98 protein-coding genes and 4 pseudogenes are annotated in these 110,184 nt (G+C 62.5%); 44 read left to right on the plus strand and 58 right to left on the minus strand.

The window, feature by feature from the left end; genetic code table 11:
- A partial coding sequence (locus LJY18_RS21705; RefSeq protein ID WP_238044400.1) for a circularly permuted type 2 ATP-grasp protein occupies positions 1-441 on the minus strand: 441 nt, incomplete at its 3' end.
- Between the two features lie 500 nt (positions 442-941).
- Between LJY18_RS21705 and LJY18_RS21710 the strand changes: the two genes are divergently transcribed.
- From LJY18_RS21710 to galU, 3 genes are all read left to right on the plus strand, one after another.
- Positions 942-4,394 (plus strand): chemotaxis protein CheB, encoded by a 3,453-nt coding sequence (locus LJY18_RS21710; protein ID WP_269137926.1) that lies wholly within the window; start codon positions 942-944, stop codon positions 4,392-4,394.
- Positions 4,395-4,403: 9 nt separating this feature from the next.
- Entirely contained in the window at positions 4,404-7,403 is a 3,000-nt protein-coding gene (locus LJY18_RS21715; protein ID WP_238044403.1) for a sensor domain-containing protein, read from the plus strand.
- 248 nt (positions 7,404-7,651) lie between these two features.
- A complete protein-coding gene (gene galU / locus LJY18_RS21720; protein WP_238044405.1) occupies positions 7,652-8,491 on the plus strand; it encodes a UTP--glucose-1-phosphate uridylyltransferase GalU in 840 nt (279 codons plus the stop codon).
- Between the two features lie 110 nt (positions 8,492-8,601).
- On the opposite strand, the gene LJY18_RS21725 is transcribed toward galU, so the two are convergent.
- Complete coding sequence (locus LJY18_RS21725; protein WP_238044406.1) at positions 8,602-9,024, minus strand: VOC family protein; 423 nt, start codon at positions 9,022-9,024, stop codon at positions 8,602-8,604.
- Between the two features lie 93 nt (positions 9,025-9,117).
- Here LJY18_RS21725 and gorA point away from each other — a divergent pair, with 93 nt between their 5' ends.
- The 4 genes and pseudogenes from gorA to LJY18_RS22605 form a co-directional block, all read left to right on the plus strand.
- Positions 9,118-10,479: a glutathione-disulfide reductase gene (gene gorA, locus LJY18_RS21730; protein ID WP_238044407.1), complete on the plus strand. Its 1,362-nt coding sequence runs from the start codon at positions 9,118-9,120 to the stop codon at positions 10,477-10,479.
- Positions 10,480-10,486: 7 nt separating this feature from the next.
- A complete protein-coding gene (locus tag LJY18_RS21735) occupies positions 10,487-11,110 on the plus strand; it encodes a trimeric intracellular cation channel family protein (protein WP_238044409.1) in 624 nt (207 codons plus the stop codon).
- A gap of 2 nt (positions 11,111-11,112) precedes the next feature.
- Entirely contained in the window at positions 11,113-11,490 is a 378-nt protein-coding gene (locus LJY18_RS21740) for a VOC family protein (protein ID WP_238044412.1), read from the plus strand.
- Between the two features lie 140 nt (positions 11,491-11,630).
- A pseudogene (locus LJY18_RS22605) lies at positions 11,631-11,753 on the plus strand (polyhydroxyalkanoate synthesis regulator DNA-binding domain-containing protein); the annotation flags it as partial.
- 291 nt (positions 11,754-12,044) lie between these two features.
- Here LJY18_RS22605 and mreA read toward each other — a convergent pair.
- On the minus strand, positions 12,045-12,332 hold the full coding sequence (mreA, locus tag LJY18_RS21750) for a metal-sensing transcriptional repressor MreA (protein ID WP_238044417.1): 288 nt from the start codon (positions 12,330-12,332) through the stop codon (positions 12,045-12,047).
- A gap of 117 nt (positions 12,333-12,449) precedes the next feature.
- On the opposite strand from mreA, the gene LJY18_RS21755 reads away from it, so the two are divergent.
- The 4 genes from LJY18_RS21755 to LJY18_RS21770 all read left to right on the plus strand — a co-directional run bounded on the left by LJY18_RS21755 (position 12,450) and on the right by LJY18_RS21770 (position 15,521).
- Complete coding sequence (locus tag LJY18_RS21755) at positions 12,450-12,782, plus strand: hypothetical protein (protein ID WP_238044419.1); 333 nt, start codon at positions 12,450-12,452, stop codon at positions 12,780-12,782.
- A 47-nt stretch (positions 12,783-12,829) separates the two neighbouring features.
- Positions 12,830-13,567 (plus strand): HupE/UreJ family protein, encoded by a 738-nt coding sequence (locus LJY18_RS21760; protein WP_238044421.1) that lies wholly within the window; start codon positions 12,830-12,832, stop codon positions 13,565-13,567.
- Positions 13,568-13,579: 12 nt separating this feature from the next.
- Positions 13,580-14,242, plus strand: coding sequence for a transmembrane anchor protein (locus LJY18_RS21765; protein ID WP_238044423.1), 663 nt, complete (start codon positions 13,580-13,582; stop codon positions 14,240-14,242).
- Between the two features lie 397 nt (positions 14,243-14,639).
- Positions 14,640-15,521, plus strand: a complete 882-nt coding sequence (locus LJY18_RS21770) for a vitamin K epoxide reductase family protein (RefSeq protein ID WP_238044425.1) — start codon at positions 14,640-14,642, stop codon at positions 15,519-15,521.
- Positions 15,522-15,680: 159 nt separating this feature from the next.
- On the opposite strand, the gene LJY18_RS21775 is transcribed toward LJY18_RS21770, so the two are convergent.
- Positions 15,681-16,580: a universal stress protein gene (locus LJY18_RS21775; RefSeq protein WP_269137927.1), complete on the minus strand. Its 900-nt coding sequence runs from the start codon at positions 16,578-16,580 to the stop codon at positions 15,681-15,683.
- A 401-nt stretch (positions 16,581-16,981) separates the two neighbouring features.
- On the opposite strand from LJY18_RS21775, the gene LJY18_RS21780 reads away from it, so the two are divergent.
- From LJY18_RS21780 to LJY18_RS21790, 3 genes are all read left to right on the plus strand, one after another.
- The gene (locus LJY18_RS21780; RefSeq protein WP_238044428.1) at positions 16,982-17,956 is read left to right on the plus strand and encodes a magnesium transporter; all 975 of its coding nucleotides are present in this window, start codon (positions 16,982-16,984) and stop codon (positions 17,954-17,956) included.
- A 167-nt stretch (positions 17,957-18,123) separates the two neighbouring features.
- Positions 18,124-19,542, plus strand: a complete 1,419-nt coding sequence (locus LJY18_RS21785) for a homospermidine synthase (protein ID WP_238044430.1) — start codon at positions 18,124-18,126, stop codon at positions 19,540-19,542.
- A gap of 106 nt (positions 19,543-19,648) precedes the next feature.
- The gene (locus tag LJY18_RS21790; protein ID WP_238044432.1) at positions 19,649-20,404 is read left to right on the plus strand and encodes a Mut7-C ubiquitin/RNAse domain-containing protein; all 756 of its coding nucleotides are present in this window, start codon (positions 19,649-19,651) and stop codon (positions 20,402-20,404) included.
- Positions 20,405-20,411: 7 nt separating this feature from the next.
- On the opposite strand, the gene LJY18_RS21795 is transcribed toward LJY18_RS21790, so the two are convergent.
- The gene (locus tag LJY18_RS21795) at positions 20,412-21,389 is read right to left on the minus strand and encodes a cysteine synthase A (RefSeq protein ID WP_238044435.1); all 978 of its coding nucleotides are present in this window, start codon (positions 21,387-21,389) and stop codon (positions 20,412-20,414) included.
- A gap of 140 nt (positions 21,390-21,529) precedes the next feature.
- Here LJY18_RS21795 and ftsH point away from each other — a divergent pair, with 140 nt between their 5' ends.
- From ftsH to LJY18_RS21810, 3 genes are all read left to right on the plus strand, one after another.
- Positions 21,530-23,335, plus strand: a complete 1,806-nt coding sequence (gene ftsH, locus LJY18_RS21800) for an ATP-dependent zinc metalloprotease FtsH (protein ID WP_238044437.1) — start codon at positions 21,530-21,532, stop codon at positions 23,333-23,335.
- 22 nt (positions 23,336-23,357) lie between these two features.
- The gene (locus LJY18_RS21805) at positions 23,358-23,918 is read left to right on the plus strand and encodes a phosphoribosyltransferase family protein (RefSeq protein ID WP_238044439.1); all 561 of its coding nucleotides are present in this window, start codon (positions 23,358-23,360) and stop codon (positions 23,916-23,918) included.
- Between the two features lie 194 nt (positions 23,919-24,112).
- Positions 24,113-24,607: a BCAM0308 family protein gene (locus tag LJY18_RS21810; RefSeq protein ID WP_238044441.1), complete on the plus strand. Its 495-nt coding sequence runs from the start codon at positions 24,113-24,115 to the stop codon at positions 24,605-24,607.
- 239 nt (positions 24,608-24,846) lie between these two features.
- Here LJY18_RS21810 and LJY18_RS21815 read toward each other — a convergent pair whose 3' ends face one another.
- From LJY18_RS21815 to fdhF, 8 genes are all read right to left on the minus strand, one after another.
- Entirely contained in the window at positions 24,847-25,092 is a 246-nt protein-coding gene (locus LJY18_RS21815) for an acyl carrier protein (protein WP_238044444.1), read from the minus strand.
- A gap of 11 nt (positions 25,093-25,103) precedes the next feature.
- Positions 25,104-26,264 carry a dihydrolipoamide acetyltransferase family protein gene (locus tag LJY18_RS21820; protein ID WP_238044446.1) on the minus strand — a complete coding sequence of 387 codons (1,161 nt, stop codon included), beginning with the start codon at positions 26,262-26,264 and terminating at the stop codon, positions 25,104-25,106.
- A 138-nt stretch (positions 26,265-26,402) separates the two neighbouring features.
- Positions 26,403-27,377 carry an alpha-ketoacid dehydrogenase subunit beta gene (locus LJY18_RS21825; protein WP_238044449.1) on the minus strand — a complete coding sequence of 325 codons (975 nt, stop codon included), beginning with the start codon at positions 27,375-27,377 and terminating at the stop codon, positions 26,403-26,405.
- Positions 27,374-28,363 carry a pyruvate dehydrogenase (acetyl-transferring) E1 component subunit alpha gene (gene pdhA, locus LJY18_RS21830; protein ID WP_238044451.1) on the minus strand — a complete coding sequence of 330 codons (990 nt, stop codon included), beginning with the start codon at positions 28,361-28,363 and terminating at the stop codon, positions 27,374-27,376. Before pdhA ends, LJY18_RS21825 begins: the two co-directional genes overlap by 4 nt.
- 8 nt (positions 28,364-28,371) lie before the next feature.
- Positions 28,372-30,135, minus strand: coding sequence for an acetate--CoA ligase (acsA, locus tag LJY18_RS21835; protein ID WP_238044453.1), 1,764 nt, complete (start codon positions 30,133-30,135; stop codon positions 28,372-28,374).
- Between the two features lie 23 nt (positions 30,136-30,158).
- On the minus strand, positions 30,159-30,998 hold the full coding sequence (locus LJY18_RS21840; RefSeq protein WP_238044455.1) for an FAD/NAD(P)-binding protein: 840 nt from the start codon (positions 30,996-30,998) through the stop codon (positions 30,159-30,161).
- On the minus strand, positions 30,995-32,014 hold the full coding sequence (locus tag LJY18_RS21845; RefSeq protein WP_238044457.1) for a 4Fe-4S dicluster domain-containing protein: 1,020 nt from the start codon (positions 32,012-32,014) through the stop codon (positions 30,995-30,997). Before LJY18_RS21845 ends, LJY18_RS21840 begins: the two co-directional genes overlap by 4 nt.
- A complete protein-coding gene (gene fdhF / locus LJY18_RS21850) occupies positions 32,001-34,094 on the minus strand; it encodes a formate dehydrogenase subunit alpha (protein WP_238044460.1) in 2,094 nt (697 codons plus the stop codon). The genes LJY18_RS21845 and fdhF overlap by 14 nt, the downstream gene beginning before the upstream one ends.
- Before the next feature lie 194 nt (positions 34,095-34,288).
- On the opposite strand from fdhF, the gene LJY18_RS21855 reads away from it, so the two are divergent.
- The gene (locus tag LJY18_RS21855) at positions 34,289-34,831 is read left to right on the plus strand and encodes an Hsp20/alpha crystallin family protein (protein WP_238044462.1); all 543 of its coding nucleotides are present in this window, start codon (positions 34,289-34,291) and stop codon (positions 34,829-34,831) included.
- A gap of 142 nt (positions 34,832-34,973) precedes the next feature.
- Here the strand turns inward: LJY18_RS21855 and LJY18_RS21860 are convergent, their stop codons facing one another.
- Positions 34,974-35,873, minus strand: a complete 900-nt coding sequence (locus LJY18_RS21860) for a universal stress protein (protein ID WP_238044464.1) — start codon at positions 35,871-35,873, stop codon at positions 34,974-34,976.
- Between the two features lie 215 nt (positions 35,874-36,088).
- Between LJY18_RS21860 and LJY18_RS21865 the strand changes: the two genes are divergently transcribed.
- From LJY18_RS21865 to pncA, 4 genes are all read left to right on the plus strand, one after another.
- Positions 36,089-38,128, plus strand: a complete 2,040-nt coding sequence (locus LJY18_RS21865; protein WP_238044465.1) for an NAD(+) synthase — start codon at positions 36,089-36,091, stop codon at positions 38,126-38,128.
- Positions 38,125-39,147 carry a phosphotransferase gene (locus LJY18_RS21870; protein ID WP_238044467.1) on the plus strand — a complete coding sequence of 341 codons (1,023 nt, stop codon included), beginning with the start codon at positions 38,125-38,127 and terminating at the stop codon, positions 39,145-39,147. The genes LJY18_RS21865 and LJY18_RS21870 overlap by 4 nt, the downstream gene beginning before the upstream one ends.
- Before the next feature lie 40 nt (positions 39,148-39,187).
- Complete coding sequence (locus LJY18_RS21875; protein ID WP_238044469.1) at positions 39,188-40,153, plus strand: ribose-phosphate diphosphokinase; 966 nt, start codon at positions 39,188-39,190, stop codon at positions 40,151-40,153.
- 141 nt (positions 40,154-40,294) lie between these two features.
- Positions 40,295-40,927, plus strand: coding sequence for a bifunctional nicotinamidase/pyrazinamidase (gene pncA / locus LJY18_RS21880; RefSeq protein WP_238044471.1), 633 nt, complete (start codon positions 40,295-40,297; stop codon positions 40,925-40,927).
- A gap of 230 nt (positions 40,928-41,157) precedes the next feature.
- On the opposite strand, the gene LJY18_RS21885 is transcribed toward pncA, so the two are convergent.
- Entirely contained in the window at positions 41,158-42,519 is a 1,362-nt protein-coding gene (locus LJY18_RS21885) for a nicotinate phosphoribosyltransferase (protein ID WP_238044473.1), read from the minus strand.
- Positions 42,520-42,665: 146 nt separating this feature from the next.
- Here LJY18_RS21885 and LJY18_RS21890 point away from each other — a divergent pair, with 146 nt between their 5' ends.
- Positions 42,666-43,790: a CapA family protein gene (locus tag LJY18_RS21890; RefSeq protein WP_238044475.1), complete on the plus strand. Its 1,125-nt coding sequence runs from the start codon at positions 42,666-42,668 to the stop codon at positions 43,788-43,790.
- A gap of 9 nt (positions 43,791-43,799) precedes the next feature.
- On the opposite strand, the gene groL is transcribed toward LJY18_RS21890, so the two are convergent.
- Positions 43,800-45,416, minus strand: a complete 1,617-nt coding sequence (gene groL, locus LJY18_RS21895; RefSeq protein ID WP_238044477.1) for a chaperonin GroEL — start codon at positions 45,414-45,416, stop codon at positions 43,800-43,802.
- Between the two features lie 51 nt (positions 45,417-45,467).
- A complete protein-coding gene (gene cfa, locus LJY18_RS21900) occupies positions 45,468-46,640 on the minus strand; it encodes a cyclopropane fatty acyl phospholipid synthase (RefSeq protein ID WP_238044479.1) in 1,173 nt (390 codons plus the stop codon).
- 280 nt (positions 46,641-46,920) lie between these two features.
- Here cfa and fnr point away from each other — a divergent pair, with 280 nt between their 5' ends.
- Positions 46,921-47,676 (plus strand): fumarate/nitrate reduction transcriptional regulator Fnr, encoded by a 756-nt coding sequence (gene fnr, locus LJY18_RS21905; RefSeq protein ID WP_269137928.1) that lies wholly within the window; start codon positions 46,921-46,923, stop codon positions 47,674-47,676.
- A 22-nt stretch (positions 47,677-47,698) separates the two neighbouring features.
- Here the strand turns inward: fnr and LJY18_RS21910 are convergent, their stop codons facing one another.
- The 3 genes from LJY18_RS21910 to LJY18_RS21920 form a co-directional block, all read right to left on the minus strand.
- Entirely contained in the window at positions 47,699-48,364 is a 666-nt protein-coding gene (locus LJY18_RS21910) for a dienelactone hydrolase family protein (protein ID WP_238044484.1), read from the minus strand.
- A gap of 29 nt (positions 48,365-48,393) precedes the next feature.
- Positions 48,394-49,077: a phosphoribosyltransferase gene (locus LJY18_RS21915; protein WP_238044486.1), complete on the minus strand. Its 684-nt coding sequence runs from the start codon at positions 49,075-49,077 to the stop codon at positions 48,394-48,396.
- A gap of 130 nt (positions 49,078-49,207) precedes the next feature.
- Positions 49,208-49,426, minus strand: a complete 219-nt coding sequence (locus tag LJY18_RS21920; RefSeq protein ID WP_238044488.1) for a hypothetical protein — start codon at positions 49,424-49,426, stop codon at positions 49,208-49,210.
- A gap of 282 nt (positions 49,427-49,708) precedes the next feature.
- On the opposite strand from LJY18_RS21920, the gene LJY18_RS21925 reads away from it, so the two are divergent.
- The 9 genes from LJY18_RS21925 (at position 49,709) to LJY18_RS21965 (ending at position 55,526) form a co-directional block, all read left to right on the plus strand.
- A complete protein-coding gene (locus LJY18_RS21925; protein ID WP_238044490.1) occupies positions 49,709-50,242 on the plus strand; it encodes an iron transporter in 534 nt (177 codons plus the stop codon).
- Between the two features lie 18 nt (positions 50,243-50,260).
- Complete coding sequence (locus LJY18_RS21930; RefSeq protein ID WP_238044492.1) at positions 50,261-50,593, plus strand: cupredoxin domain-containing protein; 333 nt, start codon at positions 50,261-50,263, stop codon at positions 50,591-50,593.
- Positions 50,594-50,617: 24 nt separating this feature from the next.
- Positions 50,618-51,472, plus strand: coding sequence for an FTR1 family iron permease (locus LJY18_RS21935; RefSeq protein WP_238044494.1), 855 nt, complete (start codon positions 50,618-50,620; stop codon positions 51,470-51,472).
- Complete coding sequence (locus LJY18_RS21940) at positions 51,460-52,833, plus strand: 4Fe-4S binding protein (RefSeq protein ID WP_238044497.1); 1,374 nt, start codon at positions 51,460-51,462, stop codon at positions 52,831-52,833. The genes LJY18_RS21935 and LJY18_RS21940 overlap by 13 nt, the downstream gene beginning before the upstream one ends.
- 143 nt (positions 52,834-52,976) lie before the next feature.
- On the plus strand, positions 52,977-53,654 hold the full coding sequence (locus LJY18_RS21945; RefSeq protein ID WP_238044498.1) for a Crp/Fnr family transcriptional regulator: 678 nt from the start codon (positions 52,977-52,979) through the stop codon (positions 53,652-53,654).
- Between the two features lie 79 nt (positions 53,655-53,733).
- Positions 53,734-54,120, plus strand: a complete 387-nt coding sequence (locus LJY18_RS21950) for a putative zinc-binding protein (protein WP_238044500.1) — start codon at positions 53,734-53,736, stop codon at positions 54,118-54,120.
- Positions 54,121-54,362: 242 nt separating this feature from the next.
- Entirely contained in the window at positions 54,363-54,515 is a 153-nt protein-coding gene (locus tag LJY18_RS21955) for a hypothetical protein (protein ID WP_238044501.1), read from the plus strand.
- A gap of 105 nt (positions 54,516-54,620) precedes the next feature.
- Positions 54,621-55,304 carry a Crp/Fnr family transcriptional regulator gene (locus LJY18_RS21960; protein ID WP_238044504.1) on the plus strand — a complete coding sequence of 228 codons (684 nt, stop codon included), beginning with the start codon at positions 54,621-54,623 and terminating at the stop codon, positions 55,302-55,304.
- Between the two features lie 30 nt (positions 55,305-55,334).
- Positions 55,335-55,526, plus strand: a complete 192-nt coding sequence (locus LJY18_RS21965) for a DnrP protein (protein WP_238044506.1) — start codon at positions 55,335-55,337, stop codon at positions 55,524-55,526.
- A gap of 306 nt (positions 55,527-55,832) precedes the next feature.
- Here LJY18_RS21965 and LJY18_RS21970 read toward each other — a convergent pair whose 3' ends face one another.
- From LJY18_RS21970 to LJY18_RS21995, 6 genes are all read right to left on the minus strand, one after another.
- On the minus strand, positions 55,833-57,674 hold the full coding sequence (locus LJY18_RS21970; RefSeq protein ID WP_238044508.1) for a nitric oxide reductase activation protein NorD: 1,842 nt from the start codon (positions 57,672-57,674) through the stop codon (positions 55,833-55,835).
- A gap of 90 nt (positions 57,675-57,764) precedes the next feature.
- Positions 57,765-59,195: a cbb3-type cytochrome c oxidase subunit I gene (locus tag LJY18_RS21975; RefSeq protein ID WP_238044511.1), complete on the minus strand. Its 1,431-nt coding sequence runs from the start codon at positions 59,193-59,195 to the stop codon at positions 57,765-57,767.
- A 3-nt stretch (positions 59,196-59,198) separates the two neighbouring features.
- Positions 59,199-59,639 (minus strand): c-type cytochrome, encoded by a 441-nt coding sequence (locus LJY18_RS21980; RefSeq protein ID WP_238044514.1) that lies wholly within the window; start codon positions 59,637-59,639, stop codon positions 59,199-59,201.
- Positions 59,640-59,953: 314 nt separating this feature from the next.
- Positions 59,954-60,211 (minus strand): cytochrome C oxidase subunit IV family protein, encoded by a 258-nt coding sequence (locus LJY18_RS21985; protein WP_238044516.1) that lies wholly within the window; start codon positions 60,209-60,211, stop codon positions 59,954-59,956.
- 27 nt (positions 60,212-60,238) lie between these two features.
- The gene (locus LJY18_RS21990; protein ID WP_238044518.1) at positions 60,239-60,826 is read right to left on the minus strand and encodes a cytochrome c oxidase subunit 3; all 588 of its coding nucleotides are present in this window, start codon (positions 60,824-60,826) and stop codon (positions 60,239-60,241) included.
- The gene (locus LJY18_RS21995; RefSeq protein WP_238044593.1) at positions 60,810-61,589 is read right to left on the minus strand and encodes a CbbQ/NirQ/NorQ/GpvN family protein; all 780 of its coding nucleotides are present in this window, start codon (positions 61,587-61,589) and stop codon (positions 60,810-60,812) included. The genes LJY18_RS21990 and LJY18_RS21995 overlap by 17 nt, the downstream gene beginning before the upstream one ends.
- A 393-nt stretch (positions 61,590-61,982) precedes the next feature.
- Here LJY18_RS21995 and LJY18_RS22000 point away from each other — a divergent pair, with 393 nt between their 5' ends.
- The gene (locus LJY18_RS22000; protein WP_238044520.1) at positions 61,983-62,306 is read left to right on the plus strand and encodes a c-type cytochrome; all 324 of its coding nucleotides are present in this window, start codon (positions 61,983-61,985) and stop codon (positions 62,304-62,306) included.
- Between the two features lie 165 nt (positions 62,307-62,471).
- Entirely contained in the window at positions 62,472-63,332 is an 861-nt protein-coding gene (locus tag LJY18_RS22005; protein WP_238044522.1) for a LysR family transcriptional regulator, read from the plus strand.
- Between the two features lie 55 nt (positions 63,333-63,387).
- On the opposite strand, the gene LJY18_RS22010 is transcribed toward LJY18_RS22005, so the two are convergent.
- From LJY18_RS22010 to LJY18_RS22085, 16 genes are all read right to left on the minus strand, one after another.
- Positions 63,388-64,524 carry an HPP family protein gene (locus tag LJY18_RS22010; protein WP_238044523.1) on the minus strand — a complete coding sequence of 379 codons (1,137 nt, stop codon included), beginning with the start codon at positions 64,522-64,524 and terminating at the stop codon, positions 63,388-63,390.
- Between the two features lie 320 nt (positions 64,525-64,844).
- On the minus strand, positions 64,845-65,588 hold the full coding sequence (locus tag LJY18_RS22015) for an SDR family NAD(P)-dependent oxidoreductase (RefSeq protein ID WP_238044524.1): 744 nt from the start codon (positions 65,586-65,588) through the stop codon (positions 64,845-64,847).
- Positions 65,589-65,731: 143 nt separating this feature from the next.
- Positions 65,732-66,922, minus strand: coding sequence for an NnrS family protein (locus LJY18_RS22020; protein ID WP_238044525.1), 1,191 nt, complete (start codon positions 66,920-66,922; stop codon positions 65,732-65,734).
- Positions 66,923-67,228: 306 nt separating this feature from the next.
- Positions 67,229-67,408: a twin-arginine translocase TatA/TatE family subunit gene (tatA, locus tag LJY18_RS22025; RefSeq protein WP_238044526.1), complete on the minus strand. Its 180-nt coding sequence runs from the start codon at positions 67,406-67,408 to the stop codon at positions 67,229-67,231.
- Positions 67,409-67,442: 34 nt separating this feature from the next.
- Positions 67,443-68,009 carry a nitrous oxide reductase accessory protein NosL gene (locus LJY18_RS22030; protein ID WP_238044527.1) on the minus strand — a complete coding sequence of 189 codons (567 nt, stop codon included), beginning with the start codon at positions 68,007-68,009 and terminating at the stop codon, positions 67,443-67,445.
- 65 nt (positions 68,010-68,074) lie between these two features.
- Positions 68,075-68,905, minus strand: a complete 831-nt coding sequence (locus LJY18_RS22035) for an ABC transporter permease (RefSeq protein ID WP_238044528.1) — start codon at positions 68,903-68,905, stop codon at positions 68,075-68,077.
- Entirely contained in the window at positions 68,902-69,828 is a 927-nt protein-coding gene (locus LJY18_RS22040; protein ID WP_238044530.1) for an ABC transporter ATP-binding protein, read from the minus strand. Before LJY18_RS22040 ends, LJY18_RS22035 begins: the two co-directional genes overlap by 4 nt.
- Positions 69,825-71,111: a nitrous oxide reductase family maturation protein NosD gene (locus tag LJY18_RS22045; protein WP_238044531.1), complete on the minus strand. Its 1,287-nt coding sequence runs from the start codon at positions 71,109-71,111 to the stop codon at positions 69,825-69,827. The genes LJY18_RS22040 and LJY18_RS22045 overlap by 4 nt, the downstream gene beginning before the upstream one ends.
- Before the next feature lie 260 nt (positions 71,112-71,371).
- Positions 71,372-73,288, minus strand: coding sequence for a TAT-dependent nitrous-oxide reductase (gene nosZ / locus LJY18_RS22050; protein WP_238044533.1), 1,917 nt, complete (start codon positions 73,286-73,288; stop codon positions 71,372-71,374).
- A 69-nt stretch (positions 73,289-73,357) separates the two neighbouring features.
- Positions 73,358-75,460 (minus strand): transcriptional regulator NosR, encoded by a 2,103-nt coding sequence (gene nosR, locus LJY18_RS22055; RefSeq protein WP_330872789.1) that lies wholly within the window; start codon positions 75,458-75,460, stop codon positions 73,358-73,360.
- Positions 75,461-75,866: 406 nt separating this feature from the next.
- Positions 75,867-77,117 carry an acyl-CoA dehydrogenase family protein gene (locus LJY18_RS22060; RefSeq protein WP_238044536.1) on the minus strand — a complete coding sequence of 417 codons (1,251 nt, stop codon included), beginning with the start codon at positions 77,115-77,117 and terminating at the stop codon, positions 75,867-75,869.
- A gap of 463 nt (positions 77,118-77,580) precedes the next feature.
- Entirely contained in the window at positions 77,581-78,021 is a 441-nt protein-coding gene (locus LJY18_RS22065; protein WP_238044537.1) for a CopD family copper resistance protein, read from the minus strand.
- 81 nt (positions 78,022-78,102) lie between these two features.
- Positions 78,103-79,491: an oxygen-independent coproporphyrinogen III oxidase gene (gene hemN / locus LJY18_RS22070; RefSeq protein WP_238044539.1), complete on the minus strand. Its 1,389-nt coding sequence runs from the start codon at positions 79,489-79,491 to the stop codon at positions 78,103-78,105.
- Between the two features lie 296 nt (positions 79,492-79,787).
- Positions 79,788-80,486, minus strand: a complete 699-nt coding sequence (locus LJY18_RS22075) for an anaerobic ribonucleoside-triphosphate reductase activating protein (RefSeq protein ID WP_238044541.1) — start codon at positions 80,484-80,486, stop codon at positions 79,788-79,790.
- Entirely contained in the window at positions 80,483-80,650 is a 168-nt protein-coding gene (gene nrdD, locus LJY18_RS22080; RefSeq protein WP_079201935.1) for an anaerobic ribonucleoside-triphosphate reductase, read from the minus strand. The genes LJY18_RS22075 and nrdD overlap by 4 nt, the downstream gene beginning before the upstream one ends.
- A 132-nt stretch (positions 80,651-80,782) precedes the next feature.
- Positions 80,783-82,810 carry a ribonucleoside triphosphate reductase gene (locus LJY18_RS22085; RefSeq protein ID WP_238044543.1) on the minus strand — a complete coding sequence of 676 codons (2,028 nt, stop codon included), beginning with the start codon at positions 82,808-82,810 and terminating at the stop codon, positions 80,783-80,785.
- Positions 82,811-83,288: 478 nt separating this feature from the next.
- On the opposite strand from LJY18_RS22085, the gene LJY18_RS22090 reads away from it, so the two are divergent.
- Positions 83,289-85,724, plus strand: a complete 2,436-nt coding sequence (locus LJY18_RS22090; protein ID WP_238044545.1) for an arylsulfatase — start codon at positions 83,289-83,291, stop codon at positions 85,722-85,724.
- A 65-nt stretch (positions 85,725-85,789) separates the two neighbouring features.
- Here LJY18_RS22090 and LJY18_RS22095 read toward each other — a convergent pair.
- A pseudogene (locus tag LJY18_RS22095) lies at positions 85,790-86,143 on the minus strand (ATP cone domain-containing protein); the annotation flags it as partial.
- 425 nt (positions 86,144-86,568) lie between these two features.
- Here LJY18_RS22095 and LJY18_RS22100 point away from each other — a divergent pair.
- On the plus strand, positions 86,569-86,952 hold the full coding sequence (locus LJY18_RS22100; protein WP_238044548.1) for a DUF302 domain-containing protein: 384 nt from the start codon (positions 86,569-86,571) through the stop codon (positions 86,950-86,952).
- 323 nt (positions 86,953-87,275) lie between these two features.
- Here LJY18_RS22100 and LJY18_RS22105 read toward each other — a convergent pair.
- Positions 87,276-87,593 (minus strand): annotated as a pseudogene (locus LJY18_RS22105) (IS110 family transposase); the annotation flags it as partial.
- A gap of 161 nt (positions 87,594-87,754) precedes the next feature.
- On the opposite strand from LJY18_RS22105, the gene LJY18_RS22825 reads away from it, so the two are divergent.
- The 4 genes from LJY18_RS22825 (at position 87,755) to LJY18_RS22120 (ending at position 89,693) form a co-directional block, all read left to right on the plus strand.
- Positions 87,755-88,036, plus strand: coding sequence for a putative quinol monooxygenase (locus tag LJY18_RS22825; RefSeq protein WP_367187606.1), 282 nt, complete (start codon positions 87,755-87,757; stop codon positions 88,034-88,036).
- 31 nt (positions 88,037-88,067) lie between these two features.
- On the plus strand, positions 88,068-88,451 hold the full coding sequence (locus LJY18_RS22110; RefSeq protein ID WP_238044550.1) for a tautomerase family protein: 384 nt from the start codon (positions 88,068-88,070) through the stop codon (positions 88,449-88,451).
- Between the two features lie 130 nt (positions 88,452-88,581).
- Positions 88,582-88,830 (plus strand): hotdog domain-containing protein, encoded by a 249-nt coding sequence (locus LJY18_RS22115; RefSeq protein WP_367187607.1) that lies wholly within the window; start codon positions 88,582-88,584, stop codon positions 88,828-88,830.
- A 383-nt stretch (positions 88,831-89,213) separates the two neighbouring features.
- A complete protein-coding gene (locus LJY18_RS22120; RefSeq protein ID WP_238044552.1) occupies positions 89,214-89,693 on the plus strand; it encodes a cyclic nucleotide-binding domain-containing protein in 480 nt (159 codons plus the stop codon).
- 130 nt (positions 89,694-89,823) lie between these two features.
- On the opposite strand, the gene LJY18_RS22125 is transcribed toward LJY18_RS22120, so the two are convergent.
- From LJY18_RS22125 to LJY18_RS22185, 13 genes are all read right to left on the minus strand, one after another.
- Positions 89,824-90,132 carry a hypothetical protein gene (locus LJY18_RS22125; protein ID WP_238044555.1) on the minus strand — a complete coding sequence of 103 codons (309 nt, stop codon included), beginning with the start codon at positions 90,130-90,132 and terminating at the stop codon, positions 89,824-89,826.
- On the minus strand, positions 90,129-90,608 hold the full coding sequence (locus LJY18_RS22130) for a hypothetical protein (RefSeq protein ID WP_238044557.1): 480 nt from the start codon (positions 90,606-90,608) through the stop codon (positions 90,129-90,131). The genes LJY18_RS22125 and LJY18_RS22130 overlap by 4 nt, the downstream gene beginning before the upstream one ends.
- A 91-nt stretch (positions 90,609-90,699) precedes the next feature.
- Positions 90,700-91,671, minus strand: a complete 972-nt coding sequence (locus LJY18_RS22135; RefSeq protein ID WP_238044559.1) for a prenyltransferase — start codon at positions 91,669-91,671, stop codon at positions 90,700-90,702.
- A 148-nt stretch (positions 91,672-91,819) separates the two neighbouring features.
- A complete protein-coding gene (gene nqrF / locus LJY18_RS22140; protein WP_238044561.1) occupies positions 91,820-93,043 on the minus strand; it encodes an NADH:ubiquinone reductase (Na(+)-transporting) subunit F in 1,224 nt (407 codons plus the stop codon).
- 439 nt (positions 93,044-93,482) lie between these two features.
- The gene (locus LJY18_RS22145) at positions 93,483-93,650 is read right to left on the minus strand and encodes a hypothetical protein (RefSeq protein ID WP_238044562.1); all 168 of its coding nucleotides are present in this window, start codon (positions 93,648-93,650) and stop codon (positions 93,483-93,485) included.
- Positions 93,651-93,931: 281 nt separating this feature from the next.
- On the minus strand, positions 93,932-94,924 hold the full coding sequence (gene moaA / locus LJY18_RS22150) for a GTP 3',8-cyclase MoaA (protein WP_238044563.1): 993 nt from the start codon (positions 94,922-94,924) through the stop codon (positions 93,932-93,934).
- Between the two features lie 58 nt (positions 94,925-94,982).
- Entirely contained in the window at positions 94,983-95,954 is a 972-nt protein-coding gene (locus tag LJY18_RS22155) for a peptidylprolyl isomerase (RefSeq protein WP_238044564.1), read from the minus strand.
- Between the two features lie 80 nt (positions 95,955-96,034).
- Positions 96,035-96,847, minus strand: a complete 813-nt coding sequence (gene narI / locus LJY18_RS22160) for a respiratory nitrate reductase subunit gamma (protein ID WP_238044565.1) — start codon at positions 96,845-96,847, stop codon at positions 96,035-96,037.
- Positions 96,840-97,595 carry a nitrate reductase molybdenum cofactor assembly chaperone gene (narJ, locus tag LJY18_RS22165; RefSeq protein WP_238044568.1) on the minus strand — a complete coding sequence of 252 codons (756 nt, stop codon included), beginning with the start codon at positions 97,593-97,595 and terminating at the stop codon, positions 96,840-96,842. Before narJ ends, narI begins: the two co-directional genes overlap by 8 nt.
- A gap of 2 nt (positions 97,596-97,597) precedes the next feature.
- Entirely contained in the window at positions 97,598-99,136 is a 1,539-nt protein-coding gene (gene narH, locus LJY18_RS22170) for a nitrate reductase subunit beta (RefSeq protein ID WP_238044572.1), read from the minus strand.
- An 11-nt stretch (positions 99,137-99,147) separates the two neighbouring features.
- Positions 99,148-102,918 (minus strand): nitrate reductase subunit alpha, encoded by a 3,771-nt coding sequence (locus LJY18_RS22175; RefSeq protein WP_238044575.1) that lies wholly within the window; start codon positions 102,916-102,918, stop codon positions 99,148-99,150.
- A 69-nt stretch (positions 102,919-102,987) separates the two neighbouring features.
- Positions 102,988-104,403: a NarK family nitrate/nitrite MFS transporter gene (locus LJY18_RS22180; RefSeq protein ID WP_238044577.1), complete on the minus strand. Its 1,416-nt coding sequence runs from the start codon at positions 104,401-104,403 to the stop codon at positions 102,988-102,990.
- Positions 104,404-104,405: 2 nt separating this feature from the next.
- Entirely contained in the window at positions 104,406-105,686 is a 1,281-nt protein-coding gene (locus LJY18_RS22185; RefSeq protein ID WP_238044580.1) for an MFS transporter, read from the minus strand.
- A 236-nt stretch (positions 105,687-105,922) separates the two neighbouring features.
- On the opposite strand from LJY18_RS22185, the gene LJY18_RS22190 reads away from it, so the two are divergent.
- Both LJY18_RS22190 and narL read left to right on the plus strand, forming a co-directional pair.
- Positions 105,923-107,722, plus strand: a complete 1,800-nt coding sequence (locus tag LJY18_RS22190; RefSeq protein WP_238044582.1) for a HAMP domain-containing protein — start codon at positions 105,923-105,925, stop codon at positions 107,720-107,722.
- Positions 107,719-108,375, plus strand: coding sequence for a two-component system response regulator NarL (narL, locus tag LJY18_RS22195; protein WP_238044584.1), 657 nt, complete (start codon positions 107,719-107,721; stop codon positions 108,373-108,375). The genes LJY18_RS22190 and narL overlap by 4 nt, the downstream gene beginning before the upstream one ends.
- 168 nt (positions 108,376-108,543) lie before the next feature.
- Here narL and can read toward each other — a convergent pair whose 3' ends face one another.
- On the minus strand, positions 108,544-109,170 hold the full coding sequence (gene can / locus LJY18_RS22200) for a carbonate dehydratase (protein WP_238044587.1): 627 nt from the start codon (positions 109,168-109,170) through the stop codon (positions 108,544-108,546).
- 254 nt (positions 109,171-109,424) lie between these two features.
- Between can and LJY18_RS22205 the strand changes: the two are divergent.
- A pseudogene (locus LJY18_RS22205) lies at positions 109,425-110,184 on the plus strand (alginate export family protein); the annotation flags it as partial.

The raw sequence follows: 110,184 nt of genomic DNA on the forward strand, positions 1-110,184 counted from the left end.
CACCAGATCGACCCCGGCGATGTGCGCATAGAGATCGCGGTGCAGGTCGAGGCCCTGCATGGCGATCTGGTAGCCCTCGTTGGCCAGCACCTGCTCGGCCGGAATGATCCCGGCCTTGATGATCCGCTGATCATGATAGAGATCGGCGAGGAACATGTTCAGCGCCTGCACGCGCTGGATGCAGCCGCGCTCGACCATGCGCCACTCGCTGGCCGGAATGCTGCGCGGAATGGTGTCGAAGGGGATCAGCCGCTCGGTGCCCTGCTCATCGCCATACAGGGTGAAGGTGATGCCGGCGCGGTGAAACAGCAGGTCCGCCTCGCGGCGGCGCAGGTCCAGTTGTTCTGGAGGGATTGCCGCCAGCCATCGGGCGAACTCTAGATAATGTGGGCGACACTTACCCTGTGCATCGTACATTTCATCGTAGTACTTGCGATCCATACCGCATTCCTCATCCGCTGATGACCATCACTATCGCAAATCGCCAAGCCCGTGCCATCTAGAAATTTGCTTTATTTAACAAAGCTGGGAATTCTCAAATAATACCGAGCTGATTTGTCATCATCAGTCTTTGCCAATACTTACCTCGGCGTGCGGCGCGAGTCGACTTATGCAAAAGAGCTTTCTTGCGGTTGTACTCACGACTGCAGGCTCGGCAGGGAGGGGCGGCTAACTGCGGAGCTGAGTTGAAAGCCGCCAACCGATGTTGTCCGGCGAAGCAGGCACTCACAACAAGCGGTATTCATAGCCAGCGCTCATCTGCCAGCGGGGCCTGTGACCTTTACTGGAATCGGGTCGCACTCTTCAGGCCAATTGAGTCGTCACATGCCTGAGTGGCGGGAAGTAACGGGCTGACGTGCAATCGTCTGGAAGCCAGCGTTACACTTCACGTTGAATTCAAGGTGTCGATCATGGCGAAAAGAAAAAAAGGCTCCGTCAAAATGACGCAAGAGCCCAGTGGTGCACGGGCAGTTGAGGGTAAGTTGACTGCCGATAGCAAGGCTCAACTACCTGTGGTGGCCGGAGGCACCGGGTCGAGTTTTCCAATAGTAGGGATTGGTGCCTCTGCCGGTGGGCTGGCTGCGTTCGAGGCGTTTTTCTCCGGCATGCCGACTGACAGCAATCCGAACATGGCTTTCGTGCTGGTCCAGCATCTGGCGCCTGATTATAAAAGCATGCTCACGGATCTGATTGGACGCTTCACCCGTATGCAGGTCTTCGAGGTGGTGGATGGCATGCAGGTACAGCCAAACTGCGCCTACATAATCCCGCCCAACCGCGACATGGTATTCATCAATGGCACCTTGCAATTGCTGTCGCCAGTCGAACCACGTGGTCAACGCTTGCCTATCGATTTTTTCTTCCGTTCGCTGGCTCTCGATCAGCGGGAACGGGCTATAGGTATCGTGCTATCCGGTACAGGCAGTGATGGCACATTGGGCGGGCGGGCGATCAAGGCCGAAGGTGGCATGTTCATGGCTCAGGATCCCGACTCAGCGGAATTCGACGGCATGCCGCGTAGCGCCATTGCGACCGGGCTGGTCGATTACGTGCTGCCGCCAGCCGAGATGCCGGTACAGATCATGGCTTACGTTGCCCATGCCTTCGGCAAGCCGCCGCTGTTGGCCAGCATTCCGATATCCAGGGCCGAAGACGCCTTGAAGAAGATATTCATTGCACTGCGTACCCATGTTGGCCATGACTTTTCGCAGTACAAACCGAGTACCGTCTTGCGCCGCATTGAACGGCGCATGGCGGTCCATCAGCTTGAGAATATCGACAGCTACGTCAGGTATTTGCATCAGGCGCCAAACGAGGTCGAGTCGCTATTTCGCGACTTGTTGATCGGCGTGACCAATTTCTTCCGTGATCCGGCAGCGTTCAAGACGCTTGAGGAACTGGCTATCCCGCAGATTTTCGCCAATAACCCACCGGGCTCGGCGATCAGGGTCTGGTCAACCGGCTGTTCAACCGGCGAGGAGGCCTACTCGCTGGCCATCCTCTTGCAGGAACACCGTGAGACGCTCAAACAGGATTACACGGTTCAGGTATTCGCCACCGACATAGATAGCCGCGCGATCGCCACCGCGCGCACTGGTATTTACCCGACCAGCATAACCGCCGACATGAGCCCTGAACGGCTGAAGCGGTTTTTCACCCTTGAGCCCGATGGCAGTGGCTACCGAATTCACAAAAGCATCCGGGATATGCTGGTGTTTTCCGAACAGGACCTGATCAAGGATCCGCCGTTTTCCAGGCTTGACCTGATTTGCTGTCGCAACCTGCTGATTTACCTGGGGGCGGAATTGCAGAAGAAAGTCATTCCGCTGTTCCACTACGCACTCAAGCCGGGTGGCATCTTGTTTCTTGGCACCTCCGAAGGTATCGGCGATTTTGACGACCTGTTCAGCGTGCTTGATCGCAAGTCGAAGCTGTATCAGCGCAAGGAAGACTTCCATGGCATGCATCGCACCTTCCTCAGCCGCTTTCTGTCCCCGGCGACCGCCGCTGACATGATCAGCGTGGCGCGCGCTCCGGGTAACGCCAAAGCGGTGTTTCCGAGTAAATTGCCGCTGCGCGAGATCACCGAGCAGGCGCTCTTGCAGCACCTGGCTGCAGTCGCAGCGCTGATCAACGCCCAAGGCGATATCCTCTACCTGCATGGCCGCAGCGGCATGTACCTGGAGCCAGCACCGGGCGAGGCGGGCATCAACAATATCCTCAAGATGGCGCGCGAGGGCTTGCGTTCCAACCTGGCCAAGAGCCTGCACCAGGCAGTGGCCAGCAAACACAACGTTGAGCTCAAGGCGCTGCAGGTCAAGACCAATGGCCACTTCACCCCGGTCAACCTTTCTATCTGCCCGGTGAAGTCCGGACAGGACGCGACCGTGGAAGCGTCCCTGTTCGTGGTCATCCTGGAAGAGGCGCCAGCCCTGCAAGTGCCCCAGGCGCACCAGACTTCCGCGCAGGCAGGTTTGGCTGGCGAGGGTCGCGATGCGGGGATGGACGCGCGCCTTGAGGCGCTCAAGCAGGAGCTGCAAAGTAAGGAAGGCTACCTGCAGAGCACCATCGAGGCGCTGGAGACCTCCACCGAAGAACTCAAATCCTCCAATGAGGAAATGCAGTCGGTCAACGAGGAGCTGCAATCAACCAACGAGGAATTGGAGACCTCCAAGGAAGAGTTGCAATCGGTCAACGAGGAGCTGGCGACCATCAACGCCGAACTGCAGATCAAGGTGCTCGAGTTGTCGCAGGCGAACAACGACATGAACAACCTGCTGGCCGGCACCGGAATCGGCACGGTCTTCGTTGATCTCAATCTGCGCATTCTGCGCTTCACTCCGGCGGCATCGCGGATCATCAACCTGATCCCGAGTGATGTCGGTCGACCGGTCGGTCACATCGTCTCCAATCTGCTTGGCTACGACCGCCTGGTGGCCGATGTGAAGGCGGTGCTGGATACCTTGACGCCCAAGGAGATCGATGTGCAAACCATGGAAGGGCGCTGGTACAAGATGCGCATTTTGCCCTATCGCACCCTGGACAATGTGATCGAGGGGGCGGTGATCACCTACGTCGATATCAATGAGCACGAGACCCTGCGCCTCAACGAAGAGCGTTACCGGCTGGCGGCGAAAGCTGCAAGGGAAGTCATTTGGGATTGGGACATCATCAAGGGTGAGCAACGCTGGAATGAGGCGGGAGTCCCGCTCTTCGGCTGGACCGACATAGTCTCTGCACCACAATCGATCAGCTGGTGGCTAGAACGCATCCACCCAGAGGATCGCCAGCGGGTCAACGACGGCATCCACGCCGCCGTGGCCGATTTCTCACGCACGCACTGGGAAGATGAGTACCGCTTTCGCAAGGCCGATGGGGCCTATGCAACCGTACTCGATCGTGGATTTGTCCTGCGCAACGAACACGGACAGGCCATTCGCATGATCGGGGCAATGCTCAATATCACCGAGCGCAGACAGGCCGAAGATGCGCTACGGGTTAACGAAGCGCGCCTGCGAGTGGCCCTTGAGGCCACGCCCGTTGTGGTCTTCAATCAGGACAAGGAATTACGTTACACATGGATCTATAATTCTAAATTGGCGGTGCCGGCTGTGCAGTTTCTCGGAAAGACCGATACCGACCTGTTGCCGGAAGAGATCGCCGTCAACGTGACTGCAATCAAACGGCAAGTACTGGAGAGCGGGGTGGGGACCCGGCAGCGAGTTCATAGCAATATGTATGGCAAACCAACCCCTTGTGATTTGACCGTGGAACCTTTGTGTGATGATTCTGGCACCATTATAGGTATTACCGGCGCATCTATTGAGGTCACCGAACAGCAGCATCAGGATGTAGCTCACGCAAGGCCGGATCCACACCTCCAGGGTGAATGAGGGCTGCCAATGAAAGACAAGCATGCTCCAGAGAAATGCGTCGCCACTTCGGCGAGCTCAGGGGCAGTGTTGCGCCAGATGGCTGAAGAAATCATTGGCGATGATGCCCGGGACTCGCGCGCGAGTCCGCCGCTCCTGACACCAGAAGCGATGCAGCAGGCTTTGCATGAGTTACGCGTGCACCAGATCGAACTGGAGATGCAGAACGAGGAACTGCGTCAGGCGCAGGCCAAGATTGAAGATGCGAAAGAGCGCTATTTCGATCTCTATGACCTGGCCCCGATTGGCTACCTGACGCTTAGCGCACAGGGCTCGATCCTCCAGGCCAACCTGACCTCGACCCGTCTGCTGGAAGTGGTTCGCGCCGAATTGATCAAGCAGCCGATCACGCGCTTCATCTATCGCGACGACCAAGACATTTTCTATCAGCTGCGTAAACGGCTGATTAGCACAGGTGAGCCACAGACGTGCGAGCTGCGCATGGTCAGGAGTGGCGGGGCGATACTGTGGGCACACCTGGACGCAACCAAGGCTCAAGACGAAGGTGGCGCAGCGGCATTGCGTATCGTCCTAAGTGATTACAGCGCACGCAAGCTCGCTGAGGATGCACTGCAGGAGAGCTATCAGGCCCTGCACAGCATTCTGGACGCTACCCTCGACGGCTTTTGGCGGATTGATGTTCGCGGCAATATTCTCGATGTAAACCCGACCTACTGTGAACAGTCGGGTTACAGCCGTGAAGAGCTGCTGAGGATGAACGTCTCCGATCTGGAAGTGGCGGAGTGCGCCGCCGCATCAGCGAAACAGACCCTCACCCTGATTGAAACCGGTCATGGGCAGTTCGAGTCAGTCCATCGCCGCAAGGACGGATCCCTTTGGCAGGTGGAAGTTAGTAGTACTTATCGTGACGCTGCCGGGGGGCAGGTTTTCGTGTTCCTGCGTGATATTTCCAAGCGCAAACAAGCCGAAGAAAAACTCCAGCTCGCGGCCAACGTGTTCTCGCACTCCCGCGAAGGCATCATGATTACCGCGGCCGATGGCAGCATAATCAACGTCAATGCCGCTTTTAGCCGAATTACAGGCTACAGCCGCGACGAAGCCATAGGGCAGACTCCGCAAATTCTCAGCTCAGGCCGCCAAACCAGAGAGTTTTACGAGTCCATGCAGCATAGCCTGAAGCAAAAAGGTCACTGGTACGGTGAACTCTGGAACAGGCGCAAAAACGGCGAAATTTATGCCGAGATGCAAACCGTCAGTAGCGTGCGCGATTCCAACGGCGACGTCATACAGTACGTGGCACTGTTCTCCGATATCACCGAAATCAAGGCGCAGCAGAGCAAGCTTGAGCACATCGCGCACTACGACGCCCTGACCTCGCTGCCCAACCGCGTGCTCTTGGGCGACCGCCTGCGGCATGCCATCGCGCAGGCGCAGCGGCGCGGGCAACTGCTGGAAGTCGTCTACCTGGACCTGGACGGTTTCAAGGCGATCAACGACAAGCACGGCCATGAGGCCGGCGACAAACTGCTGATTGCCCTTTCTGGCAGCATGAAGCAGGCGCTGCGTGAATGCGACACCCTCGCCCGTATTGGCGGCGATGAGTTCGTTGCCGTGCTGGTCGACCTGCCGGATGTAGCCACCAGCATGCCAATGCTCAACCGGCTGCTCGCCGCAGCGGCGCAAGTGGTGCATGTGGGCGACCTCGCGCTGCAAGTATCGGCCAGCATGGGGGTGACCTTTTGTCCGCAGCAGGATGAGGTGGACGCGGATCAACTGATGCGTCAGGCCGATCAGGCCATGTATCAGGCCAAAGTGTCCGGCAAGAACCGTCTGCATTTCTTCGATGTCGAGCAGGATCGTAGCGTGCGCGGCCATCACGAAAGCCTGGAGCATATCCGCCTTGCGCTGGCGGAGCACGAGTTCGTCCTCTACTACCAACCCAAGGTGAATATGCGTAGCGGCGAAGTCATCGGTGTCGAAGCCCTGATTCGCTGGCTGCACCCACAGCGAGGGCTTTTGGCTCCGGCGATATTTCTCCCAGTGATCGAGGATCATCTGCGGGCGATCGAAATGGGCGAATGGGCAATCAATCAGGCCCTGATCCAGATGGAAGAATGGCTCAAGGTCGGGCTGGACATCGAAGTCAGTGTCAACATTGGTGCTCGCCAGTTGCAGCAGAAGAATTTCGTTGAGAGCCTGCAGGCTATTCTCAAAGCCCATCCGCAAGTCAAACCCTCGCGCTTGCAACTGGAGATTCTGGAAACCAGCGCACTGGAAGACGTTGCGCATGTGTTCCAGGTAATCGAAGCCTGTCGGGAAATCGGGGTGATGTTCGCGCTGGATGATTTCGGTACGGGTTATTCCTCACTTACCTACCTCAAACATCTACCGGTAGCCTTGCTCAAAATCGACCAGAGCTTCGTCCTTGGCATGCTCGATGACCCGGATGACCTGTCCATTCTCAAGGGGGTAGTTGGCTTGGCCAGCGCCTTCCGCCTTGAGGTCATTGCCGAAGGCGTTGAAAGCCTGGAGCATGGCGCTCTATTACTGCAACTGGGTTGCGAGCAGGCTCAGGGGTTTGGTATCGCCGCGCCAATGGCTGCACACGAAGTGCCCAACTGGGTTGCGACCTGGTGGCAGGGCTCGGATTGGTGCAACTTGCCATCGGCGAGCAAAGAAGACTTGGCGCGCCTGATGGCCAGCGTCGAACTGCGCGCCTGGATCAAGGCCATGGACAACTACCTCAAGGGCGAGCGTGCATCCCAACCCAGCCTGGATCGGCAACAGAGCTATTTTAAGCAATGGCTGAAAATAGCTGGCCAGGATCCGTGCTTCTCGCACCCGTCCTTTGCTGCCGTCAACGAGTTGCATGCTCAGATCAATATGCTGGCAAGTGAAGTCTGTGATCTGCATGTCAAGGGTCGTGAGGCGCAGGTACAGACAAGGATCGGCGAACTTCATGCCCTGCAGGACTGCATGCTTGAACAGTTGCAAACGCTGGTCCAGTAAGTGGTCCAATAGTACGGATCTGGCAGCTTGGGGGCTGCGCAGGTCTTCTCGCTAAGGCTGAGCGGGGTGGGGCGGTGCTGGACTTCGCCCCTGCGCGCCAACCCGCATCAGTTGCACTCTTCACTATCCAAAGCCGTTCGCTGAGTCGGGATTTCGCGTGCGCGGCATGGGCCGGCCGACCCTCTAACATTGTATGGTCAGTGCAGCCTGATAGACTGTCTGGGTATTTGCCAACTTTTAGGAGTCTCATGATCAAGAAATGCTTGTTCCCAGCAGCCGGTTACGGCACACGCTTTCTACCTGCAACCAAGGCCATGCCCAAGGAGATGTTGCCGATAGTGAACAAGCCACTGATCCAGTATGGCGTCGAAGAGGCGCTTGAAGCTGGGCTGACGGAGATTGCCATGGTCACCGGCCGTGGCAAGCGCTCGTTGGAGGATCACTTCGACATCAGCTACGAGCTGGAACAGCAGATCCGCGACACCGACAAGGAAAAATACCTGGTAGGCATCCGCCGCCTGATCGATGAATGCAGTTTTTCCTACACCCGTCAGGTCGAAATGAAAGGCCTCGGCCACGCGATTCTCTGTGCTCGTCCGCTGATTGGTGACGAGGCCTTTGCCGTGGTGCTGGCCGATGACCTGTGCCTGAACCTGGAAGGCGACGGTGTATTGACCCAGATGATCAAGCTGTACAACCAGTTCCGCTGCTCGATCGTCGCCATTCAGGAAGTGCCGCCGGAGGAGACCCACAAGTATGGCGTGATCGCCGGCGAGATGATTCGCGACGATATCTACCGGGTCAACAGCATGGTCGAGAAGCCCAAGCCGGAAGATGCGCCATCCAATCTGGCGATCATCGGTCGCTACATCCTTACCCCGGATATTTTCGACATCATCAAAAATACCCCCCCGGGCAAGGGTGGCGAAATCCAGATTACCGATGCGCTGATGAAACAGGCCCAGGACGGCTGCGTACTGGCCTACAAGTTCAAGGGTCAACGCTTCGACTGCGGCGGCGCAGAGGGCTATATCGAGGCCACCAACTTCTGCTTCGAGAACCTCTACAAGCCGGGCAAGGCTTTCTAAGCCTGAGTTCAGCTTGAGCGAAAGCCACCTTCGGGTGGCTTTCTGCTTCAGGTCGACGAAAAACTCAAACCATCACCGCGAGTCGTGCTGCTGACCTCGACACTAAGGCCTCACGGAATCGGCATGGACTCGGAGCCAGGGCCCAGCGGTTGACCGTAACTGAACTCGACATAATTGCCCGCGGGATCACTTAGCCCGCAGTAATAACCGACAGGGTAGGGCTCATCGCGTGGCGCCCAGATCAGGCAGCCCGATTCTTGCGCTTTGGCAGCGATCTGGTCGACTTGATCGCGGCTCTCCAGAGCAAAACCGAAATGGCTGTAATCGTCCGCGGCCAGTTGCCGATCCTGACCACCCGGCATGATCACGAATATGAAGGTGTGTTCTTTGCCGGGCTCGGCCATCCAGACGATGCGCGAGCCTTTGCCCGCACGCTCGTGGATCACGCGCATGCCGCAGAACTCCGAATAAAACGCCACACAGGCATCCAGATCCGGCACATGCAAAGCCAAATGGGTGAGGGTAGGGCGCATGGCGTTTCTCCTCTTGGTGACACAGCAAGTTTAGGCCTGGGGCAGGGTTCAGTGCGATTAGGTTATGCTGGCGGCCTGCTAAGGAGGCTGACCATGACCTATGATTTCGACCTGTTTGTAATCGGTGCCGGTTCCGGTGGTGTACGTGCTGCGCGGTTTGCCGCCGGTTATGGTGCCCGCGTGGCCGTAGCCGAGAGCCGTTATCTGGGCGGCACCTGCGTCAATGTCGGCTGTGTGCCGAAAAAGCTGCTGGTGTATGGCGCGCACTTTGCCGAGGATTTCGAGCAGGCCCAGGCTTTTGGTTGGTCGTTATCAGGTGAAGCGACATTCGATTGGCCGACCCTGATCGCCAACAAGAACCGAGAGATCGAACGCCTCAATGGCATCTACCGTAACCTGCTGCTCAACAGTGGCGTAACCCTGCTCGAGGGTCATGCGCGGCTGCTTGATGGGCATAGCGTGGAGTTGGGCGGCCAGCGCTACAGCGCCAAGCACATTCTCATCGCCACCGGTGGCTGGCCGCATATCCCGCAAATTCCGGGACACGAACATGCCATCGGCTCTAATGAAGCTTTCTTTCTCGAGCAATTGCCCAAGCGCGTGCTGGTGATTGGCGGTGGCTATATCGCCGTGGAGTTCGCCTCGATTTTTCATGGCCTCGGCGCCCAGACCTCGCTGCTCTATCGCCGCGAGCTGTTTCTGCGCGGCTTCGACGGCGCAGTGCGCCAGCACCTGCGCGAAGAACTGAGCAAGCGCGGCCTGGATCTGCAGTTCAACAGCGATATCGAACGCATCGACAAACAGCCCGACGGCAGCCTGCAGGCAACGCTGAAGGACGGTCGGGTACTAGAAACCGATTGCGTGTTCTACGCCACCGGCCGGCGGCCGATGCTGGACAACCTGGGCCTGGAGAACACCGCGGTAGAGCTCGACGAGCGCGGCTATATCAAGGTCGACGAACAGTTCCAGACAACCGCGCCTTCGATTCTGGCGCTCGGCGATGTCATCGGCCGGGTGCAGCTGACCCCGGTGGCGCTGGCCGAAGGCATGGCGGTGGCGCGACGACTGTTCAAACCAGAGGAGTATCGCCAGGTCGACTACCGGACGATTCCTACCGCCGTCTTCAGCCTGCCGAATATCGGCACCGTCGGCCTTAGCGAAGAGCAGGCGAGGGAGGAGGGCTACCGGGTGGAAGTCTACGAAAGTCGTTTCCGGCCGATGAAACTGACGCTCACCGAATGCCAGGAACGCACCCTGATGAAGCTGGTGGTGGATGCCGACAGCGACCGCGTATTGGGTTGCCACATGGTTGGCCCGGAAGCCGGTGAAATCGTCCAGGGCCTTGCCGTGGCCCTCAAGGCTGGGGCAACCAAGCAGATTTTCGACGAGACCATTGGCGTGCATCCGACGGCTGCCGAAGAGTTTGTTACCATGCGCACCCCTGTGAGCAGCTGAAATCGCCATGCCGCAACTTTTCTACCTGGCTGACCTGTTCGGCGTAGCCGTATTCGCCATCACCGGCGCCTTGATGGCTGGGCGCAAATCCATGGATCTGTTCGGCGTGCTGGTGATTGCCGTGATCACCGCGCTGGGTGGCGGAACCTTGCGCGATCTGATTCTCGACAATCACCCGGTCAGCTGGATCCGTGACGACACCTATATCGTCATCGCGTCCCTGGCGGCGGTGGGCACCGTGGTGTGGGTACGCTTGACCCAGCCGATCCATGAGAAGGGGCTGCTGATCGCCGATGCCTTTGGCTTGGCCGTGTTCACCGTGATCGGCACAGAAGTGGCCTTGCAGCACAACGTGCCACTGAGTACTGCCGTGATCATGGGGGTCATGACCGGTGTCGCTGGCGGCGTGATGCGCGATGTCATCTGTAATGAAATCCCGCTTATATTCAGGAAAGAAATCTACGCCACCGCCTGTATTGCCGGTGCCTTGGTGTTTATCGGACTGCGCGCACTGGACACGCCGCACTGGGTCGATACCAGCATCGCCATGTTGACCGTATTGCTTATCCGCCTGGCGGCAATTCGTTGGCGTTTCTCCTTGCCACGGTTTCATTTGCTGGATCGGGACTGAGCATGATCGAACGCTTGGATCACTTAGTGCTGACCGTTGCCGACATTGCCCGCACGGTCGACTTTTATCAGCGCGTGCTGGGCATGCGGCATGAGGTCTTTGGCCAAGGCCGGAGTGCGCTGGTGTTTGGACAGCAGAAATTCAATCTGCATCAGCATGGCAACGAGTTCGAACCAAAAACCAAACAACCAACGCCAGGGGCGATCGACCTGTGCCTGATCACGCGTTGGTCGATCGATGCGGTGATTGAGCACCTGACGCAGCACGGCGTGACTGTCGAGCAAGGGCCAGTGGTGCGCACCGGTGCAATCGGCCCAATCGAGTCGGTGTACCTGCGTGATCCCGATGGCAACCTGATCGAAGTGAGCCGTTACCTCTGAGCAGCGTCAAGCCAAGACAAGGAAAGAAAGGCCTGAATGCACATGGCAAACACCTATTGCTTCGCTGACCAAATACGCTATTTAACATAATATACATTATGCGAAGTGACAGGCTTGGCTACAGCGGTAGTTAGCCCAACATGACAGATCACAGTCGGAACAATATCCTCCGCCTTATCAAGAACTACGCCAACCGCCGCTTGTATGACACTCACACGAGCAGCCACTTGACCCTTGCGGATGTCCGTCAGCTGGTGATCGAGGGCGAACGAATCACTCATCCGCATCACCTCGTTTCTCGTCATCTTTGGCGCACTGGCGGCATAGGAGGCAACGGTGCCTAGACCGCCGCGGGAACTTTCCCGCCCGCTGCTTGCAGGTATCGGGCTGCCGTCCTCCGGGTGCGGATCAGCAGTGGCCGACTCAAGTAACCACTGCGCTGGATGGCTCTCCACGCTAAACGGAGGAGCCTGCAGAGTTCGGGAAAATCTTACGCCAGGCCTGCTAGGCCCCCTATTGCAGCAGTTCGGCGAAGCTCGACATGGGGGAAAGACCTAGAGGTACTTGGTGATTTGCTTGAAGTCTTCCAGCGGCGCGCGCTCGCCCGTGGAGAGTGCTGCGACCGTATGTTCCAGGCAGTGATCGATATGGTCCTGGATCAACGTGCGCTTGGCCTGACAGACCGCTTTTTCCACGGCATGCAGTTGCTGCGCGATGTCGACGCAGGCACGACTGTCTTCGATCATGCTGACGATGCTGCGCAGATGACCCTCCGCACGCTTCAACCTTTTGATGATATCGCTGTGACTTTGGTGCTGATGGTCGTGTTCGTGATCGCTCATGCCTTGAGTCTCGTGCATCGATGAACTACGCTCGCATGCTATCCCCCTGGGGGGGATAGGGTCAAACGTAGCATCCGTCCAGAAAAGCCAACCGCTCAGGACTCGAAAGAACCCGACATGTTCAGCGAACCCATCAGCATCAAGGTGATCTTTGCCCTTGCTCTCGCCGTCCTGATGGCCTGGGGCGGGCATGCCTCTGCGCTGCCCGCCTGGGCTGGCAATGACGCTGCCCATGCGCACGGCGACGGCGCATCTGCTTGCGCTGCATGCGCGGATCACTCCTCCTCGCTGACGGCCGATCATCTGCATGAAACACCGCACCCGAGCACGCTGCTGAGCATCATCAGCCTGCCAGAGCGTGCGCAGCCGATAGAAGCCCCTCGCTACTCCATGCCTCCCGGCCCGCTCTTCCTGATCGAGCGGCCACCACGCGCCACATTCGTGCTCTGACACAAGCCGCTGTGCGGCCCAAGACCACTGCAATCCAGGACTTAACCATGCATTCGCTATCCATGAGCGCAATGGCCGTATCTGCCATGCGCCCGAGTCGCCCGCTACTACTGTTGTTGTTATTCACGGCATTGCTCTTTCTCGGCATGCCCGATGCCCTAGCCCACGCTGTCGCCGAGGGCGACAAGGGCTTTATCCAGGAAAGCTCCGGGGCGATGGTGTTGCCGTTCATCTACATGGGCGCGAAACACATGATCACCGGTTACGACCACCTGCTGTTTCTCTTCGGGGTGATCTTCTTTCTCTACCGACTGAAAGACGTGGGCCTCTACGTCACCCTGTTCGCCGTGGGCCACAGCGTGACCCTGCTGTTCGGCGTACTGGCGGAAATCAGCATCAGCGCCTATGTGATCGACGCCATCATCGGCTTCTCGGTGGTGTACAAGGCGCTGGATAACCTGGGCGCGTTCCAGCGCTGGTTCGGCCATCAGCCGAACACCAAAGCGGCCACGCTGATCTTCGGCTTGCTGCATGGCTTCGGTCTGGCGACCAAGATTCAGCAATACGAGATCTCGGCAGACGGTCTGATCGCCAACCTGCTTGCCTTCAACGTCGGCGTCGAGATCGGCCAGCTCCTGGCCCTTAGCGCCATTCTGATTGTCATGGGCTACTGGCGGCGTACCGCCAGCTTCTGGCGTCATGCCTACACCGCCAACGTCGCCATGATGAGCGCCGGTTTCCTGTTGATGGGTTACCAGCTCACCGGCCTGATCGTGTCTCAGTAAGGATCTCTCACCATGTTCAATAGCAAGCTTCCGACGCTCAACGAATTGCCGACCAGCCGCCAACTGCTGCGCTCCAGCGTGATTGCACTGGCCGTGGCCGCTGCACTGTTGGTCACCGTGGTCATGCCAGCGGAATATGCCATCGACCCAACGGGCGTTGGCCGCGTACTCGGCCTGACCCAGATGGGCGAAATAAAGAAAACCCTGGTGGAGGAAGCGGCGGCGGATGCCGCTGTTCAGCCAGCGGCAGTCCCCGTCGCTCGATCGCCGGCGCCTCTTCAGGCTGCACCTCAAGAACAAGTCGCGACAGCACCTGTTGCCGAACCGGTAGCAGAACCTCTGCCAGACCTGAAAGCGGATGAAATGACCGTCACCCTGAAGCCGGGCGAGGCCACCGAAATCAAGCTGGAAATGCTGAACAAGGCCACGGTCCACTACGAGTGGATAACCGATGGCGTTCCGGTCAACCACGACACCCACGGCGAGCCCTACATCGGCCCGAAGGGCTACTACCACAGCTACAGCAAGGCCAAGCAGATCAAAGCCGATAAAGGCGCGTTCACCGCCATCTTCGACGGCACCCACGGCTGGTTCTGGCGCAATCGCAGCAACAGCGACGTGACCATCACACTCAAGACCAAGGGTGAGTACCTGAGCATTAAACGAGTCATTTAAACCAAAAGTTCCTCCGTGATCAGGCGCGGGGGGTCTCATCCATGATCCGACTAGGAAGCCCCGGGGCCGATCTTCTCGGCCACCCGGCACTTGGGCAACTGGGCGCTTGAACTGCGCCCTAGGAAGCGCCCGGAACGAACAGGCGATGATCGCACTCGGGGGCATCTTCGACTCCTTTTGAGCCGTAATCGGCAGCCTTATCCGGGCGTTGTAGCCGTTCACGGTTGCGCACAGCCATATACCCAGGGTGGCCTGCTGCTAGGGAAGAGTCGGCCATCCGCCGCTGCGTTTTACTGCTAACGTTTAGAAGTAGATCGAGCCTCATCGATCGAGGTGGGAACTGCGTGTTCAGCGTACACCTTGTTTTCTTGACCTATTTCTTGAAAGAGCCTGCCCTATGAGTAAAACCAAAAGGGTTCGACCTCACGAGGTAATCGCCCAATCCGGCGCCGGCCGCGGCGTTCAGCATTCACCCGAATTAGTGGTTCTGGGGCTGGCGCTATGCGGCATGCTGCTGACTGGCTATCTGACCTATGTAGCCCTGCGTGGCGGTACACCGGCATTCTGTTCGGCTGAATCGGCCTGCGATCTGATCCAGCACAGTCGTTGGTCGAGCTTGTTGGGGCTGCCGCTGGCGCTCTGGGGCTTCGTTGTTTATGGGCTGTTGGCGGCTAACGCCTGGCGCTTACCGGCCAGGCTGGTGCGTTGGCGGCGACTCTGGCTGCTGGCCTGGTTCGGGCTGGCCGTCAGCCTGTACATGACCCTGGTTGCCTGGCTGCAACTCGACGCATTCTGCACCTGGTGCTTGCTGTCGCTGGCACTGATGGCGGCGATTTTCATACGAGTGAGTGTGAAACGACCTAAATCGGCACCTGGCACCGAATGGCGGCACTGGCTGACCTATTGCGGGGTGGCAACACTGGTCACCCTGGGCGGCCTGCAGCTGTATTACAGCGATATGCTGGCTCCGCGCGAAGACCCACAGTTGCAGGCTCTGGCCAGCCACCTGCAGCGCAGCGGCGCGAAGTTCTACGGGACCTTCTGGTGTCCAACCTGCCAGGAACAGAAACGCCTGTTTGGCACATCGGCTGAGCGTCTACCCTTTGTCGAATGCACCCCGGATGGGCGCAACGGACTGGTTGCGCGAGCCTGCATCGAAGAGAAGATCAACCGTTACCCAACCTGGATAATCCGTGAACAGCGCTATTCGCAGATGCTCACTATTGAAGAACTGACGCGCCTTTCAAGATTCAAGTGGCGGGAAACACCCGCGCCTTGAATCCCGCTATCAGACTTGCGTTCAGTTCATGAGCGCTACCTGAACGCAAGTGCAGGCAGCACTCGCACTGGAGTTCTGCGACATTGCAAGCGCGCAGCTTGCCACTGTCCTGCGCCTCGTACCTATCCACTCAATGGCTTGTCACAAGCTGAACCTGGATCAGGTTGGCCTGATCGCCAAGATGCTGCTCGGGACCTGGTACAGGGTCTGCTCCGTGGTACTGCCCAGCACTTTTTCCAGGCCCTTGCGGTCCAGCGTGCCCATGACTACTACATCCATGTGCTCGCGCGCGGCAAAGTCGCTGATGATCCTGGTCGGAGAACCTTCGACAGCGTGTCGCCGCTGCGGCGGTACACCATGTTGCTCGGCGAACTGATTGAAGGTCGTGCGCATTATGGCAGTCAACTCTTCCAGGAACTCAGGCGTCCAACTGACCGGGGCCGCGGCATAAGCCAAGTAGGCCGGTGAGTGCTCATAGGCGTGCAATAGATGCAGCTCAGCATTGCATTGCGCTGCCAAGTCACTGGCAGCGGCCAGAATGCGTTCGTTCATGTCGCTGACCCGGTTTTTTGATTCAGACAGATCGACTGCCGCGACAACCCTGCGCGGCAGCGGGTGCTCGGCGGCACTGACCAAATGCAATGGCTTCGGGCATTCGCGCAGCAATTGCCAGTCCAGCGGAGTAATGAAGGCACGCTGCAATATCGGCTCATGGTGCGTGTCCTTGATGACCAGATCCGCCTGGACATTCTTTATATGCAGGAGCGTTTCCTCGATAGGCGCATCGGTCCAAACGGCTTCGGTCGTCACTGCTATGCCTTTGTCGCTGAGTCGGTCAGCTTCAGCCTTGAGGTAAACCTGCTGTTGCCTGAGGAAATCGTCACGCACCTGCGCTTCTGTGCTTTTGTCCAGCAACCACATGGTGGCATACGGGCCACTGATCGCCGCGATATGCAAGGAGCCACCGCACGCTTGCACCAGCGCCACGGCCCTCTGTAGGGCGGGAGACTGGCGCATGCCTGGATCGGCTATAAGCAGCAGTCGTTGATACTGACTCATGGGAACCTCCAGAAACGCTGGTTACCATCGCCCTGCCCCTTAATACCCTCTCCCAAGCGATCCCTTGAGCAGACATTCGCGGCGGACGATGCATATCGACATCATTTAGCCTGCCTTGGCAGATGCCTCATGAGGTTGATCTACATCAAACCGATCCGGTTCCGGTTACTCAGAAGTAGCGAAATATCGTGCGCCGTCGCCAGGCCATCAGCGGCCCTTGGCAAGAGTGTGACCCCAAGCTATCAGCATCGGCTAACGACGACTGGCATTGCACGACCATGCGCCGGACTGGCCAAGCCAATACGGCATTCCGAGTCAAGCGGCCAGAGCTATAGTCCAGACAGCCTTGCTGCTTTGGTCCGCCCTATGCCTATGGCATGGCGCAGCGTCAGGAGATCCCCATGTCGCATGAGACAACTGCCTACACCAACTTCGAAACGGCGGCGCAGCAGGCCACCACCCGCGTCCCGCTGTTTACTCCGGATCGCACAGTCGACGCGGCGCGCCTGGAGATGATCGGCCAGCGTTACGAGTGCGCGAGCCACATCATGGTCTGCGAAGATGGGTACTTTCTCGGTCTGGTGAGGATCGAAGACCTGCTCAGTGCGCCCGCGGACATCACCCTGGCTGACTTGATGGACGCTCAGGCGCCCATAGTCGCGCCCGGTATCGATCAGGAAATTGCCGCCTGGCGCGCCGTGAACCATGAGGAGTCGGCTTTGACGGTGGTCGATGCTCAAGGCCGCCTGGTGGGGGTGATTTCGCCCCACCGCCTGCTCGCGGTGCTGCTCTCGGAACATGAGGAAGATCTGTCGCGCCTCGGGGGCTTTATCAAGGGAGCCGAGGCCGCACGCAACAGCAGCGAGGAACCGGTGCGGCGGCGCTTTCGCCATCGTATCCCATGGTTACTGGTGGGGCTTTTCGGAGCGCTTCTGGCTGCAGATTTCGTCGGGCAGTTCGAGGCGCAATTGCAGAGCAAGATCATCCTGGCCTTCTTCATCCCGGGAATCGTCTACCTCGCCGATGCGGTCGGCACCCAGACTGAAACCGTGGTCGTGCGCGGCCTTTCGGTCGGGGTTGGGATGCGCCAGATGATTGGCCGCGAACTGCAGGTTGGCCTGGCTATCGGTTTGGCGCTGGCCCTGGTCGCCGGCCCGCTGGTGTGGTGGCGCTGGGGCAGTCCCGAGATTGCCTTGTGCATCGGGCTTTCGGTGTTCGCCACCTGCGCCACGGCAACCCTGGCAGCCATGACCCTGCCTTGGTTGCTGAACAGTTTCTCCCTCGATCCGGCATTCGGCAGCGGGCCGTTGGCTACGGTGATCCAGGATCTGTTTTCGGTGCTGATCTACTTCACTATCGCCAGCGCACTGTTCTGACCTGCCAGGGCAGAAAGTTTGATCCACATCATGCCGGGGTGGGCGCATCCGTCCCTAAGCTGCGATTAGAGGCGTGGCTTGCCCTATTTCTTGCGCCATCGTGTTGAGCGACCCGTCTTAGCGTTAACCGTGAGTACCCTGGCGCAGCACCACCTGGAGAGTCGGACATGCTCACGCGTCCTGCCAAACAGCGCTTCGCCGGCCGCCTGGTCATGCTCGGTTTCGGCTGCATCGGCCAGGGGGTATTACCGCTCTTGCTGCGGCATATCGACCTCAGGCCCGAGCAACTGCTGATCATCAGCGCCGATCACTGGGGGCTGCCGCTGGCCCGCGAGCACGGGGTTACCCTGATCCATTTCGAATTGACCCGGGACAACTATCGACAGGTGCTGGAGCCACGACTCAGCGCGGGCGACTTTCTCCTCAATCTCTCGGTAGATGTCTCCAGCCTGGCGTTGATCGAGCTGTGCCGCGAGCGTGGCGTGCTCTATCTGGACACCTGCATCGAACCCTGGGCCGGCGGTTATGACAACCCGTCGCTGTCGCTCTCGCAACGCTCCAACTATGCCCTGCGCGATGCCGTTCTGGCCCTGCGCGGCAAGCGCGGCAAACAACCCACGGCAGTGCTGACCCATGGCGCCAACCCCGGCCTGATTTCCCATCTGCTCAAGCAGGCGTTGCTCGAGCTGGCCGCCGACAGAGACCTGGGCGCCGCGCCGCCGACCTCGCGCGAGGAGTGGGCGCGGCTGGCACAAAGCCTGGGCGTGTGCACTATCCATATCGCCGAACGCGACACCCAGTTCGGCCCTGAACCCAAGGCCGCTGGCGAGTTCGTCAATACCTGGTCGGTGCCCGGGTTTCTCAGTGAGGCCTGCCAACCGGCCGAACTGGGCTGGGGCAGTCATGAGCGCTACCTTCCCGTGGACGCTGCGCGGCATGCGTTCGGTTGCCAGGCCGCCCTCTACCTGACCCGCCCAGGCGCGGCCACCCGGGTGCGCAGCTGGACGCCGCTGGCAGGGGCGCAGCTGGGTTTTCTCATCACCCATAGCGAGTCCATCTCCATCGCCGACTACTTGACCCTCGGCGATCCGCTCGCGCCCGAATACCGCCCCACGGTGCTCTATGCCTATCACCCCTGCGACGCGGCAGTGCTCTCGCTGCATGAACTGGCCGGACGCAATTGGCACGCCCAGCGGCGCCAGCGTCTGCTCGAGCAGGACATCAGCGACGGCGTGGATGCCCTCGGCGTGCTGCTCATGGGTCACCCGCGCGGCGCCTACTGGTACGGCTCGCGCCTGAGCATCCAGCAGGCCCGGGCGTTGTGCCCGGAGAACAACGCCACCAGCCTGCAAGTCACCAGCGCGGTGATGGCCGGGGTGATCTGGGCCATCCAGCATCCCCGGCGCGGCATCATCGAGCCGGACGAAATACCCCACGCGGCGATTCTGCAGCTGTGTCGCCCCTATCTCGGCGAGGTTGCCGGGGTGTACAGCGACTGGACCCCAATCGAGCGCTACAGCGGCCTGTACCCCGAGGATCTCGACCCGGACGACCCCTGGCAATTCAAGAACTTCCGCACCCTGTAAGCGCTCGTGGAGAACTTGCGCCTGCCGCGGCCGCGCGCAAGCGCCGGGTGTCAGTCTGGCGCCGGCGCTGGATAGCTTCAGAACCACCGAGGGCTATGCTTGAGTCATGGTTCGCGCGACTTTTCGCTTCTATGAGGAGCTCAATGACTTCCTCCCGGCCGAGCGGCGGCGCCGCGAGTTCGACTGCCTGTGCGCCCGCGCGGCCACCACCAAGCACATGGTCGAGGCCCTTGGCGTCCCCCACACCGAGGTCGAACTGCTGCTGGTCAACGGCGAATCGGTAGGCTTCGACCGGTTATTGGCGGACGGCGACCGGGTGGCGGTCTACCCCAAGTTCGAACGCCTGGACATCAGCGCCCTGCTCAAGGTACGGGAGCAGCCGTTGCGGGTCTTGCGCTTCATCGCCGATGCCCACCTCGGTGGCTTGGCCCGCCTGCTGCGCATGGCCGGTTTCGATACGCTCTACGACAACCACTTCGACGATCTGCAGATCGTTGAAATAGCCGCGCGCGAACAGCGCATCGTGCTGACCCGCGACCGCGAATTGCTCAAGCGCCGGCTGGTCAGTCATGGCTGCTACGTGCATGCGCGCAAGCCCGCCGAGCAGTTGTACGAACTGTGCCAGCGGCTCGATCTCGCGCCCAGCATCAAACCACTCAGCCGCTGCCTGCATTGCAATCAGCCGTTGCAGAGCATCGATGTACAAGAAGCCCGCGAGCGCTTACCCAGCCGCATCGGCTACAGCTATTCGCAGTTCATGCAGTGCCACGGCTGTGGACGTCTGTACTGGCAGGGTACGCACTGGCGCAACATGAGCGCCCTGCTCTCCGAGCTGCAGGCGCAGCGCCCGAATGCCGACTGAAGCCCGCTCAGGCCGGCGGCTGCAGCCCGGCTTCGCTCAGCCAGGCGCGATTGAACAGGCGACCGGCGTAGAGCCCGCCGCGGTCGCACAACAGGGTCACGACGCAGTGTCCTGGCCCCAGTTCAAGTGCCAGTTCGCGCGCCGCGCAGAGGTTGATGCCGCTCGACCCCCCGACGTACAAACCTTCCTCGCGCAGCAGGCGATACAGCATGTCCACGCACTGCTGATCGTCCACCTGCAGCGCCGAATCGATCGGTGTGTCTTGCAAGTTGGCGGTAACCCGGCTGGTGCCGATGCCTTCGATGATCGACTTGCCCTCGGCGCGCAACTCGCCGTCCAGCACCCAGTGATAGAGGGCGCTGCCCATGGGGTCGGCCAGCACGATGCGCACCGCCGGCTTGCGCTCCTTGAGATAACGCGCCACGCCGGCCAGGGTGCCGCCGGTGCCGACCGCACAGACGAAGGCATCCACCCTGCCCTCGCTATCGCGCCAGATTTCCGCGCCTGTGGTCCGGTAGTGCACGTCGCGATTGGCGGTATTGTCGAACTGGTTGGCCCAGATCGCCCCCGGCAATGTGGTGGCCAGGCGACCGGCGATCTTCTGGTAATTATCCGGGTCGCTGTACGGCTTGGGCGATACCGGACGCACCTCGGCGCCCAGTTGGCGCAGCAGGTCGAACTTCTCCCGCGATTGGTTTTCCGGGATCACGATGATGCAGCGGTAACCCCGCGCCGCACAGATATGCGCCAGGCCGATGCCGGTGTTGCCGGCGGTGCCTTCGACCACCGTACCGCCCGGCCCCAGACGGCCAGCGTGTTCGGCCTCTGCGATGATGCCCAGGGCCGTGCGGTCTTTCACCGAGCCGCCTGGGTTGAGGAACTCGGCCTTGGCCAGGATCTCGCAACCGGTCTCGGCGCTCAGCTTGCCGAGGCGAATCAGCGGCGTGTCGCCAATGGTTCCGATAAAACCTTCACGGATAGCCATGGTTCACCTCCAGGCTGCTCTATCCTTTTTTTAGTTTAGCGGCGACGGCTACAAGCGATAGCGGCTTGACGGGCATCAATACCGCATCCGGCCGCCAGGGTTACACCTAAGCTCGCACCACTCCCCCGAGGACAGGCCTCATGGAAAAGCAGCAGCAATGGAACCTCTGGTTCTTTCTCGTCGCCTTCAGCCTGCTTCTGGTGTTTCAGGACTGGTTGGGGGCACGCAGCGCGGTCGAACCCCTGCCCTACAGCGAGTTCATACGGCTGCTCAAGGAAGAGAAACTCAGCGACTTGCTCATCGAGCAGCAGCAGATCAGCGGCAAGCTCAAGGAACCAATCAACGACCGCAGCCAATTTGTCACCGTGCGGGTTGAACCCGAGCTGGCCGAGGCCCTGGCGCAGTCGAATGTGACCTTCAGTGGCACCCGCCAAGGCGGGCTGATCAGCAACCTGCTGAGCTGGTTGTTACCCTTCCTCCTGATCTTCGCCCTCTGGTCGTTCCTGTTTCGTCGCCTGGTCGAGAAACAGGGGTTAGGCGGCATGGTCAACGTCGGCAAGTCCAGGGCCAAGGTTTTCGTCCAGCGCGATACCGGGGTGACCTTCGACGATGTGGCCGGTATTGACGAAGCCAAGGCCGAGCTGCTCGAAGTGGTGTCCTTCCTCAAGGACCAGCCCAAGTACAGCCGCCTCGGTGCGCGCATTCCCAAGGGCATTCTGCTGGTCGGCCCGCCTGGCACCGGCAAGACCCTGGTGGCCAAGGCGGTGGCCGGCGAGGCCAACGTGCCGTTCTTCTCCATCTCCGGTTCGGAGTTCGTCGAAATGTTCGTCGGCGTCGGTGCCGCCCGGGTCCGTGACCTGTTCGAGCAGGCACGCAAGGCCGCGCCCTGCATCATCTTCATCGACGAACTGGACGCCCTGGGCAAGGCGCGCGGGGTTGGCGCCTTTGGCGGCAACGACGAGAAGGAGCAGACCCTCAACCAGCTGCTCGCCGAACTGGACGGTTTCGACCCACGCGAAGGGGTGGTACTGCTGGCCGCCACCAACCGCCCGGAGATCCTCGACCCCGCCCTGCTGCGCGCCGGCCGCTTCGATCGCCAGATCGTCATCGATCGCCCCGATCGCCGCGGCCGGCTGGCCATTCTCAAGGTGCATGCCAAGCGCATCCAGGTCGCCGCCGACCTCGACATGGATCGCATCGCCGGGATTACCACCGGTTTCTCCGGTGCCGACCTGGCCAACCTGATCAATGAAGCGGCCATCCTCGCCACTCGCCGCGGCGCCGATGCGGTGAGCATGGCCGACTTCACCGCCGCGGTGGAGCGCATCGTGGTTGGCAGCGAACGCCGCGGGCGCCTGCTCCAGCCCCACGAGCGCGAGGTGGTGGCCCACCATGAAATGGGCCACGCCCTGGCCGCGGCCAGCCTGGCGGGCATGGATCCGGTGCACAAGGTGTCGATCATCCCGCGCTCGGTCGGTGCCCTCGGCTACACCCTGCAGCGACCTACCGAGGATCGTTTCCTGATCACCCTGGCGGAACTGAAAAACCGCATGGTCGTGCTGCTTGCCGGGCGGGCGGCGGAATATCTGATCTTCAACGAGATATCCACCGGTGCCGCCGACGACCTGGCCAAGGTCACTGACATCGCCCGGCAGATCGTCACGCGCTTCGGCATGACAGCCGAGCTCGGCCAAGCCGTGCTGGAGCACCAAAGTGCCAGCTACCTGGGCGAACAGGCGATCAGCCTGCGCGAGAAAGACTATTCGGAAGAGACCGCGCGCGAGGTCGACCTGAGCGTCAGGTCCCTGATCGATGACGCCTATGCGCAGGCCAAGGCTCTGCTGCAGAGTCGGCGCGCCGAGCTGGAGCAAGGTGCCCAGTTGCTGCTGGAAAAGGAAACCCTGACCCCTGAAGAGTTTCCGGCGCTGCGGCCACTCCCGGCCTAGCGTTCAGATGGAGGCCATCACCATGCCGACTAAATCCGCCGGGCTGCGGCTATGCCTGTACACCAGCGAAGAACTGGCCGCCATCGTGCATGCCATGGCCATCCAGGCCGCGGCCCTGTTGCCGCCCGGGCAGAGTGCACTGGTCGGCATTCTGCGCCGTGGCGAGCCACTGGCGCGCATGCTGCAACAGCAGTTGGCGCAGCTCACCGGGCAAGCCGAGTTGCCGTTGTATGCGCTCAAGGTCAAACGCTACGCCGATGACCTCAGCCTGCTGCATGCGCAAACGGCACTGACCGAGAGCGCCGAACTGGCCGCACTGGACTTGTCCGGCACCACCCTGCTGGTGGTCGATGACGTGCTCTATGAAGGCCACTCGCTGTTGCGCACCTGCGCCTACCTGGCGCGTCTCGGTGCCCAGCGGGTGCGTGCGGCGGTGCTGGTCGATCGCTGCGTCTGCACCCAGCCGGTGCATGCCGATATCGTCGGCGTGCGCCTGCAGATCGCCCCCGGCGACATCATCGAATGCAACGTGCCGCCTTACGAGCAGGCGTTTCGCATCGAGGTGCTGCGCCACGGCGGCTGACTGCAGGCCCTCCTCCGCGTCCTGTAATGCACCGTTTGTCAGTGCTGCCGGTGCGCTCGTGCCAGCGTCAACCCGCTTTGATGTACATCAAGATGCATCGGCGCAAAGCAGTGCAAACAGATAGCAGGTGCCTGCTTGTTGAAGTTGGCCAGCAACCCACTCAACCCACTGCTTTTTACGTTGCGGAGAATGTCATGGACAAGTACCAGCAGAGCCAGAAAAACAAGCTGTTCAATCCCCAGCGCCACGATCCGACCCTCAGCCCTCGGAGTGCCGGTACTGCCCTCTGCCCCAGGTGCGATGCGCTCTATCAGGCTGGCAGCTGGGCCTGGCAAACCGCCCAAACCCACCTCTCCGGCGACGTGGCAGAGGTTATCTGTCCGGCCTGCCGACGTATTGAGGACAAGGTCCCGGCGGGGACCCTGACCTTGTCAGGGGAGTTCTTGAAGGCCCATCACGACGAAATCCTCAACCTGATCCACAACACCGAGACGCTGGAGAAGGCCGAGCACGCCATGGAGCGCCTGCTCGAGGTGACGACCCAGGATGACGTCGTGCAGGTCACCACAACCGGTATCCATCTGGCCAACCGCATCGGCCACGCCCTCGATTCCGCCTACAAGGGCCAGACCCAATACCACTACGACGATGACCAGACTCACGTCAGCATCCACTGGCAACGTGACTGAACCCGCTGTCGGGCGCATCGGTGTGGCGGCCTGTATGCCTACAGGCTGATTTGCGCGTTCAGCGCACGCAGGTGGCGCTGCGGTTCGATCAGGGCCTCCACCCGGCCGCCGCCGAAGCGCCCGGTCGAGTGGGCTGCGAATACACGCAGCCCGGCGATTGGCGCTCGCCATGCAGGCCGGATCAGCTGATGAAGCGATCAAGTACCCCTGTGGTCGCGGTGACCAAGGCGCTGCGCCTGCTAGGTCAGACGCGGCTCCAGGTAGGCAATCAGGGCATCGAGGCTGTCCAGCTTGTGGTAGTCGGCCTCGGGAATGTTGACACCCAGGCGCCGGTGCAAGGCGCCGAGAAAGCGCAACCAATCCATCGAGTCGAGATCGACCTCGTTGCGCAGCGAGCGGTCGCTGCGCAACGCCTCAGGTTCGAGTTCCGGCGCAATGTGCTGTAACTCTTGCAGGACCTGCTGGCGCAATTGTTGTCGATCCATTGCCATGCTCCTCAGAGGCTCTTCGGTTGCTGCAGCAGACGCCGCACTTCGCCGAGAAAGCGCGCGCCATAGTGACCGTCGCTGACCCGGTGATCGGCGGCCAGACTGGCGACCACGCAGGGCATCACGCAGAGCTGGCCGTCCTCGACCCAGGGCCGTTCGGCGATGCGACCGAAGCCGACCAGGGCCACCTGGGGCGGATAGATCACCCCGAATACGCTGTCCACGCCCTGATCGCCGAGTTGGGTGACGGTAAGGCTGGCATCGCTCAGTTCGGAGCTGCGCAGCGAGCCGCTGCGGGCGCGCTGCACCAGATCGGTGAGTTCGCCCATCAGTTGCTCAAGAGGCTTGCTGGCGACCGCGTGCAGCGCCGGCGCGATCAGGCCGCCCTGGCGCAGGGCGATGGCCATGCCGAGGTGAATGTCGGCTGCCGGCTGGAAGGCACCCTCGCGCCAGAAACCATTCAGCTGCGGGTACTCGCGCAGCGCCAGAGCCACCGCCTTGAGCAGCAGCACGCCCGGCAGCAGGCGCTCCTCCGGCGTGCTCCGGGCATTGCGCGTCTGCAGCCAGGCCATGGCCGCGCCCAAGGCGATGGTTTCGCTGAGGTAGTAATGCGGGATCTCGCGTTTGGACCGGCTCATGGCCGCGGCGATGGTCTGGCGCATGGCAGCCGTGCGCTCGCTCTGGCCGCGTTCGGTTGGCGCCGGCGCCCGGCTGGCGGCTTCGACGTCTTCCAGGGTGATCACCCCATGCGGCCCGCTGCCGGTCAGCGCCGTCGGGTCCAGGCCCAGTTCGCCGGCACGCTTGCGCGCTGCCGGGGACACCCGTGGCCGGCTGGCTGGCGCCACGACTTCGGCCGGCCTGCCGAGGGCGGGCGCAACGGGCTCGACAGTCGGCTTGCGCGGCAGCTGGCGGCGCGCGGTTTCAGCGCTTTCACCGGACTCCAGCAAACTGGCGATCGGCGTGCCCACCGGCACCTTGGCACCGGGCTCGATCAGCAGCTCGAAGACTTCGCCTTCTTGCCAGCACTCCACGTCGACGGCCGCCTTGGCGGTATCGACCACGGCAATCACCTGGCCGCGCTTGACCGCATCGCCTGGCTTGATCCGCCACTCCAGCAGCGTGCCCTCGTCCATATCGGCGCCGAGGGATGGCAGTTTGAACTCGATCATGCGTCGCTCCTGTCGAATCGATTCGGGGCGGGCGCGACGCCTGGCACCATGCCCACAAAGCTATCGCGGGCATGGAACTAGGCGTCCCCCCCGCTCCTACATCCAACGCCCCCGCGCCGACAATCCTTTGCCGGCGGGTTAGCCGCACAGCTCATGGGCTGCCGCGACTATTGCCGGCACCTGCGGCAGTGCGGCTTGTTCCAGGTGTTTGGCGTAGGGAATAGGCACCTCGGCGCTGCACACCCGCGCCGGCGCCGCATCCAGTTCGTAGAACGCCTGCTCGACGATCCGCGCGATGATCTCGGCGGCCAGGCTGCCAGTGCGCCAGCCTTCGTCGACCACCAGCACGCGGCGGGTCTTGCGCAGCGAGGCGAGAATGGTCGCGTCGTCCAGCGGGCGCAGCACACGCAGGTCGATGACCTCGGCGGCGATGCCCTCCCCGGCCAGTTGCTCGGCGGCCGCCAGGGCCTTGCCGAGGGTGCCGCCGTAGGCGATCAGGCTCAGGTCGCCGCCCTCGCGGCGCACCCGGGCCGAGCAGATGTCCACCGGCTCGTGCTGATTCAGCTCGCCCTCCAGGTTGTACAGCTGGGCATGCTCGAAGATCAGCACCGGATCGGGGTCCTGCAACGCCGGCCAGAGCATGCCGCGGGCGTCCTCCAGGGTCGCCGGGGCGAGAATTTTCAGGCCGGGAATATGCGTGTACCAGCCCTCCAGGCTGTGCGAGTGCTGGGCCGCCAACTGGCGTCCGGCGCCGGTGGCCATGCGCAGCACCAGCGGTACCGAGAACTGGCCGCCGGACATATGGCGCAGGGTCGCGGCGGTGTTGATGATCGGGTCGAGGGCGAGCAGGCTGAAGTTCACCGTCATCACCTCGACGATCGGCCGCATGCCGCCCAGTGCCGCGCCGATGCCGGCGCCGACGAAGCCCAGCTCGGACAAGGGCGTGTCGCGGATACGCGCCTCGCCGAACTCTGCCAGCAAGCCTTTGGACACGGCATAGGTGCCGCCATAGCGGCCGACATCTTCGCCCATCAGGAACACCCGCGAATCGCGCTGCAATGCCTCGCGCAAGGCTTCACGCAGGGCCTCGCGGTAGGTCGTGCGCTGGCTCATGGCGCGCCCTCCGCGCCTGCCGGCGGTGGCGTGTAGAGATCGCGGCACAGATCTGCCACCGGTTCCAGACTGCCGGCCTCGGCGAAGGCCACCGCGGCCTCCACCTCCTGCTCCACCTCGGCCTCCAGAGCCGCCAGGACCGCCTCGTCGAGCAGGCCCTCGGCCTTGAGCCGGGTCTTGTAGGCGAGGACCGGGCAGCGCTTCTTCCACTGCTCGACTTCGGCCTTGTCGCGGTACAGCTCGGGGTCGAACATCGAGTGGGCGCGGAAGCGGTAGGTCTGGTATTCGAGGAAATACGGCCCCTGCCCCGCGCGCACCTGCTCGACCGCCTCGCGGGTGGCCTGGTGCACGGCGACCACGTCCATGCCGTCCACCGCCTGGGTGGCGACCTTGTAGGCGGCGGCCTTGGCGCACAGGTCGGTCTGCGACTGCGATCTGGCCAGGGCGGTGCCCATGGCGTAGAGGTTGTTCTCGCAGCAGAACAGCACCGGCAGTTGCCAGAGCACGGCCAGGTTGAGCGACTCGTGGAAGGCGCCTTCGGCCATCGCGCCTTCGCCGAAGAAGCAGGCGGCGAGCCGCTTACCGCCCTGCATGCGTTCGGCCAGGGCCAGACCGACTGCCAGCGGCAGGCCGCCGGCGACGATGGCGTTGCCGCCGAAGAAGCGCGTCCTGGCGTCGAACAGGTGCATGGAGCCACCGCGTCCGCGCGAACAACCCTCCTGCTTGCCGTACATCTCGGCCATGATCCGCGTCATCGGTACGCCCTGGATCAGCGCATGGCCATGCTCGCGGTAGGTGGCGAGCACCGCATCGTCGGGTGCCAAAGCATGCAGGGCGCCGACCACCACTGCTTCCTCGCCGATATACAGGTGCAGAAAGCCCCGGATCTTGCCTTCCCCATACAGTTCGGCGGCGCGTTCTTCCAGGCGGCGGATGCGCAGCATGTCGCGCAGCAGGCCCAGGGCGAACTCGTGCGGATATGGCATGGGCGCGCTCATTGCGGGTTCTCCAGGGTCGAGGTGTCGCCCTCGGGCAGGCCCAGTTCACGGGCCTTGAGCAGGCGGCGCATGAGCTTGCCGCTGCGGGTATGCGGCAGGTTCGGCAGGAATGCCAGCGCCTTGGGCGCCACTGCGGCGCCTAGACGCTTGCGGGCATGGCCGAGCAGGTCGTCGTGCAGCACCTGGCTGGCGACGAAGCCGCTCTTCAGCGCAACGAAGGCTTTGACCCGCTCGCCGAGCAACGCATCGGGGATGCCGATCACCGCCGCTTCGGCCACGGCCGGATGCTCCAGCAGTGCGCTTTCCACCTCGAACGGGCCGATCAGGTGCCCCGCCGACTTGATCACATCGTCGTCGCGACCGACGAACCAGTAGTAGCCGTCGGCATCGCGGCGGGCCAGGTCGCCGCTCAGGTACCAGTCGCCGACGAAGCAGCGGCGGTAGCGCTCCTCCTGGCCCAGGTAGGTGCGAAACAGCGCCGGCCAGGGTCGCTTCAACGCCAGTTCGCCGACCTGCTCGTCGGCCAGCACTCGCAAGCTGCCGTCCTCATCCCGGTTGACGATTGCCGCCTCCACGCCTGGCAGCGGCTTGCCCATGGAACCGGGCTTGATCGGCATGGCCAGGGTGTTGGCGATCATGATGCCGCCGGTCTCGGTCTGCCACCAGTTGTCGTGAATCGGCCGACCGAGCACCTCCTTGCCCCACCACACGGCCTCCGGGTTAAGTGGCTCGCCGACACTGGCGATGAAGCGCAGCTGGGCGAAATTATGCCGCTGGGCCAGCTCCGGACCGGCTTTCATCAACATGCGAATGGCCGTGGGCGCGGTGTACCAGACGCTGACCTTCTCCTTTTCGAGGATGCTGTACCAACGCTCGGCATCGAATTCGCCGCTGTCGACCACGCTGGTCACGCCCAGCAACAACGGCGCGATAATGCCGTAGGAGGTCCCCGTGACCCAGCCGGGATCGGCGCTGCACCAGTAGATGTCATTGGGGTGCAGGTCGAGGGCGTACTTGCCACTGACGTAATGGGTCAGCACCGCGCCGTGCACGTGCAAGGCGCCCTTGGGCGTGCCGGTGGTACCGCTGGTGAAGTGCAGCAAAGCCGGGCTGTCGGCCGTGGTCGGGGCAATGCTGAAGTCTTCCGCGGCCGTGGCCAACAGCTTGTGCAGGCTCAGGGTGCCCTCCGGCGGGGTGCTGCTGGCGCCGTTTTCGTCGTACAAGAGCACATGCTCGAGCGCCGGCAGGCGCTCGCGGATGGCGGCAATCTTGCGTCGATAGAGGGTCTCGCTGGTCAGCAATATGCTGCCCTCGCCCAGGCGTAGCCGGGTTTCCAGCGGTTCGGGGCCGAAGGCGCAGAACAGCGGCGACACCACGCAGCCGTTCTTCAAACCGCCGAGCACCCCCAGGTAGAGCTCCAGGCCGCGCTCGCAGAGCACGAACAAGCGCGCCCCGGCACCGACACCCAGTCCCTGCAGGACATTGGCGAAGCGGTTGCTCAGGCTGCTCAACTGCGCGTAGCTGATCGAGCAATGGCCGCCATTGCGATCGAGGATGCGCAGCGCGACATGGCGCCTGCGCGGGCCATGGGCATGCCGGTCGACGGCCTCGTAGGCCAGATTCAGGGCGCCACTGGGCTGGCCGCCCAACTCCTCGGCCTGGGCCTGCCAGGAGAAGGCTGCGCGGGCCTCGGGGCTGTCATCCCAGTTGGGTTTGAGCCGTAGCTCCGCTGCGGTTTTTTCGATGATCGCCGGTCGCATAGTCGATTTCCCCGGGTGACGACTCAACAGAGCCGCTGATCCTGCGTGATGAGTGTGCGGTAACCCGCGGCCTGCACTTGCAGGTAACGGTCATAGCGGTAGGTCGGGCCGTCCTTGCAGACGTACTCGGTGCCCAGGTAGCAATGCCCGCACAGGCCATCGGCACAGTGCATGCGCCGCTCCAGCGAGAGCCAGATCTTGTGCGGCGCGATGCCACGCTGCACGCACGCCTCGGCAGTCGCCAGCATCAGCGCCTCGGGGCCACAGCAGAGCACCGCTTCCGGTGCCTCATGGGCGAACAGTTCGTCGAAGTGATCCAGCGGCGAACCCTGGCGTTGGTGGGGCTTGGCCTCGTCGCAGGTTTCCATGAAGCGCAAGCTCTTCCGCCAGCGCTCGCGCTCGCGCCCGAGCACCTGGGCCGCGCTGTTGCGCGCGCCATAGATGACGCTCAGCTGCAGCGGCAGGCGGTGCCGACTGGCTTCGTCGATCACCCCGGCCAACGGCGCCAGGCCGCAGCCACCGGCCACAACCAGCACCCGGTGCGCGCAGAAGAACAACGGCCAGCCCTTGCCGAAGGGGCCGCGATACCCCAGCACCGCGCCTGGCGGTTGCTCGAACAAGGCCTGGGTCAGCGCGCCCATGCGCCGCACCAGGGCGTCGAAGCGGCCCTGTTGGTCCGGCAGCTTGAGGTAGGTGAAGGGCGCTTCGCCGAAACCAGGCACCGTGAGCATGAAGAATTGCCCGGGAATCACCGCCCTATCGGCGGCCGCGGGCTTGTCGATGCGCAAGCTAAAGTGACGCGCCTCTTCACCGTCCGCGTAGTGGTCAAGCAACAGCAGTTTGCGTGGAGTCAGATCGATCATGGCTGGACCACCCGCCGCATTACCCCATGTACCCCTATGCCGCCCGGGCAAACCCGGTCACAGCGGCCGCAACCGACACAGCCGTATGCGTCGAATTGGGCTTTGAAACCATCGCCGAACTTGTGCGACCAGAAACGCTGCACCCGTTGTCCCGGCGTGGCGCTGGGGTTATGTCCACTCGCCTCTTGCTGGAAGCCCTGGTACAGGCAGGAATCCCAGACCCGCTCGCGCTGCATGCTGGCAGGCGCGTTGAGGCGATCCTGCGGGGCGTAGCAGGAACAGGTCGGGCACTCGGTGGTGCAACCGGAGCAGCCCAGGCAGCGCAGCCCCAGCGCCTCCCAGGTATCGGCGTCGATCTGCCCGGCATTCAGGGACACGATGCCTTCGACTATTTCTTGCTGCGGGCCCTGTTCTTCGGCTACGCAGAGCTGGTTGGCGCTGCGCTCGGCTTGCCAGTCAGCGCTGGCCTCCGGCAAGCGCAGGCCGCGCAAGGCGGCGTGACCGGGCTCACTGGCGACCAGCAGCAGCCAGTCGGCCGCTTCGTCCTGGCGGGGCAACAGGATCAGGTCGGCACTCTGCTCGCGTACCGCCGGGCCGCTGCCGACGATGCTGCAGAAACCGCCGGCGCAGCTGTGCAGGCAATCGATGCCCACCAGCAGGGTGGCGTTGCGCCGGGCCTGGTAATGCGGGTCTTCGGCGAAGAAACGATCCTGGTAGGCGACGGCCTGCAGGTCACAGGCATGCAGGCCGAACAACACCTGGGGCACCACGGCTGGCAACGCCGAGTAGAACTGTCCGCCGTCGAAGCGGAACAGCAACTCGCGCTCGGCGAAGAAGAAGCTCTTGGCGGAGAATGGCGGTGGCTCGGCCGAGGGCTCGAATGCGCTGAAATCCTGGGCGCTGACCACTTGCCAGTGGTGCCCGCCCTGGCCATCCCCGCGCACCTCATACAGCCGATGCTGCAGTGCCAGATGCGCACGCAGGCGTTCCGGTTGATCCAGGCTATAGGCTTGCATGATCGACCTCGCGGCTACCGGCCTGGGCACTGGGCGCCTGGTCGGGCGGTAGGGGCTCGACCCTCACCGCGCAGGCTTTCAGCTCGGGCATTTTGCTGATCGGGTCCTGGGCGTCGTTGGTCAGGCGGTTACAGGGGGCTTCATGGAAGTGATAGGGCATGGCCAGGATGCCCACGGGCACGTCGTCGGTCAGTTGCACACGGGTTTCCAGGTAACCGCGGCGCGAACTCACCCGCACCCCCTGGTGATTGTGCAGCCCCAGCTTCGCCCCGTCGGCCGGGTGCATGAACAGCAGCCCGGCCGGCGTCTCGCGTTCGAGCAGCGGCGACTTGCGGGTCATCGAGCCGCCACCGTAGTGAAAGTGCAGCCGGTGGGTGGTCATGGCAAAGGGATACTCGGCGTCCGGGCATTCGTCCGGCGCCACCTGGGTCACCGGCAGCAGGCGCCCGCGCCCCAGCGGGAAGGAGTGCTCGTGGAGAATCGGCGAGCCCTGCGGATGAGCGGCATCACAGGGCCATTGCAGGCCATGATTGGCGTCCAGGGCCGGGTAGCTGATCGCGGAAAAGGACGGCGTCAACGCCGCCATTTCGGCGAACACCGCCTCTGCATCGGCCCAGGCCATGCCCGGATAGCCCATGCGCAGGGCCAGTTCCGCCAGTATTTGCCAATCGCCCCGGGCCAATCCTGGCGCGGCGATGGCCTGGCGAATGCGCTGCACGCGCCGCTCGCAGTTGGTGAAGGTGCCGTCCTTCTCGGCGAACGCGGCGGCTGGCAACAGCACATCGGCACATTTGGCCGTCTCGGTCAGGCTGAGTTCGACCACCACCAGAAAATCCAGGGCGGCGAAGGCGCGGGCCACCTGGTTCTGGTCCGGATCGGTCAGCAGCGGTTCCTCGCCCATGATCATCAGCGCACGCAGCTCACCGGCCAGCGCCGCCTTGAGCATGCCCTGCGAGGTCAGGCCGGGGGCCTGCGCCAGTTCAGTGGCCCAGCCCGCGGCGAACTTGGCCTGCACCGCCGGGTCGGTGACAGCCTGGTAGCCGGGGTAGACATTCGGCAGGCAGCCCATGTCGCAGGCGCCCTGCACGTTGTTCTGCCCGCGCAGCGGATTGATGCCGGTGCCGGGACGGCCGATCTGGCCGCAGACCAAGGCCAGGTTGGAGACCGCGATGACGTTGTTGGTGCCGCTCTGGAACTGGGTGATGCCCATGCCATAGGCGGTGAACGCCGCCTTGGCGTGGCTGTAGAGAAAGGCCAGGCGTTGCAGGTCGGCCACCGCCACGCCGGTGGCGGCGCTGGTCTGCTCCGGCGTCAGCCCGGCCAGGTGCTGGCGCAGCGGCTGGATGTCCTCGCAACGGTTGTCGATGAAGGCTCGGTTCTCCCAGGCATTGGCGAGAATGATCTGCACCAGACCATTGAGTAGCGCGATATTGCTGCCCAGACGCACTTGCAGGTGGATGTCCGCCAGGCGGGCCAGCCGCGTCTTGCGCGGATCGACCACCACCAGGGTGGCGCCACGGGCCTGGGCCCGGAGCATGCGCGCGCCGATCATCGCGTGGTTCTCGGTGACATCGGCGCCGATTACCAGGATCAGGTCGGCCTGGTCGATATCGGCAATGCTGTTGGTCATCGCCCCCGAGCCCAGGGTGCGCGCCAAGCCGGCTACCGAGGGGCTGTGACAGATGCGCGCGCAGTGATCGATGTTGTGGGTCTTGAGCACCGCGCGCGCGAACTTCTGCGCGGCGTAGTTATCCTCGTTGGTGGCGCGGGCGCAACTGATCACGCCGACGCCCGCGGGCCCTTGCTCATCCAGGGCGGCGCGGAATTCCTCGGCGACCCGCCCCAGCGCCTCATCCCAACTGGCAGGACGGAAATGGCCATGTTCCTTGATCATCGGCTGGGTCAAACGCTGGTAGGGGTCAATGGCGAAGCTGGTGGCCCAGCCCTTGGAACAGAGTTGGCCCTGGCTGACCGGGTGTCCGGGTTGTGGTTCGACGCCGATGACGCGGCCCTCTTCGACGCGCAGACCAATGCCGCAACCTACTCCGCAGAACGTGCAAATGCTCGGTATCACGCGCATGCCGATTTCCTCGCCGGACTACTTGCAAGTCAGGCTAGGCCGCTGTTCCTGTTAGCCGTTTGATCAAGATCAACGAATCGCGGTGCAGGCCTGGCGAGCAATGGAATCGCTTTGATCAAGATCAAAGTTGCCGTGCATGGACGCTCGCACAATAAAAATTGTCCATCCCCGGACAATCCCCAGGAGGAATGAAAATGCCCAGTTCCGCAAAGAAAATGCCGGTAAAAACCGAAGAAGCCGCGAGTAAACGCACAGAGCTGGCAACGCCCTGGCATCCGTTGGCCAATCTGCGCGAGCAGATCGATCATCTGTTCGAGGACTTTTCCCGTAGTCCCTTGGCGATGCCCTTCGGCCGCCGCATGTTCGACGTCGAGCCGTTCTTTCGCCGCGAGCTGATGGGCCACGGCATCCCCGCCGTGGATATCGCCGAGAAGGAAAAGAGCTTCGAGATCACCGCCGAATTGCCCGGCATGGACGAGAAGAACATCGAGATCAAGTTGTCCAACGGCAATCTGGTGATCAAGGGCGAGAAGAAGGAAGAAACCGAGGAGAAGAAGAAGGACTACTACCTCTCCGAGCGTCACTACGGCTCCTTCGAACGCATCTTCAACCTGCCCAAGGGCGTCGATGCCGACAAGATCGAGGCCAGCTTCAGCAAGGGCGTGCTGACCATCAGCATGCCGAAGAAGCCCGAGGCCATCAAACCGGAAAAACACATCAACATCAAAGTCAGCTGAGTGCAGTCAATCAGCAAGGCCCCTGGCGGTAACATCCAGGGGTTTTTTTATTGGCCGTAGCGCTTGAACAAGAATATCCAGAAATGCGTTGCCGAGAACCCGTTGCGGGCGACTGCCGTGCACCGCTCACCGATCAGGATGGCTAGGCCTTGACCGCCAGGATGCTGCACGGCACCTGGTAGAGGAGATGCTCGGTGGTACTGCCAATCAGCTTGTCCAGGCCCTGGCGCTGGACGGTGCCCATCACCAGCACATCGGTCTGGTTGAGCCTGGCGAAGTCGGCGATGGCACTGATCGGCGCGCCGATTATGAAATGGCGGCGCTCGCTCGGCACGCCGTATTCGTCGGCCAGCGCGTTGAATCCGGTTTGCAGTTTGCTGCGCATTTCCGCCACCAGGTCGCTGCCCCGCGACACGCTGCCCGCCACCGCGTTGGTCAGATAGGCCAGCGTCGGGTCGTAGGCATGCAACAGGTGCAACTCGGCATCGCACTGCATGGCCAGGCCATTGGCCGTTTCGATGATGCGTTGGTTGAGGCCGCTTTCCTGCGCTTCCGCGCGCGACGGGTCGACTGCCGCGACCACGCGGCGCGGCAAGGCATTGCCCGAGCTGCTGACCAGGTGCACCGGGATCGGTGACTCGCGCAGCAGGTGCCAGTCCAGCGGGGTGATGAATGCCCGCTTGAGCGCCGGCTCGTGTTGCAGATCCTTGATCAGCAGGTCCGCCTGGATTTCCGCCGCATGCTGGAGAATTTCCTCCAGCGCATGGTTGGTCCAGACCGCTTCGGTGGTGACCTTAATGCCGGTGCTGCGCAGCAACTCAGCCTCATCCTTGAGCCATTCGCGGTGTTCCTGCAGGTAGCTCTCGCGGGTTTTCTCCTGGACGCTCTTGTCCAGCAGCGAGAGGGTCGCAAAAGGTTCGACGAAGGAGGCGATATGCAGCGCGGCGTCGCTGGCAGTGGCCAGAGCGGCGGCGCGTTGCAGGCCCGGCGTATGGCGCATGTCCCGGTCAGCGATGAGAAACAGGCGTTGATATTGACTCATGGGACACCTCCGTGGGGATGGTTCTGGGCGTGGCCGCGGGCACGGCTTACCGCAGCCGGCGAATGCCTTACAAGCTGCGCCACGAGGCTGGCGTTGGTGTTGATTTACATCAAGCCGATGCGCCAGCGTGGGGCGCATCCTGCGGGCATACCGGTTACGCCATGGCAGAACAGCCGGGTTGCCGGCTGGCTTCTGCGGACTCGGGGACTTGACCGATGCCTCTCGCTCGAACGCCCTATGCTCACGGCTTTTTCCGGGTTGCTGCCTGCACCCCCGGGGTTGCGCCGGCGGATCCGCGCGCCAACCTCGCCGCCACGCTGGAACTGGCCTGCGCGGCCGACCGGCAACGGGCCGGCCTGGCGGTGTTCCCGGAGCTGGGGTTGTCGGGTTACAGCAACGACGACCTGTTCTTCCAGGATGCCCTGCTCGATGAAGTCGAACAGGCACTCCATGAACTGTGCCGCGCCAGTTTCGAGCTGCTGCCGATCCTGCTGGTCGGCGCGCCGCTGCGGGTGCAGGGCGCCCTGTTCAACTGCGCGTTGGCGATTCACCGCGGGCGGATTCTCTGCGCGGTACCCAAGACCTACCGGCCGAACTACCGCGAGTTCTACGAAAAGCGTTACTTCGCTTCGGCCTGCGATGCCATCCTGCCGACCATCCAGATCGCCGGCCAGACGCTGCCGTTCGGCAGCGACCTGCTCCTCGAGGTGCCACAGGTGCCGGGGTTGGTGCTGCACATGGAGATCTGCGAGGACCTCTGGGTGCCCCTGCCGCCGAGCAGCTACGCAGCGCTGGCCGGCGCCACGCTGCTGGCCAACCTGTCGGCCAGCAACGCCGCCATCGGCAAGGCCGAGTACCGCCGGCTGCTCGGTGCCGCCCAGTCTGGCCGCTGCATCGCCGCCTACGTCTACAGCGCCGCCGGCTTCGGCGAGTCGACTACCGACCTGGCGTGGGACGGCCACGCGATGATTCATGAGAACGGCGAACTGCTGGCCGAAAATCAGCGCTTCTCCGCTGCCCCGGGGCTGATCGTCGCCGATATCGATCTCGATCGACTGCGCCAGGATCGGGCGCGCACCACCAGTTTCACCGATTGCGCCAGCCAGCACCGCACGCAACATGCCAGCTGGCGGCGAGTCGAGGTGGACTTCCTGGTGCCGCACGAACCCTTGGCGCTGCAACGCCGCATCGCGCGCTTTCCCTTCGTACCGAGCGCGCCGGCCAACCTCGATGCGTGCTGCACCGAGGTCTACGCGATCCAGCAACAGGGCCTGGCCAAGCGCCTCCAGGCCAGCGGCATCCAGCGCGCGGTGATCGGCATTTCCGGTGGCGTCGACTCGGCCCAGGCCGCGCTGGTCACCGCCGGCGCCTTCGACCTGCTCGGCCTGCCGCGCCAGCACATCCTCGGCTACAGCCTGCCCGGCCTGGCCACCGGCGAACACACGCGGCAAAGTGCCATGGCGCTGATGCAAGCGCTGGGGTTCAGCGCCGCGGAAATCGACATCCGCCCCTCCTGCCTGCAGATGCTGCGCGATATCGGCCATCCCTATGCGCGCGGCGAGGCGCTCTACGACGTCACCTTCGAGAACGTCCAGGCCGGCGAGCGCAGCTCGCACCTGTTCCGCCTGGCCAACCAGCACCAGGGCCTGGTGATCGGCACCAGCGATCTGTCGGAGCTGGCCCTCGGCTACACCACCTATGGCGTGGGCGACCAGATGGCCCATTACGCGGTGAACGCTTCGCTGCCGAAAACCCTGATCCGCCACCTGCTGCACTGGCAACTGCCGCGTCAGCCGGATGCCGTCGGCGAGGTGCTGCGGGTGATCCTGGCCACGCCGGCCTCTCCGGAGCTGGTGCCGGCCGATGCGCAGCACGGGCTGCACCGCGCCGAGGACACGGTGGGGCCGTACCCGCTGCAGGACTTCTTCCTCTATTACCTGAGCCGCTTCGGTTACCGACCGAGCAAGGTCGCCTACCTCGCCGAGCAGGCCTGGGCCGATGTGCAGTGCGGCGACTGGCCGAGCAGCCTGCCCGTCGCCGAGCGCGTCGCCTATCCGGCGGCGGAGATCCTCAACTGGCTGGAGGTGTTCCTCAACCGCTTCTTCGCCAGCAGCCAGTTCAAGCGCTCGGCCCTGCCCAACGGGCCCAAGGTCGGTTCCGGCGGCTCGCTGTCGCCCCGCGCCGACTGGCGTGCGCCCAGCGACGCCAATGCGCGGGTCTGGCTGGACGAACTGGCGGCGGTGCGGCGGCCATGAACGCTCAGCAGGAGGTCATTGCCTTTCTCGCCTGCCCGCAGAGCTATGAGGCGCCCGGTAACGTGGTGGAGCTGATCGAGACCCATGGCTCGCTGATCTTCCTGCACGGCCAGCGCGCCTACAAACTCAAGCGCGCTATCGCCTACGCCGCCCTCGACTTTCTCAGCCTGGACAGCCGTGAACGTGCCTGCCAGGCCGAGTTGCACCTCAACCGCCGCACCGCTCCGGACCTCTACCTGGAAGTGCGTTCGATCAACCGCGCCGCCGACGGCAGCCTGAGCTTCAATGGTGGTGGCCAGGTTCTCGACTGGGTGGTGGTCATGCGGCGCTTTGCCCAGGACGCGCTGTTCGAGCGCATGGCGCTGGACGGGCGCCTGACCCTGGAGTTGATGGACCGCCTGGGAGCGGAGATCGCCCGCTTCCATGCCAGCGCCGAACTGACCCCAGCCTTTGGCGGCGAGGCCGGAATCCGCCAGGCCATCGAGGACAATCACCAGCAGTTGAGCCTGTACCAGGCACAGCTCGATACGGTCGCCGTAGATGCCCTGCACCATGCCTCACGGGCCGCCCTCGCCCAACTGGCCGGCTTACTCGAGCAACGCCGTCGCGAAGGCCGGGTGCGGCGCTGCCACGGCGATCTGCGCCTGGCCAACATCTGCCTGTACGAGGGTCGGCCGACACTCTTCGACGGCATCGAATTCAGCGAGCAGATTGCCTGTATCGACGTGCTCTACGACCTCGCCTTCGTGCTCATGGATCTTCGCCTGCATGGCCTTGCCGGGCATGCCGACAGGCTGTTGCACAGCTACCTGGAGCACAGCACCCTGGCCGAGGACTGCCGCCCGCTGCCGCTGTTTCTGTCGCTGCGCGCGGCCACCCGCTGTTTCACCCTGGCCGGCAGCGCCTTGCGCCGCAGCGAGCCGCAGGCGCGGGCGGAAAAAACCGCGCAGGCGCAGGCGCTGCTGAAACAGGCCCAAGTCTATCTGCGCGGCGACGGCCAACCCTTGACGCTACGCTGATAACAACGATGCTCAAGTTAAGCCTCAAGGAGCGCACGCCATGGCCACAGAGTCTCCCCTGCTGTTCGCACTGCACGGCAGCCAGGAATATGCCGCCCGCGTGGCCCGTCGGCTCGCTTGCCCGCTGGCCGCCCATGAAGAACGCTCGTTCGAGGATGGCGAGCACAAGAGCCGGCCCCTGCAAGCGGTCGATGGCCGTCGGGTGGTGGTGTTCCACTCGCTCTATGGCGATGCCGAGCACAGCGTCAACGACAAGCTTTGCCGCCTGCTGTTCTTCTGCGGCGCGTTGAAAGACGCCGGCGCCCGCCAGGTGCAGGTGGTCGCGCCCTACCTCTGTTATGCGCGCAAGGAGCGTCGCACCCAGCCCCAGGACCCGATCATCAGCCGCTATGTCGCCACCCTGTTCGAAGCCTGTGGCGTCGACCGTTTGCTGGCCCTGGAAGTGCATAACGACGCCGCCTTCGACAACGCCTTCCGCATCCCCACCCAGCACCTGCAGGGCGCCGAACTGTTCGCCGAGCACTTCGCCGAACGCCTGGGCGCCGACGAGGAGGTGATCGCCGTGTCTCCCGATGCCGGCGGGGCCAAGCGTGCCGAGCAATTCCGCCAGGCCCTGCAGCGGCGTATCGGCAGGCCGGTGGGCAGCGCCTACATGGAGAAGTACCGCAGCAACGATGTGGTCACCGGCGCCCTGCTGGTCGGCGAGGTTCGCGGCAAGACCACGATCATCGTCGATGACCTGATCAGTACCGGGGGCACCCTGCTGCGCGCCGCCCAGGCCTGCCAGGTTGCCGGCGCCACGCGGATCTTCGCCGCCGCGGTGCACGGTCTGTTCACTGGCGGCAGCGCGCTGCTCGACAGCCCGCTGCTGGAAACCATCGTCATCTGCGACAGCGTGCCGCCGTTTCGCCTGGATCCCGAGCTGGCGGCCCGGCGGCTGCAGATTATCGACAGCAGTGCGGCGGTGGCGGCAATTCTGGCCGAGCAATATGGCCTGAAACCATGAGCGCTGGTGAACCAACTCCCGTCAGCGGCGACCAGCGCCATGCGCCCGCTGCTGAGGTTGCCTGACGCGCCTTGCCGCGAAAGCCAGGAATCGACCTGGTGACGGCGTCCGATTTTTTCACCACCACGGGGAGGAACCACGATGTCCAGCCGCCTCAATCCCGGCGCACAGGATCTGCTGCTGGTGATCGATGTACAAAATGACTTCTGTGCCGGTGGCGCCCTGGCGGTCCCCGGTGGCGACGAGGTGGTGGCCAAGATCAATCAGCTCGCGACCGCCTTCGCCCATGTGCTGTTGACTCAGGACTGGCATCCGCCGGGTCACAGCAGCTTTGCCAGCCAGCATCCGGGCCATCGCCCGTTCGACACCATGCAACTGCCCTACGGCGCCCAGACCCTCTGGCCCGACCATTGCGTGCAGGGCAGCCACGGCGCCGAGCTGCACCCAGAACTGGCCATTGCCCATGCCGAACTGATCCTGCGCAAGGGCTACCGGGCCGAGGTCGACTCCTACTCGGCGTTCTACGAGAACGACCGCCACACGCCTACCGGCCTGGCCGGCTACCTGCGCGAACGCGGGCTGCAGCGGCTGTTTCTGGTCGGCCTGGCGACCGACTATTGCGTGCACTACTCGGCGCTCGACGGTCGCCGGGAAGGGTTCGAGGTCGTGGTGCTGCTGGACGCCTGTCGCGGCCTGGACAGCAATGGTTCGCTGGCCAGGGCGCTGAGTGCGATGCGCGCGGCCGGGGTGGAACTGCGCGAGGACGCGGGGTGAACGTGGCTGGATGTGGCGCTGGCCAATAGTTCGGCTGGCAGCCAGGCACTCAGAGGTTGTGAAAATATCGAGCGCCGTAGCGAGACCGTCTCCAGGCGTTCGCGGCAAGGCGCGCTGCGTGAAAAGCAGGGGAGTTTAGTGAGCTAAATGACCCTGCTTTTCACGTAGCGCAACGTCAGCAGCGGGCGTTTTGAGGCGGTCGCAGTAGGCGGGAGTTTTTTCACAGCCTCTCAGGGCATCCCGCTCAGACGATCGGCGCTGTCGGCCAGTGCGCGCAGGGCCGGGGCGACCTCCACCGGATAGTCCTCCGCCGGCTCCAGGCAGCGCAGCGCCAGCGGCAGGCGCTCCAGCTCCTGGCGGGTACAGGCACGCACCTGGGCCAATGGCGGCGATGGCTGCAGACGCCGGCCCTGACGCATCACCGGCTGGATCAGCGGCACGCCTTCGGCCGCATCGCCCTCCAGGGTCAGGGTGTCCCCGCAACAGTGACCTTCGTCGTCGTAACGCCGGTACACCTGCTTGCGCCCGGGCCAGGTGGCCTTGCCCTCGGAGCGTTTGCGCCGCGGGGTGCCGGCGTATTCCTGCAGTTTGTAGGCGCAGTCCAGCGCCGGCACGTCGCTCGAGGTGCCCAGATGAGTGCCCACACCGTAGCCGTCGATCGGCGCGCCCTCCTGCCGCAGGCGCTGGATCAGGTGCTCGTCGACATTGCCACTGGCGAAGATGGTGACGGCATTCAGGCCGCCACGGTCGAGGATCGCGCGGACTTTGCGCGCGTGTTCGCCGAGGTCGCCGCTGTCGAGGCGCACGCCCTGGATGTGAATGCCGGCAGCGGCCAGGCGTGGCGCCAGCTCGACCACCTTCTGCGCCCCGGCTTCGGTGTCGTAGGTGTCGATCAGCAGCACCACGGTGCCTGGCAGGCTGTGGGCGAAATGCTCGAAGGCCGACTCTTCGTCGCTGTGCGCCTGGATAAACGAATGGGCCATGGTGCCGGCCAGCGGGATACCGAATTGCGCGCCCGCGAGCACCGTGGCGCTGGCATCGAAACCTGCCAGGTAGCTGGCCCTGGCCGCATAGACGCCGGCCTCGGCGCCGTGACTGCGGCGCAGGCCGAAATCCACCAGGCGCTTGCCCTGTGCGGCCAGCACCAGGCGCGCCGCCTTGCTCGCGATCAGGCTCTGGAAATGCAGCAGGTTGATCAGCCGCGTCTCCACCAACTGAGCCTGCGGCAGCGGCGCGGTGATGCGCAGGATCGGCTCGTCGGCAAAGAACGCGGTACCTTCCGCCATGGCATGCACATCGCCGCTGAAGCGCAGCTGGGCCAGGTAGTCGAGAAAGGCCGGCTTGAAGGTCCCCTGCCCGCTCAGCCAATCCAGTTCGGCCTGGCTGAAGCGCAGGTGCTCGAGGTAATCCAGCACCTGCTCAAGGCCTGCGGCCAGGTAGAAGTTACGTCTGGCCGGCAACTTGCGGGCGAAGAACTCGAACACTGCGGTCTCGAGCATGTCGCGCTCGTAATAGGCCTGCAGCATGGTCAACTGATAGAGGTCGGTGAGCAGTGCCCCGGGGCTGGCGAGGCGTGGTAGTTCGAGCGACATGACTCGGTCTCCCTTGCGAAGGGCAATGCGCCTGGGCGAATACTTGCACTGTGCCACCCGCTCACATGCCGGCAGGCTGATCCAGATCAAGACCCAGGGCGGCACCGGGCTTTAGCGTGCAAGTGATATCGGAATCGGAGGTCCGTATGCCTGCCCACCCTGCTATGGCGCGACTGTTCCTCACGGGCGACCTGATGTGCGCCCGTGGCATTGACCAGATCCTGCCAAACCCCGGCGATCCACGCCTCTATGAAGCTTACGTCAAGGATGCCGGCGACTATGTGCGACTGGCCGAACGGCGCAACGGCGCGATCGCCCAGCCGGTGGACTTTGCCTATGTCTGGGGCATGGTGCTGGAGGCGCTCAGGCAACGCCGACCGGACGTGCGCCTGGTCAACCTGGAAACGGCGGTGACCTGCAATGGCTGGCCACTGCCCAAAGGCATCAACTACCGGATGAATCCGGCCAACCTGCCGGTACTCGAAGTCGCCGGGATCGACTGCTGCGTGCTGGCCAACAATCATGTGCTGGACTGGGGCGAGGCCGGCCTGGCGGAGACCCTGGCCAGCCTCGATGCCCATGGCCTGCGGCATGTCGGCGCCGGCCTGGACCGTGCCAGCGCCCTGGCCCCGGCGCTGGTGCCACTGGCCGACGGCGGGCGCCTGCTGGTATTTGCCTACGCCACCGGCGACAGCGGGGTGCCGCCGGATTGGGCCGCCAGCGAGCAACGTCCCGGGGTTGCGCGCCTTGACGACCTGTCACCGCGCAGCGTGCAGCGCATCGCCCAGCACATTCGAGCGTTCAGACAGCCCGGCGACCGGGTGCTGGTGTCACTGCACTGGGGCGGCAACTGGGGCTTTGCCGTTGCACCGGAGCAGCAACGCTTTGCCCATGGGCTGATCGACGAAGCCGGCGTGGACCTGGTGCATGGCCACTCCTCACACCATATCAAGGGCCTGGAAGTCTACCGCCAGCGCCTGATCATCTATGGCTGCGGCGACCTGCTGAATGACTACGAAGGCATCGATGGGCATGCGGCCTACCGTGGCGAACTGGGCCTGCTGTATTTTGCCGACCTGGCCTACGACGGCCGCCTGCTGGCGCTGGAGCTGGTGCCCACGCGCCAGCGCCAGCTGAGTATCCACCGCGCCAAAGGCGCCGATCGGCAATGGTTGCAGGACACCCTGCAACGCGAGTCGGGGCAATTTGCCTGCACGGTTCGCCCCACGAGCGAGAGCAGCTTCGCGCTGGTCTGGCCCGCCTCGCACTGAATTGCCGGTTCAGGTCGGGAATGGCGGCTCCACAGGGCTCTCCTTCTCCGGGATTTCGGTCAGGGTGGCTTCGGTCAACAGCAGCACACTGGCCACGGACACGGCGTTTTCCAGGGCCACCCGGACCACCTTGGTCGGGTCGATGATGCCGGCCTGGTACATGTCGACATAGCTGTTGGTCGAGGCGTCGAAGCCGACATTGGTCTTTTCCGCGAACATCCGCGCCACCACCACGCCGGCATCCACCGCCGAGTTTTCGGCGATGATCCGAGCCGGCGCCTCCAGGGCGCGCCGCAGGATCTGCAGCCCGGTGCGCTCGTCGCCCTCGCATTTAGCTTCCTCGTCGACGAGCAACGGCACCGCCCGCAATAACGCCAGACCGCCGCCGGGGACGATGCCCTCGGCAATCGCCGCCTTGGTCGCCGCGATGGCGTCGTCGAGGGCATCCTTGCGGGTTTTCATTTCCGCCTCGGTAGGCGCGCCCACGCGGATCACCGCCACTCCGCCGGAGAGTTTGGCCAGGCGTTCCTGGAGTTTCTCCTTGTCGTAATCACTGCTGGCCATCTCGATCTGCTTGCGAATCTGTTGCAGGCGCCGCTCGATCGCCTCGCGTTCGCCGGCCCCACCGATCACCGTGGTGCTCTCCTTGTCGACCACCAAGCGCCGGGCGCGGCCGAGCTGGCTCAGTTCGACCTGTTCGAGGCGAATGCCCAGTTCGCTGGAAATCACCATCCCACCGGTGAGGATGGCAATGTCCTGGAGCATCTCCTTGCGTCGATCGCCGAACCCCGGGGCCTTGACCGCCACGGCGCGGAGAATGCCGCGGATCTGGTTGACGATCAGGGTCGCCAGCGCCTCACCTTCGACATCCTCGGCGATAAATGCCAGCGGCCGGCCGCTCTTGGCAATCTGTTCGAGCAGCGGAATCAGGTCCTTGAGCAGGCCAATCTTCTGGTCACAGAGCAACAGGTAGGGATCTTCCAGTTCCACCTGCATCTTGTCGGTGTCGGTGATGAAGTACGGCGAGACATAACCCCGGTCGAAACGCATGCCCTCGACCACCTCCACCACGGTTTCGGTGGTTTTTGATTCCTCGACGCTGATCACCCCTTCGCTGCCGACCTTCTCCAGGGCATCGGCGACCAGTTCGCCGATAGTGCCTTCGTTATGCGCCGAGATTGTCGCCACCTGGGCCTTTTCCTTGCGCGTGCGCACCGGTTTGGACTGGCTCCGCAGCGAGCCGACCACCACCTGCAGGCCGCGATCCAGGCCGCGCTTGATATCGATGGCGCTGGCGCCGGCCACCACATTGCGCACGCCGTCGGCAAAGATTGCATGGGCCAGCACCGTCGAGGTACTGGTGCCGTCGCCCACCGCCTCGCCGGTGCGTTCGGCGGCCTGGCGCAGCATCTGCACGCCGAGGTTCTCTTCGGGATCCTCCAGATTCACCAGCTTGGCAATGGTCACGCCATCGTTGCAGACCTGCGGCGTGCCCCATTTCTTTTGAATCAGCACCGATTTGGATTTCGGTCCTAGGGTCACCCGGATCGCATCCGCCAATTGGGTCGCACCCTGCAGCACCTTCTCTCGGGCACCGCCGCGGAACAGGATTTTCGTATGGGCCATGCAGATACCCTCGGGTTTGAGCCATAGCAGCCGTTGTCGGGCGGCCGTCCTTCAACGCAGCGAGCGATAACCATCCGCCACGCCGCCCTTGGACAACACGATCTGCCAGAGCTGGATATTGCGCGCGCGGAAGGCGCCGGCGCAGGTCAACAGGTAATAGCGCCACATGCGGTAGAAGCGTTCGTCGTAGTGCGGCGCCAGTTCGGCCCAGTGCCGCTCGAAATTGGCATACCAGGCCATCAGGGTGAGGTCGTAATCGGCGCCAAAATTATGCCAGTCCTCCATCACCCAATCCGGTTCGATGGCCTTGCCGATCTGCGCGATCGACGGCAGGCCGCCATTGGGAAAGATGTGCCGGTCGATCCAGGCATCGCTGTGCAGCCCGCTCTGGTTGGCGCCGATGCTGTGCAGCAGGAACAGGCCCTTGTCGCGCAGACAGCGGTGCACGACCTGCATGTAGGTACGGTAGTTCTTCCAGCCAACGTGCTCGAACATGCCGAGCGAGACGATGTGATCGAAGGTCTCATACAGATCACGGTAATCCTGCAGGCGGATCTCCACCGGCAGTCCGCTACAGCGCACACGGGCCAACTCGGCCTGCTCGCGGGAAATGGTGATGCCGACCACCTCGGCCGCATAGGTGCGTGCGGCGTACTCGGCGAAACTGCCCCAGCCACAACCGATGTCCAGCACCCTGTCGCCAGGTTGCAGGCCAATCTTGCGGCAGACCAGGTCGAGCTTGTTGGCCTGCGCCTGATCGAGATCGGCGGCGTTGCGCCAGTAGCCGCAGGTATAGGTCATGCGTGTATCGAGCATGCATTGGTAGAGCTGGTTGCCCAGGTCATAGTGATGCTCGCCGACCATATAGGCGCGGGCCTTCGACTGCAGGTTGGCCAGTAAACCGCGTGTCAGTTGCCAGGCTTCGTACCAGCTGACGCGGATTTTCGCTTCGAGGTTGACGCGTAACGCCCGGTGGATGAATTCGTCGAGCTGTTCGCACTCCCACCAGCCATCCATATAGGCTTCGCCAAGGCCCAGGCTGCCCTGGGACAGAATGCGCGGGTAGGCACGCGGATCCAGCACGCGCATGTCCCAGGGCTGGTTGCCGTTGAGGGCTATTCCGGCGCGGTCTAACAAGCGTTCAACCTTATCGCGCGCCTGAACACTCTCGCTCCCTGGCAGCGCAATCTCATCCGGGTGCAGTGGCAGCTTGTTCTGGACCATGGCTCGTCCTCACGACATTCGCTCAGGATCGCTGAAATCACCCTGCCGCCGCGTGCTCGCACTCACCACTTCATGAAGTCATGCCTGCACAGGCGATGGCCCCATAAAACGCTGGCGACCCTGTAACGACCTTTGGTCTGATTTCAACCCAATCCTGCCTATGACTCCTCCATTCCTCTAAGATAAGATAGTCAAATACCTGTCAGAAAACCTGTATTAGTAGATTAGAAAGCACTAGTCGTTGATGTAGAACACTTTTTGCAAACAATTGGAGGATCCAATGTTCGCTAATGGTCGTCACAGCGTCTTAACCTCATCATTAAAGTTTCAGATGAATTGCCATGACTGCAGCCTCAGCCGACTGTGCCTACCGGGTTGCCTGCAGAACAATGAAGTCGATCAGCTGGAAAACATCATCAAACGCAATCATCCGCTGCACAAAGGCGAGCATCTGTTTCGTGCTGGCGAACCCATGCAGCAAGTCTATGCGTTGCGCTCGGGGGCATTGAAAACCTACCTGCTGGATCCAGACGGTAACGAGCAGATCACCGGCTTCACGCTACCGGGCGAACTGGTCGGCCTGGATGCCTTTGGCAACAGCAGTTTCCCCAGTTATGCCGTGGCCCTGGAAACCTCCCTGGTGTGCACCATCCCGCTTGCCGATCTGGAAGAGTTGGCGGGGCATATCCCCAGTTTGAGAAAGCAGCTGCTGGTAACCCTGAGCCGCGAGTTGCAAGAAGAGCAGCAGCATTACAGCCATAATCGGGAAAGCGCCGAGCGGCGCCTGGCCGTATTCCTGCTCAACCTCTCGCTGCGCTATAGCCGGCGCAGCCTGTCGGCGACCAGTTTTATCCTGTCGATGAGTCGCGGCGAGATCGGCAATTACCTGGGCCTGACCACCGAGACGGTCAGCCGGCTGTTCAGCCGCTTCCGGCGCCAGGGCCTGCTGGAAATCAAGGGTCGCGAGTTACGCCTCATGCACCCAACGGCGCTGAACCAGCTGGGCAGAATCGAGGTTCGCCAGCTCGCTGTCTGAACTGAGACTCAACAGGCGCAACTCAGCTGTTGTTAGCGCGCAGGTGACGGCAGAACCAGTCCCCGGCCAACATCGCCACTTGCTCCAGTGCGTCCGGCTCTTCGAACAAGTGGGTAGCCCCGGGCACCACCGCCAATTGCTGTTCGCACTGCAGTTGCTGACTGGCTTCACGGTTCAATTGCACCACCTGCGGATCCCGGCCACCGACGATTTGCAGGGTTGGCGCCCTCACCTTGGGCAGCGATGGACCGGCCAGATCGCAACGCCCGCCACGGCTGACCACGGCATGTACCACTTGCGGCCGCTGCGCCGCCGCGATCAGCGCCGCCGCTGCGCCGGTGCTGGCACCGAACAGACCGATGTGCAGCGCGCCGAGTTCGGCATTGCCCGCGAGCCAGTCGAGCACTCCGACCAGACGCTGGCTGAGGCGCGGAATATCGAAACGATACTCGGCGCTGAGCCGATCCACGCGCTCTTCTTGTCCGGTCAGCAAGTCGAATAACAAGGTCGCCAACCCCAGATCGTTGAAATAGTGCGCGACCTGCAGGTTGCGTGGGCTGAGGCGACTGCTGCCGCTGCCATGGGCAAACACCACCAGCCCGATCGGATCATCTGGCAGCAGCAGATCGGCGTCCAGCTCGGCATCGCCGACGGTCAGTTTCAAGGTTCTTGACGCTGGGGTTTGCATGAATCAGGCCTCCTCGTTGCAGCATTCGTTCACGCCTGCGCGTCTTGCTCGCGCTGCCAGGCCTGGCGCAACAGCGCCTGGACCTGCTGATCCGAAGTCTGGGAAAAATCCACATACCAACGGCCGATGGCGATGAACATCTCGGGAGTGAACGGACAGATGACTTCATCGACCTGCCGACGCAACAGCGCCACGCTATCGGGCGGCGCCACCGGCACGGCGACCACCACTCGCGCGGGCGACTGCTGGTGTACCGCCTTGATCGCCGCCTGCATGGTGGCGCCCGTGGCCAGGCCATCGTCGACCAGGATCACCTGTTGTCCGTCCAACACCGGCAGTGGCCGCTCGCCGCGGTAGGCGTGGTCGCGGCGCTGCAACTCCAGGCTTTCCCGCGCGGCCACTGCGTCGACGGTGGCGCCATCGATTTGCAGTGACGCCAGCACATCGCGGTTCAGCACCCGCACGCCGCCACTGGCGATGGCCCCCATGGCGAGCTCGGCGTGGCCTGGCACGCCGAGCTTGCGCACCAACATCAGGTCGAGACGAACCTGCAGTGCGTTGGCGATCTCGTAGGCCACCGGCACGCCACCACGCGGCAAGGCCAGCACGATCACGTCAGGTCGCTGGCGATAAGCTGTCAACAACCGCGCTAGCGCCTGACCTGCGCTAGTTCTGTCGCGGATGGGGATTTCCAGAACATCGTTTCGAGTCATGGTCATGCTCCAGCAGGCGAACCCGACTTAACCATGCGCCCGCCTTTGTGCAGAGTCTTTGATCTCGATTAGGAGTTCGCGCGATAGCAGGCTCTGCAGGTGACAAACCCGCGCAGCGAGTGATCGCGGCTCATGTATGCAGGTGGCTGTCGAGCAACTCGCCGAGGGCCTGGTTGATCGCCGCCGAATTGATCGCCAGCAACTGCAGTTGCGCTTGCACGCTCTGCGCCACTTCAGTCGAGCCGCGCTGCTCGATCCACCTGGTCAGCTGCCAGACGGCCTCTCCCAGAGCGACCTGGTTCTGATGCAAGCGAGCCAGGGTCGCGGTCGTGAGTTGTTTGTGGTGCATATCCAGTTCCTGCTTTGATGGCAATCCATCCATGCGTGACCCAGGTTCGTCAGGTAGCTGCCATAGAGTTGGATCCGCGGCGATGGGTCCGCCGATTAGACAGGCCATCAGGTTCCAGTAACTGCCGGCCAATCGCCATACCTCTTCATTGGTAGTGCGCACAACGCTGATCTGGCTCAATCATTCCCCCAACAAAGTCTAATCTTGATGCTAATCATTATTGTTCAGCCTGTATTTCCCTAAGCTAGGTGCAACCCAGCCAACGCTTAGAGGAAACCGTCGATGCGCGCACAACTGCCCTTCTCACTCGCCCTACTGCTGGTCGCCACGTTGACCCAGGCCAAGGAATACCCGATTGGCGAACCCCAGCACTGCGGTGGCCTGGAGGTGGGCGCCGTGTACCTGCAACCGATCGAGATGGATCCACCGGGCATGATGCGCCCCGCCGCCGACTCCGACGTGCACCTGGAAGCCGACATCAGCGCCCTGGAAAACAACCCGAACGGCTTCCAGGAAGGCAGCTTCGTGCCCTATCTCAAGGTCGCCTTCGAGTTGCGCAAGCAAGGCAGCGACGAACCGCTCAAGGGCGACTTCCACGCCATGGTCGCCAACGATGGGCCGCACTATGGCGACAACCTCAAGCTGTCCGGCCCGGGCAAGTACCAGTTGACCTTGAGCATCCTGCCCCCGGCCGGCGGCCATGCCATGTTCGGCCGCCACACCGACAAGGAAACCGGCGTCGCCCCCTGGTTCGAGCGCTGCGAACTGCACTACCAGTTCACCTATGCCGGTATCGGCAAGAAAGGCGGTTATTGAGTCAACCTGGAGAATCCGATGCCCCGTTCCTTGCTCGTCCTGCTGGGAGCCGCCCTGGGGCTGCCCCTGTCCGCCGTCGCCGCCAGCCTACCGACCTACCAACTGGAGATGCGCGATGGTCACTTCAGCCCGGCGGCCCTCGAAGTGCCCGCCGGCCAGCGCTTCAAGATCGTGCTGCACAACCAGGGCCAGGGCCCGGCCGAGTTCGAGAGCACGCCGCTGCGCGTGGAGAAGGTCTTGTCCCCCGGGGTCAGCTCGTTCGTGGTGATCCATCCACTCAGGCCGGGTCGCTACCCGTTCTTCGACGAGTTCCACCGCGAGCTGGCCGAAGGCGCCATCGTCGCCCAATGACGCTGCTGCAGCGGGAGTACTGAAATGGAACAGTCGCTGTTTATCGTCTGGCGGGAAAGCATCGAGGCCCTGCTGGTCATCGGTATCCTGCAGGCCTGGATCAGCCAGCAGGCTGAGCGCGGCCGCGCCATGACCTGTCTGTGGGGCGGCGTGGCGCTCGGCCTGCTGCTGTCCGCGGCACTGGCGCTGGCCATCCTGTTCGCCGGCGAATGGCTGGCGGGCGCGGCGGGCGAGTGGTTCCAGGCGGGTCTGGTGCTGCTGGCCAGCGGGCTGATCCTGCAGATGGTCGGCTGGATGCGCCGGCATGGCCGCACCTTGAAAAGCGACCTGCAGCAGGCGGCCGACAGCCACCTGCAGCGCAACGGCGGCCTCGGCCTGCTGCTCCTGGCCATGCTCGCGGTCGGCCGCGAAGGCAGCGAGACCGTGGTCTTCCTCTATGGCCTGGGCGTGCACAAGCACGGCGCCGCTCTCTGGCAGTTCGCCCTCGGGGGCGCGGCTGGCCTGGGGCTGGCGCTGCTGACCTTCATGCTGTTGCAGGCTGGCAGCCGGCTGGTGTCCTGGCGGCATTTCTTCCGCTGCAGCGAGAGCGTGTTGCTGTTGCTCGGTGCGTCCATGTTGATCGCCGGGCTCGACCGCATCAGCGGTCAGTTGATGGCCCTGGAGCTGCCCGAGCAGGTCTATGGCTGGTTCGGCGCGGCCCTCTGGGACACCTCCGCCGGCCTGGATGACGCCTCGGGGCTGGGTTCGGTACTGGCCAACTTCGCCGGTTATCGCGCCATGCCCTCCCTGGCCACGGTCGCCGTGCTGGCCGGCTACTGGCTGCTGGTCGCCTTCTGGCTGCGGCGCACCGCGCCGGCCGTGTCGCCATGCGCCAACTGAACAACCTGCTGGGCGACCTGGGTGACGCCCTGCGCCGCCATGCGCGGCTGATTCGCGGCCTGCAATGGGCGGTCGTGACGTTCTATGGCGTGTTGCTGGTACTGCCGGCGCTGCTGCCGTTACCGTCCAGCCAGGCGCGGATTCTCGACAACCTGACGCTGCTGGCGCAGTTCATGTTCTGGGGCGTCTGGTGGCCGTTCGTGCTGCTGTCGATCGTGCTGTTCGGCCGGCTCTGGTGCGGGGTGCTCTGCCCCGAAGGCGCGCTCAGCGAATGGATCAGTTGGCGCGGCCTGGGTCGCGGCACGCCGCGCTGGATCCGCTGGGGCGGCTGGCCGACCCTGGCGTTCATCCTCACCACCATTTATGGCCAACTGATCAGCGTCTACGACTATGCCCAGGCGGCGCTGCTGATCCTCGGTGGCTCGACCCTGGCGGCGATGCTGGTGGGCTTTCTCTATGGCCGCGGCAAGCGCGTCTGGTGCCGCTACCTGTGCCCGGTCAGCGGTGTGTTCGCCCTGCTCGCCCGTCTGGCGCCGCTGCATTACAAGGTCGTCGAGCAGCGCTGGCTGGACAACCCGCCACCGCGCCAGCCCCCACCCAACTGCGCGCCGCTGCTGGATATCCGGCGCATGCAAGGCGCCGCCGACTGCCATGCCTGCGGCCGCTGCAGCGGCCAACGCGACGCGGTGCAACTGAGCACGCGTTCGCCGAATGCGGAAATCCTCATCGTCGGTCGCCATCTCCGCAGCCCGTGGGACGTCCGCCTGCTGCTGTTTGGCGTGATCGGCCTGGCCATGGGCGCCTTTCAATGGACGCTCAGCCCCTGGTTCGTCAGCCTGAAACAGGCGACGGCCACCTGGCTGGTCGAGCGCAACAGCTATTGGTTGCTGCAGGCCGATGCGCCCTGGTGGTTGCTGACCCATTACCCGCAGGCCAACGACCTGTTCAGCTGGCTCGATGGCCTGCTGATCCTGTTCTACCTGTCGGCCAGCGCCTTGCTGCTTGGCGGCGGCTTGTGGCTGCTGCTGCGGGCCGCAGCGCTGCTGGTGTCGCGCACAGGCAACGCCTTCGAACAGCTGGCGTTGACGTTGATCCCGCTCGGCGCCTGCGGCTTGTTTCTCGGCCTCAGCGCCACCACCGTCAAGCTGCTGCGCTACGAGGGCCTGGCCCTCGCCTGGGCGCAACCGGCTCGCGCCAGCCTGCTCGCAGGGGCGATTGCCTGGAGCCTGTGGCTGGGCTGGCAGGTGCTCGGCCGGCATGGCGCCCGCGGGCTGAACAGGCTCGCGGCGTTCGGCTGTCTGGCGCTGGGCTCAGCCTGGGTCGGCTATGGCTGGTGGTTGCAGTTCTGGGGCTGGAGTTGAGTCTTGTCGACGGCCGCCAAACATTGCGACGGGTTCCTCGTCCGGCGGTCGCGCCCAGACTTGTTTGAAATCAAGGAAGCCCCCGCTATCGACCTTCTAGCATGCAATCCCGAGCAATCCCGAGCTGCGTTGTGGGAGAGACCATGCTGACCGAACCATCACTTGTCGCGCAATTGCGCCGTCACCACCTGTTCAGCCGGCTGCCGGAGGCGGCGCTGCTGGAGGTCTGCGCCTCGGCCAACCTCAAACGCCTGGCTGCTGGCGCCTCGTTGTTCCACCAGGGCGACAAGGCCGATCGTTTCTATTTTATCTTCAGCGGCCAGGTGAAGCTGCATCGGGTGGTTTGCGACGGCCAGGAGAAACTGGTGGAAATCATCCGCGCCGGCGAATCCTTTGCCGAGGCGCTGCTGTTCACCGGCGTGCCGCAGTACCCGGTCAGCGCCACTGCCCTGAAGACCTGCCAGATGGCCAGCCTGCACGGCTCACAGTACCGTCGCCTGCTGGAAGAACACCCGAGCATCTGCCTGGATATCCTCGCCACCCTGAGCATTCGCCTGCACCAGCGGCTGAACGAGATCGACACCCTGACCCTGGCCAACGCCTGCCACCGGGTCAGGCGCTTTCTGGTCCAGGCCCACGAAGAAGGCAACGGGGTGATCATGCTCGATGTGCCGAAACGGCTGATCGCCTCGAAGCTGGGCATCCAGCCGGAAACCTTCTCGCGCATCCTCCATCGCCTGATCGACTCGGGCGTGATTGCAGTCCAGCGCCGGCGCATCGAGATCATCGATCTGCCAGGGCTGAGCAACTACGACGACTAGCAGAATTGACTGTGATCAACGCCAGCAGCTGCACGGCCGTCAAACTGGACCACCGCTTGACGTGTGAAGGGTGTGCACCATGTCCAAGACCATTCAGCCGCTGGTCTACTCCTGCTCCGGCTGCTCCAACGTGGCGCAACTGGCGAATACCCTTGCCGTGCGCCTGGATCGAGCCGGTCTGGCGGAAATGTCCTGCATTGCCGGGGTCGGCGGTCATGTCCCGGCCCTGGTGAACAAGGCCCGCTCGGGCCGCCCCATCCTGGCCATCGACGGCTGCCCGCTGCACTGCGTCAGCGCCTGCCTGGCCCAGCACGGCATCGGTGCCGACGTGCACATAACCCTCAGCAGTTCTGGCCTGCGCAAGCGCTATCGGCAAGATTGCAGCACGGCCGAAGCCGACGCGCTGTTCGAGGACATGCAACACATCATCGCCCGTCTGGGACAGCAACAAACCGGCCCTGGCTGAGCGACGCAACCGGCGCTGGCGCCAGGTACGGGTGCGCAAGGGTGGATTGAGTGGCACGCACAGAATGCAGGGTTAAAAAGACCACAGTGGTATTTTCAACCCTAAAGGCGCTCAGTCATTTTTACCATAACAACTGAGTAAAGCCTTTAAATTCAATGAATTGCAGATGGCACGCGGCTTGCTCAAGGATAGCTATAGATAACCGCGATTCGACATGAATGACCGCCATGCAAGGAGTCCACATGAAAAAAGTTCTGCAACCGCTAGCCTGGTATCTGGTCCTGGCCTCGGTATTGGCCATGGCCAGCGGCGTTGCCCTGAGTGTCGCCACCGACATGGCCCTGGCCACCAGCGGTATCGAGTGGCAGCAGCCCGCCAGCCGGGCTGTCTGCTAGTACCAGGTTCACCACGCAAGACCGAGTCGTCAGCCCGTCACGCCCAGGGTCCGACTCAAGGCCGCTCGGGGCCGCTCTTCACGCCCAACAATCAGGATGTCTTTTATGGTGCTTCATCGCGTTCATCACCAGATTCTCCGCAGTCACCATTTGTTCGAGCCGCTGAACGAAGAGCAAATGGATGAACTGATGAGCACCAGTCAACTGCTCAGCATCGACAAGGGTGAGCCCTTGTTCCGCCAGGGCGAGCCGGCCCATTCGTTCTATTTCGTCATCGCCGGCGCGGTGAAGATCTACCGCCTGACCCCGGATGGGCAGGAGAAGGTGTTCGAGGTCATCGGCAATCGGCAGACCTTTGCCGAAGCCATGATGCTGATGGACACGCCCAACTACGTCGCCTCGGCCGAGGCGGTATGCCCGACTCAGCTTTACCGCATCGCCAACAGCACCTACATGCGCCTGCTGCAGAGCAACAGCCGGCTGACCTTTGCCCTGCTCGGCAAGCTCTGTGTGCGCCTGCACCAGCGGGTCAACGAGATCGAAACGCTGTCGCTGAAAAACGCCACCCACCGCGTGGTGCGCTACCTGATCACTCAGCTCGCCCGCCAGCCGGACGCAGGCAACAGTTTCGAGCTGCCGATGGCCAAGCAGTTGATTGCCGGGCACCTGTCGATCCAGCCGGAAACCTTCTCGCGGATCATGCGCCGCCTGATCGACGAGGAAATCATCAGCCAGGAAGGCCGTCAGATCGTGATTCTCGATCGCCTGCGCCTGGAGCAGTTCGAGTGAATTGCCGGTCTTCGCGTCTGAGCGCTCGCCATGTCTAAATGCCTGTATTGCCAACGCGACAACCCGCCCGGGAAAGCTGAGTGCCACCACTGCGGCATGCCCCTGCCGGCCTTGGCAGATGCTGCTGTCGAACGTCGGCAGCGGCGTTTTCTCTGGTTCTGCATCGGCCTGACCGTGTTCTGCGCGGTGATGGCCGTCTGGTTGCCGCGCAGCATCGTCTGAACCGTCCTGCAGAAAATCCCTCTGCCGATAATTGATCGTCCCTACGCTGCGCGTGGCAATCCAGCCCTCGACGCTCCGGCGTCCCTACCGCCAGCGCATTACGTGATGCAGGGCGCCACAGGCTGGCTCCTATGCTGGAGTGCGGGAGCCAGCAAGCCAGCCATCAACTAAAACGTTTTTGATCGTCCCCACGCTCCGCGTGGAAAGGCAGTCCTCGACGCTCCAGCGTCCACACCGCCAGCTTCACAGGCACGCTCCCACGCTGGAGCGTGGGAGCGATCAAACAGCCAATACCGGCATGGCCAGTCATACCTGGGTCAACTGGCGGTACAGCTGCGGCAGGCGCAGCGGCAATTGCTGGGGCTGGCGGATCTGGGTGTAGCCATTGGCGCCGAACATGTACGGCAGGTAATCGCCGGCTTCGCTGTCGATGGTGATGCAGAACGGCAACAGGCCCTGGCGTCGCGCCTCCAGCACCGCTTCGCGGGTGTCCTCGACGCCATAGCGGCCTTCGTAGAGGTCGAGGTCGTTGGGTTTGCCATCGGTCACTAACAGCAGCAGTTTGCGCCGCTGCTTGCACGCGCCGAGCAGCACGGTGGCCTGGCGGATGGCCGCGCCCATACGGGTGTAATAGCCGGGCTTGAGGGCCTGAATGCGCCCGCGGGTGTTGTCGTCGTAGCGCTGCTTGAACGACTTAAGCTCCTGCATGCGCACCTGCTGGCGGCGCAGCGAGGAGAAGCCATAGAGGGCGAACTCGTCGCCCAGGGCGGCCAGGGTTTCACCGAACAGCAGCAGGCTGTCGCTGATCACCTCGATTACCCGGTGCTCATCGTCCAGGTGCGCATCGGTGGACATCGACACATCCGCCAGCAGCAGGCAGGCCAGGTCGCGGCGCGTGTGGCGCTGCTCCATGAACAGGCCACGTTCGGCGCACTGGCCATGCTGACGCTCGACGTGAAAATCCAGCCAGGCCTGCATATCCAGCTCCGAGCCCTGGGGTTGCTGACGCAGCCACTGGCGATCGTTGCGCAGGTGCTCGAACTGGCGGCGCAAGCGCTTGGCCAGCGGCGCCAGACGCAGGGGCAGCGGCTGCGGCTCGCTGCCACGCGGCACCATCATCTGCAGGTTGACGAAGTCCTCGCGCAGGCTCTGCTTGCGATAGTCCCACTCCGGCAGCTTGATACCTTCGCCCAGCGGAATGTCGTCGACGTCCGCCGGTGGCAGATCGAGGTGCAACTTGAGTCCGCCGCCCTTGCGCAGGCGTTGCTTGGACAGGGCGAGTTCGTCGAGATCCTCGGCGACCCGCGCGGCGTCCAGGTCTTCGCTGTCGTCGCTGCAGCGATCCAGTTCGACATGCTCGGACCAGCTGAACAGGTTCTCCAGGCGGAAGATCAACAGACCGCCCTTGCTGGTGCTCTCCTCGACTCGCTTGGCGCGCTTGGGCCCGACCTTCTGCTCGCCCGGCGGGGTCAGCAAGTTGCCCTCACTTTCCTCGCCCAGCTCACAGGCCTGGGGTTCGCCGAGGTTTTCCGCCGGGTACAGCCACAGCGGCAACGGCCAGGGGGCCAGTTCGCTGCGCGGAAAATGCTCGACGCTGCCCGGTTCGCGCAGGGCCTGACAGAGCGCCATCTCCAGCGCCGCCTCGCCCTTGCCCAGCTGCTCAGGATCGGGGCGCAACTGCAGATGGGCCTCGACCAGGCGCTGGTAGCGTGGGCGCAGGGCCGGGTAGGCCTGCAACAACTGCCGGGTCCAGCGCTGGTTGTCACGCGCCCAGTGGCGCATCTCTCCCGCTTGTGCGGCCAGCAGCGCCAGCCAGCGATACAGATCCTGATTCAGCGCAACTTCGGGGTACACCGCCAGGTTCGGCGGCAGGCGCAGGTTGCTGGCATCGCACCAGGCCACCGGCATTTGCTTGCAGGTGCCAGCCACCTGTTGCAGCAGGTTGCGCCGCAGCACCAGGTCGCGGGCGCTGGCGGCCTCCACCCCGACGCCACTGGCGCCGCCCATGGCGCGAAACAACACTGCCAGGGGCCGCTGCATACTGGCCAACTCGACCCGCGCCTCGGGAAAATCCGGGCTGGCACGCCGGGTGATGAAGCGGTGCCAGACACTACCCACCCACTCTTCCAGTTCGACGGTAAAAGCCATCTGCTTCACCTTGCTCGCTGTGCTCCGCAGAGCCAAATGCAAAACGGCCCGCTGTACCAGCCGGGCCGAGAGTTAGTTAGCGCTTAGGCCTCAGGCCGAAACGGCTAAGGCGGCTTCATCACGGGCCGTGGCCCGGCCACGCTGCTTGAAGCTGTACAGGTAGCAGAGCAAGCCGATCAGGAAGACCACCCCGGCCGCCAGACGCAGCCAGAAGAACACGGCCAACTGGTCGACTGTACTCATGAACGACAGCGCAGTGCCATCCGTCGGCCAGCGTTGCAGCATCACCTGCACCACGCCTGCAGCCGTCAGACACAGGGTGATCGCCACCATCGACAGGGTCATCAACCAGAAGCCCCAGATCTCGATGGTCTGCGAGCGCTCATCCGGCGCTTCGCCGAGGCCACGCAAACGCGGCATGGCGTAGCTGATCATGGTCATCACGATCATCGCGTAGGCACCGTAGAAGGCCAGGTGGCCATGCGCCGCGGTAAGCTGCGAGCCGTGGGTGTAGAAGTTCACCGGTGCCAGGGTATGCAGGAAGCCCCATACGCCAGCGCCGAAGAAGGCCGTCACGGTCGTGCCCTTGGCCCACAGGGTGGCCGCCCGGTTCGGGTGCTGTCGACGCCGCTTGCCGACCATGGTGAAGGCGAACAACACCATGGCGAAGAAGGGTATCGGCTCCATGGCCGAGAAAATCGAGCCGACCCACAGCCAGACCGCCGGCGCCCCTATCCAGAAGAAGTGGTGACCGGTGCCGAGGATGCCGGTGATCAGGGCCATGGCGATGATCACATACAGCCACTTCTCGACCACTTCACGGTCCACCCCGGTGACCTTGATCAGGACGAAGGCGAGCATCGCCCCCATGATCAGTTCCCAAACGCCTTCCACCCACAGGTGCACCACGAACCACCAGTAGTACTTGTCGCGCGCCAGGTTGCCCGGGTTGTAGAAGGAAAACAGGAAGAACACCGCCAAGCCGATCAGACCGGTCATCATGACCATGCTGATGGTGGTCTTGCGACCTTTGAGCAGGGTCATGCCGATGTTGTAGAGAAAGCCCAGGGCCACCACCACGATGCCCATCTTGGTGATGGTCGGTTGTTCCAGGAACTCCCGGCCCATGGTCGGCAGCAGCTCATTGCCGGTCATCTTGGCCAGGCCCGCATAGGGCACGAACAGATAACCGAGAATGGTCAGCACGCCGGCGGCAGCGAATATCCAGAACAGGATGATCGCCAGTTTCGGGCTGTGCAGCTCACGATCGGCCTCTTCCGGAATCAGGTAATACGCCGCCCCCATGAAGCCGAACAGCAGCCAGACGATCAGCAGGTTGGTGTGCACCATCCGCGCCACGTTGAAGGGAATCAGCGGGAACAGGAAGTCGCCGACCACGTACTGCAGGCCCATGATCAGACCGAACAGGATCTGCCCGAGGAACAGCATCAGGGCGAACACGAAGTATGGCTTGGCCACGGCTTGCGAGGCGAATTTCAGATGTGGATTTACGCTGGTCATCTATCAGCCCTCCTTGTTTGGCGGCCAGTTGTTGGTATCGATCTTCGAAGTCCACTTGAGGAACTCCGCCATATCGTCCACTTCCCGCTCGCTCAAATTGAATTGCGGCATTGCCCTGCGCCCTGGAACGCCCAGGGGCTGCGCCTTCATCCAGGCATGCAGGAACGGCTTGAAGGCCGTCTCGCCGCCCCGACGATCGAACACATTGCCCAGCTCCGGCGCGAAGTAGGCGCCCTCGCCCAGCAGGCTGTGGCAGCCGATGCAGTTGTTGTTTTCCCAGACCGCTTTGCCGCGCAGCACAGAGTCGTTCAACTCCGAGGCGTTGCTGCGTTCTGGAAAGGTCTGCTCGGTGTGGTAAGTCAGGGCCAGGAATACCAGGAAGAAGAACACGCTCCCCCCAAAGTAGATATTCCTGGCCATGCTCTTGGTGAAGGTCTCTGACATGGTCGCTTCCTCTTTACTTGGCGAGTCCATTCTAGAAAGCCTGCTAACGAAACCTGCTTGATCGCAATCAAGAAAGCCGGAAAGCCCGATGGTTTTACTCGGGTATGGCCAGCGAGAAGAGGAACAGCGAAGAACAAGCAGGCAGGTGAGCAATGCCCGGCGCGGCGATCACTGCATGAGCATGGGTAAAGCGGAGGGCGAACTCGTGAAGCAGTACGCCGGTGCTGGCCTCACGGTGGTTGTCTTGTGGTAACAACGGTGGACTGTTCGCTGCGCTCCTGAGTCCACCCTACGGCCTGCGCACTGCCCGCGAATTATCCCCTGAGCGCGAGGCTCAGCAGCACGCCCAGCGCCAGCGCCAACGGCCAGCCCAGCAGCAGCCAGCGCCACATACGCGGGGCGTGACGCAACTCCATGAAGCCATCGGCAATCAGCCAGGCCTTGCCCAAGGCGGCGAGCAACACGGCGCCGGTCATTAACAAGGTCGCACCGGCATTGCCCAGTTGCACGCTGGTCACGGACAGCGCGGCCAGCCCCAGCCAGCAGAGAATCAGGGTATTTGAAGCAGACATGGCGACCTCGTCGATGCAGCGCAGGGCTCAGTTCAAGATATAAACCAGCGGAAACAGCAACACCCAGACCAGATCGACCATGTGCCAATACAGCACGCCGGACTCCATCACGCTGCAAGTGTCCGGGCCATAGGCGCGGCGCCGACAGCGCTCGGCCAACCAGCCGAGGATCAGCAAGCCCAGCAGCACATGGACGAAATGAAAGCCGGTGAGCATCCAGTACAGCGTGAAGAAGGTGTTGTGCTCAATGCCCAGCCCCGCCCCAGCCAGATGGCTGTACTCACTGAGTTTCAACAGCACATAGACGCTGGCCGACAGCAGCGCCGCGAGCAGCAACCAGGCCGCCCGCGATGTGCGCGCCTGGCGCACCTGCTCCAGGGCCAGCGCGGCGAACAGCCCGGAGGTCAGCAGGCTCAGGGTCAGCGCCAGGCCGGTGGAGCTGTCGAGCAACTGGCGACTGTCGTGGAACAACTGCGGCTGCAAGGCCTGGGCCACGGCGAAGGTGAGAATCAGCAGGGCGAAGACCGTCAGCTCGGCGAGAATGAAGAACCACATCGCCAGGTCGCCCGGCAGACGCCGGGGCGGACTGGCGAAGGTCTCAAGCGAAGTGGACATCGACCACGTCCATCAGCGCGGCCACGGTCTGCGGATCGTCCGACAGCGGCTCGGCCAGACAGGCCAGGCAAGCATCGCGCGGACTCATGCCGGAGCCGATCATGCGCGCGGCGAAGATCAGCAGGCGCGTCGAGGCGACCTCCTCCAGGTCATGCTGTTCCAGTCGGCGCAGAGCCTGGCCGAGCTTGACCACCTGCGCGGCCAGATCGGCACCGACCCGCGCCTCGTTGGCGACGATGCGCTCCTCCTCGGCCACCGGCGGATAACCGAAGCGCAAGGCGACGAACCGCTGGCGGGTACTCGGTTTCATGCCTTTGAGCAGGTTCTGGTAGCCGGGGTTATAGGACACCACCAGCATGAAACCAGGCGGCGCGCGCAGCACTTCACCGGTGCGTTCCAGGTACAGCTCGCGGCGGTCATCGGCCAGCGGGTGCAGCACCACAGCAGTGTCTTGGCGCGCCTCGACCACTTCGTCGAGGTAGCAGATGCCGCCCTCGCGAACGGCCCGGGTCAGCGGGCCGTCCTGCCACCAGGTGCCCTGGGCGCCGATCAGGTGACGGCCGACCAGATCGGCGGCGGACAGGTCGTCATGGCAGGCCACGGTGTACAGCGGCAGGTTCAGGCGGTGCGCCATGTACTGAACGAAGCGGGTTTTGCCGCAGCCGGTCGGCCCCTTGATCAGCACCGGCATGCCGTGCTGCCAGGCCTGCTCGAACAACACTTGCTCATTGCCCAGTTGTTGGTAGAACGGCGCATCCAGCACGGCAGCCGTTTCGACTAGTTTCACAGGTGCATTCACAGTCAGTACCTCACCGCAGTGATTAATCATGCCTGCACGCTACCCGCGACCAGCCGCTGCCCTCAAGGCGCACGCGAACATCTCTTGATTGTGGTCAAGTCCATAGGCAATCAGCCTGGTTATGCTGGCGCAACGATAAATCAATTGACCGTGTCATTAGCCAATTCAGCCTGTACTCACACCACTGCAAATCGAACCCAGCACGGTTATGAGCGGTCTATAGTCAGCTACAAGCGGCCATGGCACCGTCGAACTGCGGATGTAGGCAGGGCCCACGATCAAACCGCACAATAATGACTGCACCCATACCTGGTGGGGCCTATGCCCTGCTCCAATAGCCTTGAGGAAGTATTCATCATGAAGAGAATCCTGGTCCCATTGTTCGCCCTCGGCGCTGCGCTGAGCTTGCAACCGGCCTTCGCCGCCGACACCGCTGCCGCCGAGGCGCTGTTCAAGAGCAAGCCCTGCGCGGCGTGCCATAACGTCGACATGAAGATGGTCGGCCCGGCGTTGAAGGAAGTAGCCGCCAAGTACGCCGGCACCGAAGGCGCCGTCGAGTTGCTGGCCGGCCGGATCAAGAACGGCACTCAGGGCAACTGGGGTCCGATGCCGATGCCGGCCAACCCGGTCACAGACGAAGAAGCGAAGATCCTCGCCGAATGGGTGCTGAGCCTCAAGTAACCAGCCAGGGGACGTCGTCGCGCTTTCACCACGCCAACGCTTCTGGCGAACAGATGATGACGTCCTGAATCCCCTATTGCGCACGGCGGGTGTGCAGGCGCTGGATCTGCGCAACATGAAATACAATGCGGCTTCACATCAATATTATTGAAGCGAAGCAGCGCAATGGACATCGACCTCGCCCGCACCTTCCTGGACATCATGCGCAGCGGCAGTTTCATCGCCACCGCAGAGCGCCTGCATATCACCCAGACAGCGGTGACGGCGCGAATCCATAACCTGGAAAACCAACTCAGCTGCAGGCTGTTCGTGCGCAACCGTGGCGGGGCCCGGTTGACCCCGGACGGCGAGCGTTTTGTCACCTATGCCTCCCATCTGGTACAGACCTGGGAGGCGGCGCGGCGGGATTTGCCCTTGCCACGCGGCTCCGCCGACCTGCTGACCCTGGGTTCGGAGATGAGCCTGTGCAACCCGCTGATGCTGGCCTGGGTAGAGCGCCTGCACCAGGTTATGCCTGCTCATGCCGTGCGTAGCGTAGTGACCAGTGGCGGCCAGCTCCAGCAACAACTCGACCTGGGCGTGCTCGACGCGGCATTGGTCCATCAGCCGGAGTATTGGCCGAACCTGCAGGTCGAGCAATTGCTCGAGGAAAAGCTGATTCTGGTGGTACAGACCCATCACCCCGAGCCCTATATGTATGTCGACTGGGGCCCGACGTTTCGCCAACTGCACGACAATGCCCTGCCGGAACACACCCGTACCACCCTTTCCTTCGACCTCGGGTCACTGGCTCTGCAGTACCTGCTGCAGTGTGGCGGTCGCGGCTACTTCCGCACCCGCGTGGTGCAGCGCTATATCGATGAAGGCATTCTCAAGCGCGTGGAGATGGCGCCGGAGTTCTCCTACCCGATCTATCTGGTTTACCCCAGAGCGGCCGACAATCCGGCCTTGCGCAGGGCCCTGCAACTGGTGCGCGAGGTGGCCCTGGACGACATCGACTGGTCACGCGGGGCTTACGAGATTTGAAGCATCTTGGCGGGTTCGTCGCACCGGCCCTGGCGCGACGCAAGCTGGTGGCGACTCAATCCGCAAGCTGCTTGAGCCAGTTGCGGTATAGCGCCGCGATCAGATCAGTCTGGGTGATCATGCCCACCAGCCGCTCGTGCTCATCCACCACCGGCAGGCAATGCAGGCCGCGGTCGCAGAGCAGGAATACCAGCTCGACCATGTGAACGTCCTGTTTCACTGCAACCACGGGCGCACTCATGATCGAGCGCAGCTTGGTTCCGCGCGGGTACTTCAGGCGGCCGACATTGACCCGCGCCCGGCTGGGCTGCAACTGTTTGAGCAGATCGATCAGGGTGACGATGCCGATCAGCTTGCCACTGCCCTCCTCCACGACCGGCAACGAACGCAGGTGGTGTTCTCGCAGGGTCTGCCACGCCTGTTGGATAAAGCTATCCGGCGCCGCCGAATAGAGATCGCGTGACATGATATCGGCCGCGCTGATCTCGCCCATGCTGCGGCGCAAGGCATGTTTCTCGGTTTGCTTGATCAGCCGTGCGAGATCGTCCCGGGTGACATCGACATATTCGCCGAACTCCTCGAGGGCCCGATCCATATCGTCGCGACTGAAGCTCAGACGCTCAGCCGGTAATGGATCGCGAGTGTGGTGGCGGTTCTCCCCGGATCGACGCGGTTTCGGGTAAATGTGGCCGGTCAGGTTGTTGTAGAGCAAGGCTATGGCCACCAGCAACAGCGAGCTGAATGCGACCTGATAGAGCACGGCGTAGCCTAGGTCGCTCCCCAGGCCACCACTGGCGGCCACCACCGCCAATGCACAACTTGGTGGGTGCAGGCAGCGCAAGGCAAATAGGCAGAACAGCGAGAGACTGGCGGCCAGCACAGTCGCAGTCACGCTATCCAGCGTACTCAAGCCCAGACTGATGCCAATCAGGGCGGCGCACATATTGCCCGCCAGGATCGACCATGGCTGAGCGAACGGACTGGACGACGCACCGAACAGCAATACGGCGGAGGCAGCGACAGGCGCAGCGATATGCAAGGTGATCGGAGCGCCGAACAAACTGATGCCGATCGAAACGCACAGCGACATGCCGAGCGCAATACCGATGGCGACGCGCAGCCATTCCTGGGCGCGGGCATTGAGCGGTGCGGGGGTGAAAGACCTGAACCAGTCGAGAAGCTGTTCTTGCATTATTCCTGCTTGGCATCGGGGAGTTGCTGGAGCGAATCCTACGCAGGCCAAAAGTCCTGTAGCGGACAAGGTCGCAGCCCATTGCTTGCACACAGTCGAAGCAAGAGGGTTTGACCCATGGTTCCGAGTTTTTGCGCGTGCAAACACGACCGCCTGCAAGTAGACGCAGCTGCTGGGTGGCGCAATAGAAGATGGTGCGTAGGCATGAGTGCCTACGCATTGTGAGGGGGACGTTAAGTTATCTCTAATGAATGTTATTGCTTATATAGATCAATATTAATGCTTTAAAAGTGCCGCAGAGGCAGAAAGGCTTAACCGCTTCAGCTCAAGCTGTAACCATTATCGACCACCCAGTCCTGGCCGTAGACGCCGCGGGCACCGGCCGACAATTGGAACAGGATCACGTTGGCCACAGCCGCAGCGTCGAGAAAGTGCCCAGGCAGCAGGCGTTGGGTGACGGTTTCAGCGACCTCATCCAACTGTTCCTCGCTCAACCCCAGACTGCCCCAGATAGAGGTTGCCGTGGGTCCGGGCGAGACCAGATTGATGCGTACCCCGACCGGGGCAAACTCCACCGCGAGGGTGCGCGCCTGGGCGCTAAGCGCCGCCTTGCTGGCGATATAGGCGGCCAGGCCGGGAAAGGTCGAACGGGTGAGGAAACTGCTGATGAACACCACCGAACTGGGGCTGGCCAGTCCATCACGCAACGCGGCCAGGGTATTCAGGGCACCGGCACCGTTGACCGCCCACTGCCGATCGAATGCCCCCAGGTCGAGACTCTCGGCCAGTTCGGCGATACCCGCGTTGGGCACCAGATAATCCACCTGGCCCAGTTGCGCTGCGCGCAGGCCGAGGCTGGCCAGATCCTCAGTCGAGGTGACGTCGCCGGCATGCCAGACCAGGCGTTCTGGGTGACTCGCCTGCAGGTCCTGCAAGCCGCCCAGGCTGCGTGACATTGCCAGCACCCTGGCGCCGCGTTGCAGCAACGCGGCGCATAATGCCAGGCCGATACCTGAACTGGCTCCGGTGACTACGGCCAGACGATCCTGAAATTCGTTTCTCATCAGTTTCTCCGATGCTCGGCAGTACCGAGCGGCAAGGCCACCCATGCGCAGGCACAGGCAAGCGGACATCAATGGGTTGGGCAGCGCGGCACACGCGGCGCTGCATGATCAAACGGTCGGCGCAACACCTAGCCAGCCTTGACTCAGCCCGGGTGACCATCCACCCGTGGCTTGACCAGCATCGGCACATAGCGCCAGGCGTAGATGGCCAAGGCCAGCGACCATCCGGTTACCGCCAGCCACAAGCCTTGCTGCGGCCAGAACGGGTAAACGAAGACCCGCGCCACACCCCCAAGATTGAGCAACATCAGGGCCCAGGCCATGCCTGCTGGTAGTTGCAGCGGCCGCCCGGTATGGCCCAGGGTGACGCGGGCGATCATGGCCAGGATCAGCCCGCTCATGGCGCCGATGGTCAGGCCATGCAGGGCCGGGCTGAAGCTGGCCAGCAGGCCGGCATGCCACAGCGCCAGACCGAGAGTCGCCACCACCAGCCAGAGCATCGCCAGATGCAGCGACCAGAGCAGCGGTACGCGCCAGATGCCCCGGTCGTACCAGCGCGCCAGACGCAGCAGGTGACCGGCGGCAACCGCCAGGAACAGCGGCGCCAGCAGCGGCTGCGCTTGCAGGGCCACCCCGGCGGCATAGAGCGCGGCGATCAGCGCGGTGCCGGCCAACAGGGCGATATCCAGCCAGACCCAGGGCTTGACCGCATTGAGCCGGCCCAGGCCGCGCTGCGTGAAGAACGGGATCACGCGACCGCCGATCAACCCCATCAGTGCCGCCATCAACCACAGGCCGGCCAGCACGCCACGGCGTTGCAGCTCATCATCGCCCAGGGCCAGGCCACTCAGGAGCAAGGCGTCGGCGCCAGCCAGCAGGCTCAACACCAGCACGATCGGATAGTTACGTTTCTGCCGTACCATCCAGAGCATGCGCGCCATCACCCCGGCCAGCGCCAGTAGGAAGCCCAGGTCCAGCGGGATCAGCGCCGCCAGGGGCAAACCAAATAGCCAGCCCAGGCGCGCCGCCAACCAGATCCCGGCCAGCACCATCAGTGGTCGCCCAGACAACCCTGGCTGGCCGGTCCAGGTCTGCACCGCGGTGAGCAGGAAACCGGCAGCGATTGCCGCTGCGAAGCCAAACAGCATCTCGTGGCGGTGCCAGGCGAGCCAGCCACCGCTCGGCTGCCAGTCCGCCAACAGGCCAGACCAGGCCAGCATCCACAGCGGGATCGCGACCAGCGCATAGAGGCTGGCGCAGAGGAAAAACGGGCGAAAGGCAAGACGCCAGATTGGCGGGATACTCAAGGCGGTACGCCGGTCGAGAACGTGCACTGCAAGCCTCCTGAAAAGATCGTCAAGCACCCGGCAAGCCCTGAATTCAGCACCAGCCGGGGATATTACAGTGGCGAGGGAATCGCCAACTGTTACGGTCTTTTTACAGGGAGTAAGGGCTTAGGCGACTTGACCGCGATCAGCTTTGTGAGTTGGGCCGGCACCCAGCGCCTGGCGCCGAGACGTTCGTCGGCCGCGCAAGCTCACTCGCTCGCTTGCGCAGCGCTGAACCTGGCAGGCCTGCAGGGTCACCCTGCCGCCGATATTGGCGGGTAGCGCAAGCCCCTGACCCACCCTGCGTGCGCCCTAAGGCTTGGGCGGGTTGCTCGACTCCGGCGGTTGCGGCGCATCGCCGCTGCCCATCGACTTACGAAATCCGCTGATCGCCCCGCCAACATCCGAGCCCAGGCTGCGCAGGCGCTTGCTGCCGAACAGCATGACCACGATCAGCAGCACGATCAGTAGCTGCCAGATGCTGATGCCCATGATGGAGTCCCCCTGTAGTGAGTCTGTGCCGGCTTCACTGCGCGGCGGGTTGATGATCCTGGCTGGCGTCCTGCTTGCCCATGCCCATATCCATGGCCGCGCCCATCTGCAGCACGGACGGGTCGATCTCGGCGAAACGCAGCACCCGCCCGCCTTCGCGCTCGGCCAACTGCCGGGCTGCCTGCTCGTCGGCAAAGGACGCCAGGACCACGCCCATGGCGCCCTTGAGCTGCGTACCTGTCACGTAATAGGCCTGGGTCGCATCGATCAGGTAATTGTCGTCCGGCTTGGCCCATTCGCTGCGGCCCATGTCGTGGACGTAGAGTTTGACCTTCAGGTGGCGATTTTCCGGTTGCTGCCACCAACCGAGCATTTCCGCCGGCGAACAGAACTTCTTCACCGAGCCCTGGCCCACTGCCTCGCCCTTGGGCCCGGGGAAGTCGGCGATGATCATGCCGCAGACATGGCACTCGTCGCTCGGGTGAATGGCCGTCGGCGCGAGTGCCTGGACCTCCTGCTTGGAATCGTCGCAGGCGGCCAGCAGCACACCGAGCAGCAGCACCAGCAGGGTTCGCGCCGTGCGCCTATAGAGATTGTTCATCGTTGCTAACTCCTGAGCTGAAACAGGCCTTGAAGATTGCGGCGTACGCCAGGCCGAGCCGATAGTCACGTCGGTCGGCGCAGAAACAGCCAATAGGCCAACAACAGCGGCGCTCCGACCCACAGCAGCAGGCTCAGCCACAGCCCCAGGCTGCCGATGGGCAGGTCGCCGCCCAGCGCCATCACGCCGACGGCATTGCCGCTAGCCGCGAAGCCGGACAGGTTGATCAGCCGGTAGACATCGGCGGGATTGAGCAGCAGCAGCCAAGGCAGCAGATCCGGGTTGAACTTGCCCTCGCTGAGTACCAGCAGCGCCAGCAAGGCCAGGTCGAACACCAGGACGAAGAGAAACCACACGCCCAGGGCCAGCCCGGCGGCGCTGGATTTTTCACTGACCTTGCTGCTGAGCACGTAGGCCAGGGCCAGAAACACCCAGCCCAGTAAGGTCGAGGACAACATGAAGCGGCCGAAGGCCCAGGCCAGTAGGCCCAACTCGACATCCTTGACCAGCATGCCGATGGCCAGCGCCGCGCAGCCGAAGCCGATCAGGGTGGCCAGCGCCAGAATCAGACCATGGCCTACGAACTTGCCGAGCAGCAACTGGCCACGGCCCAGGGGATAGGTCAGCAACAACATCAGGGTGCCGGCCTCGTCCTCGCCGACGATGGCGTCATAGGCCAGTAACAGCGCGATCAACGGCACCAGGAAGGTGGCCAGGCTGGCCAGGCTGGCGATGGTCGCCGGAATCGAGGTAAAGCCCAGTTGCCCGGAGGCCGCCGCACCTAACCAGGCGATGCCCACGGCCAGCACGGCGAACAGCAGACTGATGGACAGCAACCAGCGATTGCGCAGGCCGTCGCTCAACTCCTTGCGCGCGATGTTCCACACCTGGTTCATGTTCTGCCCTCCGCGCCCGGCACAATGCTGGCCCGCTCCATGTAATAACGGTAGAGGTCCTCCAGCGACGGCTGGTGGATGTCGATATCCTGGACCTCATCCTCACCGAGCAACTGGCGCAGCAGGCCGAGCTTGTGGCCATTGATCACCACCACTTCGACGCCGTCGACGCCAACTGAGCGCGCCTCATGCCCGGCGGCGTGCCAGCGTTGCAGCAACTGCGCGTTCTGCTTCAGCCCACTGGCGCGAATCACTGCCGGCAGGCCGGCATCTTCGCGCAGGCTGGCCAGGCTGCCGACCGCCTGCAGGCGGCCATGGGCGAGAATCGCGGCGCGGTTGATATGCGCCTCGACCCCAGGCAAGACATGGGAGCAGAGGATGATGCTGGTGCCCTGCTGACGCAGACGGTCGACCAGCTGATAGAGGTCGTGGGTGGCGATGGGATCGAGGCCCACCGTGGGCTCGTCGAGCAGCAGCAGACGCGGCACGCCGAGCAGCGCCTGGGCCAGACCGAGGCGCTGGCGCATGCCCTTGGAATAGGTTTTGACCCGCCGATTCATGGCGTCGGCCAGACCCACTTGCTCCAGCAGTTCGTCCACCTGCGTCAGCGCGGCGCCCTTGAGGCGGGCGAAATGACGCAGGGTCTCGCGGCCGCTGAGTTGCGGGTAGAAGGTCACGTTTTCCGGCAAGTAACCGAGTTGACGGCGGACCTGCGGGTCGTTGGGCGAGCATCCGAGCACCCGCACCTGTCCTTCACTGGGCTGCAGCAGGCCAAGGATCAACTTCATGGTGGTGGTCTTGCCGGCACCGTTATGGCCGAACAGGCCAAGCACTTCGCCTTCGCCCAGACACAGACTCAAGTCGTGCAACACGGTCAGGCGGTCGTAATGCTGGCGCACGCCTTCGATTTCGACGGCATTCATGGTGTTGGCTCCTGGCTTACTGGCAGCAGATCGGCGTTCGGCAGTTGCATCAGCGGATAGCTGTCCTGCACGCCTGGCGATTTCATCACCGGAAAGGCCCGCTGTACCCAGCGCAGCAATTCGATGCTCGGGCTGTTCATCAACAGACGCACCTGCGGGTACAGCCACAGCAGCCGGTCGACGTTGTCGTTAGGCTCATAGGCCACATCACCCACCCCATCGTCATTGCGGTCCCACCCCAGGTAGTCGCTCCAATAATTGCCGCGCCCGTCCACCGACCATTCCTGGGTGCGGGTGGCGACATACTTGACCTGCTGCTGGTTACCGACAAAGGCATTGCCGACTATGCGGTTGCCTTCGGAGCCGGCGGTCAGGTGAATGCCCAAGGTGCTGCGTTCGAAGCGGTTGTTTTCGATGCTATTGAACAGCGAGTTGTAGATGAACAGTGCTTTGCCTTCGGCGCCGGAGATCATGCTGTCGCCGGTCGATCCGCTACGCACGTCGCGGACCAGATTGTCTCGAATGGTCGAATAGGTGATGTAGTTCATCAGGATGCCGTAGTTCTCGTCCTGCTCGGAGCGATTACCGATCACCGTCAGATGATGGCTTTGCATCAGCGCATAGCCGGTGCGGGTGCGCCGGGTCAGATTGCCGAGCACCTGATTGTTGTTGGAGAACATGTAGTGCACGCCGTAGCGCAGGTCTTCCAGGGTATTGCCTTCGAGCAGGTTGCCGTTGGAAGTGTCGATATAGATACCGTCACGGGTATCGCGCACCCGGTTGCCGACGACCTTGGCGCCGCGCACCCCATACAGGTGAATGCCGTTGCCGCGATCCTGCGAGCGGATACTGGCATCGCCCTGGATGCTGTTGCCGATCAGGCTCACGTCCGCCGTACCGTCTACCCAGATGCCGAAGCCCGGGCCCTGCATGCGATTGTTTTTGATCACTGCGCCGCGAGCCTTGGGCTGGATAAATATGGCGGCGTTCATGGCGGTCATGTCACGGCCCCAGTCGAGTAGCGTGCAGCCTTCGACGGTTACGTCCGGTGCACTGATAAGCAGACCGTTGCCCTGCCCTTGCCCCTGCAATACGGCGCCCGGCTCGCAAAGGATGTGCATCGGCTGATCGATGCTGAACAACCCCTGATACTCGCCGGCGGGCAGCCGCCAGCGGTTTTCGCCCTGCGCCTGTAGCGGCAGCGCGGTGATGGTTTGCGGCGTCGCCTGGGCAGCGCCGCAGAGGATAAGCAGCAATAGCGCTGTAACGCGAAACCATGCCATTGCCTGAGTGTTTAACACTGGGTTGTTACCTTGAGTGATTTTCTGATCGTTCTCACGCCGAACCATCCCCGTGGGCGTGCAACGCCGGGCGTTCTGCGCCCGTCCTCCGCCAAGCAGGACGCAGAGCGTCCAAGCCCGGAGCGTGGGAACCAGCGATGCTTATCTGCAAAGCCTGATACGCGTAGAGCGGACATGCCGAGGCTTGTCCGCACTCCTCAACGCGGTGGACAAGGCTCGGCCATGCCCACCCTCGACAGCCCTTACGCTGGCTTAACCATCATGCGGCCGACCATTTCCATGTGCAGGGCATGGCAGAACCAGCTGCAGTAGTACCAGTGCAGGCCCGGCTTGTCGGCGATGAAGGTAATCGACGAGGTCTGCTGCGGGCTGATTTCCATGCTCGCGCCGTGGTTGACCATGACGAAACCGTGGGACACATCCTCGATCTGGTCGATGTTGGTGATGGTCACGGTGACTTCATCGCCCTGGTTGACGTTGAACTCGGTCAGGCCGTAGGACGGCGCCATCGAGGTCATGTACACGCGGACCTTGTTGCCCTCGCGGATGACCTTGTTGTCGGTTTCCAGGTTGATGCCGTCCTTCTTTGCCAGCTCGACGGTGGGGGCGAAGAACGGGTCGTTGCGGTCCCAGATCTTGCGGGTCTTGATCTGGTCACGACGCGCCATGGTGCAGTCATGCGGTTCGGCGAAGGTCGGGCCGTCATGCACCAGCTTCATTTCATCGCCGGAGATGTCGATCAGCTGATCGTTTTCCGGGTGCAGCGGGCCAGTCGGCAGGAAGCGGTCCTTGGAGAACTTGCTCAGGGCGATCAGCCACTTGCCGTCGGCTTCGCTGGTTTCGCACAGCGAGGCGTGGATGTGCCCCGGGTTGTAGTGCACATCGAGCTTCTGCTTGATGTAGTTGACCTTCTCGCCCTTGTAGGCGCGCACGGCCTCGGCCATGTTCCATTTGACCACCTGGCTGTCGATGAACAGCGTGGTGTAGGCGTTGCCGCGACCGTCGAAAGTGGTGTGCAGCGGGCCCAGGCCCAGCTCGGGTTCGGCGGCGATGGCGTCGCGCGGGTCCTTGAGCTTGTCGTCGAACAAATCGTCGAGTCTGGCGATCTCGATCATCGACACGGTCGGCGACAACTTGCCATTGGCGATGAAGTACTTGCCGTCGGACGAGGTGTTGCAGCCGTGCGGGTTCTTCGGCACCGGGATGTAACGGGTCAGCGGCGAACCTTCGCGGCCGTCGACCACCGGCGTTTTGGAGTCGCCGAGGGTGGTGAACTTGCCAGCCTTGATCGCTGCCTCGATGCGCTGGATGTTGAACACCACCACCCAGTCGCGCTCGTTGCGCATCATGCCGCCGAGGTCGTAGGCCTTCTCCGAGTTGTAGCAGGTGGAGGCGGCGTACTTGCCGGTGTAGTCGGCGTCGGTGTTATCCAGGTTGCCGTCGACGATGACCTGGAAGGCCATTTCCATGGTTTCGGCGTCGATGGCGTTGAACATGGTGTAGCTGTTCTTGTCCTGCAGGTCGTAAGTGCTGCCATCGTTGGGATGGGGGATGACGAACTCGGCGTTGGCGAACACGTACTTGGTGTACGGCACCTTCTGCAGACGCAGGCCGTGGATGGCCTGGACGTTGGGCACGGTGATCATCTTGTCGCACTTCATGATATCCAGACGGATACGTGCGACCCGGCTGTTGGCCTTGTCGTTGATGAACAGGTACTTGCCGTCGTATTTGCCGTCGGTCATGGAGATGTGCGGGTGGTGGCAGTCGCCGTTCTGGAACTTGGCGCTGTCACCCATGATGTGCTTGCTTTCGTTGGTCAGGCCCCAGCCGGTGGCCGAGTCGACGTTGAATACAGGGATACGCATCAACTCGCGCATCGAAGGCACACCCACTACCCGCACTTCGCCCTGGTGGCCACCACTCCAGAAACCATAGTAATCGTCCAGTTCGCCCGGGCCGACGTGAATCTTCGCCTTCGACTCGCTGACCGCCGCCGCCCAGGATTCGCGGCTCATCACCGTGCCGCCCAGTGCCGTCGCAGCCACTGCCGCGCCGGTGATGGCTGATGCGCCGAGGAAACCGCGGCGGCTCAGGCCAGATTTTTCCAACTGGTTGGTGGCGCTTATCGGGGTGCTCTTCGACTCTTTATCGCTCATGGGTTCTGCTCCTTGACTGGATAAAACTGACTATCGAGCGGGTCGTACCCTCGCTGCCGAAAGGCTTGCTCAGGGCACGACCACCTGTACTACCGGGATCAAATCGGGCTGTAGGGGTGAGGGCTTGCCGCGCTTCTTTTTCTTCAGAATCAGCGGCGGGCACTTGTCGTCGTTGTGGTAGGTCATCTGGCAATCGAGGCAGTAGTGGCACTCGTTGGCATTGATATGGCCGTCGGGATGAATGGCCTGGATCTCGCATTCCTTGGCGCACAACTGGCACGGACTGCCGCATTCCTTACGGCGCTTGAGCCAGTCGAACAGGCGGAATTTGCTCGGAATGGCCAGCGCCGCGCCCAGCGGGCAGACGTAACGGCAGTAGACCTTGCGGGTGAAGATGTTGATCACCAGGAGCAGCACCGCGTAGAGCACGAACCACCATTGGCGATCAAACTTCAGGGTGATGGCGGTCTTGAACGGCTCCACTTCGGCGAAACGCTCGGCGGTGGCCAGCGACTCCAGGGACAGGCCGAACAGCAGCAACAGAATGATGTACTTGATCGCCCAGAGCCGTTCATGCAGCGCGAAGGGCAACTCGAACTGACGGATCTTCAGCTTGCGCGCGGCCTCGTTGATCAGCTCCTGCAAGGCGCCGAACGGGCACAGCCAGCCGCAGAACACGCCACGGCCCCAGAGCAGGATGCTGGCGGCGGTGAAGGTCCAGAGAATGAAGATCACCGGGTCGGTGAGAAACAGCTCCCAGCGGAAGTCCTGCACCAGGGCGTGGACGAAGGTCAGCACGTTGACCACCGACAACTGGCCCAGGGCGTACCAACCGATAAACACCACGGTGAAGATCAGGTAGCCACGACGCAGCCAATGGAGGAAATGCGGGCGCTGGGTGAATTTGTCCTGAAGGAACAGGATCACCGTGAGCAGCAGTAAAGCGACGAGTATTACGCCAATCTGGAAGCTCTTCTGGTACCAGATGTTCAGCCACAGCGGCCGGTTTGCTTCTTCAAGCACGGCCAGTTCAGCGGCGGTCGGCAGCGGGCGCTGGAGGTATTCTTCGGGCATCTGGTATGGCAGTTCGAAACTGCTGAAGATGCCGCTGATCGGTCCTGTCTGCCGCTTAACCAGGAGCTCGAGGGCCCAGGGCGAGCCCGGATCGAAGCCGGACGGCTGGCGCACGATAAAGATCGCCATTTCCTTGAAGTCGGGCATGCCCTCGGCATAGACATCGCTCAGACGCTCGAAATCGCGATCATGAAAGCTGATGGTTTCACCGAACTGGCGTAACTGCACTCGATCGAAGATGCCACCGCGCACATAGCCCGAGCCCTTGAACGAATACTCGCCGCTGCCCAGTACGGCAATTGCCTGTTCGCCGGGTTTGAGTGTGTCCATCAGGAAGCGGTACTGGCTGTCGCCGAGCAGGTTGCGGCCGATGGTCGGCGGATTCAGGTGCGTGGTGTAGAGGTCGATAAAGGTCTCGTCGATCTGGTCGGGCGAGGCCTCCTCGATGCCTTCAGCTTCGCTGCCCTTGAAGGCCTCGTCGACCTGACCACGGGTCAGGTGCAGGCGGCGAATGGCGCCATTACCCGTCAGTTGACTCCAGCTGGCGGGCTGATAGAGATCCTCGCGCACCGTGGCCGGTTTTTGCGCCTGACTGGCAGCGTCTTCGACCAGGCCGAGCGACACCGCCACGTTTTGGGCGGCGCGCATCACCACCTCGTTGACCACCATCACCGTCACGGTGGCGCCGGTCACCGCATCCACGGTCACCGCATCGGGGTCACTGGAACGGCCGACCACCACCCGCTGGTTGACCTTGATGCCTTTGTACTTGGCGTTGAAGGCGTGCAGCTTGGCTTCGGGAATGCCGATCAGCAGGATCGGCTCATGGTGTTCGAGCACATAGGCGTCCTGAATCACGCCAGCCGTGTCGAGGATCACCTGCATATTGATCGGCTTGCCGGAATAGGCCGGGATATCGACCACATCCAGGCTCTGAAATACGTAACCGAGCACCTCGTCGCCACGCGACAGGGTGCGCACCTTGAACTCGCCTTGCGGCGCGGAAACGCTGTCGGCTTTGGGGAAAACCAGATCGATGCGCTGCTGCTCGATCTCGCCGTAGCTCTTCGCCTGTACGCTCTGGAAGGTTGCAAACATCAGCGCAAACAAAACAGTGACAGCCATCCCCAATGAGCGCCATGCACTGTGCCGGTTGGGGGAATTGTTCATGGCTGACCGGCATACGGTCGTCATGGCGTCGGTGGCTGAATGCAAAGGAATTTGATTGGGAGACTGATAGGCTTGCATATGGAATATCCGCCTTAGGCGGCTAGAGCTTACCCCCATGGTAGACACGTCCACCTATGCGCCCCTTGACGATAATCAAGTAATGATTAATCCAATGGTGCGCCGCCGCACATAGCAATATAGCCCCAATTTCATTGGGCTACATGGCATTGCTCGCGAGTCTTGAACCGTAGCGCGGGTTACCGCGCGACTTATCATTTCAAGGGCATGGCAACCCATAAAAGTGCCTAAGCCATATTCCGCCGCTACACGAGTCTCAGCTTCTGCCATGCGGCGTGAGATAAGCCGCAGTGGCCCCACGCGTGGCTTCGCTCGCCTTTAGTTCCAGGCGGGCGATGCTGCGCAGGTGCACCTGATCGGGGCCGTCGGCGAAGCGCAAGGCGCGGCCGGTGGTCCACATGTCGGCCAGCGGCGTGTCCGGGGTCAGGCCCATGGCGCCATAGACCTGCATGGCGCGGTCGACCACGCGGGTGTGCATGGCCGGCACCAGCGCCTTGATCATGGCGATCTCCTTGCGTGCGGCCTTGGCCCCCACCTCATCGATCATCCAGGCGGTCTTGAGTACCAGCAGCCGCGCCTGTTCGATCTCGATGCGCGACTCGGCAATCCAGTCGCCGATGTTGGCGTACTGGTGTAGGTAATGGCCGAAGGCCTTGCGTTCCTGGCAGCGCTCGACCATCAGCTCCAGGGCCAGCTCGGCCATGCCGATCGAGCGCATGCAGTGGTGGATGCGACCTGGACCGAGGCGCGCCTGGGCCATCATGAAGCCCGCACCCTCCTCGCCCAGCAGGTTGCCGACCGGCACCCGCACATTGCGCAGCAGCAATTCGCTATGGCCTTCCGGGGCAACGTGGTTCATCACCGGGATATTGCGCAGCAACTCCACCCCGGGCGTGTCGAAGGGCACCAAGATCATGCTCTGCTGCTGATGGGCGTCGGCATCCGGGTCGGTCTTGCCCATCACGATCAGCAGCTTGCAATCGGGGTGCGAGGCGTTGGTGATGAACCACTTGCGCCCGTTGATCACGTAGTCGTCGCCTTCGCGGCGGATCAGGGTCTGGATGTTGCTGGCATCCGAGGACGGCACGTCCGGCTCGGTCATGGCGAAGGCTGAGCGAATCTCGCCGTCGAGCAGCGGTTGCAGCCAGTTCCCGCGCTGCTCGGGCGTGGCGAACAGGTGCAGCAGCTCCATATTGCCGGTGTCCGGCGCGTTGCAGTTGAACACCTCGGAGGCCCAGTGCACGTGGCCCATGATTTCCGCCAGGGGAGCGTATTCCAGGTTGCTCAAGGCCGTGCCCGGCTCGTCCGCCTGCAGCGACGGCAGGAACAGGTTCCACAGCCCCTCGCTACGCGCCAGTGCCTTGAGATCGGCCATGAACGGCACCGGAAACTGCCCGGCAGCCACCGCCGCCTGCCAGGCACCGATGCGCGGCACTATGTGAGCGTCCATGAAATTGCGCAGCTGCAGACGCAGTGCTTCGGTGCGGGGGCTGTAGGCAAAGTGCATGGTGGGCCTCGGATCGATCGTAGGGTTGAGGCTTTACGTTAGGTCGGCCTGCACTTGTAACCAAGGATCTTCCACGGCCTGAATCGGCGGCCAATCACGGCCGCTCAGCAGACGAGGAAGCTTGATCGAGATCATTACCACGTGCGCTAAAGCTGCTAATGGCTTGCAGGCTTTCTAGCCCGGATGCAGTCCGGGAACGGTGCTGCAGGAGCCAACGCGCCCCGGCATTGATCCGGACTACGGGACTGAACCTGGTTTCGCAGACCCGGCGATCCTGTAGGAGGCGCGCCCCGCGGCGAATGCAGCCCGCAGGGCTGCCCAGCTGCAGATCGGCGAAAAGCCCGAAGCATCGCCCCGAGGTCGGGCCTCCCACGGTTCTGTTGCCCTGACAAAATCCAGGGCGGCCGCGAGATTTCCCGGATTCAGCCGGTCTACGGGGCAGTGGCCTTGGCCGAGCCCCCTGCTACCAATGGATATAGAACATCGCCTTGGCCAGCAGGACGATGCCGAGCATCTGCCCCAACACCGCCCAGTGCAGCTTGCGGTACAGGCTCGGGCTCATGCGTCCGGACCTGAGCAGCATGGCGACCAGGCCGAAGCTGAAAAACACGCTGACGGCCAGCACGATCTTCAGGCTCAGCAAGGTGGCGAAACTGCTGGCGAAGGGATCGGCCAGGGCCTGGCGGTGCTGCCAAGCCAGGCCGATGCCGGCACCGTAGACCAGCAGCACCACCCAGTGCAGCACCGTGCGCGTGCGCCGGCCGAGGCCCTGTTCCAGTTCGGCCCGCGCACCAGGCGCGAGCTGCGGCTTGACCTTGGCGAGGATGATCACCTCGAAGAACAGCGTACCGATAAAGGCAATCGCCGCCAGCAGGTGCACGACATGCAGCAGTGAATAGCTCATCACAGATTCCTAGCGAGCCAGTCTCGAAATGATCGTTTCCCGGCCTGAGCTAATTGGTATTTGCAGGAAGGTTGGCGCCCCTCACACCGTGCGTGAGAAGCGGCCCTTCTGCTCGCCACCCAGGTAGGCGTCGAAGGCCATGGCCACGCTGCGCATCATCAGATGCCCCTGTGGCAGCAGCACCAGGGCGTCGTCGTGGATGTCGACCAGACGATCCGCCACATGCTCCTCGAGGGCCGCCAGGGAATCGGCGAAGTAGTCCTTGAAGTCAATACCGTGGCGCGCCTCGACGGTGGCGAAGTCGACCCGACCATGACACATCAGGGCGCTGATCACCTCGCGGCGCAGCAGGTCGTCTGCGTTCAGGCGGTAGCCGCGATGCACCGGCAGCAGGCCCTGGTCGAGGCGCGCGTAGTACTGCGAGAGCTCTTTGACGCTCTGGCTGTAGCTGTCGCCGACGTTGCCGATCGAGGACACGCCGAGGCCGATCAGGTCGCAATCGGCATGGGTGGAATAACCCTGGAAATTGCGCTGCAGGGTGCCATTGGCGCGCGCCAGGGCCAACTCGTCATCCGGCAGGGCGAAATGGTCCATGCCGATATACACGTAGCCGGCATCGGTCAGGCGCTTGATGGTCAGCTCCAGCAGCTCCAGCTTGCGCTCCGGCGGTGGCATGTCCTCGCGGCGGATCAGGCGCTGCGCGCGGACCATTTCCGGCAGGTGGGCATAGCTGTAGGCGGCGATACGATCCGGACGCAGGGCGATGATCTTGCTCAGGGTGACGTCGAAGCTGGCCACCGTCTGCAGCGGCAGGCCGTAGATCAGGTCGACGCTGACCGACTTGAACTGCGCCTCGCGCGCGGCGGCGACCAGCGCATAGACCTGTTCCTCGCTCTGCACCCGGTTGACCGCCGCCTGCACGTCGGCATCGAAGTCCTGCACGCCAAAGCTCAGGCGATTGAAGCCGAGCGCACGCAACTGCTGGATCTGCTCGGTGCTGATGGTGCGCGGGTCGACCTCGATGGAGAACTCGTGGTCGTCGCTGTCATCCATGTTGAACGCCTGGTGCAAGGTGGCCAGCAGGTCGGCCAGTTGCTCGCTGGTCAGGTAGGTCGGTGTGCCGCCGCCAAGGTGCAACTGGGTCAGCTTGCGCGTGCGGTCGAACAGTTGCGCCTGCATGGCGATTTCGCGCTTGAGGTAGGTCAGGTACTCCACCGCGCGGTGGGTCTTCTTGGTGATGATCTTGTTGCAGGCGCAGTAGTAGCAAAGGCTCTGGCAAAACGGGATGTGGATATACAGCGACAATGGCTTGGGCGCGATCGCCTGATTGCTCGCCGCGACGGCGTTCTGGTAATCGTCCATGGCAAACGCCTGATGGAACTGCGGCGCGGTGGGATAGGAGGTATAGCGCGGCCCCGGGCGATCGTACTTCTCGACCAGCGCGCGATTGAAGTTCAGCGATTGGTCCATGTTCGACCACCTCGTAGCGTGAATAGGAAAACCGCGACTGCGCCTGGCGCAGCGCCCTGCCCGCTTGGGTAGCCGGCAATAATCGCGCAATTGTACGGGGCGCCGCCGGCGCAGCACCTGACCAGAGTCAATTCTCGCGCACAAGGCGTTCCAGCCAGGCGCCATGCGCCACTGTGGTCGAGGGGTCAGTAATACTGACAATGTGCCGGCCGTGAGCTAACGCAGAATGCCGCCCGCCCTGCGCAAGCGCGTGGCCCCCGTCACCTGGGCAGCACCTTGAACAGGCTGCGCGCCACTCAATGATCGCGTAGCTCGAAATGCGGGAACAGTTGCTCCAGGCGCCGCCACAATTCGCCCGCCTCCTTCGGCGTCGCGGTCATGGGCAGGCCCGGGTCGAGCATGTGCGCGCTGCGCACTATCTGCACGGCGAAGCGCTCGACGCCAAAGGCCCGCAGGCGCTGGCCGATGCGCCACAGGCGCTCGACGTCCAATAAATGCCAGTGCACGGTGGTTCGGCACTCGTAGTCCACGCCGCTGGCCAGCAGGTGTTCCAGGCTGCGCCAGTTGGCCTTGCCGCTACCACTGACGCCGGTGATCAGCTCGGCATCCTCGGCCAGGGCCTTGATGTCGAAACCGACCCAGTCCGCCGCCTGGACAGCCCAGGAGAACGCCCAGGGCTTGATGCCGGCACTGTGCAGGCCAACGCGAAATCCCAGCTGCCGCACCTGCTCCATCGCCGGCACCAGGCCGCCTTGCAGGGTCGCCTCACCGCCACTGAACACCACGGCCTGCAACAAGCCCTGACGCCGCTGGAGGAAGTCCAGCACCTGCCACCAGGGGATTTCCTGCTCGCCGCGGGCCGGGATCAGATCCGGATTATGGCAATAGCGACAGCGCCAGGCGCAGCCCTGACAGAACAGCACACAAGCCAGCAGCCCCGGGTAGTCGAGGGTGGTCAGGGGCACCAGGCCCCCGACCCGTAGCGCCCTGCTCACGCGGCGCTGACTCGCGCCGCCGCTTCGGTGAAGTGCTGGCGTTCGCGGTGCTCGGACTGCTTGCCCGGATTGAAGGCAGTGACCGGGCGGTGATAGCCCATCACCCGGGTCCAGACTTCGCAGCGCTGGCGTTGTGCTTCGGGGAGTTGCTGAGTGCTGTGCATGGTGTCGCTCCTTGCTGTGGGGAAAACGGGCAATTCACATGTGGATGTTCAAATCCGCTCCTGTGGCAGCCGGGTGGTGGGTTAGCCGAAGGCGTAACCCACCACCCGGCCGTCAGGCCGGCATTGGCAGCGTCAGCCACAGGCCTTGTCGGAGTCGCCCTGGCGGGCCTGCTTCTGCAGCAGCGCCTCGTCGCATTTCGGGCAGAACTCGTGCTCGCCATCCAGGTAGCCGTGCGTCGGACAGATCGAAAAGGTCGGGGTGATCGTCAGGTACGGCAGGCGGAAGCGGCCCAGGGCGTTGCGCACCAGTTGTTTGCAGGCCTGGATCGAGGAAATCCGCTCGGCCATGTAGAGGTGCAGCACGGTGCCGCCGGTGTACTTGCACTGCAGTTCGTCCTGCAGTTCCAGCGCCTCGAAAGGGTCGGCGGTAAAGCCCACCGGTAATTGCGAGGAGTTGGTGTAGTACGGCGCCTCGTCAGTGCCGGCCTGGAGAATGTCCGGATAGCGCTTGCGGTCTTCCTTGGCGAAGCGGTAGGTGGTGCCCTCGGCCGGCGTCGCCTCGAGGTTGTACATCTGCCCGGTTTCTTCCTGGAAGCGCACCAGGGTGGCCCGTACATGGTCAAGCAGATGCAGGGCGAATTCGCGGCCCTTCGGCGTATGCATGCCCTCCTCATCGCCGCTGAAGTTGCGCAGCATCTCGTGCATGCCATTCAGGCCGATGGTCGAGAAATGATTACGCAGGGTGCCCAGGTAGCGCTTGGTATAGGGATAGAGACCGGCGTCCATGTGGTGCTGGATCACCTTGCGCTTGACCTCCAGGCTCTCCATCGCCAGCTCCATCAAATGATCGAGGCGCTTGAGCAGGCCCTGGGTGTCGCCCTTGAATAGATAACCCAGGCGCGCGCAGTTGATCGTCACCACGCCCAGCGAGCCAGTCTGCTCGGCCGAGCCGAAGAGGCCGCCGCCGCGCTTGAGCAGCTCGCGCACGTCCAGTTGCAGGCGGCAGCACATCGAGCGCACCTGGTTGGGTTGCATGTCGGAATTGAGGAAGTTCTGGAAGTACGGCAGGCCGTAGCGCGCCGTCATCTCGAACAGGCGGTCGGCGTTCTCGCTGTCCCAGGGAAAGTCATGGGTGATGTTGTAGGTCGGGATCGGGAAGGTGAACACCCGGCCCATGGCGTCGCCGGCCTGCATCACCTCGATATAGGCGCGATTGATCAACTCCATCTCGGCCTGCAGGTCGCCATAGGCGAAGGGCATCTCCACCCCGCCGATATAGGGAATCTGCTCGCGCAGGTCTTCCGGGCAGACCCAGTCAAAGGTCAGGTTGGTGAACGGCGTCTGGGTGCCCCAGCGCGACGGCACATTGAGGTTGTAGATGAATTCCTGGATGGCCTGGCGCACCTCGGCAAAACCCAGGTTGTCCTTGCGCACATAGGGCGCCAGGTAGGTATCGAAAGAGCTGAAGGCCTGAGCACCGGCCCACTCGTTCTGCAGGGTGCCAAGAAAGTTGACCATCTGCCCCAGGGCGCTGGACAGGTGCTTGGGCGGCCCCGCTTCGACCCGCCCGGGAATGCCGTTGAAGCCCTCATTCAGCAGGCTGCGCAGCGACCAGCCGGCGCAGTAGCCGGCGAGCATGTCCAGGTCATGCACATGCAGATCGGCCTCGCGGTGCGCCAGACCGATGCTCTCGCTGTACACCTCGTCCAGCCAGTAGTTGGCGGTGACCTTGCCCGACACGTTGAGGATCAAGCCGCCGAGGGAATAACCCTGGTTGGCGTTGGCGCGCACCCGCCAATCCTCGCGCGACAGGTATTCGTTCATCGACGCCGCCACATCCACCAGCGCCTTGCGATCACGGCGCAAGCGGCCATGGCGCTCGCGGTAGACGATATAGGCGCGCGCGGTCTGGTAGAAACCGGCCTCCATCAGCACCCGCTCGACGCGGTCCTGGACCTGTTCGACATCGATACTGGGCAATTCCAGCAGGCGCAGCAGCACCGCTTCGGCCAACTCCCCCGCCAGTGCCTCGTCGAACTCGCCACTGGCCGCGCCCGCCGCGATGATCGCCTGACGAATCTTGCCGAGATCGAACGCGGCGATGCTGCCATCGCGCTTGCATAACTGCTGCGGGTGAAGGGCTTGAACCGGGCTGAGCATGTCGCCTCCTGACACTACATATAGATATTTGTTTATCTGAAAACACAATATGCAGTAGAAGTTACGCGCAAAACCCCGTCACGAGATTGATTGTAATCAAGAACCGAAAACCGCCGTGGCAGGCCCCTCCCGGATGGACCGCGCCCCCCCTGTCAAGCACTCGACCAGCACGACCAATAACCGCGCACGAACCCATGCCCCACCCAGCCGCCAGCTGGACGCTCTTCGGCGACAGAGAAAATCCAACGCAGCGAGCGAGCAGAATGCACAAGCCGGACTCAACGGCGGCGCGGTGCACCGCCCAGGGCATTGGTGTTTAACGCCCTTAGGGCACCACCACCCCGCTACCCCCCATTCCAGAGAGGGAGTAGCAAATGACAAGGTAGGTTAACCACCCGTCCCATTCGGGAAGTTGTGCACCATTTGGTGACCTATAGTTAGCCGGCAGATCCTGAAAGCGCCGACTGAGGAGGAACTCATGAAGACAAGTCTCACAACTTGCTACGGCGGATTACGCTCCGTACCGAGGTTCCTTGGACTGCTGTTCGGCGTACCGCTGGCGCTGGCTATAGCACTAACAACGACGGCACGGGCGCAGGAGATCTTACCGTTCCCACCCAAGCCGTCAGGCAGCGTCGCGGGGCCTACCATACAGGAATCGGTCTACTCTCCGCTGCCGGCAGAGCGCCATCTGCCCAAGGATGCGCCGAACATCATTATCGTGCTGATCGATGACGTTGGCCCCGGCCAGTCGAGCACTTTCGGCGGCGAGATCGCGACACCTACGATGGATCGAATCGCCCAAGAGGGCATCGCCTACAACGCGTTTCACACGACCGCCATGTGCTCGCCCACGCGCGCGTCTTTGCTCACAGGCAGGAATCATCACTACGTCGGCAACGGCCAGATCGCGGAACTGGCCAACGACTGGGATGGATACTCCGGCGTGATCCCGAAGACGAGCGCCACGGTTGCCGAAGTCCTCAAGAACTACGGGTACCACACCGGGGCCTGGGGCAAGTGGCACAACACGCCGGCCGAGAACACCACGGCCGCGGGACCCTTCGACTACTGGCCCACCGGCTACGGTTTCGAATACTTCTATGGATTCCTGGCCGGCGAGGCGTCGCAGTACGAGCCAAACCTCGTGCGCAACACGGCCTACGCCGAACATCCAAGAACCTCCGGCGGCCACAACTATTACCACCTCAGCGAAGACCTCGCGGATGATGCCATCCATTGGCTGCACCAGCACAAGGCTTTCAGCCCAGACAAACCGTTCTTCATGTATTGGGCGAGCGGCGCATCACATGGGCCGCATCACGCCCCGAAAAAGTGGGCGGACAAATACAAGGGCAAGTTTGACGACGGCTGGGAAAAATATCGCGAGCGGGTATTCCGGAACGCAATATCCAAAGGCTGGATTCCCCAGAACGCGCAACTGACCCCGCGGCCCGAGACCCTGCCGGCGTGGGATTCGATACCCGAGAGCGAGAGGCCCTTCCAGCGCCGGCTGATGGAAGTGTACGCGGGGTTCACCGAGCACGTGGACGTCCAGGTGGGCAGGATTGTCGAGGAAGTGGACCGGATGGGCTACGGCGACAATACGCTGATCTTCTACATCTGGGGCGACAACGGCGCTTCGGCAGAGGGGCAGGCCGGCACGATCAGCGAGCTTCTGGCACAGAACGGCATTCCCTCGACCGTCGAACAGCACATCAACGCCCTGAATGACCTCGGCGGCCTTGACGTGCTCGGTTCGCCCAAGACTGACAACATGTATCACGCGGGCTGGGCCTGGGCCGGCAGTACACCGTACAAATCCACCAAGCTCATCCCTGCGCACTTTGGCGGCACCCGCAACCCGCTGGCGGTGCGCTGGCCGGCGAGAATCAAGCCCAACGCCACGCCGCGCTCGCAGTTCCACCACGTGAACGACATTGTCCCGACCATCTATGAGGTGGTCGGAATCACGCCGCCGAAAGTGGTCAATGGTTTTCCGCAAGATCCGATCCAGGGCGTCAGCCTTGCCTACACCTTCGGCGACGCAACCGCCAAGGGTCGTCTGCTGACGCAGTACTTCGAGATCATGGGCAGCCGCGGCATCTACCACGACGGCTGGTTTGCCGGTGCGTTTGGACCGCGCGCTCCCTGGGTTCCCGGACTGCCAAAGGGTTTCTTTGACGAACAGGGCAAACTTGCGTGGAATCCCGACAACGACAAGTGGGAGCTCTACAACCTTGAGGAAGACTGGTCGCAGGCCAATGATCTCGCCGACAAAATGCCCGAGAAGCTCGCGCAGATGAAGGAGATCTTCACGATGGAGTTCGCCAAGAACCGGGCCTTCCCGGTCGGCGGTGGATTATTCATTCCCCTTGTGCGTCCCGACTTGAGGATTACCCCGCCCTATACGGAATGGACGTTCACCGGTGACATCACCCGCATGCCGGAATTTGCTGCGCCTGCCTTGGGCAACAAGGAAAGTGTCGTCACGATTGACGTCGATATCCCGCCCAATGCCAACGGCGTGCTCTACGCGCTGGGAGGATTCTCTGGAGGGCTCAGCCTTTACGTCAGGGATGGCGTGCTCTCCTACGAGTACAATCTCTTCGAGATCGCACGCACGCACATCAAGGCGGAGCAGAAGCTGGCTGCCGGAAAACAGAAGATCGAGGTCGTAACAAAGTATGTAGAGAAGAAGGCCGCCGGCCCCCTTGACGTGACCCTGAAGGTGAACGGCAAGCAGGCGGCCAAAGGACGCGTGCCGGTGAGTGCGCCACTGGGCTTCACCGCCAACGACAGCCTCGACATTGGCACCGATCTCGGCTCGCCTGTTTCGCTCGACTACTTCGATCTCGCGCCGTTCAAATTCAACGGCACGATCAATGAGGTATATGTGAAGTACATCCAGTGAAGGCGGCACGCCAGTTCAAGAGCGCTGGCCGGCTAACAACTGGTTGCAGCGGACGGTCCGCTGTGCGACAGGTATTCGTTCATCGACGCCGCTACATCCCCCAGCGCCTTGCGATCAAGGCGCAATCGGCCATGGCGCTCGCGGTAGACGATATAGGCGCGCGCGGTCTGGTAGAAAGCGGCCTCCATCAGTACCCGCTCGACGCGGTCCTGTACCTGTTCGACATCAATACTGGGCAATTCCAGCAGGCGCAGCAGCACCGCTTCGGCCAACTCCCCCGCCAGTGCCTCGTCGAACTCGCCACTGGCTGCGCCCGCCGCGATGATCGCCCGACGAATCTTGCCGAGATCGAACGCGGCGATGCTGCCATCGCGCTTGCATAACTGCTGCAGGTGAAGGGCTTGAACCGGGCTGAGCATGTCGCCTCCCGGCACTACATACAGATATTTGTTTATCTGAAAACACAATATGAAGTAGAAATTACGCGCAAAACCCCATCACGGGATTGATTGTAATCAACAACCGAAAACCGCCGTGGCTGGCCGACCCTGGATCCGTGCCCCCATCGATAACCACAGGCACCAAGAGCGCCTGGGCGGCAAAACTGTGACTACGCGGTGATGTGTGCACGGGCCAGCAAAGCGCCCCTTCTGTTCGCTGGTTCAGCTCGAATGACCGATGGACAGAACGATGGCATGTGGTTAGCGTCAAATGCGCTGCCTGTTAAATTCCCGGCAGTTGGGCTTGCCCTCATCCAGATCACGCTTAGGACTCGCAAAAGCTACGCTTTCGCTCGCCCGTTAACTCAATCGTTAGATACCGACCACAAAGGTCGAGGTAACTTATGTATTACATAGCTGAAACCGAAAAAACATTCGATCAGGCGTCGGAAGATCTCGAGTCAGCGGTTAAACGTCATGACTTCGGGGTGCTGCATGTCCACGATTTGGCAACCACCCTCCGCAGTAAAGGCATTGATTTTGATGAACAATGCAAGATTTTTGAAGTCTGCAACCCTGGGCAAGCTGCAAAGATTCTCTCAACCGATATGCGTCTAAACATGGCGCTACCGTGCCGCATTTCGGTATTCACTGAGAAAGGCAAAACGAAAATCGGTCTTATCAGACCGGTACAAATGCTCTCGGCACTATCTCAGGATGCAGCGTTGATTCAAGTAGCCAACGAGGTTGAGGAAACAACCATACAAATTATTGATGACGCGAAATAAGGTCACATCATATAAATATTCATTCAAGCCGCAGCCACTTCGTGGCCCGGCTTAATTCAGGAGGTGTTAGAGGCCACATAACCTATATGGACTCGCCGTGCCGCAGTGAGTAACGCTTTCCCAGCCACTGTCGACAGTGCGGTTGCATTCGTATATTCGGCCTGTGTTGGGCTTCATCGCCCTGGCCATTCTGTGGTTCGCGCAGCGGGGGCCAAGCATTCAATCGATCACGCGGATCATGATTGTTATCGGCCTTGTTCCGCTGCAGGACTCGCCTGTTCCGGCAGTACTCTCGTCTCACCACAACCGCGTGAAAACTGCTTATGGATGCCCAGGCAGCACATCGCTTCGAGGATCGCGTCGCAATCGTTGCGATCGGTCTTGTTGCGCCGCCGGTAGTACCGCACATAGCGCGGATGCTGCAAGCTCACTCGATGGCCGAGCGCCTGCGCTAGCCGCCCCCGGTAATGCGCCGTGCTGCAGGCTTCCCTTGCCCACTCGACCGATTCGGCCTGCTCCTGTATATATCGCCTGAACGCCTCACGATTCAGCCGCTTGCGCTGACTCACCTGACCGACACGGACACTCTCGGTAACCTGGTAAACGGATTTGGCCAAATCAATAGCTATTCGCAAACTCATCGCTGCCGCTCCCCAGACTCCAGAACCCGCTCATAGGGTGCGGGTGAGTGTGGTGCAGAGAGCGTCCATTACCGCATCCAAGCCGTTCGCATCTCTCACTCCGGACCGGCTAAAGTCCGTCCTAACTCCAATATCGATCATCACAACTAACAAGGACAGAAATGAGCATCACTAGAATCAACGAGTTCCAAGCAGCAGAAGGAAGAGCCCAAGAGCTATTCGCCTTCTTAAAGTCACTCATGTCTTATATTTCCTGTTCGCCGGGCTGTGAGTCATGCGAAGTCCTACAAAGCAGCGAGGATGAGAACTTGTTTGTGGTAATCGAAAGGTGGCAGTCAGAGGCGTTTCATAAGGAGTCCCTGGAAAACTACCCGAAAGAGAAAATGGCAGCCGCAATGCCGCTCATTGGAGCCCTGCCAAAGGGTGCCTTCTACCATTCGTAGCTTATTTGTCATACACCCGCAAGGAATCGCAATGATCACCATCTATGGAATTGATTACAACTTAAACGCCCTAGAAGCACAGATGTCTGATGTGTTACATAATTGCATGACTGCTGTTCTTGGGTTGCCCGAAGACAAGCGCGCTCACCGCTTCGTGCCGCTGGATAAGACTAATTTTTATTACCCAGACGGCAGATCTGAAAAATACACAGTACTCGAAATAAGCATGATTTCAGGACGAACAGAAGAAACAAAAAAGAAGCTCATAAAGCAAATTTTCTCAGCCTTTGAACGCGATTTGGCTATACATCCGGTTGACGTTGAAATCACCATATTCGAACAGCCAAGTCATTGCTGGGGATTTCGCGGGGTCACCGGCGATGAGGCAGCCTTGAGCTACAAGGTTGACGTATAACAAACGGTCCACATCGTTCACTTCGCTGACTGAAACGGGCTAACCGTTCATGAGGCTGCAGTAGTGAGTTAACCTCATGAGCTTTAACACCAGTCGAACAATTTTATTTGGTGACTGAGATCCTGCGGGCATTGTCTACACGCCACGCATATCGTATTTCATCATAGAAGCGGTACACGATTTTCTAACATACAAACTCGGGGCGCCGGCGATACGTGAAATTCTCGCCATGGGTATTCTTCCCCCGGCACGAGCACTTTCAATTGAATTCCTGGCACCAATGGTCTGGGACGATGTGATAAGCATCGAAGTGGGTAGCAAGGAACTCACGACCACCTCCTTCACTTTTTTAGTTGAGGCTCGTAATAGCTCAAATTAAATGACATTTCGATCTACGTTAACCCAGGTGTCAATATCCCCAAAAAGCAAGAGACCTATCCCTCTGCCCCACGCCCTTCGAGAAGCGCTAAGCCCGTCTTGACTATGCATGGTGGCCTCACAAACGTAGATGAATGCTCCCCACCAGCAGTGACTAACCCTTTCCAGCCCTGTCGTCAGTGCCGTTGAAATCGTATGGCCACCCTGTACTGGGCGTTACCGCGCCCCAGCCTCCGGCGCATAGGCTTATACTGGCAGCAGGTGTGCCAGCAGCCGCTCAGCGAACTCGAGTCTGCTAATGGGCATGCCCTGATGACGGCGATCACGCCGCTGCTTTGTGACCTTGATGCCGCTCCAGCACGGAGGGAGGGCAGGTGCCATCACATGCAAACGCTCGAGCTAGCTGCACTTGACACGATTCTTCCTGCCGATGCCTTCAAGCAGATGTCCGCCTTCGGCGCCCTCTCGGACAGTTTTGTCGAGCAGGTGCTGGCCAGAGGTGAGTTACTCAAGCTGGCGCCAGGCGAAAACCTCTACCGCCAGGGCGAGCGCGCCGAATGCTTCTACGTGATTCTGCAGGGGCAAATGGCGATCTATCAGGACAGCGAAAACGGCCGTGAAATCACCCACACCAGTTGCGCCGGGGAAAGTGTCGGCTTCCCCGCCATGCTGGCGATGCGTCCGCGGCTGCTGAGCGGCGAGGCGGTCAGCGAATGCATCGTCCTGAAGATCACCAGCCAGGCGCTGGCCAGGTTGCAGGAACTGGATAGCCCGCAGTTCGGAATATTCTTCATCAACCTGTCCCGGGACATGAGCCGCTTCCTGAGCTACTGCATCATCCGCCCCCCCGTCGCAAGCGCCTGAACGGCACAGGCAACCGCCCGTTGCTGCTTAAGCCGTTCTTCGCCGCGAGGAGCGAGCCGAGTGGACCAGCCCCCCCAGGGCGACAGGTCTGCTTGTTGCGTTCCTGTGCGCAATAACCAGCGGCGCGGCCTTAAACGAAAAAGCCGGCAATGATCAGACCGCTCAGCAGCACGCTGCCGCTAACGATGGCGCTCAGCGCATTTCCGCTCAGCCGCGCGCCGACGCCGATCCGCGCCAGCGCCCAGCCGAGCAGCACGAATACCAGCAGATCCAGGATGCCATGGCTGACCCAATGATGGCCGGTGGCGGCTTTCATCCAGGCGAGAAGCGTGTCCTGGTTTTGCTCCTTGACGACCACAAGAACAGCGCTCAGCAGGCTGGTCACGGCAAATGCCAGGGCAAAAGAGACTGTGTACTTACCGATGCCGGTGTCATTCATGGCGACATACCCGTGATGGTTTTGCCCAGCAGGGCGACCTTGACCCCTATGCTGACGATGGCGCCGGCGCCCTCCATGCTCAGGCCGAGCAATACGATCCAGGCGGCCACCCAGAGCACCAGCACACGCACCTGCGACCTGCCTGCGGTCAAGCCGAATGTGGCGATCGGCAGATAGGTCGCCAGCAGCAGCAGGCTGAGAAACAGGTGCTCTTTTGTTTCCATGACGAAACTGTGGGCGAACGGCCAGGGGCCGGCGTTGATCAGGGCCTTGTCCGCGCCGTAAAAACGCACGTACCAGTAACCGCCGAGCAGATAGCTCAACCACATGAACAGCGCAGCCGCCAGGCTCATGACCCTGATGCGCCACTGGCTTGCCTCGGTGTTGGTCAGGGTTTCGGCGAACACCCAGAGCGAAGCGAGGATCGCCAGGGCGCCAAAGGTGGCATGCAGCAGCAGGATCAGTTCTTGTGGCATTGGCGCGGACCTTGAATCGCAGTGATTGCCGATGTCCCACGGTGGCGGGACCTACCCTGTTAAAACCATAGCTTATGCAGGGTTTTATGCATCAAACAGGCAGCAACAGCCAGCCGACCAACCAGATGCCGCCGAGCGCATGGATCATCAGGGTCAGCTCGATGCTGCGTTTCAGCCGTCGTTGCCCCGCCCCGAGCCCCAGGCCGGCATAGATCGCCGCCATCAGCAGAACGGAAGGCGCAACGAGCGCAGCAAGAGGCACCCAGTTCAATCCCACCGCCGCGGCAATCGCGATAAGCGCCAGCAGCTGGAGCAGGATATAGAGCGCCGCAGTCTTTGCCAGGCCCAAACGCACCACCAGCGTCCGCTTGCCGGCCGCTGCGTCGGCCTCTTGGTCCGGTACCTCGTTGATCAGCAGGATGGCCATCGCCCAGCAGGCAACCGGCACGGACAGCAGCAACGCGCTCAGCGCTGCATCCGGACTCTGCAGCCAAGCGGCGCCGGCAACGGGCAATACCCCAAACCCCATGCCGACTGCGGCCTCCCCCAGACCGCGAGCACTCAATTGCAAGGGAGGTGCCGAGTAGGCTATGCCCAGCACCACCCCGACCAGGCCGAACCCCAGGACAGCAACACCCTTCTCCAGCATCAGACCTGCGCCGAACAGCACACCGAGCAACAGCAGGACAACGCCCCAGATCGCCATCGCCCGAATGCTCAGCACGCCGTTCTGGATGAAACGCGAACCGCCGGTGTAGGGGAAGATCCGCCCGGTATTGATCGGATCGCTGCCGCCAAGGTCGTCGAACACGTCGTTGAGCACGTTGACCGACGCATGCACGCAGGCCGTGGCCGCCACCGCCAACACCAGGGCAGACAGATCCAGCTCGTCCGCGGCCCGATAGCCCCAGCTGGTGCCCACCAGTACCGGCAGGATCGAGGCCGTCAGGAACATTGGTCGTGTCGCCTGCACGTAGCGGCGGATTACCGTTACCGGATCGTCCCCACCGAGTGTCGCGGGGGTCGGTTCGCCAGGGGCAGGCTTTTCCAGCTCGATGGTCATAGTCCGGTATCCAGGTCAGGTTCGCCGCCGCTTCCGGGCACAAGACTCAGACCGGGCCCGGCTATGCAGCGGGCCCTGCTCGGCTGAACACAGCGTAGCCGCTGATTCCAGGCCTGACCATTCACTCGGACGGCCCCGAACCGGAGCCTCAGCCTCCGAAATCGTCGTACCTGATGTTCTCCGGATCGACGCCCAGCTCGTCGAGCAAGCTGCGCATCGCCTTGATCATGACCGGCGGCCCGCACAGGTAGTACTCGCATTCCTCGGGGTTGGGATGGTCGGCAAGGTAGCGATCATGCAGCACTTGGTGAATGAAACCGACATCGCCCTGCCAGTTGCATCCCGGACCCGGTTCGGAGAGCGCCACGTACCACTCAAAGTTGTCATGCTCCTGCTGCAGACCTGCAAAATCTTCGTCATAGAACAGCTCGCGGCTGTTCCGCGCGCCGTACCAGAAACTGATCCTGCGCTTTGACCTGAGGCGCTTGAGCTGATCGAAAATGTGCGCACGCATCGGCGCCATGCCCGCACCGCCGCCGACGAATATCATCTCGCACTGCGTTTCGGGGGCGAAGAAGTGCCCAAAGGGACCTGCAATCTCGACCTCGTCTCCAGGCATGAGACTGAACAGGTAGGACGACACGCAGCCTGGGGGAACGGATGGGGGCGCGCCGGCCGGGGGTATGGCGAGACGGACGATGAGCATCGCGATACCCTTCTCCTGCGGATGATTGGCCAGCGAGTAGGCGCGAGTCTGCGGCTCCTGGCAGTCAACTTCGAGCGCCCACAAACCGAGGCGATCCCATTCATCGTGGATATGCGGATCGATTTCGAAGTCGCTGAAGTCGATGTGGAAGGGCGGACAGGTGACCTGGATAAAGGCGCCGGCACGGAAATCGATCGACTCGCCGGGCGGCAGCTCCAGAGTCAGTTCCTTCATCAGGGTGCCAACGCAACGGCTGGAGCGCACCCGGCAGCGCCATCGTTGCACTCCGTAGACTTCGTCCGCCACCCAGATAGCGAGATCCCCATGGATGGCCAGCTGGCAGGCTAGCCGAGTACCGCTGGAGATTTCACGACGGCTGAGCAAGGAACTCTCGACGGGAGTGGCCGCGCTGCGGCCTTTGACCACCCGGATCTTGCACTGCCCGCAGGTACCCCTGCCACCGCAGGCCGATGGCAGGTGAAGACCCGCGCTGTCCAACGCGGCCAGCAATTTGACCCCGACGGGAACCTGCACCGAGCGTTTATCGTTGATCCGGACCATGACGCCGCCAGACGGAATCAGGCGGGAGCGGGCAAGGAGTATGGCCAGCACCAGTGTCATCGCGATACCGGTAAAAAACGCCACACCCAACACGAATTCAAGCATGCGACTCGCCTCGCTTTAGCCAATGAGCGATGTGCCAGGCGCTTTTGATGGTTTCCTTTTTCTGTGCAGAAAGCCCTCTTGAAAATCGTCGATGGACAGCGCCTTGCCTATCTTTGTGATAAGCAAGATGCGGTTGGTGGACATTGCTCCAGATCAAGGAACACCGATACAGGCGATTGCAGAACCCCTGAAGGGGCTTGGCCATCGTCTTTACTCAGGCCTGGTGGCAGAAGCCAGAGCCGGATGAATCACGCCTCTGTGCATGAAAGTCGCTGGCAAGACGACCGCCTGCAGCCCTGCCCTCTCGCCAGCGATGCGCACGGCGCTGCCAGGCGAATCAGCGGCCACCGGCGGGCGACTATGGCGGGTAAGCGGCACAGGAGAACGTCTGGAACGGAGGTTTGGTGCTCGACCAGAGAATCGCCATGCCCCTCAGGGGTCAGGCGTCTTTTTGCCGAGTGGCGGTCACGCCATGGACGATGGCCAGCCCGGACAGGCAGAGCACACCGACGCCGATCCACTGCGCAGGTACATCAAGCAGATGAGCGCCAAATGCCAGGCCGACGATGAATATGATGTAGCCGACGATATATATCCCAAACGACATCACGATCACCCAGATTAAACAGACCTGGCGACTATACCGGCCTCGCCTGAGCAACTCTGTACGCTAGCGCACCCTTGATTGCAGGTTGTGGCAGTCAGGGCGGCGCTCAGAAGCGCAAGCGCACAGTCCGCTATTTCAGCCGGACGACATGCCACTTCAACCGTAAAATCCGCGCCCACACAACATAGCTTCAGGCCGGAATTACCTGAAAAAAATGACCGCTCAGGGCGGCCAAATGGGAGGGTAAAGGGTTGTGTCGATGGTCCATCGCAGGCAACGTTTCAGCCGCCGCTGGCGTTCATGAAACGCAGGATCTTCACCTCGCCATCGGCGCTGAATTCGTGGCGCAATGGTTTGCGCTGCAGGGCCTGCTGCACCGCGTCGATGATCGGCTGATCGTCCAGCGGGTAGCGGCGCACCAGGGCGCGCAGGTCGATGGAGTTTTCATGGCCCAGGCACAACAGCAGGCGGCCTTCGACGGTCAGGCGCACGCGGTTGCAGGTGCCGCAGAAGTTGTGCGAATTCGGTGAAATGAAGCCGATGCGGGTAGCTGCATGCTCCTTCAGGCGGATATAGCGCGCCGGCCCGCCGCTGTGTTCGGCGCTGTCGAGTACGCTATGCCGGCTGCTGATCAGGTTGCGCACTTCTTCGCTGGAACAGTACGACTCGCCACGTGAACGGCCAACGTCGCCCAGGGGCATTTCCTCGATGAAGCTGATATCGAGCTGCTTGGCGATGGCGTAGTCGACCAGGTCGAGCACTTCGTCGAAGTTACGGCCCTTCATGACCACCGCGTTGAGCTTGATCCGCTCGAAACCGGCATCGCGCGCCGCCTCGATGCCGTCCAGCACCTGGCGCAGGCTGCCGGTGCGGGTGATGCCGCGAAATTTGCCGGCATCCAGGCTGTCGAGGCTGATATTCAGGCGCTTGACCCCGGCGTCGGCCAGCGGCCTGGCCAGTTTGACCAGTTGCGAGCCATTGCTGGTCATCACCAGTTCGCGCAAGCCGGGCAAGGCGGCGATGCGCTGGCACAGCTCGACGATGCCGTTGCGCACCAGCGGCTCGCCGCCGGTCAGGCGGATCTTCTTCACCCCCAGGCCGACGAACAGCGACGCCAGGCGATACAGTTCCTCAATCCCGAGCACCTGCTGACGCGGCAGGAAGGTCATGTCTTCGGCCATGCAATAGACGCAGCGAAAATCACACCTGTCGGTGACCGACATGCGCAAGTAATCGATCTGCCGGCCGAAGCCATCCTGCAACACAGTGTTCATGGGGTTCTCCATGCCTGGGAAAAATCGAGCCTCGCGCGGCGCAGCATTGCCATCGGGGCTACTGCAGCAGCGGTGAGTCGGCGCCTTGCAACTGGATACCAACGATATCCGCCGCGCCAATCAGGGTTTGCAGGTATTGAGCCACGCCCTTCTGCCATACGCCTTGTTGCAGCAGCGTACGGATGGAGCCGGCGACTACGTCGTAGGGCAATTGCTTGCCTTCGATGCGCTGGTCGACGCTGACCACATGCCAGCCGTAGCGGCTTTCCAGCGGTTGACCGGCCAGCCCGGCAGGCAGTTTGAACAGTTGCCGCTCGAACTCGGGCACGGTCTGGCCTTTGCTCAGTTGCCCCAACGCGCCAGCCTGCGCCTTGGACGGACAGGCCGAATGGGCCAGGGCCAGTTCGGCGAAGCGACCGCCATCCACGCGCAACAGCTCAAGCAGTTGCTCGGCTTTCTCGCGGACCAGGCTGCGCGCCTCGGCATCATCCGGGGCACATTCGAGCAGGATATGCCGCGCTGCCAGCAAGGGCGCGGTGACGTAGCGCGCCTGGTTGCTCTGGTAATAATGCTCACAGCTTTGTTCGTCGCACTCCGGTAGTGCCACTTCCAGCTCGATCAGCTGGCGGGTGGCGGCCTCCTCCGCGCTTTCGCCAGGTTCGGCCTGCACCGACAAGCCCAGTTCGACGATGCGCTGCTGCAGCAGTTGACGAATCACCAGCGCCTGGGCGGCCAGAAACACCGCTTCCTCGCGACTGTCCGCCGGGTGATATTGCAGCTCCTGGGCCATGGCGTCGGGCGCGATAGTCACGCCGTTGACCGTGATCCGTGGCCATTCCTGCTCGCTGCTGGCGATCAGCGTGGGGGCTGACTCGACCTGCTCGGCGAGGGCCTCCGGCTCATCGGCCGTGGGCCGCGCTTGGGGGGCTACCTCTTGTACCCCAGGGGCATCGATCATCAGATCGACGGGCGGCTGTTGTCCGCCGCACCCACCCTGCCCTGCATTGCCACCACCACATCCGCATCCCATGACAAATTCCTCGTTAATGCTTAGATAAGTTGCTGTGTGGTGGGCCAAAGCGGAACGCCGTTCGGCCCACCCCAGGCCGCTTAGAGCTCCTTGGCCTTGGCGGCGGTATAGGCATAACCTGGCTTCGGCGCTGGCACGGGTGTTTCGCGAGCAGGCTGGACGAGCGGACGCGCTTGCGGCCGTTGCGCAACCGGCTGCACCGCCTTCTGCCGGACGATCTGGTAGCGCCGTCCCAGGTACCACACCGGTGCGCTGATGATGTGCACCAGGCGGGTGAAGGGGAACAGCACGAACAGGCTCAGACCGAGGAACACGTGCAGCTTGTAGACCAGGCCCACCGGGGCGATGGCCGCAGCGGCTGCCATGGGTTGCAGGGTCACGGTGTACTGCGCCCAGTTGGCCAGCATCACCATCACCGAGCCGTCCATGTGGCTGGTCGAGGCGACGATGGTCAGCAGGCCCAGGACCAACTGCGCCAGCAGCACCACCAGCACCAGCATGTCCGAGGTGCTGGAACTGGCCCGCACCCGCTCATCGCCGAGGCGACGCTTGAGCAGCATGACCAGACCGATCAGGCAGAGGATGCCGAAGAAACCGCCGGAAACCATGGCCAGCAGTTGCTTGTTCTCGGTGCTGATGAACGAGTGGTAGAGCGCTGCGGGCATCAACAGGCCGACGAAGTGACCGGCCAGGACGAACAGCACGCCGACGTGGAACAGGTTGCTGGCGATGCGCATGTAGCGTTGCTCAGCCGCCGTTCGGGCGAATATCTGGCTGGAGCCCGCCTTCCAGCTGTATTGCGACAGGTCGAAACGCGCCCAGCTGCCAATGATGCAGATAGCCAGGGCAATATAGGGATACACCCCGAATGCCAGCAGATTGATGTTAGACATTGCGCGCCTCCCGGGTCAGCTCGGTGGCCAACCCATCCTGATTGAAATCAACCCAGTGCAACGGCACCGCCGACTCTTCACGGGCCTTGCCCGGCAAAGTGGTCTGGCTCGGGCAGCGGTCTTGCTGCTCGGCCTGGAGGAAGTCCACGGCCTCCTCCTCCCAGATCTTGTCGAGGGCTTCGAGCGAGTCGTCACGCACCTCGGCGGCGACCTGTTGGCGCACCTCGGCCATGGCTTCCTGCGGTTCGACCCCGGCAATCTGCAGCAGCGCGCGGAAGCAGCTGGCATAAGCGCTTTCACGCTCATCCAGACGGGTGGCCAACAACGCCAGCAGATGCGCGACATCGGCCAGGCCCTCGCGGGCCTCCAGGTCTTCCCGGGTGGAGAGGAACTCCAGGTACAGCGGGATATAGTCCGGCAGCTCCTTGATGCCGATGGCGAAACCGGCTTCCTCGTACTGCGCCATCATGTCGACCATGGCTTGGCCGCGGTCGCGGGACTCGCCATGCACATGTTCGAACAGCAACAGCGACAGCGAACGACCACGGCCGAACAGCGCACCGTAGTGCTCCTGGCCATCCATCAGATCGTGGTCGCAGATCAGTGCCAGCAACTCGTGCAGTGCGCCGCGTTGCGCCGGGCTGATTTCCCGCGAGGCCTCGATGGCCAGGGCCAACTCGGCCCGACCTTCCAGCAACTGCTCGGTTGGATAATCCAGTAGCAGTGAAATCACCTTGAGAATTTGCATGCTCAGTCCTCCCACAACTGTACGGTTTTGAGGATGTCGCGCTTGTTGGCCTTCTTCGCCCCGAACATGTTGGTGTCGGAGGAGCCACTGCAACCGCTGCCGAAGCTGAAGCCACAGCCGGAACGCTCGGCGAAGGCATCGCTGGTCGCCTCCTCACGGTGCGCACTGGGGATGACGAAGCGGTCTTCGTAGTTGGCGATGGCCAGGTAGCGGTACATGTCCTCGACCTGCGCCACGCTCAGGCCGACATCGGCCAGTACTTCCAGGTCCTGCACGCCTTCCACTTGCTCGGCACGCTTGTAGGCACGCATGGCCAGCAGCCGCTTGAGTGCCAACTTGACCGGAATGACGTCGCCGGCGGTGAGCAGGTTGGCCAGGTAACGCAGCGGAATGCGCAGGCTGTCGACATCCGGGATCACCCCGTTCATGCCCACGGTGCCAGCGGTCGCGGCGTTCTGGATCGGCGACAGCGGCGGTACGTACCAGACCATCGGCAAGGTGCGGTATTCCGGGTGCAGCGGCAGCGCCAGCTTCCAGTCGACCGCCAGTTTGTACACCGGGGATTTTTGCGCGGCGTCGATCACCGACATCGGTACGCCGTCGGCCAGGGCCTGGGCGATGACTTTCGGGTCATTCGGGTCGAGGAATATCTCCAGTTGCTTGCGGTACAGGTCCTGTTCGTTCGGCGTGCTGGCCACTTCGTGGATGCGGTCGGCGTCGTACAGCAACACGCCGAGGTAGCGGATGCGGCCCACGCAGGTTTCCGAACACACGGTCGGCATGCCGGCCTCGATGCGCGGGTAGCAGAAGATGCACTTCTCGGATTTGCCGCTCTTCCAGTTGAAGTAGATCTTCTTGTACGGGCAACCGCTGATGCACATGCGCCAGCCGCGGCATTTTTCCTGGTCGATGAGGACGATGCCGTCTTCTTCGCGCTTGTAGATCGCCCCGCTCGGGCAGGAGGCCGCGCAGGTCGGGTTGAGGCAGTGCTCGCACAGACGCGGCAGGTACATCATGAAAGTATTTTCATACTCGCCATAGATGTCGGCCTGGATCTGGTCGAAGTTCTTGTCCTTGCGCCGCTTGGCGAACTCGGTGCCGAGGATTTCCTCCCAGTTCGGGCCCCACTCGATCTTCTGCATGCGCTTGCCGGTGATCACCGAACGCGGTCGGGCGGTCGGCTGGTGTTCACCCAGGGGCGCGGTGTGCAGGTGCTGATAGTCGAAATCGAACGGCTCGTAGTAGTCGTCGATGGTCGGCAGGTCCGGGTTGGCGAAGATGTTCGCCAATACGCGGAACTTGCCCCCTATCTTCGGGTTGATCGAGCCATCCTTGTTGCGGATCCAGCCGCCGCGCCATTTGTCCTGGTTTTCCCACTCCTTGGGGTAGCCGATCCCGGGCTTGGTCTCGACGTTGTTGAACCAGGCGTATTCCATGCCTTCGCGGCTGGTCCAGACGTTCTTGCAGGTGATCGAACAGGTGTGGCAACCGATGCACTTGTCCAGGTTGAGGACCATGCCGACTTGCGAACGAATTTTCATGGCAGAGCTCCTCAAATGTCTTGTGGCAAGGGTTGTGGCAAAGCTTCGTCGTCTGTGCCGTCAAGCCAGTCGACCTTGTCCATCTTGCGTACCACCACGAACTCGTCGCGGTTGCAGCCGACCGTGCCGTAATAGTTGAAACCGTAGGCCTGCTGGGCGTAGCCACCGATCATGTGGGTCGGCTTGAGCACCACGCGGGTCACCGAGTTGTGGTGGCCGCCGCGGGTCTTGGTGGTCTCGCTGCCGGGCACGTTCACGATGCGTTCCTGGGCGTGGTACATCATCACCATGCCGTCCTTGACCCGCTGGCTGACCACCGCCCGGGCGGTCAAAGCGCCGTTGGCGTTGAAGCACTCGACCCAGTCGTTGTCCTCGATGCCGGCGCGCTTGGCGTCGGTTTCCGAGAGCCAGATGATCGGCCCGCCGCGGCTCAGGGTGAGCATGATCAGGTTGTCGCTGTAAGTACTGTGGATGCCCCACTTCTGGTGCGGAGTGATCCAGTTGAGGACGATCTCGGTATTGCCGTTCGGCCGCTTGCCTTTGACGTAGTCAATGGTGCGGGTGTTGATCGGCGGCCGGTAGCTCATCATCTGCTCGCCAAATGCCTGCATCCACGGGTGATCCTGGTAGAACTGCTGGCGGCCGGTGATGGTGCGCCATGGGATGAACTCGTGGACGTTGGTGTAGCCGGCGTTGTAACTGACCTTCTCGTCTTCGAGACCCGACCAGGTCGGGCTGGAGATGATCTTGCGCGGCTGCGCCTGGATGTCGCGAAAGCGGATCGCCTCGTGCGCCTTGGAGATCGCCAGGTGGCTGTGATCCAGGCCGGTGAACTCGGACAGCGCCGCCCAGGCCTTGAGCGCCACGTGGCCGTTGGTTTCCGGCGCCAGGGTGAGGATCACCTCGCAGGCATCGATGGCCGACTCGATCTGTGGCCGGCCCTGGCTGACGCCTTCGGCACGTACCTTGTGGTTGAGCTCACCGAGGAACTCGACCTCATGCTCGGTGTTCCAGTTGATGCCCTTGCCGCCGTTGCCCAACTTGTCGAGCAAGGGGCCGAGGGAGCTGAACTTCTTGTAGACGTTCGGGTAATCGCGCTCGACCACGGTCATGTTCGGGCAGTTCTTGCCCGGCACTGGAGCTTCGCCGGCGGTCTTCCAGTCGATGCCGCCGAATGGCTGGGCCAGTTCGCCGGGGCTGTCGTGCATCATCGGCACGGTGACCAGGTCTTGTTCGACCCCCAGTTGGCCGACCGACATTTCGGAGAAGGCCTTGGCGATACCCTTGTAGATTTCCCAGTCGGAACGCGATTCCCAGGCCGGATCGATGGCCGCGGACAGCGGGTGGATGAACGGGTGCATGTCCGAGGTGTTCATGTCGTCCTTCTCGTACCAGGTCGCCGTCGGCAACACGATGTCCGAGTAGACGCAGGTGCTGGACATGCGGAAGTCCAGGGTGGTGACCAGATCGAGCTTGCCGATCGCGCCTTCGTCCACCCACTCGACGTCGTTCGGCTTGAAGCCGCCGCGCTTGCCGAGGTCTTCGTTCATCACGCCGTTCTTGGTGCCGAGCAGGTACTTGAGCATGTACTCGTGGCCCTTGCCCGAGCTGCCCAGCAGGTTGGAGCGCCAGATGAACATGTTGCGCGGGAAGTTGACCGGGTTGTCCGGCTGTTCGCAGGCGAAACGCAGCGAGTCGTCCTGCAGCGACTTGAGCACGTAGTCCACTGGAGACATGCCGGCGGCCTTGGCGTCACGGGTGATCTGCAGCGGGTTGCGGTTCATCTGCGGGGCGCTCGGCAACCAGCCGGCGCGTTCGGCGCGGATGTTGTAGTCCAGCGCGTGTTCGGGGAACTGCGACTTGTCGGCCAGCGGCGAGAGCACTTCGTGCATGCTCATCTTCTCGTGGCGCCACTGCGAACTGTGGGCATAGAAGAAGCTGGTGCCGTTCATCTGCCGTGGCGGACGGCTCCAGTCCAGGCCGAAGGCCAGGGGCAGCCAGCCGCACTGCGGACGCAGCTTTTCCTGGCCGACGTAGTGGGCCCAGCCGCCACCGGTCTGGCCGACGCAACCGCACATCATCAGCATGTTGATGAGGCCGCGGTAGTTCATGTCCATGTGGTACCAGTGGTTCATCGCCGCACCGACGATGATCATGGAACGACCCTTGGTCTTGTCGGCGTTGTCGGCGAACTCACGGGCGATCTGGATCGCCTTCTCGCGGCTGACGCCGGTGATCAGTTCCTGCCAGGCCGGAGTGCCCGGAACCGTGGCGTCGTCGTAGTCCTTGGCGACGTTGCCGCCACCCAGGCCGCGGTCGATCGCCAGGTTGGCGGCCGACAGGTCGAACACGGTGGCGACCTTGGCTTGACTACCGTCGGCCAGGGTAATGCTGCGTACCGGTACGCGGCGCAGTTGTACGGCTTCGCCGGCCACATGCTGGAAGTGCTCGTGGGTCTGGCCGCCGAAGTACGGGAAGGCCACTTCGGCGATCTCTTCGCCGATCAGGCTGAGTTGCAGCTTGACCTCGCGGCCATCACTGCCTTCGCGGGCCTCGATGTTCCACTTGCCCTTCTCGCCCCAGCGGTAGCCGATCGAACCCTGCGGCGAGACCAGCTGATTGGTTTCGCTGTCCAGGGCGATGGTTTTCCACTCGGGGTTGTTGTCCTGGCCGAGGTTGTCGGCCAGGTCGGCGGCACGGAGGAAGCGATCCGGCTGGTAGCCGTTCAGCTCCGGCGTGGCGCCGACGTGATCCTTGAGCAGCACCAGCACCGGGAAGTCGGTGTAACGGCGCACGTAGTCGGTGAAGTAGGCGCTCGGCTTGTCGAGGTGGAATTCTTTGAAGATGACGTGGTTGAACGCCTGCGCCAGCGCCGCATCGGTGCCCTGCTTGGGGTTCAGCCAGAGGTCGGTAAGCTTGGCCACCTCGGAGTAGTCCGGGGTGATGGACACGGTTTTGGTGCCCTTGTAGCGCACCTCGGTGAAGAAGTGTGCGTCCGGGGTGCGCGTCTGCGGGACGTTGGAGCCCCAGGCGATGATGTAGTTGGAGTTGTACCAGTCGGCCGACTCCGGCACGTCGGTCTGCTCGCCCCACACTTGCGGTGAAGACGGCGGCAGGTCGCAGTACCAGTCGTAGAAGCTCAGGCACACCCCGCCGATCAGCGACAGGTAACGCGAACCGGCGGCGTAGCTGACCATCGACATGGCGGGGATCGGCGAGAAGCCGACCACGCGGTCCGGGCCGTGCTCCTTGACGGTGTAGACGTTGGCCGCGGCGATGATCTCGTTGACTTCGTTCCAGCTCGAGCGGATGAAGCCACCCATGCCGCGCTTGCTCTTGTAGGACTCGGCCTTGACCGGATCCTCGACAATGCTCGCCCAGGCCTCGACCGGATTCAGGCTCGCCCGCGCCTCGCGCCAAAGCTTGAGCAGGGGTTTACGGACCTTGGGGTATTTAAGGCGGTTGGCGCTGTAGATGTACCAGCTGTAGCTGGCCCCGCGCGGACAGCCGCGCGGCTCGTGGTTGGGCAGGTCGTTGCGGGTACGCGGGTAATCGGTCTGCTGGGTTTCCCAGGTGATCAGGCCGTTCTTCACGTAGATCTTCCAGGAGCACGAGCCGGTGCAGTTCACCCCGTGGGTGGAACGCACGATCTTGTCGTACTGCCAGCGCGAACGGTAGACGTTCTCCCAATCGCGGGACTCGATGCGGGTTTCGCCATGACCATCGGCGAATTCACCCTGCTTACGGTTGAAGAAACGCAATTGGTCGAGTAGATGACTCATCTCTTTATTCCTCTCAGGCTTGCTGCGGGACCTGCGTCCCGTACACGCAATGATTCAATTCGTTTTCGCTTAGCAGGGGATTTCCGCGCCTTTGCGCGAGTACCACCACCAGGTCACCCCGATGCAGCTGACGTAGAAACCGATGAACACGTACAGGGCCATTTGCGGGCCGCCGGTAAGCGCCATCGAGGTGCCGAAGGACTTGGGGATGAAGAAGGCGCCGTAGGCCGCCACGGCCGAACTGAAGCCGAGCACCGCGGCCGCTTCCTTGCCGGCGTCCTTGATTGCCTGCTCCTTGATCACCGCCGTTTTACCGGCGCTGCTGCGCTCATGCAGGGTGCGGAAGATCACCGGAATCATGCGGAAGGTGGAGCCGTTGCCGATGCCGGTGGTGACGAACAGCAACATGAACATGGCCAGGAAGCCGTAGAAGTTGCCCGCGGTACCGGCTACCGGGATGAAGGCGAGTACGCCGAACACCGCCGCGATCATCAGCACGAAGTTCCACAGGGTCACCCGTGCGCCGCCCAGCTTGTCGGCCAGCCAGCCGCCCAACGGGCGCACCAGGGCGCCAACCAACGGGCCGAGGAAGGCGAACTGCAGCGGATCGACGCCAGCAAACTGGGTCTTGATCAGCATCGGGAAGCCGGCGGCAAAGCCGATGAAGGAACCGAAGGTGGCCAGGTACAGCCAGCACATCAACCAGTTGTGCTTACGCTTGAAGATGACCGACTGCTCTTTGAAGGACGCCTTGGCGCTGGACAGATCGTTCATGCCGAACCAGGCCGCCACGGCCACTGCGGCAATGAACGGCACCCAGATGAAACCGGCGTTCTGCAGCCACAGCTGGCTACCGTCGCCCAGTTCCTGGGCTTGCCCGCCGACCACACCGAACAGGCCGGCACCGATCACCAGCGGCACGCTGAACTGCATCACCGATACGCCGAGGTTGCCCAAGCCGGCGTTCAGACCGAGCGCGGTACCCTGCTGCGACTTGGGATAGAAGAAGCTGATATTGGCCATGCTCGAGGCGAAGTTGCCGCCACCGAAGCCGCACAGCAGCGCGATGATCACGAACACGCTGTAAGTGGTGCTCTGATCCTGCACGGCGAAGCCCATCCAGATCGCCGGGAGTAACAGCGAGGCGGTGCTCAGGGCGGTCCATCTACGACCGCCGAAGATCGGCACCATGAACGAGTAGAAGATCCGCAAGGTGGCGCCGGACAAGCCAGGCAGTGCCGCCAGCCAGAACAGTTGGTCATTGGTGAAGGTGAAGCCGATGCTGTTCAGGCGCACGGTCACCGCGCTCCAGACCATCCACACGGAGAAGGCCAGCAGTAGCGCGGGGATCGATATCCACAGGTTGCGGGTGGCGATCTGCTTGCCGACGCTGCCCCAGAAGTGCGGATCTTCTGGGCGCCAGTCGTCAATCACCGAGCCCTTGGCAGGCTGTCCGGTTATCGGGGGATTCTTGGTTGCGGACATGCTCATTCTCCTTCAAGCGGCAGGAAAGCAGGAGCCTTGGACTCTTCGGAGACCAGGCCCAAAACGGGAGTTTTGCGAACTTCGCTGAAGTACATCCAGATCAGGGAGACCCAGACCACGCCGTACATCAGCATGAAACAGGAGGAGCGCACGCCGGTCAGGTCGACCAGGGCGCCGAACAGGATCGGCAGAATGAAGCCGCCAAGGCCGCCGGCCAGGCCGACGATGCCGGAGATGGCCCCGATGTTGTGCGGGTAGTCATCGGAGATGTACTTGAACACCGAGGCCTTGCCGAAGGCGAAGGCGATACCGACGGCGAACAGCAGCCCGGTGAAGGCCCAGGCATTGAGGCCGATGCTGTAGTTCTGCGGGCCATTGACGGTCTGCACAATCAGTTCGGTCTGCGGGTAGGAGAGCAGGAACAGGCACACCCAACTCACCCACATCACCCACCAGGTGACGCTCTGCGCGCCCCACTTGTCCGACATCCAGCCGCCCATGGCGCGCAACACACCACCCGGCAGGGAGAAACAGGCGGCCAGCAAGGCAGCGCTCTGCAGGTTGAAGCCGTATTCCTCGACGTAGTACTTGGTCATCCACAAGGCCAGGGCCACATAGCCGCCGAAGACGATCGAGTAGTACTGGCAGTAGCGCATCACCTTGGGGTCTTTCAGGGCGCGCAGCTGTTCGGCCAGGGACACGTTGCTGTGCACCTTATGGCCCTTGTTCTCGTAGGTGCAGAACCAGAAGAGCAATGCGGTGATGAACATGATCGCCGAGTAGACCTTGGGCACCATCTGCCAGCTCGCCGCGGCGATGATCGCCGGCGCAACGAACTTGGTCAGCGCGGCACCGGCGTTACCGGCACCGAATATGCCCATGGCGAAGCCCTGGTTCTGCCGTTCGAACCACTTGGCGACATAAGCGATGCCGACCGAGAAGGAACCACCGGCCATCCCGACGAACAAGCCGAGGACCAGGAAGTGCCAGTACTCGGTGGCCATGCTGATCATGTAGATCGGCAGCACACAGACCAGCATCAGCAGGAAGAACACGATGCGCCCGCCAAACCTGTCGGTGAGCATGCCCAGTGGCAGGCGCACCAGCGAACCGGTGAGCACCGGCGTGGCGGCCAGCAGGCCGAACTGGGTATCGTTGAGTTGCAGTAACTCCTTGATCGGAACGCCGAGTACGGCGAACATCATCCAGACCATGAAGCAGATAGTGAACGCCAGGGTACTCATACCCAGAACCAGGCCCTGTTGTAGTCTTAACGTTGCCATAGCGAACCCCCTAATTGCCGAACCATGGGCGGCACACTAGAGAGACAGGGGGGCGCCGCACTTGACCTGAGTCAATTAATTCTGAGCTGCCTGGGCCTACCCTGTCCGCCCCTACCTCTTAAGTGGTAGGCTGATAATTCACATAAAACCCCTTTTAAAACATATAGTTATAATCAATATAAATTCTTGCCAACGAGTCTGCAGGCAGTCCGAGTTCTTTAGAGGTAGTCAGTCCGATGTTGAGATGGATGCGCAGTTCAGTGCCGGTCAGAGCCGGGTTTGCGGTGACCCTGATCGCCGTGCTGGCGCTCGGCAGTTCCATCAGCGCCGGGCTGATTGCCTGGTTCAGCGAGGACGATGCGGCGGCGATCAATACTGCCGGCTCCCTGCGCATGGCCACCTACCGACTGAACTGGCAACTCGAAGCCGGTGCCCCCGCGGAAAGCATCGCCGCGCTACGCGATGACCTGCAGCTGCGCCTGGACGGCAGCCTGCAACAGCGCATCGGCGGCAGCCCGGACGATCCGCTGTACAGCGCCTACCGTGATATCCATGCGCTGTGGCAGGAACAACTGCGTCCGGCCCTGGATCGCGGCGACAAGGCTGCTTTCCAGCAGCACACCGAAAGCTTCGTCGCCCAACTGGAGCATTTCGTCATGCTCCTGCAGAAACAGAGCGAACGTCGTCAAGGCTGGCAACAGAGCATCCAGGGCGCCGCCCTGTTGATTACCGTAATCATCCTGCTGGTGGGCATGTACGAACTGCAGCTGAATGTGATCAGCCCCCTGCAGGAGCTGGTCAAGGCGGCCGAGCGCTTTCGCAACGGCGATCACGGCGCGCGGGTCGAGTTCCGCTCGGATGACGAACTGGGGCAGATGGCCGAGAGCTTCAATGCCATGGCCGAGGCCATCGAGGAATCGCACCGCACCCTGGAAAGCCGCGTGGCGCAGAAGACCCAGACCCTGGCGCAAACCAACGCCGCCCTGGAGCTGCTCTACCAGAGCAGCCGCAGCCTGGCCACCCGCCAGGCCAATGCCGAGCGCCTCGACGAACTGATCAGCCGCTTCCAGCAACGCCTGCCGGGTTTGCGCCTGACCCTGTGCCTGGAGGACAACATCCAGGCCCCCGCCGAGCACCTGCTGGCCCTGCATGGCAGCGAGACTCGGGAGGTCTGCGCGCGCATCAACTGCGACACCTGTGAACGCAAGACCAACCCCGACCAGGCCACCTTCATCATCAGCAACCAGGGCAATAACCTCGGCGAGCTGAAAGCCTACTTCCGCGACGGGCACCGGCCGCAGGCCTGGGAAACGGCGCTGATCCAGGCCCTGGCCAACCAGGTTGGCACGGCGCTGTCGCTCAAGCGCCAGCGCGAGCAGGAGCATCGTCTGCTGCTGCTCGACGAGCGCACCACCATTGCCCGCGAGTTGCACGACTCGCTGGCCCAGGCGCTGTCCTACATGAAGCTGCAAGTCAGCCGTCTGCAGACCCTGATCCGCCGGGGCGAAAGCGCACAAACCCTGGAAGCCGTCAGCGACGAACTACGCGACGGCTTGAACACCGCCTACCGGCAATTGCGCGAACTGTTGACCACCTTCCGCTTGCAGATCCAGGAAGGCGGCCTCGACCAGGAACTCAAGGACACGGTGCAGGAGTTTGCCAAGCGCGGCGAATTCAGCGCCGAACTGCAGATCGACCGCCTGGCCTTTCAGCTCTCGGCCAGCGAGCAGATTCATCTCTTGCAGATCGCCCGCGAGGCGCTGTCCAACTGCGCCCGGCATGCCCAGGCCAAACACGCCTGGCTGCGCCTGCGGCAGGTCGGCGAACAGGTCGAATTGTCCGTCGAAGACGACGGTTGCGGCCTGGTTCCGGGCTTTGACCCGCGCCAGCACCACGGCCTAACCATCATGCAGGAGCGTGCGCGCAGCCTGCATGGCCAGCTCGACATCGAACCCCGGGCGCCCCAGGGCACTCGTATCCACTTGCAGTTCCGCCCCGAGTTCCTCGGGCGTCACGAAGAAGGTAGCGCCGCATGAAGCCATCCATCGGCCCCAACAGTCCCCTGCGCCACAGCATTCTGCTGGTCGATGACCATCCGATGATGCGCCGCGGCATGCGCCAGTTGCTCGAACTCGAAGCGGATCTGGAGGTCATCGGCGAGGCCGGGCATGGCCAGGAAGCCCTGGAAATGGTCGGCCAGCTACAGCCCGAGCTGATCCTGCTGGACAACAACATGCCGCAGATGAACGGCCTGGAAACCCTGCGCCGCCTGCGCGAGATGCAGTATCACGGCAAGGTACTGATCTTCACCGTGTCCGATTCCGAAGACGACATTCGCGACGCCATGCGCCTGGATGCCGATGGCTATCTGCTCAAGGACATGGAGCCGGAGCTGCTGATCCAGTCGATTCGCGATGCCCTGCAAGGCAGCCTGGTGGTCAGCCCCACCCTGACCCGAATCCTCGCCCAGGCGCTGCGCACGCCGCAAGCCAGCGCGCAGGTCGACCTGACCGAGCGCGAACGTCAGGTGTTGAAAACCATCGCCGCCGGCCACAGCAACAAGGTCATCGGCCACAAGCTCGGCATCACCGAGGGCACGGTCAAGGTCCATGTGAAAAACCTGCTGCACAAACTCGGCCTGCGCTCGCGGGTCGAAGCTGCGGTCTGGGCGATGGAACACTTGCGTTAGAACTGCCCGATCACCGTTACCTTGCTGGCCTTCGCCCTGCCCTGCCTGGGCGACCCGACCGCCGCGCTGCCGGTTCTATATAATCCAGGGTGAATGAAACGCACATCCCCCTCCCCGGCACTTTTCTTATCGTGGTCAGGGCCACCCCTGGCTCGACTCGAGTCGCCTTCACTGGTCGTAGAGAAAGCTGTCGTCGAGCTGATCCGCCCCGTTGACCGTCACCTGCAGGTCATTGACCAGACCATCGGCAAGCCCGTAGATCCAGCCGTGCACCGCCAGCGGTTGGCCGCGTTTCCAGGCGTTCTGCACGATGGTGGTATGGCAGACGTTACGCACCTGGCGCTGCACGTTCAGCTCGCACAGCAGGTCGACCTGGGCCTCCGCCTCCAGCCCGGTGAAGCGTTCCAGGTTCTGGTGATAGAGCGCCTTGAGCGCCCGCAGCCAGTTGTCGATCAGGCCCAGCGCCTCGTGACCCAGGGCCGCGCGCACCCCGCCGCAGCCGTAGTGGCCGCAGACGATCACCTGCTTGACCTGCAGCACATCGACCGCGTACTGCAACACCGAGAGAAAATTCATGTCGGTGGCCACCACCATATTGGCCACGTTGCGATGCACGAACAGCTCGCCCGGCATCAAACCAACCACCTCATTGGCCGGTACCCGGCTGTCCGAGCAGCCGATCCAGAGAAACTCCGGCCGCTGCTGGCGCGCCAGGCGCGCGAAAAACTCCGGATCCCGAGCGCGCAACGACTCGGACCAGAAACGGTTATTGGCCAACAACTGTTCTACGTCCATCGAAGCTCCCGATCTCCCCACCGACGGCAGGGGCATGCGCAAGGATAGGCATGAGGCATGACGGCAAAATTGTTGTGGATCAATATTCCATGTCCTCTACCCACCCTGAATCGGGACGCTCTCTTTAGAGGTAGTCCGGCCAAACCGTCGGGAGCAGCCCTGCGACAACTTTTTCGCCATCTTGATGGCCGTCAATATGTTCGATCGCCGTGCCGCTAACGTGCCCCGCAGAATTCATCTGATGAGGCATCACCATGAAAACCTGCATGACGCCACTCGCCCTTGCCCTCCTCGCCTGCGCCAGCGCCAGTGCCAGTGCCAGTGCCAGTGCCAGTGAAAACCTCGGCAACCTGTTCAAGGACGGCAAACCGATCCTCGACCTGCGCTACCGCTATGAACACGTTGACCAGGACAACGCGCTGAACCACGCCAACGCCCAGACCCTGCGCACCCGCGTCGGCTTCCAGAGCGGCAAGTGGTACGGCCTCTCCGCCCTGATCGAGGCCGACAACGTCAGTCGTATCGGCGATGCCAGCTACAACAGCACGCGCAACGGCCAGGGCGACTACGCGGTGGTCGCCGACCCGGACGGCAGCGAGGTCAACCAGGCCCTGCTGCGCTACGACCACAGCCTGGGCAGCGCGGTCATTGGCCGTCAGCGCATCAACCTGGACAACCAGCGCTTCGTCGGTGGCGTCGCCTGGCGGCAGAACGAGCAGACCTATGACGGCGTGCTCGGCCAGCTCAAGCCGCTGGACGGCCTGACCCTGACCTACGCCTACCTCGACAACATCAACAGCATCTTCGGCCCGGGCAACGGCCGCTTCGACACGGCGGCCAGCCCGGCCAATATCGAAGGCCACAGCCACCTGCTGAATGCCCAGTACGTGGTCATGCCCGAGCTGACCGCCACCGCCTACCAGTACCGCCTGGGCCTGGATAACCTGGCGCTGGGCAATCAATCGAGCCAGACCACCGGGGTACGCCTCAATGGCGCCATCTCGGGCGTCAGCT

The sequence above is a fragment of the Pseudomonas sp. MMS21 TM103 genome (assembly GCF_022132145.1).
In the GTDB taxonomy this organism is placed as follows: domain Bacteria; phylum Pseudomonadota; class Gammaproteobacteria; order Pseudomonadales; family Pseudomonadaceae; genus Aquipseudomonas.

Bases quoted from the DNA above. Each gene is read 5' to 3' on its own strand.
- LJY18_RS21710 (WP_269137926.1), top strand. From the start codon at position 942: ATGACGCAAGAGCCCAGTGGTGCACGGGCAGTTGAGGGTAAGTTGACT.
- LJY18_RS21715 (WP_238044403.1), top strand. From the start codon at position 4,404: ATGAAAGACAAGCATGCTCCAGAGAAATGCGTCGCCACTTCGGCGAGC.
- galU (WP_238044405.1), top strand. From the start codon at position 7,652: ATGATCAAGAAATGCTTGTTCCCAGCAGCCGGTTACGGCACACGCTTT.
- LJY18_RS21725 (WP_238044406.1), bottom strand. From the start codon at position 9,024: ATGCGCCCTACCCTCACCCATTTGGCTTTGCATGTGCCGGATCTGGAT.
- gorA (WP_238044407.1), top strand. From the start codon at position 9,118: ATGACCTATGATTTCGACCTGTTTGTAATCGGTGCCGGTTCCGGTGGT.
- LJY18_RS21735 (WP_238044409.1), top strand. From the start codon at position 10,487: ATGCCGCAACTTTTCTACCTGGCTGACCTGTTCGGCGTAGCCGTATTC.
- LJY18_RS21740 (WP_238044412.1), top strand. From the start codon at position 11,113: ATGATCGAACGCTTGGATCACTTAGTGCTGACCGTTGCCGACATTGCC.
- mreA (WP_238044417.1), bottom strand. From the start codon at position 12,332: ATGAGCGATCACGAACACGACCATCAGCACCAAAGTCACAGCGATATC.
- LJY18_RS21755 (WP_238044419.1), top strand. From the start codon at position 12,450: ATGTTCAGCGAACCCATCAGCATCAAGGTGATCTTTGCCCTTGCTCTC.
- LJY18_RS21760 (WP_238044421.1), top strand. From the start codon at position 12,830: ATGCATTCGCTATCCATGAGCGCAATGGCCGTATCTGCCATGCGCCCG.
- LJY18_RS21765 (WP_238044423.1), top strand. From the start codon at position 13,580: ATGTTCAATAGCAAGCTTCCGACGCTCAACGAATTGCCGACCAGCCGC.
- LJY18_RS21770 (WP_238044425.1), top strand. From the start codon at position 14,640: ATGAGTAAAACCAAAAGGGTTCGACCTCACGAGGTAATCGCCCAATCC.
- LJY18_RS21775 (WP_269137927.1), bottom strand. From the start codon at position 16,580: ATGAGTCAGTATCAACGACTGCTGCTTATAGCCGATCCAGGCATGCGC.
- LJY18_RS21780 (WP_238044428.1), top strand. From the start codon at position 16,982: ATGTCGCATGAGACAACTGCCTACACCAACTTCGAAACGGCGGCGCAG.
- LJY18_RS21785 (WP_238044430.1), top strand. From the start codon at position 18,124: ATGCTCACGCGTCCTGCCAAACAGCGCTTCGCCGGCCGCCTGGTCATG.
- LJY18_RS21790 (WP_238044432.1), top strand. From the start codon at position 19,649: ATGGTTCGCGCGACTTTTCGCTTCTATGAGGAGCTCAATGACTTCCTC.
- LJY18_RS21795 (WP_238044435.1), bottom strand. From the start codon at position 21,389: ATGGCTATCCGTGAAGGTTTTATCGGAACCATTGGCGACACGCCGCTG.
- ftsH (WP_238044437.1), top strand. From the start codon at position 21,530: ATGGAAAAGCAGCAGCAATGGAACCTCTGGTTCTTTCTCGTCGCCTTC.
- LJY18_RS21805 (WP_238044439.1), top strand. From the start codon at position 23,358: ATGCCGACTAAATCCGCCGGGCTGCGGCTATGCCTGTACACCAGCGAA.
- LJY18_RS21810 (WP_238044441.1), top strand. From the start codon at position 24,113: ATGGACAAGTACCAGCAGAGCCAGAAAAACAAGCTGTTCAATCCCCAG.
- LJY18_RS21815 (WP_238044444.1), bottom strand. From the start codon at position 25,092: ATGGATCGACAACAATTGCGCCAGCAGGTCCTGCAAGAGTTACAGCAC.
- LJY18_RS21820 (WP_238044446.1), bottom strand. From the start codon at position 26,264: ATGATCGAGTTCAAACTGCCATCCCTCGGCGCCGATATGGACGAGGGC.
- LJY18_RS21825 (WP_238044449.1), bottom strand. From the start codon at position 27,377: ATGAGCCAGCGCACGACCTACCGCGAGGCCCTGCGTGAAGCCTTGCGC.
- pdhA (WP_238044451.1), bottom strand. From the start codon at position 28,363: ATGCCATATCCGCACGAGTTCGCCCTGGGCCTGCTGCGCGACATGCTG.
- acsA (WP_238044453.1), bottom strand. From the start codon at position 30,135: ATGCGACCGGCGATCATCGAAAAAACCGCAGCGGAGCTACGGCTCAAA.
- LJY18_RS21840 (WP_238044455.1), bottom strand. From the start codon at position 30,998: ATGATCGATCTGACTCCACGCAAACTGCTGTTGCTTGACCACTACGCG.
- LJY18_RS21845 (WP_238044457.1), bottom strand. From the start codon at position 32,014: ATGCAAGCCTATAGCCTGGATCAACCGGAACGCCTGCGTGCGCATCTG.
- fdhF (WP_238044460.1), bottom strand. From the start codon at position 34,094: ATGCGCGTGATACCGAGCATTTGCACGTTCTGCGGAGTAGGTTGCGGC.
- LJY18_RS21855 (WP_238044462.1), top strand. From the start codon at position 34,289: ATGCCCAGTTCCGCAAAGAAAATGCCGGTAAAAACCGAAGAAGCCGCG.
- LJY18_RS21860 (WP_238044464.1), bottom strand. From the start codon at position 35,873: ATGAGTCAATATCAACGCCTGTTTCTCATCGCTGACCGGGACATGCGC.
- LJY18_RS21865 (WP_238044465.1), top strand. From the start codon at position 36,089: ATGCCTCTCGCTCGAACGCCCTATGCTCACGGCTTTTTCCGGGTTGCT.
- LJY18_RS21870 (WP_238044467.1), top strand. From the start codon at position 38,125: ATGAACGCTCAGCAGGAGGTCATTGCCTTTCTCGCCTGCCCGCAGAGC.
- LJY18_RS21875 (WP_238044469.1), top strand. From the start codon at position 39,188: ATGGCCACAGAGTCTCCCCTGCTGTTCGCACTGCACGGCAGCCAGGAA.
- pncA (WP_238044471.1), top strand. From the start codon at position 40,295: ATGTCCAGCCGCCTCAATCCCGGCGCACAGGATCTGCTGCTGGTGATC.
- LJY18_RS21885 (WP_238044473.1), bottom strand. From the start codon at position 42,519: ATGTCGCTCGAACTACCACGCCTCGCCAGCCCCGGGGCACTGCTCACC.
- LJY18_RS21890 (WP_238044475.1), top strand. From the start codon at position 42,666: ATGCCTGCCCACCCTGCTATGGCGCGACTGTTCCTCACGGGCGACCTG.
- groL (WP_238044477.1), bottom strand. From the start codon at position 45,416: ATGGCCCATACGAAAATCCTGTTCCGCGGCGGTGCCCGAGAGAAGGTG.
- cfa (WP_238044479.1), bottom strand. From the start codon at position 46,640: ATGGTCCAGAACAAGCTGCCACTGCACCCGGATGAGATTGCGCTGCCA.
- fnr (WP_269137928.1), top strand. From the start codon at position 46,921: ATGTTCGCTAATGGTCGTCACAGCGTCTTAACCTCATCATTAAAGTTT.
- LJY18_RS21910 (WP_238044484.1), bottom strand. From the start codon at position 48,364: ATGCAAACCCCAGCGTCAAGAACCTTGAAACTGACCGTCGGCGATGCC.
- LJY18_RS21915 (WP_238044486.1), bottom strand. From the start codon at position 49,077: ATGACTCGAAACGATGTTCTGGAAATCCCCATCCGCGACAGAACTAGC.
- LJY18_RS21920 (WP_238044488.1), bottom strand. From the start codon at position 49,426: ATGCACCACAAACAACTCACGACCGCGACCCTGGCTCGCTTGCATCAG.
- LJY18_RS21925 (WP_238044490.1), top strand. From the start codon at position 49,709: ATGCGCGCACAACTGCCCTTCTCACTCGCCCTACTGCTGGTCGCCACG.
- LJY18_RS21930 (WP_238044492.1), top strand. From the start codon at position 50,261: ATGCCCCGTTCCTTGCTCGTCCTGCTGGGAGCCGCCCTGGGGCTGCCC.
- LJY18_RS21935 (WP_238044494.1), top strand. From the start codon at position 50,618: ATGGAACAGTCGCTGTTTATCGTCTGGCGGGAAAGCATCGAGGCCCTG.
- LJY18_RS21940 (WP_238044497.1), top strand. From the start codon at position 51,460: ATGCGCCAACTGAACAACCTGCTGGGCGACCTGGGTGACGCCCTGCGC.
- LJY18_RS21945 (WP_238044498.1), top strand. From the start codon at position 52,977: ATGCTGACCGAACCATCACTTGTCGCGCAATTGCGCCGTCACCACCTG.
- LJY18_RS21950 (WP_238044500.1), top strand. From the start codon at position 53,734: ATGTCCAAGACCATTCAGCCGCTGGTCTACTCCTGCTCCGGCTGCTCC.
- LJY18_RS21955 (WP_238044501.1), top strand. From the start codon at position 54,363: ATGAAAAAAGTTCTGCAACCGCTAGCCTGGTATCTGGTCCTGGCCTCG.
- LJY18_RS21960 (WP_238044504.1), top strand. From the start codon at position 54,621: ATGGTGCTTCATCGCGTTCATCACCAGATTCTCCGCAGTCACCATTTG.
- LJY18_RS21965 (WP_238044506.1), top strand. From the start codon at position 55,335: ATGTCTAAATGCCTGTATTGCCAACGCGACAACCCGCCCGGGAAAGCT.
- LJY18_RS21970 (WP_238044508.1), bottom strand. From the start codon at position 57,674: ATGGCTTTTACCGTCGAACTGGAAGAGTGGGTGGGTAGTGTCTGGCAC.
- LJY18_RS21975 (WP_238044511.1), bottom strand. From the start codon at position 59,195: ATGACCAGCGTAAATCCACATCTGAAATTCGCCTCGCAAGCCGTGGCC.
- LJY18_RS21980 (WP_238044514.1), bottom strand. From the start codon at position 59,639: ATGTCAGAGACCTTCACCAAGAGCATGGCCAGGAATATCTACTTTGGG.
- LJY18_RS21985 (WP_238044516.1), bottom strand. From the start codon at position 60,211: ATGTCTGCTTCAAATACCCTGATTCTCTGCTGGCTGGGGCTGGCCGCG.
- LJY18_RS21990 (WP_238044518.1), bottom strand. From the start codon at position 60,826: ATGTCCACTTCGCTTGAGACCTTCGCCAGTCCGCCCCGGCGTCTGCCG.
- LJY18_RS22000 (WP_238044520.1), top strand. From the start codon at position 61,983: ATGAAGAGAATCCTGGTCCCATTGTTCGCCCTCGGCGCTGCGCTGAGC.
- LJY18_RS22005 (WP_238044522.1), top strand. From the start codon at position 62,472: ATGGACATCGACCTCGCCCGCACCTTCCTGGACATCATGCGCAGCGGC.
- LJY18_RS22010 (WP_238044523.1), bottom strand. From the start codon at position 64,524: ATGCAAGAACAGCTTCTCGACTGGTTCAGGTCTTTCACCCCCGCACCG.
- LJY18_RS22015 (WP_238044524.1), bottom strand. From the start codon at position 65,588: ATGAGAAACGAATTTCAGGATCGTCTGGCCGTAGTCACCGGAGCCAGT.
- tatA (WP_238044526.1), bottom strand. From the start codon at position 67,408: ATGGGCATCAGCATCTGGCAGCTACTGATCGTGCTGCTGATCGTGGTC.
- LJY18_RS22030 (WP_238044527.1), bottom strand. From the start codon at position 68,009: ATGAACAATCTCTATAGGCGCACGGCGCGAACCCTGCTGGTGCTGCTG.
- LJY18_RS22035 (WP_238044528.1), bottom strand. From the start codon at position 68,905: ATGAACCAGGTGTGGAACATCGCGCGCAAGGAGTTGAGCGACGGCCTG.
- LJY18_RS22040 (WP_238044530.1), bottom strand. From the start codon at position 69,828: ATGAATGCCGTCGAAATCGAAGGCGTGCGCCAGCATTACGACCGCCTG.
- LJY18_RS22045 (WP_238044531.1), bottom strand. From the start codon at position 71,111: ATGGCATGGTTTCGCGTTACAGCGCTATTGCTGCTTATCCTCTGCGGC.
- nosZ (WP_238044533.1), bottom strand. From the start codon at position 73,288: ATGAGCGATAAAGAGTCGAAGAGCACCCCGATAAGCGCCACCAACCAG.
- nosR (WP_330872789.1), bottom strand. From the start codon at position 75,460: ATGTTTGCAACCTTCCAGAGCGTACAGGCGAAGAGCTACGGCGAGATC.
- LJY18_RS22060 (WP_238044536.1), bottom strand. From the start codon at position 77,117: ATGCACTTTGCCTACAGCCCCCGCACCGAAGCACTGCGTCTGCAGCTG.
- LJY18_RS22065 (WP_238044537.1), bottom strand. From the start codon at position 78,021: ATGAGCTATTCACTGCTGCATGTCGTGCACCTGCTGGCGGCGATTGCC.
- hemN (WP_238044539.1), bottom strand. From the start codon at position 79,491: ATGGACCAATCGCTGAACTTCAATCGCGCGCTGGTCGAGAAGTACGAT.
- nrdD (WP_079201935.1), bottom strand. From the start codon at position 80,650: ATGCACAGCACTCAGCAACTCCCCGAAGCACAACGCCAGCGCTGCGAA.
- LJY18_RS22085 (WP_238044543.1), bottom strand. From the start codon at position 82,810: ATGCTCAGCCCGGTTCAAGCCCTTCACCCGCAGCAGTTATGCAAGCGC.
- LJY18_RS22090 (WP_238044545.1), top strand. From the start codon at position 83,289: ATGAAGACAAGTCTCACAACTTGCTACGGCGGATTACGCTCCGTACCG.
- LJY18_RS22100 (WP_238044548.1), top strand. From the start codon at position 86,569: ATGTATTACATAGCTGAAACCGAAAAAACATTCGATCAGGCGTCGGAA.
- LJY18_RS22825 (WP_367187606.1), top strand. From the start codon at position 87,755: ATGAGCATCACTAGAATCAACGAGTTCCAAGCAGCAGAAGGAAGAGCC.
- LJY18_RS22110 (WP_238044550.1), top strand. From the start codon at position 88,068: ATGATCACCATCTATGGAATTGATTACAACTTAAACGCCCTAGAAGCA.
- LJY18_RS22120 (WP_238044552.1), top strand. From the start codon at position 89,214: ATGCAAACGCTCGAGCTAGCTGCACTTGACACGATTCTTCCTGCCGAT.
- LJY18_RS22125 (WP_238044555.1), bottom strand. From the start codon at position 90,132: ATGAATGACACCGGCATCGGTAAGTACACAGTCTCTTTTGCCCTGGCA.
- LJY18_RS22130 (WP_238044557.1), bottom strand. From the start codon at position 90,608: ATGCCACAAGAACTGATCCTGCTGCTGCATGCCACCTTTGGCGCCCTG.
- LJY18_RS22135 (WP_238044559.1), bottom strand. From the start codon at position 91,671: ATGACCATCGAGCTGGAAAAGCCTGCCCCTGGCGAACCGACCCCCGCG.
- nqrF (WP_238044561.1), bottom strand. From the start codon at position 93,043: ATGCTTGAATTCGTGTTGGGTGTGGCGTTTTTTACCGGTATCGCGATG.
- LJY18_RS22145 (WP_238044562.1), bottom strand. From the start codon at position 93,650: ATGTCGTTTGGGATATATATCGTCGGCTACATCATATTCATCGTCGGC.
- moaA (WP_238044563.1), bottom strand. From the start codon at position 94,924: ATGAACACTGTGTTGCAGGATGGCTTCGGCCGGCAGATCGATTACTTG.
- LJY18_RS22155 (WP_238044564.1), bottom strand. From the start codon at position 95,954: ATGGGATGCGGATGTGGTGGTGGCAATGCAGGGCAGGGTGGGTGCGGC.
- narI (WP_238044565.1), bottom strand. From the start codon at position 96,847: ATGTCTAACATCAATCTGCTGGCATTCGGGGTGTATCCCTATATTGCC.
- narJ (WP_238044568.1), bottom strand. From the start codon at position 97,595: ATGCAAATTCTCAAGGTGATTTCACTGCTACTGGATTATCCAACCGAG.
- narH (WP_238044572.1), bottom strand. From the start codon at position 99,136: ATGAAAATTCGTTCGCAAGTCGGCATGGTCCTCAACCTGGACAAGTGC.
- LJY18_RS22175 (WP_238044575.1), bottom strand. From the start codon at position 102,918: ATGAGTCATCTACTCGACCAATTGCGTTTCTTCAACCGTAAGCAGGGT.
- LJY18_RS22180 (WP_238044577.1), bottom strand. From the start codon at position 104,403: ATGTCCGCAACCAAGAATCCCCCGATAACCGGACAGCCTGCCAAGGGC.
- LJY18_RS22185 (WP_238044580.1), bottom strand. From the start codon at position 105,686: ATGGCAACGTTAAGACTACAACAGGGCCTGGTTCTGGGTATGAGTACC.
- LJY18_RS22190 (WP_238044582.1), top strand. From the start codon at position 105,923: ATGTTGAGATGGATGCGCAGTTCAGTGCCGGTCAGAGCCGGGTTTGCG.
- narL (WP_238044584.1), top strand. From the start codon at position 107,719: ATGAAGCCATCCATCGGCCCCAACAGTCCCCTGCGCCACAGCATTCTG.
- can (WP_238044587.1), bottom strand. From the start codon at position 109,170: ATGGACGTAGAACAGTTGTTGGCCAATAACCGTTTCTGGTCCGAGTCG.